The organism is Xenorhabdus thailandensis (assembly GCF_037996785.1).
Classification (GTDB): Bacteria; Pseudomonadota; Gammaproteobacteria; order Enterobacterales; family Enterobacteriaceae; genus Xenorhabdus; species Xenorhabdus griffiniae.
In genome coordinates this window covers 56,572-171,914 of sequence record NZ_JBBMXF010000016.1, presented here as the reverse complement: position 1 = coordinate 171,914, position 115,343 = coordinate 56,572, and the positions used below count along the sequence as shown (strand labels likewise).

At 42.8% G+C, this 115,343-nt stretch carries 100 protein-coding genes, 8 tRNA genes and 4 pseudogenes (2 of these 112 only partly in view); 52 read left to right on the top strand and 60 right to left on the bottom strand.

All coding sequences use genetic code 11. The features are described from left to right. The 4 genes in view from AAC853_RS16490 to AAC853_RS16475 are tightly spaced (at most 56 nt apart) and all read right to left on the bottom strand, a layout consistent with a single transcriptional unit that may run on beyond the window. Nucleotides 1-399 carry the beginning of a conserved phage C-terminal domain-containing protein gene (locus AAC853_RS16490; RefSeq protein WP_340615184.1) on the bottom strand. Its footprint begins 672 nt before the window's first position, so the window shows 399 of its 1,071 coding nt (coding positions 1-399); its start codon is at nucleotides 397-399; its stop codon lies off the left edge, out of view. Between the two features lie 9 nt (nucleotides 400-408). Further along, the gene (locus AAC853_RS16485; RefSeq protein WP_273571034.1) at nucleotides 409-576 is read right to left on the bottom strand and encodes a hypothetical protein; all 168 of its coding nucleotides are present in this window, start codon (nucleotides 574-576) and stop codon (nucleotides 409-411) included. A 15-nt stretch (nucleotides 577-591) separates the two neighbouring features. Then, nucleotides 592-1,053: a toxin YdaT family protein gene (locus AAC853_RS16480; protein ID WP_340615183.1), complete on the bottom strand. Its 462-nt coding sequence runs from the start codon at nucleotides 1,051-1,053 to the stop codon at nucleotides 592-594. Nucleotides 1,054-1,109: 56 nt separating this feature from the next. Continuing rightward, nucleotides 1,110-1,337, bottom strand: coding sequence for a transcriptional regulator (locus tag AAC853_RS16475; protein ID WP_340615182.1), 228 nt, complete (start codon nucleotides 1,335-1,337; stop codon nucleotides 1,110-1,112). Between the two features lie 145 nt (nucleotides 1,338-1,482). Between AAC853_RS16475 and AAC853_RS16470 the strand changes: the two genes are divergently transcribed. The 12 genes and pseudogenes from AAC853_RS16470 to AAC853_RS16415 all read left to right on the top strand — a co-directional run bounded on the left by AAC853_RS16470 (nucleotide 1,483) and on the right by AAC853_RS16415 (nucleotide 8,355). Beyond that, a complete protein-coding gene (locus AAC853_RS16470) occupies nucleotides 1,483-1,848 on the top strand; it encodes a hypothetical protein (RefSeq protein WP_340615181.1) in 366 nt (121 codons plus the stop codon). Nucleotides 1,849-2,723: 875 nt separating this feature from the next. Then, the gene (locus tag AAC853_RS16465) at nucleotides 2,724-3,056 is read left to right on the top strand and encodes a hypothetical protein (RefSeq protein WP_340615180.1); all 333 of its coding nucleotides are present in this window, start codon (nucleotides 2,724-2,726) and stop codon (nucleotides 3,054-3,056) included. 13 nt (nucleotides 3,057-3,069) lie between these two features. Next, on the top strand, nucleotides 3,070-3,318 hold the full coding sequence (locus AAC853_RS16460) for a hypothetical protein (RefSeq protein WP_340615179.1): 249 nt from the start codon (nucleotides 3,070-3,072) through the stop codon (nucleotides 3,316-3,318). A gap of 15 nt (nucleotides 3,319-3,333) precedes the next feature. After that, nucleotides 3,334-5,163: a hypothetical protein gene (locus tag AAC853_RS16455; protein ID WP_340615178.1), complete on the top strand. Its 1,830-nt coding sequence runs from the start codon at nucleotides 3,334-3,336 to the stop codon at nucleotides 5,161-5,163. Then, complete coding sequence (locus AAC853_RS16450; protein WP_340615177.1) at nucleotides 5,160-5,654, top strand: siphovirus Gp157 family protein; 495 nt, start codon at nucleotides 5,160-5,162, stop codon at nucleotides 5,652-5,654. The genes AAC853_RS16455 and AAC853_RS16450 overlap by 4 nt, the downstream gene beginning before the upstream one ends. A 43-nt stretch (nucleotides 5,655-5,697) precedes the next feature. Continuing rightward, nucleotides 5,698-5,877 carry a hypothetical protein gene (locus tag AAC853_RS16445; RefSeq protein WP_273571042.1) on the top strand — a complete coding sequence of 60 codons (180 nt, stop codon included), beginning with the start codon at nucleotides 5,698-5,700 and terminating at the stop codon, nucleotides 5,875-5,877. A gap of 10 nt (nucleotides 5,878-5,887) precedes the next feature. Next, the gene (locus AAC853_RS16440; RefSeq protein WP_273571043.1) at nucleotides 5,888-6,115 is read left to right on the top strand and encodes a hypothetical protein; all 228 of its coding nucleotides are present in this window, start codon (nucleotides 5,888-5,890) and stop codon (nucleotides 6,113-6,115) included. Next, complete coding sequence (locus AAC853_RS16435; protein WP_340615176.1) at nucleotides 6,115-6,705, top strand: HNH endonuclease signature motif containing protein; 591 nt, start codon at nucleotides 6,115-6,117, stop codon at nucleotides 6,703-6,705. Before AAC853_RS16440 ends, AAC853_RS16435 begins: the two co-directional genes overlap by 1 nt. After that, nucleotides 6,698-6,889, top strand: a complete 192-nt coding sequence (locus tag AAC853_RS16430) for a hypothetical protein (RefSeq protein ID WP_273571045.1) — start codon at nucleotides 6,698-6,700, stop codon at nucleotides 6,887-6,889. Before AAC853_RS16435 ends, AAC853_RS16430 begins: the two co-directional genes overlap by 8 nt. A 66-nt stretch (nucleotides 6,890-6,955) precedes the next feature. Further along, nucleotides 6,956-7,147, top strand: coding sequence for a hypothetical protein (locus AAC853_RS16425; protein WP_338885350.1), 192 nt, complete (start codon nucleotides 6,956-6,958; stop codon nucleotides 7,145-7,147). Then, nucleotides 7,116-7,334: a DUF4224 domain-containing protein gene (locus AAC853_RS16420; RefSeq protein ID WP_273571047.1), complete on the top strand. Its 219-nt coding sequence runs from the start codon at nucleotides 7,116-7,118 to the stop codon at nucleotides 7,332-7,334. The genes AAC853_RS16425 and AAC853_RS16420 overlap by 32 nt, the downstream gene beginning before the upstream one ends. A 2-nt stretch (nucleotides 7,335-7,336) precedes the next feature. Continuing rightward, a pseudogene (locus AAC853_RS16415) lies at nucleotides 7,337-8,355 on the top strand (tyrosine-type recombinase/integrase). Between the two features lie 146 nt (nucleotides 8,356-8,501). Here AAC853_RS16415 and AAC853_RS16405 read toward each other — a convergent pair. The 9 genes from AAC853_RS16405 to AAC853_RS16365 all read right to left on the bottom strand — a co-directional run bounded on the left by AAC853_RS16405 (nucleotide 8,502) and on the right by AAC853_RS16365 (nucleotide 14,275). Further along, nucleotides 8,502-8,588 (bottom strand) — tRNA-Leu (locus tag AAC853_RS16405). 6 nt (nucleotides 8,589-8,594) lie between these two features. Then, nucleotides 8,595-8,668, bottom strand: a tRNA-Cys gene (locus AAC853_RS16400). Nucleotides 8,669-8,673: 5 nt separating this feature from the next. After that, nucleotides 8,674-8,749, bottom strand: a tRNA-Gly gene (locus AAC853_RS16395). Between the two features lie 142 nt (nucleotides 8,750-8,891). Beyond that, a complete protein-coding gene (gene pgsA, locus AAC853_RS16390) occupies nucleotides 8,892-9,440 on the bottom strand; it encodes a CDP-diacylglycerol--glycerol-3-phosphate 3-phosphatidyltransferase (RefSeq protein ID WP_338885284.1) in 549 nt (182 codons plus the stop codon). 55 nt (nucleotides 9,441-9,495) lie between these two features. Further along, on the bottom strand, nucleotides 9,496-11,328 hold the full coding sequence (gene uvrC, locus AAC853_RS16385) for an excinuclease ABC subunit UvrC (protein ID WP_340615175.1): 1,833 nt from the start codon (nucleotides 11,326-11,328) through the stop codon (nucleotides 9,496-9,498). Nucleotides 11,329-11,351: 23 nt separating this feature from the next. Then, nucleotides 11,352-12,011 (bottom strand): UvrY/SirA/GacA family response regulator transcription factor, encoded by a 660-nt coding sequence (gene uvrY / locus AAC853_RS16380; protein ID WP_340615174.1) that lies wholly within the window; start codon nucleotides 12,009-12,011, stop codon nucleotides 11,352-11,354. A gap of 349 nt (nucleotides 12,012-12,360) precedes the next feature. Beyond that, the gene (locus AAC853_RS16375; protein WP_338885281.1) at nucleotides 12,361-12,762 is read right to left on the bottom strand and encodes a GFA family protein; all 402 of its coding nucleotides are present in this window, start codon (nucleotides 12,760-12,762) and stop codon (nucleotides 12,361-12,363) included. Nucleotides 12,763-12,942: 180 nt separating this feature from the next. Further along, complete coding sequence (locus AAC853_RS16370) at nucleotides 12,943-13,305, bottom strand: hypothetical protein (protein ID WP_338885280.1); 363 nt, start codon at nucleotides 13,303-13,305, stop codon at nucleotides 12,943-12,945. Between the two features lie 43 nt (nucleotides 13,306-13,348). Continuing rightward, entirely contained in the window at nucleotides 13,349-14,275 is a 927-nt protein-coding gene (locus AAC853_RS16365; protein ID WP_340615173.1) for a DMT family transporter, read from the bottom strand. A 125-nt stretch (nucleotides 14,276-14,400) separates the two neighbouring features. On the opposite strand from AAC853_RS16365, the gene AAC853_RS16360 reads away from it, so the two are divergent. After that, nucleotides 14,401-15,297, top strand: a complete 897-nt coding sequence (locus AAC853_RS16360; protein WP_340615172.1) for a LysR family transcriptional regulator — start codon at nucleotides 14,401-14,403, stop codon at nucleotides 15,295-15,297. A gap of 465 nt (nucleotides 15,298-15,762) precedes the next feature. Then, nucleotides 15,763-16,149 carry a nuclear transport factor 2 family protein gene (locus AAC853_RS16355; protein ID WP_340615171.1) on the top strand — a complete coding sequence of 129 codons (387 nt, stop codon included), beginning with the start codon at nucleotides 15,763-15,765 and terminating at the stop codon, nucleotides 16,147-16,149. A 56-nt stretch (nucleotides 16,150-16,205) separates the two neighbouring features. Here the strand turns inward: AAC853_RS16355 and cycA are convergent, their stop codons facing one another. Then, a complete protein-coding gene (gene cycA / locus AAC853_RS16350; protein WP_338885276.1) occupies nucleotides 16,206-17,612 on the bottom strand; it encodes a D-serine/D-alanine/glycine transporter in 1,407 nt (468 codons plus the stop codon). Between the two features lie 232 nt (nucleotides 17,613-17,844). Here cycA and AAC853_RS16345 point away from each other — a divergent pair. Beyond that, nucleotides 17,845-17,920: transfer RNA gene (locus AAC853_RS16345), tRNA-Lys, on the top strand. Between the two features lie 108 nt (nucleotides 17,921-18,028). Here AAC853_RS16345 and AAC853_RS16340 read toward each other — a convergent pair. Continuing rightward, nucleotides 18,029-18,247 carry a helix-turn-helix domain-containing protein gene (locus tag AAC853_RS16340; RefSeq protein ID WP_338885275.1) on the bottom strand — a complete coding sequence of 73 codons (219 nt, stop codon included), beginning with the start codon at nucleotides 18,245-18,247 and terminating at the stop codon, nucleotides 18,029-18,031. A 392-nt stretch (nucleotides 18,248-18,639) separates the two neighbouring features. Between AAC853_RS16340 and AAC853_RS16335 the strand changes: the two genes are divergently transcribed. The 5 genes and pseudogenes from AAC853_RS16335 to hcnC all read left to right on the top strand — a co-directional run bounded on the left by AAC853_RS16335 (nucleotide 18,640) and on the right by hcnC (nucleotide 24,727). Then, on the top strand, nucleotides 18,640-19,401 hold the full coding sequence (locus tag AAC853_RS16335; RefSeq protein WP_340613431.1) for an IS5 family transposase: 762 nt from the start codon (nucleotides 18,640-18,642) through the stop codon (nucleotides 19,399-19,401). Nucleotides 19,402-19,548: 147 nt separating this feature from the next. Continuing rightward, nucleotides 19,549-20,681 (top strand): annotated as a pseudogene (locus tag AAC853_RS16330) (ISAs1 family transposase). 1,070 nt (nucleotides 20,682-21,751) lie between these two features. Further along, entirely contained in the window at nucleotides 21,752-22,087 is a 336-nt protein-coding gene (locus AAC853_RS16325) for a (2Fe-2S)-binding protein (protein WP_338885274.1), read from the top strand. Beyond that, entirely contained in the window at nucleotides 22,084-23,508 is a 1,425-nt protein-coding gene (locus AAC853_RS16320; protein WP_338885273.1) for an FAD/NAD(P)-dependent oxidoreductase, read from the top strand. Before AAC853_RS16325 ends, AAC853_RS16320 begins: the two co-directional genes overlap by 4 nt. Continuing rightward, on the top strand, nucleotides 23,501-24,727 hold the full coding sequence (hcnC, locus tag AAC853_RS16315; protein WP_340615170.1) for a cyanide-forming glycine dehydrogenase subunit HcnC: 1,227 nt from the start codon (nucleotides 23,501-23,503) through the stop codon (nucleotides 24,725-24,727). Before AAC853_RS16320 ends, hcnC begins: the two co-directional genes overlap by 8 nt. A gap of 137 nt (nucleotides 24,728-24,864) precedes the next feature. On the opposite strand, the gene putP is transcribed toward hcnC, so the two are convergent. Continuing rightward, the gene (gene putP, locus AAC853_RS16310) at nucleotides 24,865-26,349 is read right to left on the bottom strand and encodes a sodium/proline symporter PutP (protein WP_338885271.1); all 1,485 of its coding nucleotides are present in this window, start codon (nucleotides 26,347-26,349) and stop codon (nucleotides 24,865-24,867) included. A 516-nt stretch (nucleotides 26,350-26,865) separates the two neighbouring features. Here putP and putA point away from each other — a divergent pair. Beyond that, nucleotides 26,866-30,846, top strand: a complete 3,981-nt coding sequence (putA, locus tag AAC853_RS16305; protein ID WP_340615169.1) for a trifunctional transcriptional regulator/proline dehydrogenase/L-glutamate gamma-semialdehyde dehydrogenase — start codon at nucleotides 26,866-26,868, stop codon at nucleotides 30,844-30,846. A 115-nt stretch (nucleotides 30,847-30,961) separates the two neighbouring features. On the opposite strand, the gene fliZ is transcribed toward putA, so the two are convergent. The 3 genes from fliZ to AAC853_RS16290 form a co-directional block, all read right to left on the bottom strand. After that, nucleotides 30,962-31,474 carry a flagella biosynthesis regulatory protein FliZ gene (fliZ, locus tag AAC853_RS16300; protein WP_338885269.1) on the bottom strand — a complete coding sequence of 171 codons (513 nt, stop codon included), beginning with the start codon at nucleotides 31,472-31,474 and terminating at the stop codon, nucleotides 30,962-30,964. 53 nt (nucleotides 31,475-31,527) lie between these two features. Continuing rightward, on the bottom strand, nucleotides 31,528-32,250 hold the full coding sequence (locus AAC853_RS16295) for an RNA polymerase sigma factor FliA (protein WP_338885268.1): 723 nt from the start codon (nucleotides 32,248-32,250) through the stop codon (nucleotides 31,528-31,530). A gap of 271 nt (nucleotides 32,251-32,521) precedes the next feature. Beyond that, nucleotides 32,522-33,625: a FliC/FljB family flagellin gene (locus tag AAC853_RS16290; protein WP_340615168.1), complete on the bottom strand. Its 1,104-nt coding sequence runs from the start codon at nucleotides 33,623-33,625 to the stop codon at nucleotides 32,522-32,524. Between the two features lie 276 nt (nucleotides 33,626-33,901). Here AAC853_RS16290 and fliD point away from each other — a divergent pair, with 276 nt between their 5' ends. The 3 genes from fliD to fliT are packed head-to-tail and all read left to right on the top strand — an operon-like array spanning nucleotide 33,902 to nucleotide 36,169. Continuing rightward, on the top strand, nucleotides 33,902-35,371 hold the full coding sequence (gene fliD / locus AAC853_RS16285) for a flagellar filament capping protein FliD (RefSeq protein ID WP_340615167.1): 1,470 nt from the start codon (nucleotides 33,902-33,904) through the stop codon (nucleotides 35,369-35,371). A gap of 13 nt (nucleotides 35,372-35,384) precedes the next feature. After that, complete coding sequence (gene fliS, locus AAC853_RS16280) at nucleotides 35,385-35,795, top strand: flagellar export chaperone FliS (RefSeq protein ID WP_340615166.1); 411 nt, start codon at nucleotides 35,385-35,387, stop codon at nucleotides 35,793-35,795. After that, nucleotides 35,795-36,169, top strand: coding sequence for a flagella biosynthesis regulatory protein FliT (fliT, locus tag AAC853_RS16275; protein ID WP_074021708.1), 375 nt, complete (start codon nucleotides 35,795-35,797; stop codon nucleotides 36,167-36,169). The genes fliS and fliT overlap by 1 nt, the downstream gene beginning before the upstream one ends. A gap of 478 nt (nucleotides 36,170-36,647) precedes the next feature. On the opposite strand, the gene fliE is transcribed toward fliT, so the two are convergent. Next, nucleotides 36,648-36,959 (bottom strand): flagellar hook-basal body complex protein FliE, encoded by a 312-nt coding sequence (gene fliE / locus AAC853_RS16270; protein ID WP_340615165.1) that lies wholly within the window; start codon nucleotides 36,957-36,959, stop codon nucleotides 36,648-36,650. 239 nt (nucleotides 36,960-37,198) lie between these two features. Here fliE and fliF point away from each other — a divergent pair, with 239 nt between their 5' ends. From fliF to AAC853_RS16200, 14 genes and pseudogenes are all read left to right on the top strand, one after another. Beyond that, nucleotides 37,199-38,920, top strand: a complete 1,722-nt coding sequence (gene fliF / locus AAC853_RS16265) for a flagellar basal-body MS-ring/collar protein FliF (RefSeq protein ID WP_340615164.1) — start codon at nucleotides 37,199-37,201, stop codon at nucleotides 38,918-38,920. Beyond that, entirely contained in the window at nucleotides 38,917-39,909 is a 993-nt protein-coding gene (gene fliG, locus AAC853_RS16260; protein WP_338885261.1) for a flagellar motor switch protein FliG, read from the top strand. Before fliF ends, fliG begins: the two co-directional genes overlap by 4 nt. Next, nucleotides 39,902-40,606, top strand: a complete 705-nt coding sequence (gene fliH, locus AAC853_RS16255) for a flagellar assembly protein FliH (RefSeq protein WP_338885260.1) — start codon at nucleotides 39,902-39,904, stop codon at nucleotides 40,604-40,606. The genes fliG and fliH overlap by 8 nt, the downstream gene beginning before the upstream one ends. Beyond that, nucleotides 40,606-41,970, top strand: a complete 1,365-nt coding sequence (fliI, locus tag AAC853_RS16250) for a flagellar protein export ATPase FliI (RefSeq protein WP_338885259.1) — start codon at nucleotides 40,606-40,608, stop codon at nucleotides 41,968-41,970. Before fliH ends, fliI begins: the two co-directional genes overlap by 1 nt. Before the next feature lie 139 nt (nucleotides 41,971-42,109). Next, on the top strand, nucleotides 42,110-42,556 hold the full coding sequence (gene fliJ, locus AAC853_RS16245) for a flagellar export protein FliJ (RefSeq protein ID WP_338885258.1): 447 nt from the start codon (nucleotides 42,110-42,112) through the stop codon (nucleotides 42,554-42,556). Beyond that, on the top strand, nucleotides 42,553-44,712 hold the full coding sequence (locus AAC853_RS16240) for a flagellar hook-length control protein FliK (protein WP_340615163.1): 2,160 nt from the start codon (nucleotides 42,553-42,555) through the stop codon (nucleotides 44,710-44,712). Before fliJ ends, AAC853_RS16240 begins: the two co-directional genes overlap by 4 nt. A gap of 214 nt (nucleotides 44,713-44,926) precedes the next feature. Beyond that, nucleotides 44,927-45,403 (top strand): flagellar basal body-associated protein FliL, encoded by a 477-nt coding sequence (gene fliL, locus AAC853_RS16235; protein WP_340615162.1) that lies wholly within the window; start codon nucleotides 44,927-44,929, stop codon nucleotides 45,401-45,403. A gap of 5 nt (nucleotides 45,404-45,408) precedes the next feature. After that, nucleotides 45,409-46,416 carry a flagellar motor switch protein FliM gene (fliM, locus tag AAC853_RS16230; protein WP_340615161.1) on the top strand — a complete coding sequence of 336 codons (1,008 nt, stop codon included), beginning with the start codon at nucleotides 45,409-45,411 and terminating at the stop codon, nucleotides 46,414-46,416. Beyond that, entirely contained in the window at nucleotides 46,409-46,816 is a 408-nt protein-coding gene (gene fliN, locus AAC853_RS16225; RefSeq protein ID WP_338885254.1) for a flagellar motor switch protein FliN, read from the top strand. The genes fliM and fliN overlap by 8 nt, the downstream gene beginning before the upstream one ends. 2 nt (nucleotides 46,817-46,818) lie before the next feature. After that, entirely contained in the window at nucleotides 46,819-47,313 is a 495-nt protein-coding gene (gene fliO, locus AAC853_RS16220; RefSeq protein WP_338885253.1) for a flagellar biosynthetic protein FliO, read from the top strand. A gap of 59 nt (nucleotides 47,314-47,372) precedes the next feature. Next, the gene (fliP, locus tag AAC853_RS16215; RefSeq protein ID WP_340615195.1) at nucleotides 47,373-48,110 is read left to right on the top strand and encodes a flagellar type III secretion system pore protein FliP; all 738 of its coding nucleotides are present in this window, start codon (nucleotides 47,373-47,375) and stop codon (nucleotides 48,108-48,110) included. A gap of 47 nt (nucleotides 48,111-48,157) precedes the next feature. Further along, entirely contained in the window at nucleotides 48,158-48,427 is a 270-nt protein-coding gene (gene fliQ, locus AAC853_RS16210; RefSeq protein WP_099116301.1) for a flagellar biosynthesis protein FliQ, read from the top strand. Between the two features lie 2 nt (nucleotides 48,428-48,429). After that, a pseudogene (gene fliR, locus AAC853_RS16205) lies at nucleotides 48,430-49,208 on the top strand (flagellar biosynthetic protein FliR). Nucleotides 49,209-49,565: 357 nt separating this feature from the next. Further along, nucleotides 49,566-61,172, top strand: coding sequence for a non-ribosomal peptide synthetase (locus tag AAC853_RS16200; protein WP_340615160.1), 11,607 nt, complete (start codon nucleotides 49,566-49,568; stop codon nucleotides 61,170-61,172). A gap of 342 nt (nucleotides 61,173-61,514) precedes the next feature. Here AAC853_RS16200 and flgL read toward each other — a convergent pair whose 3' ends face one another. From flgL to flgB, 11 genes are all read right to left on the bottom strand, one after another. Further along, complete coding sequence (gene flgL, locus AAC853_RS16195) at nucleotides 61,515-62,477, bottom strand: flagellar hook-associated protein FlgL (RefSeq protein ID WP_340615159.1); 963 nt, start codon at nucleotides 62,475-62,477, stop codon at nucleotides 61,515-61,517. A gap of 35 nt (nucleotides 62,478-62,512) precedes the next feature. Then, entirely contained in the window at nucleotides 62,513-64,147 is a 1,635-nt protein-coding gene (flgK, locus tag AAC853_RS16190; protein WP_338885242.1) for a flagellar hook-associated protein FlgK, read from the bottom strand. 101 nt (nucleotides 64,148-64,248) lie between these two features. Further along, entirely contained in the window at nucleotides 64,249-65,232 is a 984-nt protein-coding gene (gene flgJ / locus AAC853_RS16185) for a flagellar assembly peptidoglycan hydrolase FlgJ (RefSeq protein ID WP_340615158.1), read from the bottom strand. Beyond that, nucleotides 65,232-66,350 (bottom strand): flagellar basal body P-ring protein FlgI, encoded by a 1,119-nt coding sequence (locus AAC853_RS16180; protein ID WP_338885240.1) that lies wholly within the window; start codon nucleotides 66,348-66,350, stop codon nucleotides 65,232-65,234. Before AAC853_RS16180 ends, flgJ begins: the two co-directional genes overlap by 1 nt. Nucleotides 66,351-66,365: 15 nt before the next feature. Further along, complete coding sequence (locus AAC853_RS16175; protein WP_340615157.1) at nucleotides 66,366-67,145, bottom strand: flagellar basal body L-ring protein FlgH; 780 nt, start codon at nucleotides 67,143-67,145, stop codon at nucleotides 66,366-66,368. 67 nt (nucleotides 67,146-67,212) lie between these two features. Then, the gene (flgG, locus tag AAC853_RS16170; protein WP_340615156.1) at nucleotides 67,213-68,001 is read right to left on the bottom strand and encodes a flagellar basal-body rod protein FlgG; all 789 of its coding nucleotides are present in this window, start codon (nucleotides 67,999-68,001) and stop codon (nucleotides 67,213-67,215) included. A 16-nt stretch (nucleotides 68,002-68,017) separates the two neighbouring features. Then, complete coding sequence (locus tag AAC853_RS16165; RefSeq protein WP_340615155.1) at nucleotides 68,018-68,773, bottom strand: flagellar basal body rod protein FlgF; 756 nt, start codon at nucleotides 68,771-68,773, stop codon at nucleotides 68,018-68,020. A 21-nt stretch (nucleotides 68,774-68,794) separates the two neighbouring features. Further along, a complete protein-coding gene (gene flgE / locus AAC853_RS16160; protein ID WP_340615154.1) occupies nucleotides 68,795-70,060 on the bottom strand; it encodes a flagellar hook protein FlgE in 1,266 nt (421 codons plus the stop codon). A 15-nt stretch (nucleotides 70,061-70,075) separates the two neighbouring features. Continuing rightward, entirely contained in the window at nucleotides 70,076-70,777 is a 702-nt protein-coding gene (locus AAC853_RS16155) for a flagellar hook assembly protein FlgD (protein ID WP_338885235.1), read from the bottom strand. Between the two features lie 13 nt (nucleotides 70,778-70,790). Continuing rightward, nucleotides 70,791-71,195, bottom strand: coding sequence for a flagellar basal body rod protein FlgC (gene flgC / locus AAC853_RS16150; protein WP_047770689.1), 405 nt, complete (start codon nucleotides 71,193-71,195; stop codon nucleotides 70,791-70,793). Between the two features lie 5 nt (nucleotides 71,196-71,200). After that, the gene (gene flgB, locus AAC853_RS16145; protein ID WP_338885234.1) at nucleotides 71,201-71,617 is read right to left on the bottom strand and encodes a flagellar basal body rod protein FlgB; all 417 of its coding nucleotides are present in this window, start codon (nucleotides 71,615-71,617) and stop codon (nucleotides 71,201-71,203) included. Nucleotides 71,618-71,825: 208 nt separating this feature from the next. On the opposite strand from flgB, the gene flgA reads away from it, so the two are divergent. From flgA to AAC853_RS16130, 3 genes are all read left to right on the top strand, one after another. Further along, nucleotides 71,826-72,503 carry a flagellar basal body P-ring formation chaperone FlgA gene (gene flgA, locus AAC853_RS16140; RefSeq protein ID WP_340615153.1) on the top strand — a complete coding sequence of 226 codons (678 nt, stop codon included), beginning with the start codon at nucleotides 71,826-71,828 and terminating at the stop codon, nucleotides 72,501-72,503. A 120-nt stretch (nucleotides 72,504-72,623) separates the two neighbouring features. Next, on the top strand, nucleotides 72,624-72,923 hold the full coding sequence (gene flgM, locus AAC853_RS16135; RefSeq protein ID WP_338885232.1) for a flagellar biosynthesis anti-sigma factor FlgM: 300 nt from the start codon (nucleotides 72,624-72,626) through the stop codon (nucleotides 72,921-72,923). 28 nt (nucleotides 72,924-72,951) lie between these two features. Next, nucleotides 72,952-73,392 (top strand): flagella synthesis protein FlgN, encoded by a 441-nt coding sequence (locus AAC853_RS16130; RefSeq protein ID WP_338885231.1) that lies wholly within the window; start codon nucleotides 72,952-72,954, stop codon nucleotides 73,390-73,392. A gap of 239 nt (nucleotides 73,393-73,631) precedes the next feature. Here AAC853_RS16130 and AAC853_RS16125 read toward each other — a convergent pair whose 3' ends face one another. From AAC853_RS16125 to AAC853_RS16095, 7 genes are all read right to left on the bottom strand, one after another. Then, entirely contained in the window at nucleotides 73,632-74,651 is a 1,020-nt protein-coding gene (locus tag AAC853_RS16125; RefSeq protein WP_340615152.1) for a fimbrial protein, read from the bottom strand. 62 nt (nucleotides 74,652-74,713) lie between these two features. After that, the gene (locus AAC853_RS16120) at nucleotides 74,714-77,203 is read right to left on the bottom strand and encodes a fimbria/pilus outer membrane usher protein (RefSeq protein ID WP_340615151.1); all 2,490 of its coding nucleotides are present in this window, start codon (nucleotides 77,201-77,203) and stop codon (nucleotides 74,714-74,716) included. A 30-nt stretch (nucleotides 77,204-77,233) separates the two neighbouring features. Continuing rightward, nucleotides 77,234-77,938, bottom strand: a complete 705-nt coding sequence (locus tag AAC853_RS16115) for a fimbrial biogenesis chaperone (protein WP_338885228.1) — start codon at nucleotides 77,936-77,938, stop codon at nucleotides 77,234-77,236. Nucleotides 77,939-78,046: 108 nt separating this feature from the next. Next, nucleotides 78,047-78,592, bottom strand: coding sequence for a fimbrial protein (locus tag AAC853_RS16110; protein WP_340615150.1), 546 nt, complete (start codon nucleotides 78,590-78,592; stop codon nucleotides 78,047-78,049). A gap of 534 nt (nucleotides 78,593-79,126) precedes the next feature. Beyond that, nucleotides 79,127-81,214 (bottom strand): flagellar biosynthesis protein FlhA, encoded by a 2,088-nt coding sequence (gene flhA / locus AAC853_RS16105; protein ID WP_338885226.1) that lies wholly within the window; start codon nucleotides 81,212-81,214, stop codon nucleotides 79,127-79,129. Beyond that, a complete protein-coding gene (gene flhB / locus AAC853_RS16100; RefSeq protein ID WP_340615149.1) occupies nucleotides 81,207-82,358 on the bottom strand; it encodes a flagellar biosynthesis protein FlhB in 1,152 nt (383 codons plus the stop codon). Before flhB ends, flhA begins: the two co-directional genes overlap by 8 nt. A 195-nt stretch (nucleotides 82,359-82,553) precedes the next feature. After that, entirely contained in the window at nucleotides 82,554-83,930 is a 1,377-nt protein-coding gene (locus tag AAC853_RS16095) for an alanine/glycine:cation symporter family protein (RefSeq protein WP_338885224.1), read from the bottom strand. A gap of 420 nt (nucleotides 83,931-84,350) precedes the next feature. Here AAC853_RS16095 and AAC853_RS16090 point away from each other — a divergent pair, with 420 nt between their 5' ends. Then, on the top strand, nucleotides 84,351-84,914 hold the full coding sequence (locus tag AAC853_RS16090; RefSeq protein WP_340615148.1) for a recombinase family protein: 564 nt from the start codon (nucleotides 84,351-84,353) through the stop codon (nucleotides 84,912-84,914). Here the strand turns inward: AAC853_RS16090 and AAC853_RS16085 are convergent. The 16 genes from AAC853_RS16085 to cspE all read right to left on the bottom strand — a co-directional run bounded on the left by AAC853_RS16085 (nucleotide 84,911) and on the right by cspE (nucleotide 104,435). Then, a complete protein-coding gene (locus tag AAC853_RS16085; RefSeq protein WP_340615147.1) occupies nucleotides 84,911-85,714 on the bottom strand; it encodes an alpha/beta fold hydrolase in 804 nt (267 codons plus the stop codon). The genes AAC853_RS16090 and AAC853_RS16085 overlap by 4 nt on opposite strands. A 111-nt stretch (nucleotides 85,715-85,825) precedes the next feature. Then, a complete protein-coding gene (cheZ, locus tag AAC853_RS16080; protein WP_338885221.1) occupies nucleotides 85,826-86,482 on the bottom strand; it encodes a protein phosphatase CheZ in 657 nt (218 codons plus the stop codon). Between the two features lie 9 nt (nucleotides 86,483-86,491). Then, on the bottom strand, nucleotides 86,492-86,881 hold the full coding sequence (gene cheY, locus AAC853_RS16075) for a chemotaxis response regulator CheY (RefSeq protein ID WP_338885220.1): 390 nt from the start codon (nucleotides 86,879-86,881) through the stop codon (nucleotides 86,492-86,494). Nucleotides 86,882-86,963: 82 nt separating this feature from the next. Beyond that, nucleotides 86,964-88,016, bottom strand: a complete 1,053-nt coding sequence (locus AAC853_RS16070; RefSeq protein ID WP_340615146.1) for a protein-glutamate methylesterase/protein-glutamine glutaminase — start codon at nucleotides 88,014-88,016, stop codon at nucleotides 86,964-86,966. Continuing rightward, nucleotides 88,009-88,896, bottom strand: coding sequence for a protein-glutamate O-methyltransferase CheR (gene cheR / locus AAC853_RS16065; protein ID WP_340615145.1), 888 nt, complete (start codon nucleotides 88,894-88,896; stop codon nucleotides 88,009-88,011). Before cheR ends, AAC853_RS16070 begins: the two co-directional genes overlap by 8 nt. 6 nt (nucleotides 88,897-88,902) lie before the next feature. Beyond that, on the bottom strand, nucleotides 88,903-90,534 hold the full coding sequence (locus AAC853_RS16060) for a methyl-accepting chemotaxis protein (protein ID WP_340615144.1): 1,632 nt from the start codon (nucleotides 90,532-90,534) through the stop codon (nucleotides 88,903-88,905). 55 nt (nucleotides 90,535-90,589) lie between these two features. Next, nucleotides 90,590-92,281, bottom strand: coding sequence for a methyl-accepting chemotaxis protein (locus AAC853_RS16055; RefSeq protein ID WP_340615143.1), 1,692 nt, complete (start codon nucleotides 92,279-92,281; stop codon nucleotides 90,590-90,592). Nucleotides 92,282-92,434: 153 nt separating this feature from the next. Further along, nucleotides 92,435-92,932, bottom strand: a complete 498-nt coding sequence (gene cheW, locus AAC853_RS16050; RefSeq protein WP_074019720.1) for a chemotaxis protein CheW — start codon at nucleotides 92,930-92,932, stop codon at nucleotides 92,435-92,437. An 86-nt stretch (nucleotides 92,933-93,018) separates the two neighbouring features. Further along, nucleotides 93,019-95,253 carry a chemotaxis protein CheA gene (cheA, locus tag AAC853_RS16045; protein WP_340615142.1) on the bottom strand — a complete coding sequence of 745 codons (2,235 nt, stop codon included), beginning with the start codon at nucleotides 95,251-95,253 and terminating at the stop codon, nucleotides 93,019-93,021. 6 nt (nucleotides 95,254-95,259) lie between these two features. Beyond that, nucleotides 95,260-96,276 (bottom strand): flagellar motor protein MotB, encoded by a 1,017-nt coding sequence (gene motB / locus AAC853_RS16040; RefSeq protein ID WP_340615141.1) that lies wholly within the window; start codon nucleotides 96,274-96,276, stop codon nucleotides 95,260-95,262. Nucleotides 96,277-96,278: 2 nt separating this feature from the next. After that, nucleotides 96,279-97,160 carry a flagellar motor stator protein MotA gene (gene motA, locus AAC853_RS16035; protein ID WP_338885213.1) on the bottom strand — a complete coding sequence of 294 codons (882 nt, stop codon included), beginning with the start codon at nucleotides 97,158-97,160 and terminating at the stop codon, nucleotides 96,279-96,281. Between the two features lie 132 nt (nucleotides 97,161-97,292). Then, complete coding sequence (gene flhC, locus AAC853_RS16030; RefSeq protein WP_338885212.1) at nucleotides 97,293-97,874, bottom strand: flagellar transcriptional regulator FlhC; 582 nt, start codon at nucleotides 97,872-97,874, stop codon at nucleotides 97,293-97,295. A 2-nt stretch (nucleotides 97,875-97,876) separates the two neighbouring features. Then, nucleotides 97,877-98,227 (bottom strand): flagellar transcriptional regulator FlhD, encoded by a 351-nt coding sequence (gene flhD / locus AAC853_RS16025; protein ID WP_074019618.1) that lies wholly within the window; start codon nucleotides 98,225-98,227, stop codon nucleotides 97,877-97,879. A gap of 1,593 nt (nucleotides 98,228-99,820) precedes the next feature. Then, nucleotides 99,821-102,520, bottom strand: coding sequence for a magnesium-translocating P-type ATPase (gene mgtA, locus AAC853_RS16020; protein WP_340615140.1), 2,700 nt, complete (start codon nucleotides 102,518-102,520; stop codon nucleotides 99,821-99,823). A gap of 206 nt (nucleotides 102,521-102,726) precedes the next feature. Beyond that, entirely contained in the window at nucleotides 102,727-103,425 is a 699-nt protein-coding gene (locus tag AAC853_RS16015; protein WP_338885210.1) for an MgtC family protein, read from the bottom strand. A 797-nt stretch (nucleotides 103,426-104,222) separates the two neighbouring features. Beyond that, on the bottom strand, nucleotides 104,223-104,435 hold the full coding sequence (cspE, locus tag AAC853_RS16010) for a transcription antiterminator/RNA stability regulator CspE (RefSeq protein ID WP_047766586.1): 213 nt from the start codon (nucleotides 104,433-104,435) through the stop codon (nucleotides 104,223-104,225). 516 nt (nucleotides 104,436-104,951) lie between these two features. Here cspE and AAC853_RS16005 point away from each other — a divergent pair. From AAC853_RS16005 to AAC853_RS15990, 4 genes are all read left to right on the top strand, one after another. Further along, the gene (locus tag AAC853_RS16005) at nucleotides 104,952-105,467 is read left to right on the top strand and encodes a YlaC family protein (protein WP_338885209.1); all 516 of its coding nucleotides are present in this window, start codon (nucleotides 104,952-104,954) and stop codon (nucleotides 105,465-105,467) included. A 135-nt stretch (nucleotides 105,468-105,602) separates the two neighbouring features. After that, nucleotides 105,603-105,678, top strand: a tRNA-Asn gene (locus AAC853_RS16000). A 450-nt stretch (nucleotides 105,679-106,128) separates the two neighbouring features. After that, nucleotides 106,129-106,204 (top strand) — tRNA-Asn (locus AAC853_RS15995). A 264-nt stretch (nucleotides 106,205-106,468) separates the two neighbouring features. Next, nucleotides 106,469-106,544, top strand: a tRNA-Asn gene (locus tag AAC853_RS15990). Nucleotides 106,545-106,774: 230 nt separating this feature from the next. Here AAC853_RS15990 and AAC853_RS15985 read toward each other — a convergent pair. The 3 genes from AAC853_RS15985 to AAC853_RS15975 are packed head-to-tail and all read right to left on the bottom strand — an operon-like array spanning nucleotide 106,775 to nucleotide 108,186. Further along, nucleotides 106,775-107,476 (bottom strand): ArsR/SmtB family transcription factor, encoded by a 702-nt coding sequence (locus AAC853_RS15985; RefSeq protein ID WP_340615139.1) that lies wholly within the window; start codon nucleotides 107,474-107,476, stop codon nucleotides 106,775-106,777. 1 nt (nucleotide 107,477) lies between these two features. Further along, nucleotides 107,478-107,870, bottom strand: coding sequence for an amino acid-binding protein (locus AAC853_RS15980; protein WP_340615138.1), 393 nt, complete (start codon nucleotides 107,868-107,870; stop codon nucleotides 107,478-107,480). Next, nucleotides 107,863-108,186, bottom strand: a complete 324-nt coding sequence (locus AAC853_RS15975) for an antibiotic biosynthesis monooxygenase family protein (RefSeq protein ID WP_340615137.1) — start codon at nucleotides 108,184-108,186, stop codon at nucleotides 107,863-107,865. Before AAC853_RS15975 ends, AAC853_RS15980 begins: the two co-directional genes overlap by 8 nt. A 287-nt stretch (nucleotides 108,187-108,473) precedes the next feature. On the opposite strand from AAC853_RS15975, the gene AAC853_RS15970 reads away from it, so the two are divergent. The 3 genes from AAC853_RS15970 to bssS all read left to right on the top strand — a co-directional run bounded on the left by AAC853_RS15970 (nucleotide 108,474) and on the right by bssS (nucleotide 110,323). Next, nucleotides 108,474-108,549 (top strand) — tRNA-Asn (locus AAC853_RS15970). 227 nt (nucleotides 108,550-108,776) lie between these two features. Next, nucleotides 108,777-109,829, top strand: a complete 1,053-nt coding sequence (gene pyrC / locus AAC853_RS15965) for a dihydroorotase (protein WP_340615136.1) — start codon at nucleotides 108,777-108,779, stop codon at nucleotides 109,827-109,829. A gap of 239 nt (nucleotides 109,830-110,068) precedes the next feature. Beyond that, entirely contained in the window at nucleotides 110,069-110,323 is a 255-nt protein-coding gene (gene bssS, locus AAC853_RS15960; protein ID WP_338885204.1) for a biofilm formation regulator BssS, read from the top strand. A 41-nt stretch (nucleotides 110,324-110,364) separates the two neighbouring features. On the opposite strand, the pseudogene AAC853_RS15955 reads toward bssS, so the two are convergent. Further along, nucleotides 110,365-111,488, bottom strand: a pseudogene (locus tag AAC853_RS15955) (ISAs1 family transposase). A gap of 297 nt (nucleotides 111,489-111,785) precedes the next feature. On the opposite strand from AAC853_RS15955, the gene AAC853_RS15950 reads away from it, so the two are divergent. Then, nucleotides 111,786-112,391, top strand: coding sequence for a LuxR C-terminal-related transcriptional regulator (locus tag AAC853_RS15950; RefSeq protein WP_340615135.1), 606 nt, complete (start codon nucleotides 111,786-111,788; stop codon nucleotides 112,389-112,391). 151 nt (nucleotides 112,392-112,542) lie between these two features. Here the strand turns inward: AAC853_RS15950 and trhO are convergent, their stop codons facing one another. Both trhO and AAC853_RS15940 read right to left on the bottom strand, forming a co-directional pair. Beyond that, on the bottom strand, nucleotides 112,543-113,601 hold the full coding sequence (gene trhO, locus AAC853_RS15945) for an oxygen-dependent tRNA uridine(34) hydroxylase TrhO (protein WP_338885202.1): 1,059 nt from the start codon (nucleotides 113,599-113,601) through the stop codon (nucleotides 112,543-112,545). Nucleotides 113,602-113,701: 100 nt separating this feature from the next. Continuing rightward, nucleotides 113,702-113,839, bottom strand: a complete 138-nt coding sequence (locus AAC853_RS15940; RefSeq protein WP_340615134.1) for a hypothetical protein — start codon at nucleotides 113,837-113,839, stop codon at nucleotides 113,702-113,704. 108 nt (nucleotides 113,840-113,947) lie between these two features. On the opposite strand from AAC853_RS15940, the gene AAC853_RS15935 reads away from it, so the two are divergent. Next, nucleotides 113,948-114,889 (top strand): Kdo(2)-lipid IV(A) acyltransferase, encoded by a 942-nt coding sequence (locus AAC853_RS15935; RefSeq protein WP_340615133.1) that lies wholly within the window; start codon nucleotides 113,948-113,950, stop codon nucleotides 114,887-114,889. Between the two features lie 152 nt (nucleotides 114,890-115,041). After that, nucleotides 115,042-115,343: the 5' portion of a LysR family transcriptional regulator gene (locus tag AAC853_RS15930; protein WP_340615132.1), read on the top strand. Its footprint extends 634 nt past the window's final position; 302 of the gene's 936 nt are visible here — the first part of the coding sequence; it begins with the start codon at nucleotides 115,042-115,044; its stop codon lies off the right edge, out of view.

The following is a 115,343-nucleotide window of genomic DNA, read 5'->3' as shown; positions in this document are numbered from 1 at the left end:
GTCGATAAGGTCATTTTGACCCGCTCGATGGTCTTTGTTTGCGTTGTTCGATGGGGTCATTTTGACCTTATCGGCTAACAATGGGTGTTCATAATTGATTGCGTAATAATTCGTCCGGTCATGGCTGGATTTATTAATTTGCTCAATCCGCAATACACCCAGCTTTTTCAAATTTGACAGCGCTCGTTTAATGGTGGATTCGGAAAAAAACGGGAATTGCGCTTGCCATTTTTCGACCGTGTTGTAGATCCAGCGGCAGCCATTGACCTCAATACCCGACGACGTTTCTGTCAGCCAGTATTGGATCTGCTGCAAAATAATGGCCTCATTCAATCCCAGGCGCATGGCCAACTCAGGGATAACCACTAGTGGGCGGCTTTTTAACAATAACAAATTCATATCACGCCCTTACTTATTTTTGGCTCTGCCATTTTTCTGTCTTTTGCCCTGTTCCCAAGCTGTCAGTGCCGCTTCCCTGCGGCCTTCATAAATTTCTGACACTTCCTCAAAAGTGGCAGGCTTATCGTTCCGGCGAAAGCCATTGCGATAAGTGATCTTATCGATGGGTTTCATCATTGGTCTTGCCTCTCGTTAATGCACGTTGGTCAAACGGGGTTCAATGGCATTTAACGCAGATACCGCGATGGCTATACGGTGTGACATGTCACGCCCTCCAAGTAGGGTTTCACTTATGGCGGCAGCAAATTCCCTGATCGCAACAGACGCGAGATAATTCAGGCTCTCTTCGCTCATTAACTTCGCCCGCCGTTCTGCCGGCAATGCCGCTTCAATGGCCGGTAACAGTTCCGTGATCTTGCGTTGTGCTGCGTTCGAATCACTGCGCAACCAGCGAAAAATTTGTTGCCGGTTATTGTTTATCGCTTTCCAGTCAGCATTTCCTGTTGCGTCCTCAATCTGACGTAACCGATGGTGAGAACAACCCGCACCTAGCAGGAAATACATACGACTGACTTCAATGGCTACATGCTCCTGCCCTCGCTCCATGGCCCAAGCCTCAACTTCGGCTCTGAGCGTATTGATATCTTGCTCCACGATTTGCGTCTCCTGTCGCAATGTTGATTATTGAAAATCAGTTTTTCACTGACACCTCAGTTAACATTCATTTCGGGCCATATTTTTTGCCAATCATGGGGACGAAGATCTTGTCTTGTCACTTTCTCATTGGTGGCATTTTCAATATCGAAACACCTAGCTGGGGGAACTGGTGCATGACCATGAGCCATTTGTGATAAATAAGAACTGGATACCCCAAGTTTCTCAGCCAGCAGTTTTGCTTCACCTCGTTTTAAACTGGAAATGTAATCATTTGGTTTCATAGCTACCCCTTTATTGGAAATACAAATAGTTTAATAAACACCAAACATTTGTTAAGCATTTGCTTGTTTAGTAAATACTAATCACAATTTAGCTGGTACAAAAGCAAGTTCAATTCCTATATGGAGTCTTATAAATCAAATGAGCATGAAAAATATCAGGCAACAACGCCTAAAAGATTGGTTTTCTGACAAAACTCTTCCTGAAAAGGAGAAAAGCTATCTATCACAGCTTATGAACGGCAAGGCATCTTTTGGTGAAAAGGCGGCAAGACGCTTAGAAAGGGACTACCATATGCCAGAAGGTTATCTGGATTCTGGTTCGAACGATGCCGAATTAGGAGATCCGCTACAAGTAATATTAACCCCTAGGCAAAAAATTCTTCTGGAACTATTTGAGGAATTGCCAGATAGTGAAGCTACTGCTCTGATAAAAAATCTTGAAGAGAAAAAACAGCACTATGATAATTTACTAGAAGAATTATTACATAAAAAAAAGCAAAAGAAAGCATAGGGAAGAGTCATTTTCTGACTTTTTCCTTATTTATCAATTTAATACTCGTTCATTCAGATAATATTATCATCCAAGCATCTCTACTCATAATTAATTAGTTGAATAAATAGTCGTGACAGATATATGTGCAATTGTCTACAACTAAACCTACCCAATATTTTCCTTAACAAGGAAAAAACAAACTCCCCCTACATTCCAACAATAAAAATATAATAAATAAAATCAAATAATTAACCTTAATACTCAAACCAATCGCCCTTCTTTGTTTAATTTTTACCTTACTTTTAGTTTATTAATTACTAAACTTCATTCCATCAGCAAACAGGCAGGATGCCCACGAAGTAGCCGCTACCGGCATATGAAGAGGTAGATGATTTGCTCAGACAATACGGCACAGCAGCCGTTTAGGTTAAGTGTTCAAGACCGAATTTGCAGTTTCAGTTGTCATGGAGGAGGAGAACCGCAGCACTCATCGCGACCTGCCATGATTACCACTCGATGACAACTGACTTTTATCCCAACACCAGGGAATACAGTTAGAAAGAGACCAATCACCATTAGCGTGATGCACCAAAGAGGCAACTAAACCGGTCGTCAGCCTTGACCAGGGTAAAGCGACGCTGGATAGCGTAACCAGCACCTTTTAGTTCGGAGACCATCGTCATCTACATGATGATACGTAAGAGGCAATCAATAACCTGACAGCCCGGAAAGACGGGCAACTTATTACAGACGTAAAAAAACCCACCGAAGTGGGTTCTTTTACCCCGGGTCGCCGACCAAAGCTACCGGGTTTCTTAGAGCGGAGACCAATCCGCTCAAAGAGGCAAGACCAATGATAACTCATCGATCCACGACAATATATAGGAGTTGCTATGAAAGCACAACCCAAGACTCTCAAAATTACCCTCTATGTGTATGCCAAAGAAGGTTTTGACCGACAGATTGAGTTCACCACGTTCACCAATGAACCTGTGAATACTACCTTTTGGGGGGCATTAGTTTCTCAGCATGACGTGGAAATCACGCTCCCGTCAGTTAATAAGCCTGATCTCATCCAGGCGCAGATCGACGCACTTAAGGCTGAAAAAGAAAAAGTACTGTCCCATGCGCAGGTAGAAGTGAACCGGATTGAAGACCACATCCAGTCGCTCTTATGCATTGAAGGTAAACCTGTTTCCGCTTCCGATATGGAGCTTCCTTATTAAACCTGGGTGAAGTATGCAAGACATCAATGACGTGATTGAAATGATTCTGGATGCAAGCTTAGCAGCCGTTGAGCATGAAAATAACAGTGATTCCATGAAAGGGGTAACCCATATTTCTATTCTTGGCGGAAAACGGCGGGTGGAATATTACCCGACAACGGGGATGGTTTACTCAAATCCTGTCAAGGATCTTTATTCCACTGTTCGGCTTCCCAAAGCCGGCATTCGAAGAGCCGTCAAACTAGCTAAAACAGGCAATTAACAAAAGGCAAGACCCATGACAACTTACGTTTGTGTATTTGAGCCGACTCCAGCGGCTCAACAGGGCGGTGCGATATCTTTAGCCATCGCGCTTGAAGCAAATTCCATCAAAATGGCGAAAGCCATGGCCATTGTGAATTTAGGTGAATTCTATCCTGATGATATGGATAAATTTAACACCGATAATCCCATTATTTGTGAAGATCGGGTCGGCTCCCCTCGCCCACCCGTGGGTAAATTTGATGAGAAGTTTGCGACTGAATATGAATTCAATGGCACAACATGGCAGGCTAAAAGCCTCGAACCGGCTCAAACCCCAGCCATTAACAAACGTGATTTTGTTCATACTTATGCCACCCTGGATTTAGAAATCGCGCTGGCATTACTGGACGGGGATTTTCATTGCTGGGCGGTTATGTCACACAGTTTGACGGCCGCTAAACAACTCATTGCAGACAACGATAAAACATGGCGTTGGTGGTCTATGGCATTTCGTATCAGAACGGATGCTTTATCTATCCCACGCGAAACAATTTTCAAGATAGTTCGCGAAGGTAAACGGCGCCCTGAGTTTTTGAGAAGCTTTAACAACATGAAGGCATTTTTGAACCACGCCTTAAGTGATACCCGTATCGCTGAATTACAGGATGCGCCTGACGAGCCTGCATCAATACCAGAAACCTCATCAGAGAATGGCACTGCCGATGAAGTTGAAACCCAGGCAGCCCCCGAAGTAAAAGAGGAAAAAAGCGAAACTAAACCCCGCAAGACCAGAAAGACCAAACCAGCCAAAAAGGAGACTGTACCGGAAACCGAAGAAGTAGCGCCAGAAACTGAGAAAGCCACACCAGAAATCGAGGAAGCGGCACCAGAAACTGAGAAAGCGGCACCAAAAACCGAGGAAACCGCACCCCAAACGGCGGCCAATGATGAAATCACTCCATTATTGCCAGTCAGTGGCCAGAACGCCAGTAATGATAATTTCCAGCACCGTGCCGATCTGCTCGAAGAAACCATCAAGGCACAGGGTAATCAACAGCAGGTCAATCTGCATATCTGGAAAGCGGTTCAGCGTACCGATCCGCGTTTTACCAAGCCACTGGAAGGGATGGGTTATAGCGGCACCAGCATCAACAGTAACTATATGCTGATGCGAGCCACTGAACTATTTGGCCCAATTGGTAAAGGCTGGGGCTATGACATTCTGGAAGAAAAATCTATCGACGGCATTCCCATGACTGAACCCGTTCTGGATGAGCGTAATAAACAAATAGCCACCCGTTTTTTGCGTGATGGTGATGGCTCATTAATTTTTACCCAGAACCATTCTATCAAGATTTTATTCTGGTACGCAGATGAATATGGCGAACGTGCATCATTCATCAGTTATGGCGCGACACCCTATCGCTACCAATCAAATTATGGACCAAAAGCAGATGGGGAAGTGCTTAAGAAATCCCTGACAGACGCCATCAAAAAAGCCTTATCCATGCTTGGGTTTAGCGCCGATGTCTTTATGGGCATGCACGATAACCCAGAATACTTGGCTGAAAACAAAATTGAATTTGGTATCAAAGCCGCCAGTGATAAAGCCGAAGATCTCACCCGTTTACGTAAGGAGCTGGACGAGAAGTTTGCACGCAACACCGAAACCATGAAAACGGCGATCACTAAAAATGAGCTGAGGGGCATTGCATCCACACTGACCCGTGAAATCGACGTGCATCTCAAGAACGCAAAGTCACTCGGTGACAAAGAGTATGAACGCTATCTATCAGGCCGCTTACGCCGTTTAACTGAAATCGAAAAAGACTGTTTATCTAAACTGGAAGAGGCAAACTCATGACCACTGCGATTGCATTAGCCGCCGACTATGATCAGTTGCAAAAATTGATAGCAGCCGGTGAATTTTCACCGGAAGCCATCGCCGATACCCTTGAAGGTCTTGAGGGTGAGTTAGGTGACAAACTGGATACCATCATGATCCATGTCCGCAATCTTGAAGGGCAGACCCGAACGCTGGACGATGAGGCCAGGCGACTCACTGAGCGCAAAAAATCCTTTGAAAGTCAGGTCAAACACCTCAAGAAATATGTGCTGGATTGCTTGCTCAAAGCCGAACTGAACAGTCTGAGAACCACGAAAAATACCTTCAGTGCGCGTCAGGGTATCGCCAGAGTCATTATCGATAATGAGATGTTATTGCCCGATGAATTAGTGGATGTGCAGACCATCACCGCACCGGACAAGAAAGCGATTAAGGCGGCTATCGAACGCGGTGAAACCGTACCGGGCGCACATCTCGAAATCGGGGAAAGAAGTTTGCAGGTTCGTTAACCATCAATTTATGCCCGATGATTCGGGCATTGAGGAGCACATAATGGCAGCAAGACTTGAAGTCAGTATCTTTTATAACGAAGAAATCGGGCAGTGCGAAGTAACCTGGTCGGCGGACAGAACCGAAGATTTTGCCCCCATGGAAAAGGCCGCCCTGGAACAACTGAAAACGGCCTTGGTAGGCCAACTGAATTCCGTCCACCGTCACGGTCAATTACATTGAGAGTGGCAGTATGAAAAATAATCTGGAAGATCTGCATAATCATCTGTTTGCACAGTTAGAACGCCTTTCTGATGAAGCGCTGAAAGGTGAAGAACTCGAAAGCGAAATTGCCCGTTCAAAGGCGGTTTCGGCGGTCGCCAACCAAATTGTGGAAAACGGCAAACTGGCACTTACAGTGCAAAAGATGTTGGGTGACAACGAAATTCAGTCCGCGCCCAAATATCTGGAGGTGAAATAATGGCGAATTTTGTCTATACCCCGGCAATGGAAGCCTGGATGCGGCAACATTATTTATTGCGGCTAGGTAAACTCACCGTCGCCTTTAACCAACAATTTAATGCTACCCGCTCCTCTGATGCCATTAATGCACTGCGAAAACGATTGGGATTAAAAACAGGCCGCAGCGGTTGTTTTATGAAAGGTCACACTCCGGCCAACAAAGGTGCAAAAGGGTTAACCGGTTCAAATTCAGGATCATTTAAGAAAAATCACCGTCCCCATAACTCTCTGGTTATTGGCAGTGAAGCCGTGACCAAGGACGGTTATATCAAAATAAAAGTGGCTGAACCCAACAAATGGAAACTGAAACATCGGGTAGTTTGGGAACAACATCATGGCCAGATCCCCAAAGGCGGCGTGATTAAATTTATCGATGACGATAAACAAAATTGTGCGATTGAAAACCTGATGCTGATATCGCAACAAGAGAATGCGGTCATTAACCGGTACTATGCAAATGCCCCCGCTGAATACAAACCAACCACTGTTCAGCTCGCACGGATAAAGATGGCCATTAGAGAGAAAACAAGAGGCAAGACCCATGCTTAAACATCAACATAAACGTTACCAGCCCATCAGACTTACCCTGCCTGATGGAACCAGCGGCCAAGTCATCACTGACCGCCGCTGCGCCGTCTTTTACGACTTCCCGCCCGAAGTCAAAATCGAGCCGGTTGACAACCACCAGAAGGCAGAGGCCGACAGTTTATTCCTCACCCGTAAACCTGATTAAGCCTAATCAGAAATCTGGTCACGTAATGCATAGCATGATGGGACATCCACCGAAAGGAGCACCATCATGCAACCCTGGCAACCGGGACAACAACTATTAACTGACTTCGATATCAAACTGGGACGATTAGCCGCCAGCGTCAAAAATGCGCCCTGTGATCAGGCAGAGATTACCCGCGCTTGTGACACCGCTGATCTGCTCATTTTATCAATGATGAGGCAAGACCATGAAAAACCACTGCGACATTATCACCGATGAAGAAATGGAAGAATTGACTGGGTATCAAGTTCCCTCCAAACAATGCGAGGCACTGGCCAAACATGGCATTTTCTTTATTACGCGCCAAGACGGTAAACCCCGAACAACCTGGAAGCATTTTAACCACCCCATGATTGCCACCCGTTACTCTAAGCCTGCCGAAGAGCCCGATTTCGAGAACATGTAATTATGGCCAGAACAAGGAAGAACGCCGCCGATGCCAAGTTACCTAAACGGGTCTATCGGGGAAAAACCAAATTTGAATTTCATCCAGCCAGAGGGGGATCGATTTCCCTTTGCCCTCTAGACGCCCCGCTTTCAGTTATCTGGGCGGAGTATGAAAAAATTATCTGTGACATGTCACGCGAGGAAAACACCGTGTCAAAATTAATCAAACAATTCCTGGCTTCAGCCACGTTTCAGGATCTGGCGACAGACACCAAAAAAGACTATCGGAAATATGCCAACAAGCTGATCCCTGTTTTTGGGAGAATGGCACCAGACAATGTGAAACCTGAGCATGTCAGAAAGTATATGGACAAACGCAGGCTGAAGAGCAAGACACAGGCCAACCGCGAAAAAACTTTCTTGTCCCGGGTCTACAAGTGGGGCTATGAGCGTGGAATGGTCAAAGGTAATCCGTGTAAAGGCGTGCAGCAATACAAGGAAAAAGCGCGGGAACGGTATATCACGGATGCGGAATATCATGCACTTTATTCCGTTGCCCCTACTGTCGTTAAAGTAGCGATGGAGCTGGCTTACTTGTGCTGTGCGCGGCAAGCCGATGTTCTGTCACTCACCCACGCCCAGCTAATGGAAAACGGGATCTTTATTCGCCAGGGTAAAACCGGCAAAAAACAAATTAAAGCTTGGACGAAACGCTTAGAAAATGTGGTTAAGCTGAGTAACACACTCATAACTGATCCCGGTATTGTCAGCCTGTATGTAATTTGTCAGGCCAAAGGCCATAAATATACCCGCGATGGTTTTAACAGCCGCTGGAAAAAAGCCAGAGCCGCCGCAAAAGAGGCATTTCCTCATCTGGATTTTAATTTCACTTTCACGACTTAAAGGCAAAAGGCATCTCCGATCTGGAAGGTACGCTGGCCGAAAAACAGGTAATTTCGGGTCATAAAAACATTACCCAGACCGCAAGATACAACAGAAAAATTGAAGTGGTTCCGGTTGTTGGGGGACAAAAAAAGTAAACGGATGGTCAAAAAATATAGTGAATGAATATAGTGAACGAATATAGTGAACGAATAGTGAAACGTGATTTTTATCAAAGAAAAAAGCCACCGCGAAGGTGGCTTTTTTCTAACCCTAACTCAATGTTTTATATCAAGTTTTAATTTGGTGCCCAGGGCGGGACTTGAACCCGCACAGCCTTAAGGCCGAGGGATTTTAAATCCCTTGTGTCTACCGATTTCACCACCTGGGCTAAATTTGGAGGCGCGTCCCGGAGTCGAACCGAGGTAGACGGATTTGCAATCCGCTGCATGGCCACTCTGCCAACGCGCCTTTCTTGGAGCGGGAAACGAGACTCGAACTCGCGACCCCGACCTTGGCAAGGTCGTGCTCTACCAACTGAGCTATTCCCGCCTTTCCGAACCGCTTGATTTACTTAACTTGTTTCGTAAACCTGATGTGCCGTTCGATGCGTTGCATTCTACTTACTTCACGAAATGAGTCAACACAATTATTTATAAAACTCGTTCGTTCGATGATTTTTGCGTCATTCGGATCAACTTTCACGCAAATCGTCCCATGCAGCGCTCAAATATTGAAACATTGACCAGAATGTCAAGACCGCAGCAACGTATAATAGGATGAATCCCCCTACTTCAAGTTCAATGCAAGGACGCCATAATAAGGCAACCAATGCCGCCATTTGTGCCGTAGTTTTTATTTTTCCCATCCAGGAAACAGCTACACTACTGCGCTTTCCTAATTCCGCCATCCACTCACGCAGAGAAGATATGATGATCTCACGAGCAATCATCGTCGCAGCAGGTAGCGTGATCCACCACGTATGGTAATGTTCTGCAATCAGTACCAACGCAATAGCTACCATCACTTTATCCGCCACCGGATCAAGAAATGCTCCAAAACGCGTCGTCTGTTTCCACAACCGGGCAAGAAAACCATCAAACCAATCTGTTGCAGCAGCGATAATAAAGATAATGGCACATACCATCGGTGCCCATTGGAATGGCAAGTAGAATGCCAAAACAAAGAATGGAATTAAGGCAATACGAAATAGAGTAAGCCATGTTGGAATATTTAATTGCATAATGCTTAGTAATATCTGGCTAGGTTAAATTTATTAGTATGGTGCATCAATACTTCTAGTGTTTCAACGCATTATAGATTTTTTCTGCCAGTGCATAAGAAATAGAAGGCACTTTTGCGATCTCTTCTACACTTGCATTGCGTAAAGTCTGTAATCCACCCATATATTTAAGTAACATTTGTCTACGTTTTGGCCCAATACCATCAATCGACTCCAATGTACTGGTCTTTTTCACTTTTTCCCGACGCTGACGATGCCCTGTAATGGCATGGTTGTGAGATTCATCACGAATATGCTGAATAACGTGTAATGCAGGTGAATCAGGAGGAAGTGCAATCCCTTCTCCTTCCACTTCAAAAAAAAGGGTTTCTAGTCCAGCCTTACGATCACTGCCTTTCGCAACGCCAATTAACTTAGGATACTTTTTATTCCATTCAACTTCCAAAGAGTCGAAAACTTCAATCGCACGCGCAAGCTGACCTTTTCCACCGTCAATAAAAATGATGTCAGGGATTTTTGTCTTATCAATAGCCTTGCCATATCGACGACGCAAGACTTGACTCATCGCAGCATAATCATCCCCTGGAGTAATACCTGTAATATTATAGCGGCGGTATTCTGTACGAACTGGACCATTAGCATCAAAAACAACACATGATGCGACAGTTTGTTCTCCCATCGTGTGACTGATGTCGAAACATTCCATACGGTGGATTTTTTCAGAGCCGACAAATGTAGCCAATGACGCTAATCTCTGATGAATTGTCGATTGTTGGGAGAGTTTGGTTATCAAAGCTGTCGCAGCATTAGTGCGTGCTAATTTTAAATAACGCGCCCTATCGCCTCTTGGCCGTGCCTGGATATAGATTTTCCTGCCCAATATTTCAGCAAGTGATCTTTCTAATAGTTCTTTCTCAGGCAATGCAAAATCCAACAAAATTTCTGTTGGCAACGTCCTGTTTTGGCTTCCTTGGAGATAGAATTGACCAAGGAAAGTTTGCACTACTTCATCTAATTTTGTATCAGCCGGAATTTTGGGGTAATAACTTCGGCTGCCCAATATCTTACCCTGACGGATAAATAAGACATGCACACAGGCCATTCCTGCCTCAAAAGCGACGCTAATAACATCAAGATCATCACCTTCTCCGGAAACAAATTGTCGTTCCGTAACTTGCCGTACTGCTTGGATCTGATCGCGATAACGGGCTGCTTCTTCAAATTTAAGCTGTTGACTTGCATTTTCCATTTTTGCAACCAGTTCATCCAATACTTGCTGATCTTTCCCCGCCAAAAACAGGCGAACGTATTCAACTTGCTGCTGATATTCTTCATCTGTTACAAACCCCTTAACACAAGGAGCCAAGCAGCGCCCAATCTGATATTGCAAGCAAGGCCTTGAACGATTGCGGTACACATTGTCTTCACATTGGCGAATAGGAAATAGTTTCTGCAATAAAGCCAAAGTGTCGCGTATTGCATGAGAATTAGGGAATGGGCCGAAGTATTCTCCTTTTGTATGCCTGGCGCCACGATATAAGGTTAAACGAGGGTGGATATCACTACTCAAGAAAATATAAGGATAAGATTTATCATCTCTCAGTAATACATTGTAGCGAGGCTGATACAGCTTGATGTAGTTATGTTCAAGCAGAAGCGCCTCTGTCTCTGTGTGGGTAACGGTGACGTCTATCTGAACGATATTTTTCACTAATGACTCTGTTTTACGGCTACTAACTTGTGCCCTAAAATAGCTAGATAAGCGTTTTTTTAGATCCTTAGCTTTACCAACATAGATCACTGTGCCAGTGATATCATACATGCGGTAGACGCCCGGCTGATTGGTAACTGTTTTTAAAAATGCCTTTGAATTAAATAGTTCCGCCATAACTGATCACCCATCAAATCTTATTACCCACCGTGAGTTACCATATTTTGCGCATCAAGCAATCCACAACGTATTGCCATATGGGTCAATTCTACATCACCTTTGATATTTAGTTTACTGAACATCCTATAGCGGTAACTATTCACTGTTTTTGGGCTCAGATTAAGCAATTCAGAAATCTCATTAACTTTGCGACCCTGAGTTATCATTGTCATGATCTGCAATTCCCGCTCCGAAAGTTCATCCAGCGGATTTTCTTTTGCGGGTGATAACTGGTTGAGTGCCATCTGCTGGGCAATATCCGGGGAAATGTAACGCTGGCCTGCATAAACAGTCCGAATTGCATTGATCATATCCTGAGGAGCGGCAGCCTTGCTCAAATATCCCCTGATCCCTGCTTGCATCACTTTTGTGGGTAAAGAGCTTTCAGTATGGATAGTCAGCATAATCACTCGTGTATCAGGTGAATAACGGATGATTTTTTTAGCCGCCTCCAACCCTCCTATACCGGGCATTCCCATATCCATCATGACAATATCCGTGCTGTTTGATCTACACCATCTGACCGCATCTTCTCCACTACTGGCTTCTCCTACAACTTTTATCCCTTTTATATCATCAAGGACGCCTTTCACACCAATGCGCACCAGTTCATGGTCATCAACTAATAAAACATTAATCAAACAACATCTCCACTAACGTAATATCCACAATAATGATAAAATTAATAAACTCCAAAACAAAACGGACACGTTGAGTCTATCTTTATGATTTTCATAAGATAAATTGACAAAAAATAACATTTTCTCACGAGTGAGAGAGAAACCTTTTGGATGAGATAACAGATTATACTAACATTAGGGCAAAACAGAAAGAGAATTGTTACATATCAATGAAATAAAATAAATATATAGCCAATTGATTTTATTCGATATTTTATTAATTAACATATCTCTAATCTCTATATTATTTAGAGTAATCCATTTTAATCCAGAACAATATGAGGATAATACTTTCCCCATATTGCAATAATTATTTAAATAAATTGAGGACATCTGCTTTAGTCAGCATAGGGGTTTTTTCAACAAAGTTATAATATGTTGGCTTACTTTCCACATAAATTTGGCGAGATAATTTACCTGAATGACTATTCTCAAACAAAGCAACTGGAACATAATAAGCACTTGGTTGATGCAGGTGGTAAAAAAGATGTGTGCCGCATTTGTTACAGAAAGCGCGTTCTGCCCATTCGGATGACGGATATGTTGAGATATTTTCAGCTCCTTCTATTTTTAGATCATCCTTACAATCCACAGATAAAAATGGACCTCCATTCCATTTTTGACACGTTTTACAGTGGCATACGTTAATATCTTCAATGCGTTGATTGGTGTTCACACTTACCGCACCGCATAAACAATGACCTTTATTCATTACTTAACTCTCTATAATAAGTTTATAAGAGGAAATTTTATGTCTGAGATCGAATAAATCTACCACTATATTTCATTAAAAATACCCTATTCACTACAATAACTCTCTAATTTTTAGCCATACAAATAAGTTCTGGAAACTTCAAATTATGGCTTGATAGACAGCAGGAAAATAAGTTATTTATTTTTTCATATCTTCATTATCCTCTTCATCATCAATATGCCAGCTGTGCAGTATTCGGTGGACAAAAGGCGTCACCACCATACCCACTGCAATAAAAAATATAGCTTGAAGGAACAGTCCATAAATGGCCGCAAAATATTTTCCCACGGTACTGACGGGTTCAATATGCAAGTTTTGCGTTCCAATCATTGAAACTGAATTTAGTATTGCATCAGGAATAGCATGGCTTTCTATCAAGAAAAAGCCCAGTACACCAGGAATAATACCGATCAGAAATATAATGAATGCATGTAAAAGAAAGCGCAGTATCCTTAAAATAAATCGGTCAAAGCTAATTAATTTATCAGTAAATTTTTCCATATCAGATCTCCACTAATAAATTAGTTACCATGGTGATTGTATGCTAGTTTTTATTTTTATCAATGTTAATGAGCCGAATATTACTCAATATTCCCTGCCCCAAGAGCACTCCCACAATAGTGACAACAACGCCAATTAGTTGTGGCAAGCTGGGTATATTTCCCATTATTAGCTGTATCATGAGTGCAAACATGGGAACCAAGTTAAAAAATACCGCCGTTTTTCCTGCTCCACGAATAGCAACCCCCATATTCCAAAAAAGATAGGCAATAGTAGAACCACCAATACCTATATAGAAACAGGCCAAATGGCTTTCAAATGTTCCTGAAGATAATGCAGTTATTGGCGATTCCACAAAAATCGCAATAAACACTAATATGATCGCACCAAAAAGCATTGTCCAGCTTGTAGTCGCCAATGGCGTCGCATCTTTGACAAATACCCGTATTCCCACTGTGTAAATTGACCAACCAAGACTTCCCATAAAAATGATTATATCGCCGGCTACTATCTGAGAGACACCTCCCAAAATCAATTCACCGTTGGTAATAACTAAAGCAACTCCCAACAAACTGATCGCCATACCAATGACTCTCATTAATTCAGGTAACCGCCGATTTATAATCGCTTCCAAAATGTTGGCAGAGATAGGCGTCGTTGCCACAATCAAAGCCGCCGTAACGGGGTTGGAACTTTGAAGACCAACAAAAAATGCCCCATTAAATCCCGCCACACCAATCGCCCCAAGAACAATAAATGCCCACCAATTTTGCTTCAAAACCTTGCCGTGAATCCCCTCTTTCCATGCAAAAAAAATAAAAATACAGATAACTGCATAGAAAAAACGCTCAGCAGAAGCTGTCCACGGTGGCAAACTCGTCAGTGCAAATTTTGTTACCTGAAAATTTGATCCCCAAAAGAATGTTGCAATTAACGTTAGCACTATCGCTAACTGTGAAGTTGTTTTCATATTCATTACCCTATCTTGATTGATCTTAAATAAAATAATTCTTGGTAAAATCATTGTGGCATCTTTTAAAATTGAAATATTTAGGCAGAATTGGTAATCAAATTTTCAGAAACGGAAAATAAATAGTGCAATCACTTATTTGGGATGATATTCGAATATTCTTGGCAATAGCGCGGACAGGAACTATCAGTAAAGCGGCTGAGCTTCTTGGTATTGGTGTGGCAACGGTATCGCGAAAAATCGAACGCCTGGAAAATACTTTCGGAATGCCATTATTTTTGCGACATCAAACAGGTTATCAACTAACAGAAGATGGCGCAGAACTATTGGAAAAAGCCAAAGTCATGGAAATGACAGCAAATTCATTTCTGTTTGAAGCCGATCTACGGGCAACTATTGCCGGCAATGTACGCCTTGCAACACTTGAAACACTCTCCAATTATTTAATTATGCCAAACTTGCCGACCTTACAAAAAAATCATCCAAACCTGACATTAGAAATCACAACGGATAATTACACAGTAAACCTTCACCGCCGTGATGCTGATTTAGCTCTTCGTATCATCAGACCGGAGCAAGGACATGTCAATGTCCGACAACTAGGAACGCTGGGGTTTGGTCTTTATGGAAGTGAAGCCTATTTAGCCACCTGCACTTCCGATATATTTAGAGGTGAATACAACGACGCTCATTTTATTGGTTGGACAAGTGAATACTCACAATTTCCTTCCGTTAACTGGCTTAAACAAGCCTTACAAGGACGTTCTCTTTCAGTCGCAACAACTTCGATTTGTTCTCAAATTGCAGCAGCAACTGCGGGTCTGGGATTAGTCGTGCTGCCTCATATTGCAGCCAATGGTGCAGGACTTACGTGTATTTCGCCTGATTTAGGCATAGATAAACCCATCTGGCTTGTTATTCAATCTGATTTGTCCCATTCCCCCAGGATCCGGAAAGTGGCAGATTTTTTGGCCGATATCGTTTTTCAAAATCAGGAGAAACTGTCAGGACGGTCACACTAATAGTGCATACTATAACATTCAACATAACCAACAGCGGCATACTTGATGGGATAAGCAATAAGATAGCCATCTAATTTCAATCTGGAATCCTGTCTAATCAATTGCTATCGACCAAGCTTCCATTTAAGATTATGTTAAGATGTTAAATATGAATAAATCTTTCCTATCCGATTCTGGGATTCTTGTTAAAACAAGTTAACAAATCTTCTGATAATAAATTAATTAACTGAAATAGAAGTAAAAATACCCCAACAAAAAATCTCAAAAATAAACCAAACAATTTAATTTTCAGCATCCTCTGGCTTAGTTGCCCTTATTATAATTTCCATACTCACCTCTTTTTTAACTTGTTCTCTTTATAACTGCCTGATAAAAAATGTAAATAGCATGTTAAGTGTTTGCTTAAAATAATCATTTAGTCTTCTACTGAAGTTATTTCATACCCATTTATTTTTTGGAGTTCATATGATTCAGGAAAATGTAGATACTTTTAAATTACTCAAAAATTTTGAAGTAAGCCTTCACGGCAAAAAAAGAAATAATGCTGATTGGTTAAATATAGTATTACATGATAATTTTCTAGAAATTAGTAAATCAGGTTATGTTTATACTAAAAAAGATGTTTTTGATGCATTAATTACAGAAATAAAAACTAATTTTCAGCTTTTCTCAAAAAACTTTTCTATAAACCATCTTGATAAGAATATTGTATTACTAACTTATCAGTCTTACGAAATAGATCTAACTGGTAACTTTTTCAATCAAGCACTTCGCTCATCAATTTGGCAATTATCATCTTTAACTGGTCAATGGCAGCTTAGATTCCATCAAGGTACGATCATACCTGTTTAAGAGAAAAAATGGCCCAATATTTGGGCCATCCAGATTAATTAGCCGGCTTCTTTTACTTAATGAGCAAGACGGATTTTACGCTTTTTCACAATCTGAAACCCGATCATTAGAATAATAAACCAAATTGGTGTGGCTAATAACGCCTGGCGAGTATCTGACTGCAAGGAAAGCAATACCAAAACAAAAGCAAAGAAAACCAGGCATACCCAAGACATGACAATACCAAATGGCATTTTATAGACCGAAGCTTGATGGAGTTCTGGGCGACGCTTTCTATAAACCAGATAGGAACATAAGATCATGCTCCAAATAAACATAAACAGGATCGCAGAAACGGTTGTCACTAGAGTAAAAACCCGCATCACATCGGGGATAAAATAGATCAAAATGACCCCAAATGAGAGACACAGACAAGTAAAGATCAACCCTGATGCCGGAACCGAACGGCGGGAAAGACGGCTAAACTGCTTTGGCGCATCTCCTTCTTTCGCCAGACCGAACAACATCCGGCTAGTGGAGAAAACCCCACTATTTGCCGAAGATGCCGCAGAAGTCAAAACCACAAAGTTAACAACGCTGGCAGCAGCGGGTAATCCGATCAAAACGAACAATTCCACAAAAGGACTTTTATCCGCGCTAATGGCTCGCCACGGTGTGACTGACATAATGACAATCAAAGCCAATACATAAAACGTGATAATACGGATAGGAATAGCATTGATCGCTTTTGGTAAAGATTTCATCGGGTTTTTAGTTTCCGCTGCGGCAGTTCCCACCAACTCAATACCAACAAAAGCAAATATCGCAATCTGGAATCCGGCGAAAAATCCGCTTAATCCCATAGGGAACATCCCCCCGTCATTCCAGACATTAGAAAATGCTGCAACATGTCCTGCTGGTGATTTAAAGTTGATGCCAATTAAAATGCCTCCTGTCACAATCAAGGCAACAATGGCAATAATTTTGATCATGGCAAACCAAAACTCCAGTTCACCAAACAGCTTAACAGTCGCGAGATTCAGAGTAAGCAATACCAGAACACACAAAAGCGAAGTTCCCCATTCTGGAAAACCAGGTACCCAATATCCAACATAAGCAGTGATGGCAACAATATCTGCTATACCAGTAATTACCCAGCAGAACCAATAAGTCCAGCCGACAAAAAAACCGGCCCACGATCCTAGCAGATCCGCGGAAAAATCGCTAAACGACTTATAGTGCAAATTAGAAAGCAATAACTCTCCCATTGCCCGCATAACAAAAAACAGCATAAAGCCTATGATCATATAAACAAAAATGATCGATGGCCCCGCAAGAGATATCGTTTTTCCTGAGCCCATAAACAGGCCAGTACCGATGGCACCACCAATTGCGATTAGCTGTATATGTCGGTTGGTGAGACTTCGCTGTAAGTGCGAACTTCCAGTTTCAGTGGTGTGTGTGGGTTGTATTTTTTCTTCCATAGTTATATCCAATTTATTCTCACAGCATGGCCTTAATACCCTCAAGCTGTGTTTAATGGAACATTTTGACATAGACAACCGCGCGATTAACAGAAGGATTTCACATGAAAAACAGAGTGATTATAATTAGGCCAATTCGTTAAACGTTTACTGTGCGTATTTCATTCAATTAGTAAAAAATGGATATAGGCCATTGACGCCAAGTTGACACTGGAGAATAATTATTCGTGTTGGGTCGTTAGCTCAGTCGGTAGAGCCGTTGACTCTTAATCAATTAGTCGGGAGTTCGAGCCTCCCACGACCCACCAAATTTTATTAATTAAATCAGAATATTAAGCTGCTTTTAAACAAGTGGCTTTTTTGCGCTTTATAGCCAATTGCGACAGAGATTTTTAGGCTATATTTTCCCACGCTTATTAAATTTTCGTACTTGGTACGAATAAACTATTTTTCATAGATGAGCAAGGATGTGTTTTATGGAATACGTAGAATTTAAGCCACGGGCGACTGAGAATATTTGTCAGTGTAGATGAACTGAGTCCCGTTTCACGAGAAACAACCGCTAAGGTTGTGCCGCCCTTACGCAATGCTGCGATAATATCGGCTTGATACCAATCATTTTTAACGTTATTCATTCCTACTACCCCTTCCACAAATTAATTATTAATGGTGGCGATTCGTACAGGGTTCGTAGTTCCGGACAACCAGCAAGGCCGAAATCTCTCCCCTATTTGAAGCCAATTGAAAAAAGTGATAGCAGACGCACTGATAGAAATTTCTTCCCGGTGGAGTTGGTTACAAGGCTGCGAACTCCTGACCATTGGTATATTTCTAAATGGTGGGTGAAGCGGAAGAAACATGTCATATTATTTATAACACCTGTAATGGTAAGACGTAGGTTAGCCACAATAATTAATATATTATAAGTAAACTATTAGGGGCTGTGGATGTTTTGTGAGGGGAATTGGAACGGCATGATGATCTGGTATCCTTGTTTTCGCCAAAAAACCGTTACCTTGAGAACATCATGCCAAGAACTATGTTACCAGCTCCTTTGTGGAATAAGCTATTTTTATTCATGCAACAAAATGAGCTTATCTACAATAAAGAGGAACACCGACTGACTTTCGAAGGCATTCTTTACCGGATGAGAACGGGTATTCCATGGCGTGAATTGCCGGATGAATTTGGCAAATGGAACACCGTATTCAGACGTTTTAATGCTTGGTCAAAAAAAGGCATTTTTGATTTATTATTCAAAATGTTGTCTGAAGACACGGATACTGAATGGTTGTTTATTGATGGCAGTATTATCCGTGCACATCAGCATAGTGCGGGCGCCGCCTCAGAGGAGAATGAGGCCATAGGTAAAAGTTGTGGCGGACTCTCAACCAAAATCCATTTAGCCGTAGACAGTTACGGTTTTCCTGTCCATTTTGAGCTTTCCGAGGGACAAACACATGATATCGTTCATGCTGAAAGTCTCCTTGCACAATCTCCAACTTCAGATTTTGTTATTGCGGATAAAGGATACGATAGTGAAGCTTTCAGGGAAATCGTCAAACGAAAAGGCGCGACACCGGTCATTCCCTACCGGAACAATAGCCGAAAATCGGATAAAAAGATTGATAAGGGTTTATATCGTTATCGTCATTTAGTGGAAAATGCGTTTGCCAGAATCAAGCATTTTCGTGCAATCGCAACAAGATACGATAAATTAGCACGGAATTATGCCAGTATGGTGGCACTGGCATTTATCATCGTCTGGCTACCCATGTGGTCAGAATAAATGATGAACACAAAACGTCAACAGACTCTAATCAATTTGTCCAGGGTTCGAGTCAGGGTGAGAGCGTGAATTTTTTGTTAACAAAATTTAGGGTTGACGGATAAGAAAAAACATCATCTCATCCTTCTTTTTTTAGGAAGTATTCTCATGAGCATCGATGCCTTTTCTCAATATTTCAGTACGTTAACAGACCCTCGCCAGTCGTCTAAGATCAGTTATCCTTTGTTTGATATCCTTTTTCTGGCAATTACATCCATCATCGCCGGCGCGGAAGGATGGGAAGATATTGAAGATTTCGGCGAAACGTATCTGGACTGGTATCAAAAAAATCACTTTTCCCGAATGGAATACCGGGACATGATTCTATCGCTCGACTTATTTCTCGTCTCAATCCTGTTGAGTTTCAGCACTGTTTTATCCAGTGGGTTCAAGGGATTAATGAACGTTCTGAAGGGGAAATTATCGCCATTGACGGGAAAACATTGCGGGGAACTTATCACGGCAAGGATCGGCAGTCGATGCTCCACATGGTAAGTGCGTTTGCCACCCAGAATGGCGTTGTGATGGGGCAATTGAAGACAGACAAAAAGTCCAATGAAATCACTGCGATCCCTAAATTACTCCGTTTGCTGGATATCAAAGGCTGCCTGATAACGATTGATGCGATGGGATGTCAAACGAAGATTGCGGGACAAATTGTGCAGCAAGAAGGTGACTATCTTCTGGCGGTGAAAGGCAATCAGGAAACGCTGTATCACGCCGTCAAGAAGGCGTTGTCTGCGCAAGTCTCAGCAGTGAGTCATGCCGAAAATATCACGATAGAACAAGGGCATGGTCGTATAGAAGCGCGTGAATATCATGTATTGTCTGCACAAGCGTTATCCCAACCATTTCCTGAATGGAAAAACTTAAAAAGCATCGGCGTAGCAATCGGGTATCGAATTAATAATAAAGGAAAAGAGTCGCTCGATTATCGTTATTACATCAGTTCAGCGGAGCTAAACACGGATAAATTTGCGACCGCTGTCAGGAGCCATTGGGGGATCGAAACACGATTACACTGGGTTCTTGATGTCACTATGGGAGAAGATGCTTGCCTTATCCATCGGGGAAAATCGGCTGAAATATTGGGATGTATGCGTCATATCAGTGTCAATATGTTGCGGGCAGAAACAACCCAAAAAGCGAGTATTCGCCGAAAACAACGGTTTGCGAGCATGGATATTAACTATCTGGACAAGGTATTAGTCGCAGGATTTAAGGTATTGGGCAAGAAGTGAGCATTCACGCTCTTGCCCTGGGGTTCGAGTCCCCAACACCCTACCAAATTTATCAAATAATTACGTTAATTCCGTGAGTCTTTTTTTGAGGAATTATAACAATAAGTTTATTAAAAATTTAAAATTGTTATGATGAAATCATCAAAAACATACAACCTAATATTTATCAAAAATATTTTCATTATTACTACTTGACCCTTATATCTTTCTGTATTACGCTTGAAAAAAATTCAACCTTCAAAAATTATTATAACAATGAAACCTAAAAAAAAATCATTTTGTTATTAGCATATACATTCTCCCTATTTTCAGGGAAATTAACGGCCTCATCTATTCTTTGTTGCCAATGTAAAGCCACTAAATCAAAATGCTATTAACCAAAAACAAAAAACACATAATATAAACATAAAAAACAACAAGTTATGGATAAATAAATTACGATATCGCAACCTATGGTGCCTACAAAAATTTCCAACAATGGATTATTCCGCTAATTTATCAACCATATTGATATTGAAAATCAAGGAAAGTTATAAAAACAAAAATATATTATTAAGTAAAAATTATATTGAAAAACACCCAACAACTAATCGCACTTCTGTTTATTACATAAAAAAAGGAATGCTATATCTAGAGAACTTTTAAAATTCCAATAGTTATCTCATAGTGCTCTCACAATTAATTTTATTGAGTAAAAATAAACTCAATAATGGTGAATAACGAAATCCCACTTTCTTTAAAATTTGCTTTCCCTTATTTGGCTGAAAAGATACTTAATTTTAGAGGCCTTGAACAAGGGCAGAGTAATATTGTGGGAACAGTCAAGAAATTATCAGAAAACTGTGAGCAAAGAAGGTTGTGTGGGAGGAATTATTCTAATCTCACACCACAATAACAAAGAGAAATTATTGATCTCGTTAAATTTGGGGAGGATACATCTTGTTTGTTCCGTTCCGTGGTCATCCATCGGCTGAACATCGAAAGAATAAATATATAAATTAATATACCGATTATTTTTAATATATGTTGTTCATTATCTGTTGTAATTATTTGTTATCTGTATTTTTTCCATGAAAAATCAAAGTGAACTCGGTTTTATGATGAATAGAAAATACGATATCCAAGAACTAAATGGAGTTCTTTTTACGCTTTATATCAATGGACAATCAGTAACCGCAGCTGAGGGTGAAACAGTATTGACCGTATTAAATGCGGTGGGATTACGCAAGATTTCATGTAATGACAGTCAGAATATTATGGGAACTTATTGTGGTATGGGGGTTTGTCATAGTTGCTTAGTTAACATTGATGGCCGCTATAAACGAAGAGCTTGCCAAACCGTGGTTCAGCCGGGAATGCGAGTGGAAACGATGACCAATCGTTTAATGACAGGAGATTTATCATGAAACAGCGACCGGTCATTGTGGGAGGAGGACCTGCTGGTATGGGAGCGGCAATCGAGCTCGCCAAACATGGGGTTAACAGCATATTACTGGATGAAGCACCACGCTTAGGTGGTGTCGTTTATCGTGGCCCACTACGACAAGGAGTGGTAATGGATTATCTTGGGCAGAGCTATATTAATGCCATGCAAAAGCTGCACCAGGATTTTGCCCGTATCGCCAACAATGTAGATGTGCATCTTAATTCCCGAGTACTCGGTACTGAAGCCAATCAACGACTGCATGTACTTGATTCTAAAGAACAGTTGATCAGTATTGACTATCAGCACTTGTTGTTATCGACAGGTTGCCACGAACGCAATGTTCCTTTCCCTGGCTGGACACTACCTGGTGTAATGTTATTGGGAGGATTACAACTACAAATAAAAAGTGGAGTAGTGAACCCGTTAGGACGAACAGTCATTGCTGGGACAGGACCGTTGTTACCATTGGTTGCTTGTCAGTTGCATCGAGCTGGCGCTGAGATTGTTGGTGTGTACGAGGCCAGTGCCTTCAACCGCATTGCCAGAAGTACATTGTCGTTACTAAACCAACCCCAATTATTACTTGATGGTTTAAGTATGATCGCCTATCTGAAACGGCATCATATTCCATTGCATTTTGGTTGGGGGATCGTCTCTGCTGAAGGGCAGTCAGAACTTCAACAGGTCACTCTTGCACCGTATGACGAGAATTGGCAAATCGATTACCTGCAAAAACAACAAATATCAGCTGAAACTCTGGCGGTAGGTTATGGTTTTATCCCTCGAACTCAATTAACCCAACTGATGGATCTGCAACATCAATACCATAAGGATGGGTATTTACAACCGTGCCACAATGATTGGCAACAAAGCAGCCAACCCCATATCCACTTGGCAGGAGATATCTCTGGATTACGTGGTAGCGAAGCCGCAATGCTCAGTGGCAAAATTGCTGCGCTTTCCATCTTACGCCAACGTGGTGATCTTACTGAAGCACAGGCTGAACATCAGCGAATGATCTATCAACGCAAGTTGAATGCTATTTTACGTTTTCGTGTGGGAATCGATGCCTTTATTCGGCCAGGTATGGGGCAATTGGGATTGCAACAGGCGGATACGGTAATTTGCCGCTGTGAGAACGTTACCCGGAAAGACATCGACAGAGCGTTGGATCAGGGCATACAGGACATGCTCAGTCTAAAAATCCGCACTCGTGTGGGAATGGGTGATTGTCAAGGAAAAATGTGTGTCGGTTATTGCAGTGATCGTTTACGGGAATATACAGGTAAGCACGATGTGAAATGGATTCGGCCACGGTTCCCGATAGACCCGTTGCCTTTTTCAGCGCTGAATAGCGATCTTATCGTCATCAACTCACCAGAGAAGGCAAATCATGAGTAAACATTATGATGTAATAATCGCAGGCGGCGGCGTGATTGGGGCTTCTTGTGCTTATCAGCTTTCTAAGCGACGGGATCTGAGTATTGCCATAATAGACATTAAGCGACCAGGTAATGCTTCTCGCGCTTCTGCCGGTGGGTTATGGGCAATTGGTGAATCGGTAGGATTGGGATGCGGGGTAATTTTCTTTCGTATGCAATCAGCATTGAATAAACGCACAGTGACGGGCAACGCAGTAGCCGTTAGTGCCACAATGCCGCATATTCTCCCCGAAAGTTTTTTTAACCTGGCTTTAGAATCCAATGCATTGTACCCCCAATTGCAACAAGAATTGTGGGAAAATCATGGTATGGATTGCAAATTTGAACCTACCGGTTTGAAATATGTGATCTATGATGATGAAGACCGCCAATATGCAGAACATATCGCAGCACAGATCCCACATCTTTCCAGTCAGATTCGCTGGTTGGATCAGGAGCAATTGCGTGATAGTGAACCTTATATCAATCACCATGCTAAAGGAGCACTGGAGTTCTTGTGCGATCACCAGATTAATCCATTTCGCCTCACCGATGCCTATGCCGAGAGCGCATGCCAGAATGGCGTAGATATCTATGCGAATACAACGATCAACGGAGTATTACGGCAGGGATCTCGGATCACCGGGGTAAAAACGCAGGAAGCAGGGACATTTTCTTGTGATACATTGATCAACGCAACAGGGTCGTGGGCTGCAGAATTAAGTGAATGGGCCACGGGACAACGTATTCCGGTGCACCCTGTCAAAGGACAGATTGTACTGACAGAAAAAATGCCCAAGCTGTTGCGTGGATGCATAACGACCAGTGATTGCTACATTGCCCAAAAAGATAATGGTGAAATCCTAATTGGTAGCACAACAGAAGATAAAGGGTTTGATGTGGCAACCACACTGCCAGAAGTAAAAGGCTTGGTCAAAGGTGCAATTCGCTGTATACCCGAACTGGCCAATGCTAATATCAAACGTTGTTGGGCGGGATTACGTCCCGGCTCACCTGATGAGCTGCCAATACTGGGCAAGATGCCAGGTATTGACGGTTATTTGAATGCCTGCGGCCATTTTCGAACGGGAATTTTGACCTCGGCGATCACGGGAGTTTTGTTGGATAAACTAGTGCGACAAGAAGCCCTTCCGTTGGATATAACCCCTTTTCTGGCTGAACGCTTTACTGATTGTTAATAAAGATATCCAAAGAACGATAACACTACTATGTGAACGTGGCTGCTATTTGCAGCCACAACAAATTCGGGCATTCGTGATTGATGGGCATAAACTAATAAGCCCCTGAGTATTCAGGGGCTTATAATTTTATTGGATTATTTTGTCTTATAGTGTGCTTCTGCATCAATAAAACGCTGTTGCACTGTTTGACTCGGCGCTTTTCCTAGCAGGCTCACCACAATAATGGCTATCGTCGCGAAGATAAAGCCGGGAATAATTTCATACAGGGAAAACCAACGGTACTCCATCCAAACCAGTACAGTAATTGCCCCCACAAGCATACCTGCCAGCGCCCCATTACGAGTCATACGTTTCCACAATACCGAAATCAAAACCACTGGGCCAAACGCCGCACCAAACCCAGCCCAAGCATTACTGACTAAAGCCAGTACCTTATTGTTCGGGTTAGTTGCGAGCATGATGGCAATGATTGCCACCAGCAAAACCATCATACGACCAACCCATACCAATTCTCTCTGGCTGGCTTTAGTACGTATAAATGCTTTATAGAAATCTTCTGTCAATGCGCTGGAACAAACCAACAACTGACAACTCAATGTACTCATAACCGCAGCCAATACCGCAGACAATAATACTCCCGTGATCCACGGATTAAACAAAAGCACACCTAATTCTATAAAGATACGCTCACGGTTTTGCAATACAGGCCCTGCCTGCTCTTGATATATTTCAAAATATGAGATACCAAAAAAGCCAACAGCCACAGTGCCTGCAAGGCACAATAACATCCACGTCATACTGATGCGGCGGGCTTTATGAATAGTCTGGTGGGAGTCTGCCGCCATGAAACGAGCCAGAATGTGTGGTTGACCAAAATAGCCCAATCCCCATCCTAACAAAGAAACAATGGCAATAATATTCATATTCTTAAACATATCTAAATAGGCTGGATTTTTTGCCTCAATAATATTGATGGCTGAGTCAACTCCTCCCACTTTGAACAAGACCAGCACAGGGACCAAAATCAAAGCAAAAATCATTAAAGTTGCCTGAACTGTATCCGTCCAGCTTACTGCAAGAAAACCGCCGAGGAAGGTATAAGCAATTGTCGCCAATGCACCCAGCCAAATCGCTTTTTCATAGCTGATACCAAACGTGTTTTCAAACAACAGACCACCAGCCACAACACCCGACGCACAGTAGATAGTAAAGAAAATCAAGATAACCAGTGCAGAGATAATACGCAGAATTTTGCTTTTATCTTCAAAGCGATTAGTAAAATAATCCGGTAGCGTCAATGCGTTATTACTCACTTCAGTATGTACGCGTAATCTACCTGCAATCCATCGCCAATTCAGGTATGCCCCCAACAGCAACCCTAATGCGATCCAACTTTCTGAAATACCAGAGAAAAAAACAGCCCCTGGTAACCCCATCAATAACCAGCCACTCATATCAGAAGCGCCAGCAGATAATGCTGTTACCACACTGCCTAATCTCCGTCCACCCAATATGTAATCATCAAAATTTTTGGTGGAACGATAAGCAGCAAAACCTATCAACAACATCCCTGCGATGTAGATAATGAAGGTAATAAGCATTGGTGAATTTACTGTCATGCAGGTTCTTCTCCATAGTGTTTTTATAAATTATGTCTCTGCAAATGTGCTATTTGCGTAAATCATGCCATCTGTGCTGGAAGTACTCTCAAGTGATACCTTGCCTTTTTTACCAGGATGTCCCCGTTGTACTTAAAGATGACATTAGTTTCCATATGTACTATTTATGCTTGTAATTATTCTAAAATTACATTCTATCCTAATTTAGCTAAAACATTTTTAACAACAAATTAACTGTATTTTTATAAAAAACGCTTGCTAAATCACATTTACCACTCCAGAAGTTGCACCTGAAATTAAATAATGGGTTATACCTAAAATTTACAAAATGAAAATAAAATTAATTAATATCAATAGCATAATCAAAAATCAATAATAAGTTTCTCTGAAGAGATAATGAAAACAAGATTAATTTCACAAATTCAGAATGAACGCTTGTAACAAAGTTGCACAAAGTTGCAACATGAAAGATATTGTTATGTAATTTTTTCTAGTCTTACCTATTAAGGAGTGAAAATGGGTAGTACCACTATGGGTGTAAAGCTCGATGAAGCAACGCGTAATCGAATTAAAACCGCAGCACAACGAATTGAACGCACACCACATTGGCTAATTAAGCAAGCCATTTTTAACTATCTTGAACGTCTGGAAAATGAGGATAAGATCCCAGAAATATCAGCGGGTCAGGATAACAAAGAAGAAATGATTTCCGAAGTAGAATCACAGATTGAGGTGCCTTATCAACCATTTCTGAATTTTGCCGAACACATTTTACCCCAATCGGTGAAACGTTCTGCAATTACTGCGGCCTATCGTCTCCCCGAAACCCAGGCGGTTCCTATGCTGCTGCAACGTGCACAGCTATCTGAAGAACAAGCCAAGGCGACTCATAAACTGGCTTATTCCATTGCCGAAAAACTACGCCAACAAAAACAAGGCATTGGCCGCTCAGGTTTAGTTCAGGGGTTATTACAAGAGTTTTCACTTTCTTCACAAGAAGGTGTGGCGTTGATGTGCCTCGCCGAAGCCTTGCTGCGTATCCCTGACAAAGCTACCCGTGATGCCCTGATCCGCGATAAAATCAGTAACGGCAACTGGCATTCCCATTTAGGCCAAAGTCCTTCCATGTTTGTCAACGCGGCAACGTGGGGTTTATTGTTCACTGGCAAGCTGGTATCTACCCATAATGAAGCCAAATTATCCAAATCCTTAAACCGTATTATTAGTAAAAGTGGTGAGCCATTAGTACGCAAGGGTGTGGATATGGCAATGCGCTTGATGGGTGAGCAATTTGTGACGGGAGAAACCATCGCCCAAGCCCTTGCCAACGCCCGTAAACTGGAGGAAAAAGGCTTCCGTTATTCTTATGATATGCTCGGCGAAGCTGCATTAACCGAAGAAGATGCACAAGCCTATATAGTTTCCTATCAGCAAGCGATCCACGCCATTGGTAAGGCATCAAATGGCCGTGGTATTTATGAAGGGCCAGGAATTTCTATTAAACTTTCCGCCCTGCATCCACGTTATAGCCGTGCCCAGTACGAACGTGTTATTGAGGAACTCTATCCTCGCCTGCTTTCCCTGACCTTACAGGCTCGTCAATATGATATTGGTATCAATATTGATGCAGAAGAAGCCGATCGTCTGGAAATTTCCCTCGACTTGCTGGAAAAATTGTGTTTCGAACCAAAATTGGAAGGCTGGAACGGTATTGGTTTTGTTATTCAAGCTTATCAGAAACGTTGTCCTTTCGTCATCGACAGCATTATTGATTTGGCACAACGCAGCCGTCACAGGTTAATGATCCGTCTGGTGAAAGGTGCTTACTGGGATAGTGAAATTAAACGTGCCCAAATCGATGGCTTGGAAGACTATCCAGTGTATACCCGCAAGGTCTATACCGATGTTTCTTACCTTGCCTGTGCCCGCAAACTGCTCTCTGTCCCTAATTTGATCTACCCGCAATTTGCCACTCACAACGCCCATACTTTATCCGCCATTTATCATCTGGCGGGGCAAAATTATTATCCGGGGCAATATGAATTCCAATGTCTGCATGGCATGGGTGAACCGCTTTATGAACAAGTTGTCGGCAAGATCTCAGAAGGTAAACTCAATCGCCCATGCCGTATTTACGCACCTGTAGGAACACACGAAACACTACTGGCCTATCTGGTACGCCGTTTGCTGGAAAATGGGGCCAATACTTCGTTTGTCAATCGTATTGCAGATACCTCGCTACCGATTGACGAATTGGTTGCTGATCCGGTAAAAATTGTACAGGAATTGGCCCAAGCTGAAGGGCAAATCGGCCTGCCCCATCCTAAAATTCCTCTGCCACGTGATTTATATGGCAAAAACCGTGTTAACTCATCAGGGCTGGATCTCGCCAATGAACATCGTTTAGCTTCTCTTTCCAGCGCCCTGCTCAGTTCTTCAATGGAAACATGGCACAGCGAACCGTTGTTAGGTGGCGATTTCCAACCTATTGGAGAACTGCCTACGACTAAATCTGTGAATAATCCAGCCAGAAATTCCGATATAGTGGGTTATGTTCGCGAAGCCTCTGAACAAGAAGTTGGCCATGCACTGGATGTGGCTACCGATGCCAGCGCAATTTGGTTTGCCACCCCTCCCTCAGAGCGGGCAGCAATTTTAGTCCGTGCAGCGGAGTTGATGGAAAATAACCTGCAATCCTTGCTTGGTATTCTGGTTCGTGAATCGGGTAAAACATTCAACAATGCGATTGCTGAAGTGCGCGAAGCGGTGGATTTTCTCCACTATTACGCAAGCCAAGTTCGCCAAGACTTCGCCAATGATACCCACCGCCCACTGGGGCCTGTCGTGTGTATCAGTCCGTGGAACTTCCCACTGGCAATTTTCACAGGTCAAATTGCCGCTGCATTGGCAGCAGGTAATAGTGTTCTGGCAAAACCCGCAGAACAGACACCGCTTATTGCCGCCGTCGCAGTAAAAATGTTACACCAAGCGGGTATTCCGCGCGATGTACTGCAATTACTGCCCGGACAAGGGGAAACCGTGGGAGCGTTGCTGGTTGGTGATGAACGTGTACGCGGTGTGATGTTTACCGGTTCAACCGCAGTTGCCAGCTTGTTACAACGCAATATTGCTGGCCGCCTTGATGCACAAGGTCGCCCAACACCGTTGATTGCAGAAACCGGTGGCCTAAATGCCATGATCATAGATTCCTCCGCGCTAACCGAACAAGTTGTTACTGATGTCATCGCTTCCGCTTTTGACAGTGCCGGTCAACGTTGCTCTGCCCTGCGTATCCTGTGCGTTCAGGAAGATGTCGCTGAAAGAACTATTTCTATGTTAAAAGGCGCGATGGCGGAATGCCGGATGGGGAATACTGAGCATTTATACACAGATATTGGCCCCGTCATTGATGCAGAAGCCAAAGCGGGAATCGAACGTCATATCCAAACCATGCGTACTAAAGGCCGAACAATTTATCAGGCAGCATATGAAAATGCCACCGATAGCCAGGAGTGGTCACAAGGCACTTTTGTTAAACCAACACTGATTGAATTGGAAAGTTTCGATGAATTGAAGAAAGAAATTTTCGGGCCAGTCCTGCATGTAGTTCGTTTTAAACATAATGAGTTAGATAAACTGCTCGATCAAATCAACGCTACGGGTTATGGCTTAACATTGGGAGTCCATACTCGTATTGATGAGACTATCGCCCAAGTTACAAGCAAAGCACAAGTCGGCAACATTTATGTCAACCGCAACATAGTCGGTGCAGTCGTCGGCGTACAGCCATTTGGGGGTGAAGGTTTGTCAGGTACAGGACCAAAAGCCGGTGGACCGTTGTATCTGTATCGTTTGCTGTCACAACGTCCTCTCAGTGCCGCCAGCCAAACCCTGGAACGGCAGGATACAGAATATGAGCTCGATGCCAGGACCCGTGTTGACCTGCACTCACCTCTCTATAAACTGGCAGATTGGGCAACCAAGCAGAACAATGAAACATTGAATCAGGTGATTCAGGAATACAGTTTACTGGCACAGGGTGGGACAACACGCTTATTACCAGGACCAACTGGAGAGCGCAATACTTATGCCCTGCTACCGCGTGGCCATGTTCTTTGCCTTGCAGACAACGAACAAGACGTGTTGGTGCAATTAGCCGCGGTACTTTCTGTCGGCTGCCAGGCCATTTGGGAAAAAGATGAACTGCATCAAGAATTACATCGCCAGTTACCAAGTGAGGTTCGTCAGCATATTTATTGGGCCAACGATTGGCAGGATGAAGAAACAGCGATGGGATCGGTTATTTATCATGGCGATTGTGACCAATTACGCCATGTGTGTGAAGTGATTGCCCAGCGTAAAGGACCGATTATCTCTGTACAGGGTTTTGCCCGTGGTGAAACCAATTTACTGCTAGAACGCTTACTTCATGAACGTTCATTAAGTGTGAATACGGCCGCAGCAGGCGGTAATGCGAGCCTGATGACAATTGGTTAATATTATTCAGCTCATGTAACTTTTTTCGTTTAAATTTATAGAGGGGAGTACGTAAAAACCGCACTCCCCTCTGAAATCGGTTCAATTTGACAACATTATCTATCGGTATAATTAATCAATGACCGTTCTGTTGCCAACTCAGATATTGCTCGTATTTGCGCAGTGCAATGTTGTAATTGCTAAAAGCAGATTGAGATAATTCCTCGCTGAGTTTTTCCTGGATCTTTTCTGGGGTAAAATCACTTGCCGGATAATTACTTGAAGTCAGTAATTCATCCAAACGCCTTAAACGAACCACATACTCACGCACGGTACTATGGCTCATCTCTGTTTGCTCAAACAAATACTGTTTAAATGACATAATGTCGAAATAATCAGTCTGGCTATTGCAGTAAATTTCACTACAAAAGCGGCACAATGCCACGAATTTACCTTGCAACTCACTCCAGGTTTTGTCATCCACCAATTCAGTCATCTCAGAAATAGCTTCTTTATTGATGACCTGACCGTTAAAAACAAGCGAGATACGGTCAAGGGTTTTATGACAGTGCAGACAATGAGTCTGGCTATGTTTATAGTCTTTGATATAACGGCTAAGAGGCCGTTTCTTTTGTGTTGTAATAGACATAAGAGATAAAGCCCTGTGTATAGTCTTAACAAAAAAAACAAACAAGCAAAAAGTTACTTTTCTGGATTCAAACGCGCCCTTAGCCTTTTTATTGCCTGGCTGTGAAGCTGGCTTACGCGGGATTCGCCCACATTAAGCACTGCGCCAATCTCTTTAAGATTCAACTCTTCCTGATAGTACAGAGTAAGAACAATCTTTTCTCGTTCAGGCAACGATTCAATGACATCGATCACCCGCCGGCGAAGATCACCTTCCAATAATTGTTGAAGAGGATTGGTCTCATGCTCCTCCTCAACTACTGGCTCACAGCTTTCACCGTGAATTTCGTGCCATTCGTCATAAGAAAACAGTTGACTGTTATTGGTATCTAACAGTATTTGCCGATATTCTATCAGATTAATCTTTAATTCTTTAGCAACTTCCTGCTCACTGGCTGGACGGCCTAACTCTTGCTCAAGTTTACGGATGGTCTGCGTGACTTCACGTGCGTTACGCCGCACACTACGCGGAGCCCAATCACGGCTCCTCAACTCATCCAACATTGCACCTCTGATGCGCTGTACCGCATAGGTGGTAAAGGCCGTTCCTTGCATAGAATCAAACCGCTCCACCGCATTCAGTAAGCCTATGCCACCGGCCTGAAGCAAGTCATCGAGTTCTACGCTGGCTGGCAACCTGACCTGTAGCCTCAATGCTTCATGGCGAACTAGGGGTACATAGCGCTTCCAGAGGCTATTTTTGTCCATCACGCCTTCGGCGGTATACAAATCGCTCACAACAACAGACACCTTTGGATAAGAGACTGGATACCATTATCCAGTCCCCTAATCGGTACAATCGTTTGAACAATGAAGTAAAAGCACTTCTTTTTCACCTATGCGAAATTTTCGCTGTCCGCCTAAATGATAGCGAGTTTCAGGCTGTCCTTGACGATATCTATACGCGAAAACAATCAATAAAAAAATAAGGATCGGCGAGCCGATCCTTATTTTATATGCGTTATTTACACCGGTTGTGCTAACTCATTGCCCAACTGGAAAATAAAAATTAACGCAGCAGAGACAGAACGCTTTGTGGGATTTGGTTCGCTTGTGCCAGAACAGAAGTACCCGCTTGTTGCAGGATATTACCACGACTCATATTGGAAACTTCCGTTGCGTAATCAGCGTCTTCGATGCGGCTTTTCGCTGCACTCAGGTTGTTAACGGTGTTGCCTAGATTGTTAATTGTAGAATCTAGGCGGTTTTGTACTGCACCTAGGGAACTGCGCAGATTATCAACTTCTTTAAGTGCGTTATCCAGTTTGTCCAGTGACTTAGGATCAATAGTAGCCGTTATTTCTTTAGCGTCTGTAAATTTAACGCTAGTACCTGAGGCATCAACTTTTGCTGCTGTTACCGTGAAGGACTTATCCTGACCGTCCTTCTTACCTGTTACCACATATGTACCTGCTATATCTTTTCCATCCGCATCCTTAGCTTGAGACAACTTCGCACCTGCTGCTAGCCCCAAATTTGTAAGATCAAAATCCTTAGCACCACTAGCGGTACTAACAGCACCAGTAGCATCGAATTTTTTTCCGGTCAGGTCTGCACCCTCTGTAATAGGTGCTTTTTTGGTTGCTATATCGAAATCCTTCAAGCCCAACTTTTCTCGATCAATCTGCTTCAAACCAATATCGATAGTCTCACCATCTTTCGCCCCAACCTGAATAGTGATTGTTTTAGCATTTTTACTCAATACTTCTACACCGTTGAACTGAGTTTGTTTAGAGATACGGTCAATTTCGTCTAAACGTTGTGTAACTTCTTCCTGGATAGATTTCAGGTCGTTTTCAGAGTTACTGCCATTTTTTGATTGAACAGCCAGTTCACGGATACGTTGCAGGTTATTGTTGATTTCGTTCAGCGCACCTTCGGTAGTCTGGGCAATGGAGATACCGTCGTTAGCGTTACGGGAAGCCTGATTCAGGCCTTTAATGTTAGCATTGAAACGGTTGGCGATCGCTTGACCAGCAGCGTCATCCTTCGCACTGTTAATACGTAAACCAGAGGACAAACGCTCAATAGCCGTACCCAGAACACTTTTAGATTTTGTCAGGTTATTTTGCGCCAGCAGAGAGGAGTAGTTAGTATTAATGACTGATGCCATAGTAGAGTTCCTTTTAAAATCAAGTCGATATAATAAGTTTGAGCCTTTTGCTCACGGTGTGCATCACCGCCAACAGTTTTATCGGCTCCGACAAAAGAACCTTTAATATTTCTTGAAAAAACTTTTTTATTTTTTTCTCACTTTTCCCCGATAACCAAAACAACGCCTGTTCTCACCAACTATTCCGTCCATCAAAAAAATCATTTTGTCAGTAAACTTTTCGCAAATTAATCCGATAACATCCCCAATGATGCTTTTAATTAAAAAGGAGTCAACATGGCTAGTATTTCCTCGGTAGGAAGCGCATCCGGGATATATCCACAGTTACTGGGCAAACTTGAAGCAAGTGAAAAACAACGTTTACAACCATTAACACAACAACAAAGTAGCTATAAAGCTAAAATTACCGGTTTTGGTACGTTACAAGGTAGCCTGGAAAAATTAAAGAGTGCATCTGAAGAACTCAAAAAATTCGATAAACTCAATACCACTAAAACAAACGAAGATCATAAAACATTTACTCCGAATACAGATTCCAAAGCCAGCCCGGGTAACTATGTTATTACCGTTCAACAGCTTGCCAGAGCTCAATCTTTGCAATCTAAGGCATTTCCTGATGTAAAAGCCCCATTAGGGGAACAAGGTAAAGGTACTCGTACCATTACTATTACGCAACCAGGTGAAAAAAAAGATGGTGAAGAACAAGAAAAGCCAATGCGCATTTCCCTGAAAGATAATGAAACTTCTCTGGTTGAAATTCGTGATGCGATTAATAAACAAGAAGGCAATGTTAATGCCAGCATTATCAAAGCAGAAGATGATAAAAACTATTTGATCCTGACTTCGAAAAAAGCTGGCACAAAATCAGTCATGACGATTCAGGTTGAAGATGATACGAAGCTGAATACTTTACTGAAATATCCGCCTGATGATAGAACTAAAAAAGATAATCCTGATGCAGTAATGAAAGAAACCGTTGCCGCCGAAAATGCAATATTAACGGTTAACGGTATTAAAATTGAACGTCAAACCAATGAAATAAAAGATGCGCCAGAAGGTGTTATTCTAAATCTGAAAAAAGTCTCAGAAACAGAAGAAGTCAAAAGCAACGACAAAACTGAAAAAAAACCAATACCAGAAACACTGGTGGTTTCTCGTGATATTGAGCCAATGAAAGAGGCAATTAAAAAGTGGGTTGATGCTTATAATGAGCTACAAAAAACCTTCAGTTCATTGACCAAATACAATAGCGTAGGAAAAGGCGAAGCGGCTTCAAAAGACAATGGTCCCCTAGTTGGTGATGGCACTTTAAAAGGTATTAAAAGTCAGTTAACACATCAACTGTTTGCGGCACAACATGTTGATGATATCGCTACCCTGAATAAATTGGGCATCAAACAAGGAAAAGATAGTACTCTGGAAATTAGCAACGAAAAACTGGAAAAAAACCTGAAAGAGAAACCGACAAATGTTAAGGCTTTCTTTATGGGTGATGGAAAAGAAACCGGCTTTGCTACCGAGACGTATAATTTATTGAAAAAAACGCTAGATAGCCATGAAGGAACTATCAATACAGCAACAGAAGGTATCAAGAAGACTCTGAAAATACTGGAAAGGCAAGTAGAACAGACCAACAAAAACATTGATGCCACAATGGAGCGCTATAAGAAACAATTTACAGCACTGGATAAACTCAACAGCTCACTGAAGCAATCAGAGTTTTCCTTGGCCCAACTTTTAAGATAATCAAAGGACACTAATGTATCAACGTTCGGCAAGCCAATTATACGCTCAGGTAGATCTTGAGAGCGAAATTATGAATGCCTCTCCCTATCAGTTGATTCAGATATTGTTCAACGGGGCGCTAAGCGCCCTGCGTCGTGCAATCATTCTGATGCAACAAGGGAATATCCCAGAAAAAGGGTTAGCTATTTCAAAGGCGATTAATATCATTGATAGTGGTCTCAAAGAAGGATTAGACTTCGAGAAAGGCGGCGAAATTGCCCAAAATCTTTTTGCTTTATATGATTATATGAGCCGTCGTTTACTCCATGCCAATTTACGCAATGATGAGAAGGCTATTACCGAAGTAATTGATTTACTTACCGAGATTTCAGATGCTTGGCGGCAAATAGGTCCTCATTACAACGCCAGTCAGGATATTGTTTAATGAAAAATGATACGGATCTTTTGTCAGCTTATCAGCGGATCCTTAGTTTAAGTGAGCAAATGATTGATTTAGCTAGAAATGAAAAATGGGACGAACTTGTTGATATGGAGATCACTTATCTGAAGGCAGTAGAAGTGGTGACTTTACTATCAGAAAACTTGGGTGCCCCCATTTCATTACAGCAGCAATTGGCCAAAATTTTGCAAACTGTCTTGGATAATGAAAAAGAAACTAAAAGATTGTTGCAAAGAAGGTTAAATGAACTCAGTGAATTGATTAAACAGGAAAGTTGTAAACAACTCTTACATGATACATACGGACAGTTCCCGATCAGTAACTATGAAATGGAGTTGACTACGACGGAATCAAAATAGATATCACGAAAGGCACCAGTGATTCCATTTAAAAATAGCTCTGATTAACGGTGTCATTTATTTTTTCATTTCAGGTGGTGTCAATTCGTCACTATCGTCTTTTGGTTAATTTAATTAGGCATTATATTGTATTTATAATTTGCAAACAATCAATATATCTTATATATAATTTTTAACAAAAACTTAACCATAAGATGATAGTGGCGATTCCTTAAGGAAATTAACTGGAGATATTATCATCACATATTATTTTTAATTAAAAAGTGAATTTCAAATAAACTATATAAATAACTGAAAAAAGACAAGTTACCGATAACACTTGTAAATTGGGCAATGAGGGATATCGGTGGGGCATGAATGAAAATAAGAGAACTCAATTAAGCTACCTACTGATAATATAGAAAGGCAGCTCCAATACCCCATATGCCCCAAGCAAGAATTGCTATTAATTAATTTATGTTTGTCAAAAAATAAGCCATTAAACCTGCATATTCATAATTTCACTATAGGCGCTAACCAGTTTATTCCTTACTTGAATCCCCATTTGCAGAGAAATACTCGATTTTTGCATATTTACCATGACATCATTTAACTCCACACCAGGGACTCCCAGAGTGAAATCTTGTGCCTGCTTTGTCGCTTTCAAGCGGGTTTGGTTTATTTTTTCTACCGCCGCAGTCAGTTGACTGGCAAAACTACCCTGTACTGGGATGGGCTTGGCAACATTTGCTGCTTGTAATGCCTGAGCCTGTATCTGTTGCAATACACCCTCAATTGCCGGAATTGACATAAAAACCTCGCGTTAAATCACCCTATTGATTATGTGGTGCCACCGTAACATAGCCTTCCTAAACTAAAGCGGGTAATTGAAGTAAAAATTTGAAGCTTATTGTGCCATTAAAAGAGGTGTGAACAGCGAATAATGATGGAATTAATAATAGGAAGAATCTTTTCGCTTGCGTATGGGGAGTCTGTTTTGTTACGCCACGCTTTTAGTATTCATATTGACCAGCAAGGCAAGGATCGTCTATGAGTGCAGCAACAACCGACGTTGAAAACCAAAATAACGGATTCAACGCTATCATCAGCAGGATAAAAGCTGATCCAAAAGTTCCGTTATTAGTTGCTGGCTCCGCTGCCATTGCCATCATCATCGCCCTGTTTCTCTACTTGCGAAGCCCCGACTATCGGGTGCTTTACAGCAACCTAAGCGATAAGGATGGTGGCGAGATTGTTACGCAATTAACCCAAATGAATATCCCTTACCGTTTTGCGGAGAATGGCTCTGCACTCATGATCCCTGCCGACAAGGTACATGAGACTCGCCTGAAACTCGCACAACAAGGATTGCCCAAAGGGGGAGCTGCGGGGTTCGAATTATTGGACAAAGAAAAATTCGGTATCAGCCAGTTCAGTGAGCAGATCAATTACCAACGCGCTCTGGAAGGTGAATTGGCTCGCACCGTGGAATCACTTGGCCCAGTCCAAAGTGCCCGAGTCCATCTGGCCTTGCCTAAGCCTTCCCTGTTCGTTCGTGAACAAAAATCACCCTCAGCCTCAGTCACGGTGGGATTACTACAAGGCCGAGTATTGGATGAAGGACAAATCAATGCCATCGTGCATATGATTTCAAGCAGTGTTGCCGGCCTGCCCGCGAGCAATGTCACGATTGTGGATCAATCAGGACGCTTGTTAACACAAAGCGATGCCACTAGCCGGGATTTAAACACCACTCAGCTGAAATATACACAGGAAGTGGAAAATCGTTTCCAGCATCGAATTGAAACCATTCTGGCACCTGTAGTTGGCCATGGTAACGTACATGCACAGGTAACCGCCCAAATTGATTTTTCTCGTCGCGAAGAAACAGCAGAAGAATATAAACCTAACCAACCACCGAACCAGGCGGCTGTCCGTTCTAAACAAAATAGTACCAGTGAGCAAAGTGGTGGGCCATTAGTAGGTGGAGTACCGGGTGCACTATCAAATCAACCCAGTGCTGCACCAAGTGCACCAATTGAAAAGCCAAACGCAAATGCCAAAAACAACGGCGACGAAAAAGGCGATGAAAAACCGGCTCAGCAACGCAATAATACTAGAAACAATGGCTACGAGCGCATATTAAGCGACAACCGCAATAACCGTTATGATGAAACCATTAACTATGAAGTGGATCGCACTATTCGTCATACACAATTGCAGGCTGGTGCGGTGCAGCGCCTTTCGGTTGCTGTTGTGGTTAATTATGCTACTACTCAGGGAAAAAATGGCCCTGAAACACAAGCGTTAACACCAGAACAGCTCTCACAGATCGAAGCATTAACCCGTGAAGCAATGGGTTACTCTACTGAGCGTGGTGATAGCCTGAATGTGGTTAACACACCATTCAATGACATAGCCGAAGTGATAGAACCTTTGCCATTTTGGCAAAACCCTATCTTATTAGAGAAATTGCTGGAAGCAAGCCGTTGGTTGCTGTTGGTACTGGTTGTATGGTTACTGTGGCGCAAGATGATCGTGCCACAAATCGCCAAAAAACGCGCCGCAGAAAAAGCCGCACTAGAAACACAAAAGAACCAGCTAAAACAGAAAATAGAAACCAATGCTGAATTGGACGAAAAAATGCGTCGTAATTTAGCTCGCCAACGTGTCAATGTTGAGCTTCAAAGCCAGCGTCTCCGTGAACTTGCAGAAAAAGATCCTCGCGTCGTCGCGCTGGTGATCCGCCAATGGATGAGTAACGAACAATGAGCCTGACCGGAACAGAAAGAAGTGCCGTCATGTTAATGAGCCTGGGAGAAGATCAGGCGGCCGAGGTGTTTAAGCACCTGAATTCCCGTGAAGTACAACAACTGAGTATTGCGATGGCGGGAATGAAACAAGTCTCCAATCAGCAGCTCGTTGAAGTGATGGCAGAGTTTGAAGAAGATGCGGAACAATATGCTGCCCTCAGCATCAACGCTAACGATTATCTGCGCAATGTACTGATCAAGGCATTAGGTGAAGAACGGGCTTCCAGCCTGCTTGAGGATATCTTTGAGTCCCGTGATACAACGACGGGCATAGAAACCCTTAACTTTATGGAACCCCAAATGGCGGCCGACATGATCCGTGGTGAACATCCACAGATCATTGCCACTATTTTGGTTCACTTAAACCGTGGCCAGGCAGCCGATATCCTCGCCCTGTTTGATGATCGCCTGCGAAACGATGTCATGCTACGTATCGCCACCTTTGGTGGTGTACAGCCCTCCGCATTGGCAGAATTAACGGAAGTGCTAAATAACCTGCTGGATGGCCAGAACCTGAAACGCAGCAAGATGGGAGGCGTTCGTACTGCGGCAGAGATCATCAACTTGATGAAAAGTCAGCAGGAAGAAGGTGTCATTGACGCGGTTCGTTCCTACGATAACGAACTGGCACAGAAAATCATTGATGAAATGTTCCTGTTCGAAAATCTTATCAACGTGGATGATCGCAGTATCCAACGTTTGTTGCAGGAAGTTTCCACCGATTCCTTGCTTGTGGCATTGAAAGGTTGCGATCAGGCATTGCGCGACCACTTCCTCAACAATATGTCACAGCGTGCGGCTGAAATCATGCGCGATGATTTGGCAAACCGAGGCCCTGTGCGGATGTCTCAAGTGGAAGCCGAACAGAAATCCATCCTGCTTGTTGTTCGTCGTCTGGCAGAAAGTGGCGAAATGATCCTAAATGGTGGTGACGATACCTATGTCTGATAAGTCGAATAAGGGCAACTGGCGGCCGTGGCAGCCAGGCGAATTGACTCAGTGGGAAACCTTGCGGGCAAAACTGGAACCCATCGATGAGCAACAGCAGCCAAGCGAACAAGATCGGCTACTGGAACAAGCAAGAATACTGGACGAGCTAAAAGAGCAAGCACGTCAGGCTGGTCATATGCAGGGCTTTGCAGAAGGCCAGATCCAGGGCTATGAGCAAGGGGTTCAGGAAGGGCGCCAAGCCGGATTGGAACAAGGTTTGCAGGAAGCCAAACAACAACAGCAAGTTATTACTGAACAGTGGAAAACCTTGCTAACGGACTTTAGCCATTCATTGGATGGGTTGGATACTGTGATTGCTTCCCGCCTGATGCAACTTGCATTGACGGCTGCCCATCATATTCTGGGACAGCCTGCGGTTTGTGATGGCACCGCCCTGCTGAATCAAATCCGCGAATTTATCCAGCAAGAACCTATGTTCAGCGGCAAACCCCAATTGCGTATCCATCCACAAGATATTCCGCTGGTTGAGCAACAACTGGGGGAAGTTTTAGCGCTACACGGCTGGCGTTTAATTGCGGATAACAAGCTGCATCCGGGCGGCTGTAAAGTCAGCGCCGATGAAGGAGATATGGACGCCAGTTTAGCTACCCGCTGGCATGAAATGTGTCGTCTGGCAGCACCGGGAGAATTGTGATGACGGCAAGATTGGGTCGCTGGCTGGCAACGTTGGACTCATTGGAAAAGCGACTGGAAAAAACACCAAAAGTACGTCGCTATGGGCGCCTGACCCGCGCTACCGGCTTGGTACTGGAAGCCACTGGCTTACATATGCCTCTTGGCGCTACCTGCCTGATCGAGCGCCAAAATGGTAACGCCATCGAAGAAGTTGAAAGTGAAGTCGTCGGCTTCAATGGCGAAAAACTGTTGCTAATGCCACTGGAAGAATTGGAAGGTATTGTACCGGGCGCTCGCGTCTATGCCCGTTCTTATGGCGAAGATGCAGGCGCCGGGCGCCGCTTGCCTCTGGGAATGGAATTACTCGGCAGGGTTCTGGATGGTGCAGGCCGCCCCCTTGATGGTTTACCAGCCCCCGATACAGGTTATCGTGCCCCCTTGACAACAACACCATTTAACCCTTTGCAAAGAACCCCTATCAGCAATGTATTGGACGTTGGCGTTCGTGCCATCAATGCCCTGCTGACAGTAGGACGTGGGCAACGTATGGGATTATTTGCCGGCTCCGGCGTTGGTAAAAGTGTGCTGCTTGGCATGATGGCTCGTTATACCCAAGCTGATGTGATCGTTGTGGGATTAATTGGTGAGCGTGGCCGTGAAGTTAAAGACTTTATCGAAAATATTTTGGGTACAGAGGGATTATCACGCTCAGTCGTTGTTGCCGCTCCCGCCGACGTTTCACCTTTGCTGAGAATGCAAGGCGCCGCTTATGCCACGCGCATTGCCGAAGATTTCCGCGACAGAGGTAAACATGTCTTGTTGATCATGGATTCCCTGACTCGTTATAGCATGGCACAACGTGAGATCGCACTGGCTATCGGCGAGCCACCCGCCACCAAAGGTTATCCCCCTTCTGTATTTGCCAAATTACCGGCACTGGTGGAAAGAGCCGGTAATGGTGTCAGTGATGGCGGCTCCATCACCGCATTTTATACCGTGCTGACAGAAGGTGATGACCAGCAAGATCCGATTGCCGATGCTGCACGCGCCATCCTGGATGGCCATATCGTGCTATCACGTTCACTGGCGGAATCTGGTCATTATCCTGCCATTGATATCGAGGCGTCGATCAGTCGTGCCATGACCGCGCTGATCGACAATACCCATTATCGGCGTGTACAACATTTCAAACAATTGCTTTCCAGTTATCAACGTAACCGAGATTTGATCAACGTTGGTGCCTATGCTGCGGGCAGTGACTCCCTGCTTGACAGGGCGATTGAGCTTTATCCTCATATGGCCCAATTCCTGCAACAAGGCATTGACGAGCGCAGCGAATACAATGAAGCCTGTACTCAGCTTCAACAATTATTGCCAACATAATATTTTGTTTATGGGAAATTAGCCGAAAAATACTTTTGCCAAGGGGTATAACATTTATCAAGACGGTGCCGATATAAATTTACTATTGATATCATTCAGTAACGCTGATGTCTGTTTGGTGATTAATACGAGGAAATACATGCAACAACACTCCCCTCTCATGACCCTGCGTGAACTAGCCCAAGATGCGGCAGAAAAAGCGGCATCGCAACTTGCACAGATTCGGCAAAGTCACCAACAAATGGAGCAACAACTCACGGCGTTAATCAATTATCAAGATGAGTATCGTACCCGTCTGAATGACACACTCAGCAGTGGTATGTCCTGCTCGACTTGGCAAAATTACCAGCAATTTATGAAAACGCTGGAAATGGCAATTGAACAACATAGATTACAGCTCAACCAATGGAAAAAACGTCTTGAGCAAGCCATGTCACAATGGCAGGAAAAACAGCAACGCCTGAATGCCTTCGACACTCTGCAACAGCGGGCAGAGCATAATTTGAAGTTACGCCAAAATCGCATGGAGCAAAAACAAATGGACGAGTACGCACAACGCGGTGCACAACGGAGAATGAAACAATGAATCTCACTCTTTTGCCTACTGATTTAAAATTCACGGACAAAGGTACGGATAAAAGTCAGCCGACTTTACATAATACCGTGATCGATAACCATTCTTCTCAATTTGGGCAACTCCTCGATGCGGAAACGGCCTCTATACAGAAGTCCACTACTCAAGTGGATAAAAATAGCCTGAAAGAGGAAAAATTCACCACTGATAACACAACAGAAAGTGGTTGGTCGCAGTTAACAATAGTGACAGAGAAGGCAGTATCAGATAACAATGTGGTCAAGGATAAACCACATGTAGAAACAGTCCTGCAAGAAAACAACGCTAAATTTGCTGCATTGAACAATGAAGAGTCCTTGCCAACGAAAACATTAAGTGCAGCAGTACCAAACCCGCTTGCTGGGTTGCTGAATTCTCATACAAATTCAACTGTTCTTCCCGAAAACTCACATGAGTTGATGGACAATACACCATTAGAAAATTCATTACTGCAAAATTCATCACCAGAGATTGTTGTATTGAACAATAACGATCTCTCACCAACAGAATCAATAAGTACAAAAACACCCATCCAGCAAGCTGGATTGCCTGGCTCTCATACAAATTCCGCTGTTCCTCCTGAAAACTCACATGAGTTGAGAGACAATGGATCGTTAGAAAATTCATTGCCAGAATTAGCTGCATCAAACAATGAAGATCCCTTATCTATCGAAGCATTAAATGCAGCAATGCCAATCCAGCTTGCTGGACTGCTTAACCGTCATGTAAGTCCCACTGTTTTTTCTGAAAACTCACCTGAGTTGATGGGTGATGCATTTTTGAAAAATTCATTACTGGAAAGTTCATTGCTGGAAAGTTCAGCGCCTGAGTTTGCTGCATTGAACAATGAAGAGCTCTTACCCGCTGAAGCATTAAGAACAAAGACAGCCATCCAGCCTGCTGAACTGTTTAACCCTCATACCAATTCCGTTGTTCTTTCTGAAAACCCATATAAATTGATGGGCAATGCATCATTAGAAAATTCATTACTGCAAAACTCATCATCAGAGTTTGCTATATTGAACAATGGAGATCACTCACGAGCTAAAACATCCAGTACGGCGATCCCCACTCAGCTTACTGGCCTGTTTACCGCTCATACCAATTCCGCTGTTCTTTCTGAGAATGCCCATGAGGTAATGGACAGTGAATCGTTAGAAAATCTATTGCTGAGCAATGAAGGGCGGGATAACGCCAACAACACGACTAGCATCCTGTTGGATAACAGTACCAAGAATGGCAAATTAACTCATCCCAATCTTACTGAACAATTTTCTAAAGCGGGTGAGCAAGATAAAAATATTCAACTTTCTGCTAAACAGGAAATTCCTCTGAACAATAAGACAGAGAATCCTGTCAACTTTCAAGCGGAATTAGTTCCGCTCCCTACGCAGCCCAAACTTGATATTAATAACCTGGCTACTAATAATAAGACTGAATTTCGCAATGTCATTCCCGAAGATGCAGTTTCAGCCAATAGCAAAGCTCCAAATCTGCCCCAGATGGCAGTTCAGACAGCGCCAGCATTGACAACCTCGATGGCAGAAACAACGTCTGTTGACTTACCTACAGTATTAGCAACCCCTTCCCTATTTTCAGCAGGACAACAAACGGGGCAATTTCAGCTTAACAACAGCACCACAACGCCTTTATTAAGTGCCCATCTTGGTAGCGAAGAGTGGCAGCAACAACTCAACCAACATGTCTTATTCTTTAACCGTAATGGCTTGCAACAAGCAGAGCTTCGCTTACATCCTCAAGAACTGGGCGCATTACACATCCACATGAGCGTTGAAGACAATCAGGCACAATTGCATTTTGTTTCCGCTCATCAGCATGTTCGTGCAGCTCTGGAAGCGGCATTGCCAGGATTGCGCCACGCGCTGGCTGAAAGTGGTATTCAATTAGCACAAAGCAGTGTCAACAGTGATACCCAAGGTAGCGGGCAACAAGAATATTTTGCTGATAACCATGCCAATAACTCGAACAGCAATTCTAAATCCCACGCCGAAACTCAAGAGTCTGGCTTAGCAGCTGCCAGAGGGATCACACCTTCTCATGCATCAACCATTCAGGTAACACCTCAACAAATGACCTCTGTCCGAGGAGGTATTGATACTTTTGCTTAATTATCCACCTAAACACGAACCTAATTTCGTGAAGCATTGGGATAAAACGAAAACGGTTGATAACAAACGTATGAGTTAATAGTTTTTTCCCCGTTTGTTCCAGCCATTGCTGGAACAAAGACGCGGGATAATTAATATCAATTTTGATGGATAAGAGCTTCGCCACGGAATGCGCGAAGACTATTCGCAACAGAAAACAGGAATTTGTCTGTCCATGTCTGATTATAGCTACGAGCATAAACGCACAAATCCAATTTGGATGATACTGTTAGTACTGATTGCTGTTCTTGGTGCTGCCATCGGAGGGTATAGCTGGTGGGCAATGAATCAGTCAGCCAATAATAGTGCAGAAAAACCCAAAGTCATTGATGCACCAGTATTTATGACCCTGGAGCCTTTTACTGTCAATTTGATCGACAACGAAGAGCATTTCGACCGCGTCTTGCACGTTGGCGTCACATTGCGTCTGGTTGACGAGAAAACTCGCCAACGCTTCCATGAATATCTGCCAGAAGTTCGTAGCCGTATGTTGCTGTTATTATCTCGTCAGGAAGCCACCAATCTGGCAAAAGATGATGGTAAGAAGCATTTAGTGGCAGATATCAAACAGATACTACGCCCGACACTAATACCCGGTGAACCCGATCAAGAGATCACCGATGTGTTGTTCACTACGTTTATTCTGCGATAATCATAATGAGTGACAATATTCTTTCACAAGCAGAGATCGATGCCCTGCTCAATGGTGACAGTACCTCTGCCGATGACGTAGAACAAACTGCGTCCCGAGAAAATGAGGTTCGTCCTTACGATCCCAATACACAACGCCGTGTTGTGCGCGAACGTTTGCAATCTCTGGAAATTATCAACGAACGTTTTGCCCGCCAATTCAGGATGGGGCTATTTAACATGCTACGCCGCAGTCCGGATATTACGGTCGGTGCTATCAAGGTTCAGCCTTACCACGAATTTGCCCGCAATCTGGCCGTGCCAACCAACCTCAATCTGGTTCACTTGAAACCATTGAGAGGAACTGCACTATTCGCTTTTGAACCTAGCTTAGTTTATATCGCCGTTGATAATTTGTTTGGAGGGGATGGTCGTTTTCCAACCAAAGTAGAAGGCCGTGAGTTTACCTATACCGAACAGCGGATCATCAACCGGATGTTAAAACTGGCACTGGATGCCTATCGTGACGCATGGGATTCCATCTTTAAACTTGAAGTGGAATACGTGCGTTCCGAGACGCAGGTGAAATTCACTAATATTACCACTTCACCGAACGACATCGTGGTGACTACCCCATTCCAAGTAGAGATCGGTGCATTGACCGGGGAATTCAATATTTGTATTCCATTTGCCATGATCGAGCCTCTGCGCGAACGCTTGACCAACCCACCAGTGGAAAATGTGCGTCAGGAAGAAAGTCAGTGGCGTGAAAGTTTAGTGAAGCAAGTTCAACATTCAGAATTAGAGCTGGTGGCGAACTTTGTTGATATTCCTCTGCGGTTGTCAAAAATCCTTCAATTGAAAAGAGGCGATATCTTGCCGATTGAAAAACCTGAACGTCTGATCGTTCACGTTGATGGTGTGCCTGTGCTCACCAGTCAATATGGAACACTAAACGGGCAATATGCCCTGCGTGTTGAACACCTGATTAACCCTGTCTTAACTGCTCTGGATGAGGAAAAGCCCAATGAGTGATGCTAAACAACCTACAGATACCAGCTCGACTGAAGATATGTGGGCAGAAGCGCTGGAACAACAGGCCGCACAGCAAACCTCTGACGGCGGCACGTCAATATTCGAGAACCTGGAAGCACAGGATGCATTAGCCCAACTCTCCGATATTGATTTGATCATGGACATTCCGGTCAAGCTCTCAGTCGAGCTAGGCCGTACTAAAATGACCATTAAGCAACTATTGAGGCTATCACAAGGCTCAGTCGTTCCCCTTGATGGCCTGGCGGGAGAACCATTGGATATTCTGATTAATGGTTATTTGATCGCGCAGGGAGAAGTGGTTGTCGTATCCGATAAATACGGTATCCGTATCACAGATATCATCACTCCTTCTGAGCGCATGCGCCGCTTGAGTCGTTAACCATGATGGCAAGCCAGCCTTCCAATGATACTTCCTTACAACATGGTGCGGCATCTGATGCTGCACCGGTTAATACGGTAGCCAACCATGCCTATGTAAATACGATTAAACCGACAGGCAATAATGATCCTCTTCCAGCCAGCCAAACTCTGATGCAAGTCAGCAGTGCCCTGGGTGGTATTTTGTTGCTGATTTTCTTCATAACATGGCTAGTTCGCCGTTTGGGTTTTGCCCCTGCCAAAAGCAAAAATCATCGTTTGCTAAACATCAAGGCAAGCTGCTCCCTTGGAGCAAAAGAACGGGTTGTTGTGGTAGAAGTCGAGGATAACTGGCTGGTTTTAGGCGTCACATCTCAACAGATCAATATGCTGCATCAAATGCCTGCACCACCTGACAACATGGACAAGGAGACTGCGCTCAAATCGCTACCATTTGGTCAGATGCTAAAAAATACACTCCAAAAAAACAAAAATAACAAAGACGATGATGAAAAATAGGTTTTTTTATGACAGGTAACCGAATAACAGGCAAGAAATTTGTCTCGCGGCTTCATCCAATGCGTTTAACAACTCTGTTTATGGTGCTCCTGTTACCACTCGTTCCCATGAACGCTGCGGCTGAGTTTCCTGGCATCATCAGCCAGCCTTTAGCCAATGGCGGACAGAGTTGGTCCTTGCCAGTTCAAACCCTGATTTTTATCACGGCACTGGGGTTCATTCCCGCAGCACTGCTAATGATGACCAGTTTTACCCGTATCATCATTGTACTTGGTTTGCTGCGCAATGCACTGGGAACACCTTCAGCCCCGCCTAATCAGGTGATGTTGGGTCTGGCACTGTTTATGACTTTCTTCATCATGTCGCCCGTATTCGATAAAATTTATCAAAACGCTTACCTGCCTTACAGTGAGGATAAGATCACACTGGAAATCGCCCTGGATCAGGGAGCCAAGCCTTTGCGCCAATTTATGTTACGTCAGACACGGGAAAATGATCTGGCGCTGTTTGCCCGCCTTGCAGATCAGGGCGCATTTGAAACTGCGGATTCTGTTCCGATGCGCGTACTTGTCCCGGCATTTATTACCAGTGAATTGAAAACCGCTTTCCAGATTGGCTTTACGCTCTTCATTCCGTTCCTGATCATCGATCTAGTTGTTGCCAGTGTTTTGATGGCGTTGGGGATGATGATGGTCCCACCAGCCACTATCTCACTGCCGTTCAAACTTATGCTGTTTGTTTTGGTTGATGGTTGGCAACTATTACTTGGTTCACTGGCACAAAGTTTTTATGTCTAGCGTGAAACCTTATTGGAATAAAGATCAAAGAGGGGTTTGAGGAAATTATGACTCCAGAATCGGTAATGGCCCTCGGTGTTGAGGCGATGAAAGTGGCATTAGCACTGGCTGCTCCACCTCTTTTATCTGCCTTGATTTCTGGTTTAATCATCAGCTTATTACAGGCAGCAACGCAAATAAACGAAATGACTTTGTCGTTTATTCCAAAAATCCTGGCTGTTTTCGTGACTATCGTCACTGCCGGACCATGGATGCTTAATTTATTACTGGATTATATGCGCACTCTGTTTAGCAGTATTCCAGTTATTATCGGTTAATTATGATCCCGTTTGATAGCGAAACACTTTCCCGCCTCGTCAGTGATTTTTTCTTGCCCATGGTGCGCCTGTTGGCTTTGTTCAGCACTGCACCTATTTTCAGTGAAAAACAGATACCGATAAGGGTCAAAATTGGCTTGGCCTTAGTGATCACCTCCTTACTCGTTCCTACCCTCCCCTCCCCCAAATTCCGATTTTTTCTGTTGCCGGAATTTGGGTTTTAATACAACAGGTATTGGTTGGTATGGCCTTGGGATTAACCATGCAGATTGCCTTTGCTGTCGTGCGTTACGCAGGTGAAGTACTTCGCTTACAAATGGGACTTTCATTCGCCACGTTTTTTGATCCTACTGGTGGCCCGAATATGCCTATCTTAGCCCGTATTCTAAATATGATAATGATGCTTCTGTTCCTGGCTTTTGATGGGCATTTATGGTTATTGTCGATTCTGGCAGATACATTCTATTCCATACCCATTCAATTAACCCAATTGAATCCAAAAGGTTTCTTATTATTGTCCCAAAGTGCCAGCTTGATCTTTGTCAATGGCATGATGCTGGCAATGCCAATGATTACCCTACTTCTGGTTCTAAACTTCTCTCTAGGAATGTTAAACCGCATGACACCCCAGCTCTCTGTATTTGTGGTCGGTTTTCCATTGACTCTGACCGTGGGGATTTTCACGCTTTCCCTGTTATTTCCAACGTTAGTGCCATTTACTGAGCGATTATTTGGAGAAATGTTTGATCGTTTGGCGATCATCATTCATGAATTGGTGTAGCCGTCATTTTGCTAATCATCCCGCCAAGCAGCGGGATAACTTCCACATTGCCCCATACCCACCAACGCCCTGATAAACAGTACCGTATTTACCTTGCCCGGATATCCCTTTTCAACCCTGCAACGTAGCACTCGCATTCATAATTAACATTGTAACAACAAAAAATATCGACACACGGTGTTTATTTCAGTTAATTTAATTTCAGAAGTTACTATAAGGTGAGTATTTAGTATAAAATACCATCAATGTAACTTTAAACAGTTATTTTTTCCAAAAAATTAGCTATAGTCAGAATTTAATTTACTTTCAGATGGATGCAACAAATTAAAACCAAATAACTACAAAGGAGAAACTAAAATGTTACACAACAACTCTTCACAAACTTCTTCCACAGTTTGTAATAACAATTCACTCCCCTTACCGGCTTATCCTCTCAGTTCTCCCCAACAAGCTATCTGGTTTGATCAGGCTATTCATCCCAATTCTTCCAGTTACAACCTCAGTGCTTTTATCTGCATCGAAGGAGAACTGAATGAAGCCGTATTTTCCCGTGCCTTTGAATCTGTTGTTTGTTGTCATGACACTCTGCGTTTGCAATTTCTCAACACCCACACTTTACCCAGCCAAAAGATTGCTCATTCGCTTCCTGCAACCATGGACATATTGGATTTTTCATCGCATCCAGATGCTGAAACCAGAGTAAAACAATACATGGATACCGAGTTCCTGCGTCCATTTCATCTGAATGCGGCACTGTGGCGTTCCAAATTATTACGAATAAGTAATAACTGCCGATATTGGCAATTTTGCTGTCATCATTTGATTATTGATGGCACAGGTATATTCATTCTCATCAACAAGGTTATTGATGCCTACAATCGCCTGATGAAAGGAGAAACGCTGGATAACGCCGCTCATTCTTATCTGGATTTTATTACGGATAACCTCAATTATCTGGCTTCTGAACACTACTCACACGATCTTCAATTTTGGTTGAAACGCTATGAAAACCTGCCACCTCCGTTACTCCAGCCTGACAATTTCAATAACACGACAAACCATGAACAAACCAAACCCGTTGCTCCCCAGCCTGTCATTTGGGCCATCGATCAGGCTCTGTTTAAACGTATCGAAAACGTGGCTGGCGGACAGGGATTGCCCTTCCTGCATTTCATGTACGCCATTCTGGCCTGCTACTTTGCACGAATAGCAGATGTCAATGAAATTGTTATTGGTATTCCCATACACAATCGCAAAAATACGCGACAAAAATCCACGATGGGCATGTTCGCCTCCGTGCTCCCCATTGGTATCACCCTTTCACCAGAGGATACGTTTCGTGATGTCATGCGCAAAGCCGCAACCGAAATGAGTCTTTGCCATGAGCATCAACACTTTCCTATCGCAGAACTTAACCGACAAATACACTCGCGACAACAAGTCGGAAATGCACGATTATTCGACGTGACTTTATCTCTCGAACCCTTTAAAGCCAATTTACATATGGAAGGAGAAAACGTCAGCGTCAAACAATTAGCACTACATTCCGGTGCCCCTTACCCTCTTTGTATCAGAATGAAGCAATACACAAACACCGCCCGTCCTGAAAATACCGATTTCCCGATTTCCATTGAGTTCTATTTTTCTCCTGATTATCTGAGTAGTACGGAGGTTTTGGCGCTCCAAGCTCGCCTTGCTGTCTTGCTTGATGCTGCCCTCACGTCTCTGGAAATCCCCTCTCTAACGCAAACAAAAATAGTCAATCTGCCAATCCTGCCCGACATCGAGCGCCAGCAAGTATTGATGGATTTCAACGCCACCCAAGCCGAATTCCCGCAAGATACTCTGATTCATCAACTGTTCGAAGCACAAGTGCAGCACACACCAAATGCCATTGCCTTAGTCTTTGAAGGGCAATCGTTGAGCTACGATGAACTGAACAAACGTGCCAATCGCCTGGCGCATCATCTGATTGCTCTCGGTGTACGCCCTGATGATCGGGTGGCAATTTGTATTGAACGCAGTCTGGAAATGGTAGTCGGTTTATTAGGTATCCTTAAAGCCGGTGGTGCTTTTGTTCCCCTTGATCCAACTTATCCAACCACGCGACTGACCTATATGCTCAATGATTCAGCCCCCGTGGCGTTGATTACGCAAACAACGATGACAAAAATAGGGAACAGCCACCTGCCAACCATTTTGCTTGATATTCCAGACGATCCTGTTTTGGATGAAAAATCGGAAGAAAATCCAGAGATCCAAACATTGGGACTGACCTCTCGTCACCTGGCTTATGTTATCTATACCTCGGGTTCCACAGGACAACCCAAAGGCGTCATGATAGAACACCGCAGTTTGTGTAACTTGATTACCACCCAGCAGGATATACTCACCATCTCGCCAGACAGCCGGATCTTGCAGTTTGCCTCAAACAGTTTCGATGCCTGTATTTGGGAATGTTGCATGGCTTTAATGGCCGGCGCTCGCCTTTACCTTGCCAGACGGGAAAACCTTCTGCCGGGAACAACCCTGTCTCACTATTTAGAGACTCACGCCATTACTCATGCCCTCTTGTCCCCCACAGCCCTGGCAACTATGGATTCGCTTCCGGCAACCCTGCAAACCTTAATGGTGGGTGGAGAAGCGTGTCCGCCTACGCTGACCAAACGCTGGGCACAAGGGCGGAAGATGATCAATGCATATGGCCCGACGGAAACCACTGTTTGTGCGACTCTTTGCCGATGTGAAAGTCAGGGAAACCATGCCCCGCCGATTGGTCGTCCCATCGCCAATACTCAGATCTATATCCTTGACATGTACGGTCAACCCGTCCCACGCGGAGTTGTGGGAGAAATATATATCGCTGGCGTCGGTGTTGCCCGCGGTTACCTGAATCGTCCTGAACTGACTGCCGAACGTTTCCTCATCAATCCGCTCTCTTCTGAATACAACGCTCGTATGTACAAAACCGGTGATCTGGGACGTTGGCTCCCTGATGGCAAAATTGAATATCTCGGCCGGAATGATTTCCAGATCAAACTACGTGGTTTCCGCATCGAGCCGGGAGAGATTGAAGCAAGGCTGCGGCAATGCCATGGCGTACGTGAAGCCATAGTATTACCTTATGAAAAGCTACCTTATGAAAAGCTACCTGGTGAAAACAGTTCAGTATCAAAACAGCTAGTTGCCTACTTATTACCACAAACTGGTGTTGAACTGGAACCCATGACATTAAGACAGCAACTGGCACAACATCTTGCAGAATACATGATACCCGGTGCCTTCGTGACACTTGACGCCTTTCCACTGACACCCAATGGCAAACTTGATCGTCAGGCGCTTCCCAAACCCGATCATACGGCAATCGTCACACGCAGTTATCAGGCACCCGTAGGCGAAGCAGAAACTATTTTGAGTCAAATTTGGCAAATATTGCTTGGTGTGAATTATGTCAGCCGCTGCGATCACTTTTTCGAGCTTGGCGGGCACTCGCTGATAGCCGTTAACCTGATCGAAAAACTCCGCGAATTGGGATGGCTTCTTGATATTCAGGTTATATTCACTAAACCCGTCTTGAAAGAGATGGCAAAAGCGCTATTGTCGGTTCAAAAAGATACTGTTCAAGGGAATACAGAGCAAGAAAATGCAACGGTGTTCACTGTACCACCTCATCTCATCCCTGAAGGTTGTACTGCCATTACCCCCGATATGTTGAATTTAGTTTCCTTATCCCAGCACGAGATTGATGCCATCGCCGCGACAATCCCTGGTGGTGCGGCCAATATCCAGGATATTTATCCTCTCGCACCACTACAGGAAGGTATTTTGTTCCATCATCTGTTGCAAAAACAGGGCGATACTTATCTGTTACGCGAGTCACTTGCCTTCGATACCCACGAACGGCTCAATACCTTTTTGGCAACCTTACAACAGGTTATTAACCGTCACGATATTCTGCACACTTCAATCTACTGGCAGGAATTGGCACAACCCGTGCAAGTTGTCTGGCGACAAGCATCTTTGAACATTAATACATTCTTACCCAATGGCGAACAGGATATTTCTTTCCAATTACTGGCACACACCGATCCTCATCAATACCGTCTTGATGTCAGTCGGGCACCACTATTCTCCGCTGACATAGCCTATGATCCACATCAGGATGAGTGGTTACTGGTTTTATGCATCCATCATTTAGTCTGTGATCATATAACACTGGAACGTATCATTGATGAAATTGATGCTTTATTACCTGGCCATAGCGAGAATGGGTATCCTGACAACGCCCATTCTGTAAAATTACCCCCAATATTGCCTTATCGTAATTTTGTCGCCCAATCCCTGTATTTGCCGACTTCAGATCATGAAGCCTATTTCCGTAAGATGTTTTCTGACATCAATACACCAACAGCACCTTTCGGGATACTGGATGTTCACAATGAGGATAAGCAAATAACGGAGGCCAAACAGTCACTGGATATGGCACTGTCCAAAGCCATTCGCACACAAGCCAAACGCCAAGGTGTCAGCCCCAGTATATTGTTTCATGTCGCCTTGGCATTGGTGCTGGCAAAAACCAGTGGGCGCGAAGATGTCGTCTTCGGTACAGTACTACTGGGACGTATGCAAGGCAGTACCAGCATCGATCAAATGATGGGGCTGCTGATCAATACTTTGCCCATTCGAATTGGGCTTACAGATAAGAGTGTCCAGGCAATCGTTCAAGATACCTACCTCAATTTAATGAGGTTGCTGGAACATGAACAGGCAACTTTGACACTGGCTCAACATTGCAGTGGTGTGATCCCCCCTTTGCCGCTTTTTAACACACTACTCAACTATCGTCATAGCCAGACAGATACCACCTTTGCTAAATGGGACGGTGTACGTCTGCTGATGGAAGAAGAGAGAATTAACTATCCTATCGGTTTGTTTGTTGACGATTGGGGTGATGGGTTTAGTTTGGTTGCTCAAACTGTATCAGGCATCGATCCGATTCGTTTGATCGGTTATATGACGACAGCCTTGACAGGGCTGATCGAAGCACTGGAAACCTCACCCCACCAGCCAATTCTAGATATCTCGATTTTGCCCGTTATGGAACGTCAACAATTGCTGGTGGATTTTAACGCGCTCCAGGCTTCTCAACACACGGTATTCCCTCAAAATACAGTCACCGACTTCCCACAAGACACGTTTATCCACCAACTGTTTGAAAAGCAAGTCCAGCAAAATCCTGATGCAATTGCTGTCATCTTTGAAGATCAATCGTTGAGTTATGCTGAACTGAACCACCAAGCCAATTGCTTAGCGCATTATCTGATTGCTCTCGGTGTCCGCCCGGATGATCGGGTAGCAATTTGTTCTGAACGCAGTCCGATCATGATGGTGGGATTACTCGCTATCCTTAAGGCCGGCGGTGCCTATGTCCCGCTCGATCCAGGCTATCCAGCCGAACGATTGGCTTATCTACTTGAAGATGCGGCTCCCGTTGCGTTTCTTACCCAAACAACGTTAATCAATCGACTGACCAACATCCCCATTGTGGATCTCAATAACTTGGCATCCCTTACCGCAGACATGCCAAGTAGCAACCCAGATCCCAAAGTGCTTGGCCTAACCTCACGCCATCTGGCTTATGTGATTTATACCTCTGGTTCGACAGGCTTGCCCAAAGGGGTAATGAATGAGCATCGTGGTGTCGTGAATGGCCTATTCTGGTCACAGCAGGCTTATCAATTAACCCCACAGGATCGGGTCTTGCAGAAAACACCATTTAGTTTTGATGTTTCCGTTTGGGAACTATTCCCACCCCTGATGTTTGGGGCACAATTAATTTTGGCTCGCCCCGATGGTCATAAAGATCCACACTATTTACGGTCTGAGATAGAAAAACGCCGGATTACGCTTATCTACTTCGTCCCCTCCATGCTACAACAATTTGTCTATGCTGTTCCTGCCGGATGTTGCCCTTCTTTGCGTCACATTTTATGCAGTGGTGAAGAGTTTCCTTATACTTTGCAGCAGAAATGTCTGTCCCATTTTGCTCATTGCCAGTTACATAACTTATATGGCCCAACTGAAGCTGCGATCCATGTCACCGCCTGGCAATGCGTGCCAGATCGCTATATCGGACGAGTACCGATTGGGAAACCCATAGCCAATATCCAAATTTATCTGCTTGATAGTCACAAAAAACCCGTACCAATCGGTGTGACAGGGGAGCTTTACATTGGTGGGATCGGTGTTGCCCGCGGTTACCTGAATCTTCCAGAGCTAACCAGAGAACGCTTCCTTGCTGATCCTTTTTCTTCAAGTCCTGATGCCTGCCTCTACAAAAGTGGTGATCTGGCGCGCTGGTTGCCTGACGGGAATATTGAATACCTTGGCCGTAATGATTTTCAGGTCAAGATACGTGGTTTTCGTATCGAACTTGGCGAAATTGAGACGGCCTTGGCGCAATGTCACGGTGTACGGGAAGCAGTTGTGATTGTCCGGGAAGATACACCGAATGAGAAGCGGCTGGTTGCTTATTTGCTTGCCGAACCCAATGCAACACTGGTGCCAGCAGAACTACGCCAGCAACTGGCGCAACACCTTGCCGAATATATGCTGCCCAGTGCCTTTGTGACACTTGATACCTTTCCATTGACGCCCAATGGCAAACTCAACCGCCAGGCGCTGCCAATGCCCGATCAAACAGCACTCGCAACCCGTCATTATGCTGCTCCCATCGGAGACATAGAAATAGCATTGGCCGCGATTTGGCAAGAATTGCTGAACTTGGAACAAGTGAGTCGTCACGATCATTTCTTTGAACTCGGTGGTCATTCCCTGCTCACCATTCAGCTTGCCGCACGAATACGCCAGAGACTGGCGCGAGAATTGCACTTGCAGCAACTCTTTTCCCATCCTGTCCTGGCTGATTTGGCTGCCTTGCTCATCGACACGCCTATAACAACCCAAATTGTTATTCCCGCTATCGATCGCAACCAACCATTACCGCTTTCTTTCTCCCAGCAACGCTTATGGTTCCTTGCTCAACTCAATACCAAAGCTAATCTGGCTTATAATATTCCGATAGCCCTTCATCTCAGCGGATATCTCGATCATGCTGCGTTTACGTCTGCACTTAACCATCTCGTTAGCCGACATGAAAGTTTGCGCACCCGTTTTATCCTGATTGATGAACAACCTTACCAGCACATAGATAGTGCAGATACGGGGTTTTCTCTGGCCTATCAGGATCTGCGTAGATTAGACAAAACTTCTCGCATGGCTCGCGTTAACGAATTGATGGAGCTTGGAACACAAACGCCATTCGATTTCGCTAATGAACCAATGATTCGAGGTCAATTACTGCAACTGTCTGATGAAGAACATGTGTTGATAGTTACCCAACACCACATCATCACCGATGGTTGGTCAGTAGGGATATTGCTCCGCGAACTGAGTGCCCTCTACCGTACCGCATTAGGGAAATGTAGCACTCCTTTGCCTCACCTTCCCATTCAGTATGCGGACTATGCCGTCTGGCAACAGAAATGGCTACAAAATGAGATCCTCACCGCACAACGGGATTTTTGGCAGAAACACCTGCAAAATGCACCGACATTGCTGACTCTCCCGATTGATCACCCACGCCCACCAGAACAAAGTTACATCGGCTCTCATGTGCCCGTTCATCTGGATGCTAGCTTATTGTCGGCTCTCAAAGCGCTTGGACAGCGGCAGGATGCCACATTATTTATGACGTTGCTTGCAGCCTGGAGCATCGTACTGGCCCGTTTGAGCGGACAGGACGATATCATCATTGGCACTCCCGTCGCCAACCGTTCATTAAGTGACCTGGAAGGTTTGATCGGCTTTTTTGTCAATACCCTGCCTTTACGCATCGAACTGGAACAGTGCAACTCGGTGGCAAATCTGCTCGCCCATGTTCGTGAACAGACGCTAGCAGCTTATGCACATCAAGACTTGCCATTTGAACAGTTGGTGGAAGCCTTAAAACCTGAACGCAGCTTAAGCTACAACCCCATTTTTCAGGTTATGCTGGCCCTAAACAATACTCCCCCTCAATCCCTTGAATTACCGGGTTTATCTGTCTCGATGATGGCGCCCCCACACCGCAGCGCGTACTTTGACCTGACACTGTCATTAATCGAAAACCAGGATGGGCTCAGTGGCTATCTGGAATATGCATCCAGTCTATTTGACCGGACAACGATTGAACGTATGGTGGGTTATCTCACTAACGTACTGACTGCCATGACAACCGATGAAACACAAGCTATTGCCCGCCTGCCGATGTTATCCGTTGCAGAGCGCCAACAATTATTGGTTGATTTCAATGCCCCCCAAGCCGACTTTCCGCATGATACGTTGATTCACCAACTGTTCGAAGCCCAGGTACAACGCACACCAAATGCTACGGCGGTGATCTTTGAAGAACAATACTTGAGTTATGACGAACTAAACCGCCGTGCCAACCAACTGGCACATCGTTTGATTGCTGTTGGTGTACGCCCTGATGACCGCGTGGCAATTCAGGTTGAACGGGGTTTGGAGATGATCATTGGTCTGCTCGGGATCTTAAAAGCGGGTGCCGGTTATATTCCGCTTGATCCAGAATATCCTGCCGAGCGGCTGATTTATCAGTTGTCAGACTGCAAGCCTGTCATATTACTGACCCAGAAACATTTACAGACACGTTTACCAATACAAGATATTCCCCTCTGGCTGCTGGACGATAAAATTTATCAGGAGGATCTGCAAAAACAGCCTGATTATAACCCTGACAGCAGGCAAATAGGCGTTCAGCCACATCATTTGGCCTATATCATCTACACTTCGGGTTCAACCGGTAATCCCAAAGGCGTCATGCTGGAACATCGCAATGTCGTCAGCCTTATCCATGCTCATTGCCAGATCAGTGAACCTGGTTTGGGGGATCGTATTCTGCAATTTGTGACCTTCGCGTTTGACATTTCGGTGTCAGATATTTTCCCTACTCTGGCATCGGGTGCCACGCTGGTTTTGCGCCCGCCTCAGCTCAAAATACCAGATAACAGGTTTGTTGATTTTTTACGTGAACAAAAAGTAACAGTCATCAATATACCGACGGCTTTCTGGCACCATTGGGTGCAAGAAATAAAGTCAGGACACATCGGTTTCAGCCCCTATATACGCACCGTGATTGTTGGCGGGGATAAAGTGGAATACCGCTATTTAGTGGATTGGCTATCGTGCCCAGAAACTCAATCCTGCCGCTGGTTCAACGCTTATGGCCCGACAGAAATTACCATCACTGCCACAGCTATGCTGATAGATAAAGAAATGGTGACAGATAACAAACATATTCCGCCTATCACTAACAATATTCCGATTGGCCGGCCACTGTCCAATACACGTATCTATATTTTGGATGCATTTGGTCAGCCGGTTCCTATCGGCGTGAGCGGCGAAATCTATATCGGTGGAATGGGGGTCGCCCGTGGTTATTCAAACCAACCAGAGCTAACAGCAGAGAGATTTATTATCGATCCCTTTAGCGAACATCCTAATGCTCGCATGTATAAAACGGGGGATTTAGCTCGCTGGCGATCTGACGGCAATATCGAGTACCTTGGCCGCAATGATTTTCAGGTCAAGTTACGCGGCTACCGGATTGAACTGGGGGAAATTGAAGCCAGATTGATGCAATGCCACGGCGTGCGTGAAGCTATCGTGCTTGCCCGCGAAGATAAGCGGGGTGATAAGCGACTGATTGCTTATCTGATCGCCGAACCCAATATAAAACTAGTACCAACAGAACTACGTCAGCAACTCGCACAATATCTCGCTGACTATATGCTGCCTAGTGCATTTGTGACATTGGATACTTTTCCATTGGCTCCTAATGGCAAGATTAACCGCCAGGCACTACCGATGCCGGATCAGACATCCATTGCAACCCATACTTATGAAGAGCCGCTCGGTGAAATGGAAATAACCCTAGCTGAGATTTGGCAAGCATTATTAGGACTGGAAAAGGTTGGGCGCTATGATCATTTCTTTGAACTCGGTGGCCATTCCCTGATGGTTGTCAATCTGATTGAGCAGCTGCGCAACCGAGGCTGGCACCTTGATATTCGTGCTGTATTTTCCACACCAACATTGGCGGAAATAGCGAAAATAATGCCTAAAACTCAAGATGATGAGACCACTTTTACCCTACCACCCAATCTCATCCCCGATGATTGCACCGCCATCACGCCTGATATGCTACCGCTGGTTTCTCTGACGCCATACGAGATTGATACTATCGCTGCCACCGTTCCCAATGGTGTCAACAATATCCAGGATATCTACCCACTTGCACCATTACAGGAAGGTATGCTGTTCCATCATCTACTGCAAACACAAGGGGATGTTTATCTGTTGCACCTCTTGCTTGCTTTCAACACCCGCGAGCGTCTTGATGCTTTTCTGGCCGCTTTACAACAGGTAATTAATCGCCACGATATTCTACGTACAGCCGTCTGCTGGCAGGGCTTAACACGGCCAGTACAGGTGGTTTGGCGCCAGGCTTCCCTGCGCATCAATACGTTTGTGCCAGATAACGATACAACAGATGTATCGTCTCAATTGTTGGCACAGACAGATCCATACCAGCACCGCCTCGATATAAGCCAGGCTCCGCTATTCTCTGCTGATATCGCATATGATCCGAATCAAGGAGAGTGGTTGTTAGCGTTCTGTTGCCACCATATCCTCAATGATCATATGTCGTTGGATATCATCGTTGCCGAAATCAATGAACTTCTGCACCATCGTACTGAGCAATTATCGCCTGTATTACCGTACCGCCATTTTATCGCCCAATCCTTGCGTATGCCGATATCAGCTCACGAAACTTATTTCAGGAAGATACTCGCTGATGTGGATACACCAACAACACCTTTCGGTATATTGGACGTTTACAGTGGAAACAGACCAGTCACTGAAACTAGCAAGCCACTGAGTGCTACACTGGCTCGTGCTATTCGCAAACAGGCTCGCCGTCAAGGCGTTAGCCCTGGGATCCTGTTCCATGTTGCGTTAGCACAAGTGCTGGCAAAAATAAGTGGGCGAGATGATGTCGTCTTCGGGACAGTCTTGTCAGGACGGATGCAAGGAAGTGCCGATATTGAGCGAATTCTGGGGATGTTTATTAATACCCTGCCCATGCGGATCACACTTGCGGGGAACAGCACACAAGCCACTGTGCAAGCAGCTTACCGCAGTTTGGCGCAATTACTTGAACACGAACAGGCACCACTGGCATTGGCTCAACGTTGCAGCGGTGTAGCTTATCCTCTGCCGCTTTTTAATACGCTCCTTAATTATCGCCATAGCCAACCGGATGTTACCAATACGTTATGGGAAGGTATACGTCTGGTAACGGGTCGAGAAAGGACGAATTATCCTATCTATCTGGCTATAGATGATTTAGGTAAAGGCTTCTTGTTGACAGCTCAGGCTATAGCAGGAATCGATCCGGCACACCTGATTGCTTATATGACGTCTGCTTTAGCCGATCTGGTAAAAACATTAGAAACCGAACCCCAAAAACCAATCATGAACATTTCCACTCTGTCTGCCACAGAACGCCAGCAGTTACTAACCAATTTCAATGCTACTCAGACTGGCTTACCGCAAAATACGCCGATATCAGAACAACCTGCTATTGGAACAACTGCCGGTTACGAAGCGCCTCGTGGTGATGTGGAAACTGCTCTAGCTGAGATTTGGCAGAAATTGCTGAAACGGAAAAAGGTCGGTCGTTATGACAATTTCTTTGCATTGGGAGGTCATTCATTGATAGCAATACAATTGTTGGCTCGTATGCGTGAACAAGACATAGACATTCCATTAGCAACCTTGTTCACACATCCCATCTTATGTGAACTGGCCAAGGTTATAACCCCGAGTCACCCAAATTGATACCATTATCCAGAATAAGATTTTGTTAATTAAACCGAATCTTGGATAAGAAATTGATGACAAGCCTGTTCCAGAAGTAAAGTTTTAGTGCAAACCAAAAACAGCGCCGAGGTGGAACAGGCTATAGACAAATATGTTGGGTAAGATTTATCTACCAGATGCGTTTCTGGTTCGATGGTATGCATACACAGGAGGAAACGCCTGCAAATTAAGAAATAAAAGGAAATAAATTAGCCCTTGTTTTTCCTGATTCGATAGAAAAAAGCAAGGGCTATATAACGAGGTAAAAGGACACAACCAACAAAGCTGTAACTTGAAAGTTTGGAAATATACCAATCTTAATTAGCGATACATCTCAAACAATGACATCCCTTTTAAATCAGAAAAAGCCTTATAGGAAGCATTCAATGCGGCCTGTTCCTGATAATAACTGGAAATAGTAGAGACCCAGTCAACATCAAGCAATTCGCCCATACGAACTTGATTGGCAATACTGCGTTCACTGGCTAACGCATCCAATTGTTCCATTTCCTGAAGTTGTACCCCTAATACGGCATCCGCCGCGTATAAGTTGTTCAAACTATTTTCTACACCTCGGATAGCCCGGTCAATCAACTCCTTTGCTTCCTTTCTTTCTGCTTCGCTAGCATTAGTGAATGGCTTGCCAAGCGCCTCGAGCGCGAAATCAATGGAAGCGAAAATATCTGATTCACTTACACTACCATCAGGCTCTTTAATCGGGTTAGATGTCGCCGATAAAAAGACTTTCTCCCCTGTATGGGCAATAACCATGGAGCGATTATCATCCACCCTTTGGCTTATAGCTCGATCCCCACCTTTGTAGTGAACTTTTCCACTGTTATCAGCTTCGAAAGGTGGCTCGTCTGTCTTATAACCAGCAAAAATATAGCGGCCATTGCCATCGGTTTGATTCCCAAGATTCATCAATTGTTGTTTAAGGCCATCTAATTGCTGGGCATAAGATTCACGATTGTGATCACTCTGTTCACTAGCCGCCGCAATTAATCTTTCCTTAACATTAATTGTCACCGATACAACACTGGAGATAGTGCTCGATTGGATTGACATCGTATTTCTAGCAAAGACCCGAGCCGCCACAAATTGCTGATTTTGCGACTCAGATTGGGCAATCATAATACCCTGTGAAGCAGCCAATGGATCATCAGATGGATTAATGACACGTTTTCCACTGGATAACTGATCACCATATTGCATCCATTTAGATTGGGAGCCAAAAACCCCATTCATTTTTTGGCTATATAAAAGATTCGTACTTACGCGCACAATATTACTTCCTTTTTTTCTTTAGCCAATAATGATTAACGAATGTCTAAAATAGCATTGAACAATGTTGATGCGGTTTGAATAACACGGGCATTTGCTAAATAGTATTGTTGCATGCGTTGTAGTTCACCGTATTCTTCATCCAGATGAACGCCAGAAATAGACTCGCGAACCCGATTATACTCTTTTACCTTGACATCCTGAGCTTCCATACTGCGTTTAGCGCTATTAGCCTTGCTGCCCACGGTACTGACTAGCGAAGCATAAGAATCAGTCAAGGTATTTTTCCCATCAACCAGCTTTTGTTTTTGCAGGCTAACGAATTCCTTCGCATTTTCGTTATCACTTTGGCCTGAGTCTTTGGCACCCGCCGTTGCCAGCTGGGAAGAGTTTTTAATATTGACTTCAAGTGTAACTATTACGTCATTAACCGTTTTCAGTGTATACCGATCATTATCTTGCGGATTAGTCGCATTAATTTCAATTTTTAAGCCATCAAATTCCCATGTATTACCATTTACCGGGATCATTTCCTTGTCAGCAACACGCTGCACTTTCCAGGCACCATCTTCATATTTGATGGTGTAATCACTGTCTTTTACTTTAGTGGTATCTGTATATTCCACTTTAATGTCGGCTGTACCAGTGTTATTGCTGTTAGCAATGGTATCTGGTTGTGAAAAATTGAAGAAATCAATGCCTTTTTCACCGTTTAGATCGAAACCACCACGCTGGACCCGATTGAATTGATCCGCCATCACTAACCCCAATCGGTTTAGCTGATTACGGGTTGGGTCTATCACTTCACTACGCACACGTAATGCACCACCCAATGCACCTTCCGAGATAAAACGCTCATCAATCTCTTTCGTGCCGACGACATTATTGTTATAACCCAAAGCAATACGGCCGTTGTCTGCACTGGATGGAATGGCTTCCAATTGATAGGATCTACTGCCCGATACTAATGACATGCCGCCACCAAATGAGACGTTGTAAACACCACCGTCTTGCTGAATCATTTCTACTTTAACAAGTTTATTTAACTCACTCAGCGCATGATCACGTTTATCCAGCAAAGCAAGAGGTTTTCCCGCCCCTGTACCATGCATATGAGAAATTTCATTGTTTAAAAAGGCGATTTCTTCCGCGTATTTGTTGATTTCCTCGACATTTTGTTCAATTTGGGCATTGATACCGCTGTTCATCTTATTAAGCGCTTGATCAGTTTCTTTAAATCGGTTAATCAAACCTTCAGCTTTACCCAGTACAGTGGTTCTTGCCGCAATGTCTTCTGCGTTACCGGCAAGTGTACTCATACTGTTAAAGAAATCGCCCATAGAACTGGAAAGGCTGGTTACCTTATCCGCCAGCAGATTGTCAACTTGATCAACCTGTCTATTGTATGCAACTAATTCTTCATATTTCGTTTTTGCAGCATTATATTGTTCGCTGACAAACTCATCATATTGACGATTAATGGAATTAACGTGCGCACCATTGCCAATAAAACCAACGGGTGACATGCTTCCATTATTTTGCGATATTTCCGTTGTCTGTCGGTGATATCCTTCGACATTATAATTGGTAATGTTATTACCTACTACACTCATTGCCACCTGCGCAGCATTAATACCACTCATGGCAGTATTGATAAGATTATTGGACATGTGTAGATCCTTTTACGTTTTCGTTACGCCTCCATCGCAGGAGGTAATTCACTGCTACAGTTATCGGCAAAATACCCTGATTCTTGAGCGAATTGGTTCCCTTAAAACAGGTTATCAAAATCATAGGCATAGGCTTTTGCCATTTGATGGCCGGTATTTTTTAACTGCTGGATCAATGACACTAGTTTTTTGGCATAACTGGGATCGGTAGCATATCCAGCCTCTTGTAAGGAATAGGCGCCTTGTTCCGCTGTGGTTGATTCTGCAACCTTAGCGTAACGGGGATTTTCCGTCAGCAATTTGACGTAATCCGTTATCGCTTCCACATAAGAGCCATAAACGCGGAAACTGTCCTGCATTTTCTTCGGTTCGCCATCAATGTATTCCGTCGTCATAATATGGGTGACAGGTCCTTTCCAGTTTTTCCCCGCTTTAATACCAAATAAATTATGACTTGGCCTGCCTTCCGCCGTCAGAATTTCTCGCTGCCCCCAACCGGATTCCAATGCTGCCTGGGCAATGATCAATAAATGAGGAATGCCGCTTTGCTGACTTGCCAATTTTGCCGGTAAAGAAAGCATGGAAACAAAGCTGGCATTGTGCATTGGTAATGACTTTGATTGAGCTGCCCCATTGGAAAAAGCCAGAGAGGCGTTTTTAGACATATCACCAGAATCAGGTATAGCCCGACGCATAAATTGTTCCAATGCCTGCTTCGGTAGTGTTTGCAGGATTTCATTATCCAGCGGCATCGGTACGGTGCTGGCTAATTCACCAGGCACATTATTCGCATTAGAGAATTGCTTCACGATCATGTCAGCAAATCCTAACCCCTTTTGGGAAAGATCCTGGGCTATTTGCTGATCGTACAACGAAGTATAAAAACGGGTCTGATCACTGCTTAAAATGCCATCCTGTGGCAACGAGGAACGCATACTTTTCAGCATCATCTGAACAAAGACGCCTTCTAATTGTTGGGCTACTTGCCGTAGCCCTTGGTGTGGTTCCTGTGACAGTTTAGCTTTCAGTGAATGCAATGAGTTAACATCGTAAGCTGCATTGGGTATCTTCAGAAAGTCATTCATCAGATAATCTCCAATTTTGCCCGCAGACAACCTGCACTCTCCATTGCCTGCAAGATTGACATTAAATCTGTTGGCGTTGCGCCCAATGCATTCAACGCACGTACAACTTGTGTCAGGTTCGCGCTGGCACTCAACTGCTGCAAAGCACCACCCTGCTCCTGAATGCCAACTCCCGTATTACGGGTCACAACGGTACTGCCTCCCGCCAATGGGGTATTAGGCTGATTAACCACTATTTGGCGTTCAACAGTTACAGACAAACTGCCATGGGCAATTGCACAACTGTCCAAGGTCACATTGCGATTCATCACCACAGATCCTGTTCGGGAGTTGAAAATCACTTTGGCATCACCGGCATCTACCCGAATAGACAAATTCTGTACCTGGGCAAGAAACCTCACTTGTTCGCTGTTCTCAATCGGCAAACGCAGCTGAACAGTGCGGGAATCCAATGGTGTCGCCGTCCCCTTTCCATTCAATCGGTTGATCGCATCACTGATTTTCTGAGCCAATCCGAAATCATCATCATTCAGTTGCAGGTTTAGTGTACCTTTCTGGCCGAACTGTGTTGGCAATTCACGTTCAATCACTGCACCGTTGGAGATCCGTCCCCCTGCAAGCTGGTTGACTTTGATACTGTTACCACCGGCACTCGCACCTGCACCGCCCACGAGAATATTGCCCTGAGCCAACGCATAGACCTGGTTATCTACCCCTTTTAATGGGGTCATCAGCAATGTACCACCGCGCAAACTTTTAGCATTACCGAGTGAGGAAACAACAATATCAATGCTCTGCCCTGCACGCGCAAAAGGGGGCAGCTTGGCTGTCACCATCACGGCAGCGACGTTTTTAAGCTGCATATTTGTACCGGCGGGTACGGTGATCCCTAGCTGTGACAACATATTGCCCAGGCTTTGGGTAGTAAAAGGCGTCTGCATGGTTTGGTCACCCGTTCCATCCAGACCGACGACTAAACCATAACCAATCAGCGCGTTATCCCTGACTCCCTCAATCGTCGTCAAATCACGAATACGTTCCGCAAAAACGCAGGTAGAGGTGAACACACTGGATAGCACCAACAAAAATGTAAAAAGGCTGGCGACTAATTTTTTCATCCTGACCATCCTCTTTTAAAACGGTGAGATATTGATAAAGAAACGTTGCAACCAACCCATGTGCTGCGCTTCGTTGATATAGCCATCACCAACATATTCAATACGAGCATCAGCAACCTGATTAGAGCTTACTGTATTATTGCCCGTGATCGTGCGTGGGTTAACAACACCAGAGAAACGAATAAACTCCGTTCCCTGATTAATGGCAATCTGCTTTTCCCCCACCACATGCAAGTTGCCATTGGCCAGCAGCTTATCCACGGTCACAGTAATTGTGCCCCTGAAAGTATTGTTGGCATTTGCCCCTCCTTTGCCGCCAAATTCATTATTTCCTTCCATGCCCAGATCGGTTTTTTCACCGCCCATCAATCCCTGTAAAAAACGGGGAGTTAAGGCAGCCGTGAAACTGGTTTTTCCATTGCGGCTGGCATTAGCTGAAGAGTTTTTGCTCGCGCTGACGTTCTCTTGCAAGATAATCGTCAGCGTATCACCGATATTACGTGGACGGCGGTCTTCAAACAGCGGTTGATAGCCGTAATAAACCGGTTGGACAGTTTGAAAAATAGAACCATTTGGCGTTGGGGCAAGCGCTTCGGCGGGTTTTGCTGTTGTTTGCCCTTCCACCAGCGGCTTATGCGGCATATAAGCACAGCCCCCCAATGTCAGTGCCGACAATGCGAGTACCGCCACAGATATACTGATACGCCGCTGATTTCTCTGGTCTTTCCGTAAACCAGTGGAGCCATAAGCTACATGGTTTTTAGCATGGCTTTCGGCAACAGGCACTGTATCCATCTTCTATGCTCTTAAGTTGATCGTAGAAATGGTGGAGAAAGGGATCCCTCCACCATTAACGGTTAGGTTACAACTGAGTCAGTTTTTGCAGCATTTGATCAGAGGTCGATACTGCTTTGCTGTTGATTTCATAGGCTCGCTGAACCTGAATCATATTAACTAACTCTTCCGCCACATTGACGTTAGACGTTTCGAGAAAATTTTGACGAATTATTCCAGCCCCATTGATGCCTGGTGCATTTTCTATAGGTACACCGGAACTGTTGGTTTCCAAATACAAGTTCTCACCAATGCTTTCTAAACCACTTTCATTGATGAACGTAGTCAGAGTAAGTTGTCCAACCTGTTGAGGGGCAGCTTGTCCCTGTCCCTGTACATATACACTGACAATCCCATCACGGGCAATACTGAGTTTAGTGGCGTTGTCTGGCATGATAATGGCAGGCACAACCGGAAAACCACCCGCAGTCACCAACTGACCATTCTGATCCTTCTGAAATGAACCATCACGGGTATAACCCATTGTGCCGTCAGGCATCTGGATCTGGAAAAAACCTCGCCCTTCAATTGCCACATCATTGCTACTATTGGTTTGCACCAGATTACCCTGGCTATGCAGCCGCTCTGTCGCAACTGGGCGAACCCCCGTACCAATCTGCAACCCTGACGGCAGATTGGTCTGTTCAGATGACATGGCACCCGGCTGACGCTCGGTTTGGTAAAGCAAATCTTCAAACACTGCACGCTGGCGTTTAAAGCCATTAGTGTTGACGTTTGCCAGGTTATTGGCAACAACATCCATATTGGTTTGCTGAGCATCCAGCCCAGTCTTGGCAATCCATAAAGATCGGATCATGAACTTATCCCCCCGATTAGCTCATAGCGAGAATTTGGTTAGCCCGCTGCACATTTTCATCGGAACTGTGTATGACTTTCATTTGCATTTCAAAGCGACGCGCGTTGGCTATCATGTTCACCATGCTTTCTACTGGATTCACATTGCTGCCTTCCAGTACACCCGGCATAACTTTCACTTCGGTGCTGGCCGCCAATTCATTGCCCTGTAGTTCCCGTGCCTGTGGCGTTAAATGGAACAAACCATCATCGCCCCGCACCACTTGGTTAGCTTCTGGTTTGACGATTTTCAGCTTGCCAATCTGGCCCAGCAAAGTGGGCGGATCACTGGCAATCAAAGCAGAAATGGCACCATCTTTTGCAATGGTTAATTCAGCCTGCGGCGGAACATCAATCGGCCCGTTTTCGCCCATCAACATGCGCCCCTGCACCATCAGTTGTCCTTCAGGTGAAATTTGGATGTTTCCGTTGCGGGTATAGGCTTCTGTCCCATCTTCAAGCTGAACAGCCAAATAGCCACCTTGTCCGACTGCCACATCTAACGGACGGGAGGTATAATTCATCGGCCCCTGACGGCTATCTGCGCCAGGGGTAGAAGCAACAACCAGCGAACGTGTCGGCAAAGTTTCACCTTCAACTGGCACGGCACGCAGTGCAGCAAGCTGGGCTTTAAAGCCTGGTGTTGACGCATTGGCCAGATTATGGGTTGTGATAGCCTGATGCTCCAGTGTCTGGCGCGCAGCTCCCATAGCGGTATAAATGACGTGATCCATAAAGCTATCCGCCTGAGCCTATTAACGCATGCTGACCAGAGTTTGCAGAATTTGATCCTGCGTCTTGATGGTTTGGGCGTTAGATTGGTAATTACGCTGGGCGACGATCATACTGACCAGCTCCTGGCTCATATCAACGTTTGATGCTTCCAATGAGCTACTGATCAATTTACCGAAATTACCTGAACCCGCAGTACCCACCACTGGGCTACCGGATGCACCGGTTTCTATCCAAACGTTATCACCTTGTGAAGCCAAGCCTGCTGGGTTGGAGAAGTTCGCCAGTACGACTTGTCCCAACACTTGTTTCTGCTCGTTAGAATAAAGGCCGTAAATTTTGCCATCACTCTCAACCTGGTAGTTGGTAAAGTGACCGGCCGCATAACCATCTTGCTTCTGGTTAGAAATGGAGTCTTCTTTGACTCTTTGCTGTTTACTGCCATTAAAATTAAAAGTGACTTGTGCCGGCTCAGAACCATTCAAGGATTTCATCCCGAAAGAAAATTTGTTTTCATCTTTCACCAGTTGGCCATTACCATTAAATTCGACACTACCTAATGATTCAGATTTTGCGTCTTTAACAGAAGTATCGAGGGCATGAATATCCCACTGAGTTACCCAGTTTTCTGGCCCGGCCTTACCTTCATTTTTATTAACAACACCTGTCTTGACAAAAAACACATTGATATTGTGTTCATTACCAAGACTGTCGTATATCGAAATACCGGAGCTGTAGTTAAAAGTCTCTTTGTTACTTGGATCAAATTTATAATTTGGCGTTTTTTCGATCTGGTTATGCATCGAATTCAGGTTAGCCGTCATAGCGACTTCTGTCGTCGCCTTGGCCGTCAGCATATTGGTTGGAATCGAAATCGGCTCAGGTGCCGCGCCCTGTTGAATTTCAGGCCCTTCTTTGCCTTGAATGGCGGGATAACCTGTCAATTTCATTCCCTGCATATCGATCACATTACGATCGGCATCCATTTTAAATTGACCATTGCGGGAATAAAAAATATTCCCGTTGGTATCTTGCATACGGAAAAAACCGCCCTGCGTGATCGCCATATGCAATTGATCGTTGGTTTTGGTGATAGAACCATCCTTAAAGTTCTGCACCATGCCCGAAACCTTGACACCCAATCCAACATCTGAACCACTGAACAAATCTGCAAAAGCCACTGAACTGGATTTAAATCCATAGGTTGACGAGTTTGCGATATTATTACCAATAACGTCTAAGTTGCTTGCTGCGGCATTTAAGCCACTGACCGCTTGTGAAAAAGCCATATGTCCTCCGTTTAATTAAAGAATCTGACGAACTTCGCCCATGTTTACCGCACCCATCAGCCCTAAATCCAATTGAGCGCTATTCTCCTGCCGCACTATGCCTTCAACCTTGGCATATCTCAGGGAATTGACCATCAACGCTTGATCCTGTTGGCTTGCGGAAACACTGAAATGATAAGCGCCTTGTTCTACGGCATTGCCTTCTGCGTCTTTACCATCCCATCTGAAGCTGTGTACACCAGCACCCAAATATTCGAATGCATTGGGATCGACTTTATTGAATTCCATCTCGCGAACGACTGCGCCACTTTTATCTTTGATAGTCACTTTGACGATATCAGCGGGTCGGTTCAGTTCAAAGCCAATAGGATCTGCGCTGGAACCCACCAAAATCTCATTGCCAGGAACCATGACACCTCGACCAATCAGTGCTGTCGTTTGCATCACGTGGTTGCTGTCCATTTGCCCGACAATGGAACCCAGCGTTTTATTGAGTTTCTCAATACCTTCAACAGTACTGATCTGGGCAATCTGTGAAGTCAACTCACTGTTTTGCATTGGATTAGTGGGATCTTGGTTTTTAAGCTGAGCCACCAATATATTCAAAAAGCTATCTTTGATATCACCACTATTTTGCGGTTTTTGGTTGGTAAACTTAGACAGTTCACTGATTGCTGAATTATCCAATGATTCATTAATTGAAGTGGTCATTCCCATAACGATATTCCTGTTACTGGCCCAGTGTCAGCGTTTTCAACATGATGGATTTGGTGGTATTAAGTACTTCAACGTTTGCCTGATAGCTACGGGAAGCCGAGATGGTATTAACCATTTCTCCAACGACATCCACATTCGGCATACGTACATAGCCTTTTTCATCAGCCAGCGGATGACCCGGTTGATATTCAAGACGGAACGGTGAAGGATCATCCACAACTTCGCTAACGCGAACGCCGCCAACCTCTTGGCCTGCGGGGGCGGCAACACGGAAGACCACTTGCTTGGCTCGATATGGCTCTCCATCCGGCCCCGCAACACTGTCGGCATTCGCCATATTACTGGCGCTGACATTCAGTCGCTGGGACTGTGCAGAAAGCGCGGAGCTGGCAATATCAAAAATACTGAGTAGAGACATTCCCATTATCCTTGTGACTGTAGAACTGACATCATGCTTTTGATTTGCGCATTCGTCATAGTAAGTTCGGCCTGATATTTCAGGCTGTTATCTGCGAAATTGCTGCGTTCCATATCCATGTCAACGGTATTTCCATCCATTGCTGTCTGGGATGGCACACGATATAGCAGATCCATCTCCAGACGTTTTTGAGGCTGGACGGGAATATGTCGATCGGAAGTCAGAGATAGCCCAATTCCATTCCCCGTTACACGACCATGTGCCATGACTTTTTGTAATTGAGCAGCAAAATCGATATCACGCGCCTGATAGCCAGGGGTATCCGCATTAGCAATGTTGGCAGACAAAATTTCCTGCCGCTGATTACGGAGTACCAGCGCTTCTTGTCGAAATTGAAAAGCGGCATCTAATTTATCGAGCATATTCCTCCCTCGGATTTGTTCTGTCGGGGATAAGCCCCAAGCAGCTAACAGAATAAACGGAGAAGAAAAAGGTAATTCGAAGAATAGAAACAAATTGAATTGCTATTTATCCCATTAACGAATAATCAATCGAGTTACACTACTAACATCCAACAGATGCTGAATATTTTTTAAATCATGGCTGACTAACGGGATTTAAGGTGATGAAATGCCTGTATTAAAGTTTATCGGGTTATTTGCCTTTTTCCTTAAGCTATTTTTTGTTTTTGGCTGTTCTTTAGCTTGGGGAAATCACTTACCGCAATTAATAGATGACTATTTCAGGCAGATCCATCACACATCAAACCATAAAGTTTCAGTAAAAATCAAAACACCTGAGCAACAATGGCCAATTTGCGAGCAGCCTGAAATGCAACCGTTACTTAACAACAAAAATTGGGGTAACATTTCTGTTCCTGTAACTTGTGGTCAGAAACGCCATTTTATTCAAGTCTACGTCAATGTCATCGGCCCTTATTTGGTTTCTAAGCGAGCTATTAACCGCAATGCGGTCCTGACAGAAAAAGATTTTCAAGTAAAAATGGGCTCCTTAGATAAGCTGCCAAGCGACATAATCCGTAACAAGAAAACCATACAAAATAGTATTGCGCTTCGTAATATCCCTGCTGGACAATTCATCAAACGCAATATGATCCGGCGTCCATGGGTAATTAAAGCTGGGCAAAATGTAGTCGTCACAGTAGATGGACACCATTTTCAAGTGCGTTACGAAGGAAAAGCGATTAACAATGCCGCGAGTTTTGATAATATCCGTGTACGCCTAAGTTCTGGACGGGTTATTACTGGTAAAGCTCAAGAAAATGGTAGTGTAAAAATGATGTTATAAATGGCTAAAGTTTTATTTCTTTACGCCGATATAACCAACAGACCATGATTTACAGGCATGCCAGCGGTATATCGCCTGATACCTAAGAAATAAATAATGCCTGATTAAAGGATTACGATTATGAGTATTGAACGCACTCAACCTCTACTGGCTATGGCTGCTTTACAGCAGCGTAATGCCAATGAAAGTGCTCAGAGCACTCGCAGAATTGTCGCTGTTGCAGAAAAAAGCGCAGATACACAAGTTAAGCTGAGCGAAGCGCAGAAAAAGCTCGTCCAGCCAAGCAGCCAGGATATTAATATCCAGAAAGTACAACAATTGAAAGAAGCCATTGCAAAGGGAACCCTAACGATGGACAGCGGTAAAATTGCTGATGCTCTATTTAAAGAGGCCCTTGAAAACATGGAATATGATAAATAAACATCAAAATCATAAAGAGCCATAATAAATGGAAGAACTTCAACTATTGCTTGAACAGCAAAACGTGCACTTAAATTCGCTTTCGCAAACTATGGCAGAAGAACAGCGTATACTAAGCGAAGGCTTTATTGAAGTAAATCAATTACATAGCGTAACAGAAAAAAAGACATTTTTGCTTTCAGCACTCGATCACGCTGAACGAAAACGCCTGCAATTAAATGAAACACTAAAAATAAAAGCTCCTTATACTGGCTATGAAAGGCTCACAGTATTATGGAGTCAAGTTAACCAATCTGTTGAACATATTCGTGACTTAAATTCGCATAACGGATTTTTACTGGAACAACATATTGAATTGAACAGTAAAGCTATCGCTTTTCTGAAAATTCACCATAGCCCTTCTCTCTATGGTGCAGACGGCCAATCCCGTCATCATTCAGCGCTATCCGGTCACAAGATCAGCGTTTGATTATTCGATTACTGCTTAAGCAGTAAGTCCTACAGACCTCTTGGTTTATTGGTAATTGATAAGGGGTCTGTTTCTGTGTGCCTCTCTCTTTTTCTATAAAAAGATAATGATTCTCGTTATATAATCAATTAGTGATATTTCAAATCAAAATAATCCAATACCAATATTAAGATCAAGAACACTCTCTTTCCAGGAGGTTAAAATGAGTAACAAATAATTCGAAAGATTATAAATGGGAATTACTCATAACTCATCGTGAATGTCGCTGTTGCATTAACTATCCCTTCCTTAACGTTACCATACCGATAATAACGCGCTTTTAAAGGAATATTGATAGATCCTTCTGCCCGAGTTTCTATATATTCAATTTTCTTTCCAAGGGGAACAGGCGTTGCTTTTTTACCATCTAAAATTTGAATACCAATCCCCCTGGCTGCATTGGCATTAGGATTAAGTTTAATAATTCCGTTTTGGAGATTATACGCTCCTTGAGAACCAGCCTGTAAAAGCATATTAACTTTGATATGTGCATGACAATTTAAAGGTATATCAAATGCCTTTTCCGCTGCGGTGGAACCCACTCTAGGTAATTGCATACTCGTTATCGGTTCTAATGTGACAGGAATTGAATTGTTATCAAAGGCACAAGAGCGTGATTCAACGACTATATTGCCGGTGCTGAACCGCCCTATTTCACTATATTTATTTGAACCGCTTTCACCAGGATTTCGTAGTGTTACCGTCGCGGTTGCCACAGGCTGGGAAGGGTATTGACCAGGTTTTACTTGACCTATACGGTAAAATACAAGTGCAATTCCAACACTCATTCTTCCACCTTGATCTCGCAAAGCGACAGTTTTAAGTGCCGTACTATTATTATTTCCCCGAATGTATTTTCTATCACTAGGATCCCCGGTCAGGCCTCTAATTGCGTACCCAATACCACTATTACCCAAACGAAAAATTCTCCGGCCATTAATCATTTTTGACGGTACTCCATATGCCTTGATACCAAGAACAGCCTCAGTCTTATGCAAAGACTTTCCTTGACAAACAATCACAGGGCTCGCATCCATTCTCAATCTATCATTCGATTTTTCCAGCTCTTGATCTACAGGTACATCTACTGGCAGTGATATCTTATATGAACTCAATGTTTGAGAAGGCGCTGTACAAGAGACATCAGTATAAGCATATCCCGCGCAGGAGGATAAAAATATGGCTACCAATAGTAACCATGAAGGAATTGATACATTCACAAGTCATCCCTTATATAACTTATTGTTATGTTGTTCATCCGAAAAACTATGATGATTTACTTTTATGGATAACAATCGACCTTTGTTGAAATCACCATTGCCTTACTTTTCGGCAAAAGAAAACGTGCTTTACACTGCTCAAACTGCCCACTCCCCCATTGAACCGAAAGCTGACCTTGTTCTGGCACACCACCGAAATAAACTTCTCCCCCGTTACCAACGATGCTGTGATTTGCAGTAGAACGAAAGGTGTTTTCTCCATTCACAGTCGCTATTGCGCCAAAAGGGATAGGGTTACCCTGATAAGTCAAAGTGAACAATACCCTGCGACCGAGCCATGTCTGGAAGTCAGCCAAAACCATGGCTCCCTGTGTTGGAATAACAGTCTGGATATTGGTTCCAATCTCCACACCTTCCCCAAAAGAATCCGGTGACAGAGCGATACGATTACGATGATAAGGGCTAACATAAGGCAATACAGCATAACCTTGTCCATCAGTTTCAACACCGCCATAGCCAGTAACCTTAATGCCGGTAGCTCCAGATGTTTTGACCAAAACAATCGTCTCCCCCAGCGGTTGCGATAAAGTCAAGCCATAGCGATGGGCAACCATCCCCCCTCTAAGGCCATAATTAATCTGTTGTGCGTTATTACCATAGTGATATCCGCCAGATAACACCCCATAACGGCCTTTATAGTTAAGGCTTATATTACTGCTAGTGCCTTGACCGTCATTACTGTGACTCTGTTGCAGGGAGTAATTCAATCCATCTAAAGCCGTACCCCCCAAGCCAATTGACTGGTTAATATCGCCACGGCGATTATGATTGATGCTATAAGTTGCCCAGCTACCTGGTAGCCCCCGCTCAAACGGGATCTGTATATTGAATGCCAGTTGGTTGTCAACCATTGAATCGCCGGCATTCCTGCTTTGGACGTAATTCAGGGTGTAATGAATATTGGAATAATTTACGCTATATCCCACATCCAAATTGCGGCTAATACCTCTGCTTTCCCAATCATTCTGCACATAGCCAGAAAAATAGAGGCTGCCATAATCCGACAAACTTTGGCTCAGTGTGAATTGAAATTTATGTTTATTTTGATGTGATGGCTCATCGAACACCTCCCTGTTATTGGCGTCCTGAAATTCGTAAAAATGGGGTGAAGGGTAATAATAATTTGTCAGGGAAAAATTCGTTCCAGTTTGTTCGAAGTCTTTAGCATACTGTGCCCGATAGACCCAACCCCGTTGTTGACCTTGATTGATAATATCAACCTGCGACTGTGTGATATCAAACGCCAGCGATCCCCAGCAACCAAGGCTATATCCTATACCAACTGCATATGCTTGATATTTCGCAGACAATAACAGACCGCCATACAGGGTTGTTGCATATGGCAGGCCGTAATAAACCTCGCTTTGCATAAAGAATGGCTGATGGGCATCTGCGTGCAAATTACGGTATTTTCCTACCGTAAAATTGTATTTTAAATTCCCTTCCCTCAACATCACAGGAATTGATGAAAATGGTTGAACAAAATAGCGCTCACGGCCATCTGCTTCCCGAATTACGATATCCAAATTTCCCCCAGAAGAGGTTGGATAAAGGTCATCAATAACAAAAGCGCCGGGCGGAACATTAGCCTGATAAATGATATACCCGTTTTGACGAACAGTGATCTGCGCGTTACTTTCTGCGATCCCTCGTACCACTGGGGCAAATCCCCGCTGGCTATCTGGCAGCATGTTATCATCCGACATCAAGGTGATCCCCCGAAAAGCAAATCCGTTAAACAGATCCCCTTGTGTATTGGTCTCACCAACTACAAGCTGGCTTTTTAGGGTATGAATATCTCGCTGCAAAGATGTACTCAAATTTTCCCAATGGGGTTTATCACTATTGTTTCTCCCAAAATTCCGATAGTAGGTGGAATAATTTCGTAAACGCCAGCTTCCCCAATTAAAGCCACTACGTAAATTCATATAGAAATTATTCGTACTAGAGTCGTTTTTACTCCAAGTGTTAGTTCCATTCAAATCATAACTGATCCATAGTGCCGATTCTCCTTGCTGCCAAAGTGATGAATCAATCGCTTCGCTCGCTATCGTTACCATCTCCGCCTGAGGAATGGTAATCAATAGGGTTTGCTGGCTCAGTTGTAATGATGCACTGGCATAAGGAATAACATTAGGTAAATCAGAAAATTGATCTTCTGGTTTCAAACCAGGGAAAGCAGATACATTGACTCCCCAGTCAACTAATTGTTGAACCGATAAGACAGGTTGCAGTTTTTTTTCTGCCCCTATCACAAATTGGATATCCTGTGTGCCTTTGTCCTGATCATTAACACGGACAGCAACTCTATATGTTCCTGGCGCACTGCCCCCTTTTTCGGCAAAATAACTTAAATCAGGTAGCGGAGCAGACGGATCATCGATTTCCAATGCATTGAGGTCGAAATATTCACTGGAATACCCAACAGTAGGTATCACCAATGTCATCGTTAACAACAACCAATTATAGGCAACAGAAATAATCAAGCTCATGATACCAAGCGTCTTGTGACTGATAGGTTATTATAGGGATGACAATGTTTGGTATTGGGGCTCAGTGATACCACCATAATCATTGATGGCTCTCCAGATAATGTTATTACCAGAGCTTATAGGTAACGGCCATTGTCGGTTGCTAAAGGGTGCCACCATGCCAGCTTCTGGTATTACACTGTTTCCAAGCCTGATGTCATAAAAGGAGACATAAAATGGTGTAGGATTCTGCACCACCAATTGCCCTGCTTGCCGGGAAAAGATCAACTGCTGATAAGCCGTTACAGCAAGTTGTTCTGTTAACCCTTTTGGACGATAAAAGAGTTTTATCCGGTTTTTCAGCGAGATTAATAAACGATTTGATTCATCATTTTTCGAGGCAGGAATGGCCTTAACGTTAAACCAAAAAATAGATTCACGATCCTGTGGCAGTGTGTTATCCATTAAAATAATTCGTAAACGATTTTCCTGCTCACCATCCAGACGAAATAAAGGCGGTGTCACTAAAAATGGGGCTTTTTGACCAGAAGATTCAATCGTTGGGGTAAACATATCGACCCAAGATTGAATAAGGTATACATCATCTTGACTATCGTTGATGACGGCAATAGCAACTTCACGTTGTGAAGATTCATAGATCACCCGAGTACTACTCAGTGATATTCCAGCGTGGACAGGAGGGAGAAAGAAAACAGGCAGAATAAATAGTAGCCCGATAAAAAAATGTTTTGACATAACGATCCTATCCCTACATCACTTCAAAATAAAAAATATTCCCACCAAGTACAGTGGGAATATCACAGGTACAATAAAAAAAGAAAACGGAAATGTAAGGAGTTAGAGTTAGTCGTATTCTACTGTAAATGCAGCCCTAGCCTGAACTAAGCCAGATGTAATATTATTTTTGTCTTTTATCGCTACATATTTAGCAATAAATTGCAATTCCTTAAAAGTATCTCTGGTAGTTAAGGTATCAACTGTCACAAGTGGTTCTCCTATTCCGATTTGCTCTCCTGATTTATTATAAATACCAATGCCAACCCCTGTTGCAGGAGACCCCGAAGCAGTATTCGCTAATACCTTGTTATTACCACGATCTTGAATACCAGTAAATCTAATCTTTACTGAAGAATTATCCGATGATTTACAACCACTCAGTTTAATTTTAAAAGGTGTATCACCTTTAGCATCACCTGTATTTGTAAAATCACCCACACCAACATCAGCCATAGTGACATTACCACCATCACCCGCTACAGCAGTAGAACATGTTCCTTTCGTCACTTTACCGGTAAAAGTAATACTGCCATTGTTATTAATAGCAAATGCAGAAACAATCATAGAACTCCAAATTGTCACAACAATAGCTGATTTCATTAATAACTTCATTTATTTATTCCATTTATATTATGCGTGTAGAATCCATCGAAATGAATTTATATTTCGATTTAAAACCCATAGAAATTAATATTAAAAATTTAATTTATTCCATCTCAGAATTTAATAAATATAGTCCTTTAAATTATGTAGTCTTAATAATTATATTTTTAATGATTAAAAGAGAAATTGGAGATATATTTATTCCTATATACCAATCTAACCTCAAGATGCATGTGATTTCTCCTCGCTTCACAGGGATAAATCACACGAATCTTTAGGTTAGATTGTTATATTTATAAGATAAATGATTAACTATCATTTTCATAAAGAGAGAATGAAAATGCTCTTTAAATTAATTCCAGAAGAAATGAAACAACAACCACAATGGCAAGGATATGAGGATTAATTATGCGTGATTAATCTATAATATGGTGATCACCTTATATCCCCGCCCGCATTGGGCGGGGGTTTTCGGCGGGTTTTGCTAAACAATCACCTTATATTTATTATTTTTTTCTTAATAAAATACGGTCGTTGTCAATGCTATCTTGCTCCCCCAATCGTTGCCGTCATTCTGATTTGACGATTATCGGTAATTTCAAGGTTGGACAGTACAACCAACCGAGGAAGTATACGGCGTAAGAAACGAGACAATAGCGGACGCAGTGCATGGTTGACCAATAATACAGGTGGCGCCCCCAACATTTCCTGACGCTCCAATGCCTCTGCCGCCTGACGTTCCAAACTTTCCGCCAGACCCGGCTCCAGTCCGCCGCCATTTTGCAGTGCTTGCAGCAGCAATCGTTCCAAACCCGCATCCAAACCAATAACTTTGATTTCATCTGTACCTGGGAACCATTGCTGGGCAATCGCCCTGCCAAGTGCAATCCGAATCATGGCCGTCAATTCGTAAGGATCTTTTTGTACCGGAGCATGTTCTGCCAGTGTTTCAACAATAGTACGCATATCGCGAATTGGCACTTGTTCCGCCAGTAAGTTTTGCAAAACTTTATGCAGCGTTGTCAGGCTTACCACATCAGGAATGAAATCCTCTGTTAGTTTTGGCATTTCCTGACTGACGCGTTCAAACAATTGTTGCGCTTCCTGTCTTCCAAACAGTTCACTGGAATGCTGGGAGAGCAAATGGTTTAAGTGAGTCGCAACAACTGTGCTGGCAGCCACGACGGTATAACCTTGCACCTGCGCCTGTTCCCTTAGACTGTCATCAATCCAGACAGCAGCCAGGCCAAAGGCCGGATCTGTCGTTAAGTCACCCTGCAATTCACCTACAGCACCGCCCGGATTAATCGCCAACCAACGTCCCGGATGGGCTTCTCCACGCCCAATTTCTACGCCTTTCATCATGATACGGTAGCTGGCGGGCGCCAATTCAAGGTTGTCACGAATATGCACAACTGGTGGCAAATAGCCCACTTCTTGCGCGAATTTTTTGCGAATACCGCTAATACGACCCAGCAATTCGCCGTTTTGGCGGAAGTCTACCATTGGGATCAAACGATAACCCACTTCCATTCCGAGTGGATCTTCCAGTTGTACATCAGACCATGAAGCCTCTGCGGTTTGTTGTTGCTCTTCCACCGCTTTCATCTCTTCATGTTGTGTCACAAGCGGATTTTTTTCCTTACGCAGTAGGAAATAGCCCACGCCCGCTAAAGCCGCCGTAAATAACAAGAAAACGAAGTTAGGCATTCCCGGGACCAATCCAAGCAGACCGAGTACACCTGCACTCAACATCATTACCTTTGGATTGTTGAAAAGCTGGGTCACCATTTGTTGACCCACATCTTCATCTGTCGCTACGCGCGTTACGATAACACCTGCCGCTGTGGAGATAATTAATGCGGGTAACTGAGCAACCAAGCCATCACCGATGGTTAGCAAGGTATAGGCTTCTGCGGCATCCCCCAAAGACAAATTGTGTTGGGCAACACCAACGATCAAGCCACCAATGATGTTGATCACCAATATCATCAATCCAGCAATTGCATCGCCACGTACAAATTTGCTCGCCCCATCCATTGAACCGTAGAAATCCGCTTCCTGTGTCACCTCGGCACGACGTTTTTTAGCTTCATCTTCGCCGATCAATCCTGCGTTCAGATCAGCATCAATCGCCATCTGTTTACCAGGCATTCCATCCAATACAAAGCGTGCACCAACTTCTGCAATACGCCCTGCACCTTTGGTTATGACCATAAAGTTAATCAGGATCAAGATAACGAAGACTACAATACCGATGGCAAAATTACCGCCAACTAGGAAGTGACCAAAGGCTTCCACGACTTGCCCTGCCGCGGCAGATCCCGTGTGTCCTTCCATCAGGATAATTCGTGTGGAAGCCACATTAAGTGACAGGCGCAGTAAAGTTGAAAACAGCAAAATGGTCGGGAATGCGGCAAAATCCAATGTCCGGCGAGTGAACATGGCCACCAGCAAGACCATGATAGAAAGCGCAATGTTAAAAGTGAACAGTAGATCAAGCAGGAATGCGGGCAACGGCAGTACCATCATCGACAAGATCATGAGTATCAGAACAGGCCCCGCAAGCATTTGCCACTGGGAGCCTTTTATATTCCCCGATAAACGTAATAATGAGGCCAGATTAGCCATGACGATTATTTTCTCCAGCAAAATCCAGTGCTGGCGGCACTGGCAGATTTTCAGGTTTTTTCGGTTTCAAACCACCTTCCTGTTTCCAACGTTTCAATTGGTAAACCCAGGCAAGGACTTCTGCGACAGCAGAATAGAGCGCCGCAGGAATAAAACCACCTACCTCAGCATGGCGAAATAACGCTCGTGCCAAAGGGGGGGCCTCCAGTAGTGGAATGCGATTTTCCATACCAATTTCTTTAATGTGCAAGGCAATGAGCCCTGCCCCTTTTGCCAACACTTTGGGGGCACTCATTTTTTTGCTGTCATATTGCAAGGCAACAGCGTAATGAGTCGGGTTGGTGACAATGACATCCGCCTTCGGCACATCTGCCATCATGCGCTTACGCGCAGCCGCTCGCTGTTGTTGACGAATTCTTGCCTTTACATGTGGGTCCCCTTCTTGCTCCTTAAATTCATCCTTGATCTCCTGACGAGTCATTTTCAATTTTTTCAGGTGACTGCGGATCTGATAAAACACATCAAACGCCACCATGGGTATCAGCATAAATAAGACAATATAACTGGCAAAAATCAGCATCATCATGGCATCGCTCAAGGCTATCAACGGATGTTGAGCAGCCAAATTGAGCATAGTAGGCCAATTAAGCCAGATAAACAGAGCACCACCACCTCCCACTAGTGATGCCTTCAAAATAGCTTTGAATAATTCCGCCAGCGCATTCATGGAGAATATTTTTTTCAAACCAGAGATAGGATTCAGCTTAGCCAAATCAAATTTGATGGATTTTGAACTGAATAGCAGCCCGCCCATCAATGCTGGCGCACTAATAGCAATCAATACCAATCCGACAAAAATCGGCAGTAGTGCCCAAACCGCCTGCTTTAGTAACCGGCCGACTTGTTGCACCATCTGTTTGTCGTTACTGACCATACTGTGGTCGAAATTGAATCCTTCAAACACCATTAAGGAAAGTTCATGGGTAATCGATTGTCCGCTCATCCAGAGCAGGCTTACCCCTCCCGCTAACATCAAGATTGAGGTGAGTTCCTTAGAACGCGCTATTTGCCCCTCTTTACGCGCTTTTTCCCGTTTATGGGGCGTGGGTTCTTCGGTTTTTTCGAGATCGCTATCTTCAGCCACTGCTTTCCTTGGTGAGCATTCGTGATTACGTGCAGAAAATTTGCCTTTAGGAGTGGGCAAATAAAATTGTGTTAAGCATGACAAAAGCCTAGAAATTCAATGGCGGGAACACTGCAAAATTTGCGGGGGTATTTGGAGCATTATGACAACTGTCTTGAATTGAGATGGCTGTTACCAGCCATCTCAAACCGTTTTTCAATCTGTTTTAACTGGTGCCTTAATATTAATACTATCAGCATTAACGTCACGAATATGATCTTTCGTCAGGCGATAAACAACTGGACTCAGAAAAGCAATTGCTATCAGATTGGGGATCGCCATCATGGCATTAAGGGTATCAGCCAGCAACCAAACAAAGGTTAACGACTGAGTGGCGCCAATCGGCAACGCGATAATCCAAACGATACGAAAAGGTACTATGGCTTTTGGCCCCAATAAATATTGGATACATTTCTCACCATAAAAACTCCATCCCAAAATGGTTGTAAAGGCGAAAATAGCCAAAGCAACAGCAACGATATAGTTGCCTCCTGGTATCACGGTTGAGAAGGAGGCTGCGGTTAGTGTTGCGCCTGTTTGGCCTGTCAGCCAGCCACCGGTAATAACAATAGTTAAGCCTGTCACGGAGCAAACAACGATCGTATCAATAAAGGTTCCCAGCATCGCAATCAAACCCTGACGAATGGGGTTTTGGGTTTTTGCCGCTGCGTGGGCAATGGGGGCACTTCCCATACCTGCTTCGTTAGAGAATACACCACGGGCAATACCAAAACGGATCGCCGCCCAAACGGCTGCACCAGCAAATCCCCCCTGCGCCGCAACGGGAGTGAAAGCTGATTTGACGATTAAAACAAAAGCATCGGGAATAGCTGTAAGATTGAGTGCCAAAACAACAATCCCTGCCCCAAAGTAACCGACTGTCATAATAGGCACTAATTTACCTGCAACATCAGAAATGCGCTTGATACCGCCAATTAACACGGCACCAACCAAAACGACCAAGATACCGGCCGTGATGGTTTTTTCAATACCAAAGTTACTTTGCAATACGTCAGCGACAGAGTTAGCTTGTACTGTATTACCGATACCAAAACCTGCAATACTGCCAAAGAAAGCAAAAAGCGTTCCCAGCCAAACCCATTTTTTTCCTAAGCCGTTTTTGATGTAATACATCGGGCCGCCAACGTAATTACCGTTTTTATCGGTTTCACGGAAACGTACCGCCAAAACCGCTTCCGAATATTTCGTCGCCATGCCCACCAATGCGGTCATCCACATCCAGAACATTGCTCCCGGCCCGCCCATCACAATGGCTGTCGCCACTCCTGCGATATTTCCAGTCCCGATTGTCGCCGACAATGCAGTCATTAGGGCGTTAAAAGGTGAAATCTGACCTTCACCACGTTGTTCATTTTTTTGAAAGAGTAATTTAAACCCCGTGCCTAATTTACGGATCGGTAAGAAGGACAAACGGATTTGCATGAAGATACCAATACCCAAAAGCCCAATTAGCATGGGAACACCCCATACTACCCCGTTTAATGCAGCTAACCATTGTGTAATCAATTCCATATACACCCTCGGCATTCAATATAACAAGTTGGCAACAAAATTATTTCAATTAAATAAAGAGCATTTTGGCAAAATAAGCGAGGATTAATTGAGGGCCTTCAGCAAGAAAAAATGGATACTGTGAGTTAAGTCACTCGTTATGATTACTCTTTACCAACTTTATTGGTAATAATTCTTGTTATACGCATTAAACTTCAAGTTGCAATTTACAACACGATATGAAACCTGATTTCTCCCCGCTTTGCGGGGAAAAATCACAAGCATCTTGAAGTTAGTTTGGTATACATCAATTATTCTGAATTTTCCCTACCAGCCAACCAATTTTTATTTTGACATTAAATAAATTAAAGGTTTTTTATAGTAAATAAAAAGGTATTATTTTCATTTTAAATAGTTATCAAGGTTACTAAAGGATTATCAGTGGCAAGAATTGGTTACATCAGAGTGTCTACAAATGACCAAAATAGTGATTTACAAAGAAATGCGTTAATCAATATTCACTGTGAGCTGATTTTTGAAGACAAAATCAGTGGGAAGACGGTTAATCGTCCAGGGCTAAAACGCGCCTTAAAACATCTTAAACCTGGCGATACTCTGGTGGTTTGGAAATTGGATCGATTGGGGCGCAGTGTGAAGGATCTGGTCACACTGATTTCAGAACTGCATGAACGCGGAATTCATTTTCAAAGTCTGACTGACAGTATTGATACCAGTACGGCAATGGGAAGGTTTTTCTTCCATGTAATGAGTGCACTTGCAGAAATGGAACGTGAACTTATTGTAGAAAGAACCAATGCAGGTTTGGCCGCCGCACGGGAACAGGGACGAATGGGGGGACGACCCGTCGTGTTTACCGAAGCAAATCGACAACAGGCTGTCAGATTACTGAACAAAGGGCATAGCCGGAAGCAGTTGTCGATTATTTACAATGTATCGTTATCAACAATTTATAAGTACTTACCTGTAGGGGAAGTGGTTAATTAGTTTATAAACTCTTTTATCAAACTAACCCACTCTGTTGGCTTCTCAATTTGTACCGCGTGGCCACTATTAATCTCTCTGTAGGTACTGTTGTTAATGTTCTTATAAACTTCACATACCAAATAAGGAGGGATTAACGTATCACTGTTTAAGCCAATAACCAGCGTGTTTTTATCTATTTGAGGAAGATAATCTTTTATATCTATAGATAACCCCAAAGCAATACGTCTTTCTATCCCTTTTTCTGCAGGTTGAGAGCAGATCCGCTGTATAGTCTCATGTCCCAATGATGCGATAAATTCAGGGCTTAGAGCATGTGATAAGGCAAAAGCCATCGCTGATGGTTTGTCATTCAACTCCAAATGTAACCAAGTATTGAATACCAATTGGTGGCGAGGATCATGACTTGTCGCCCACGGAGCGGTCAATATTAACTTATCAATGAGATTTGGATATTTGGCTGCGACAACTGCCGCAACAACGGCTCCCAGGGAAACACCGACTAAATCAACAGGAAAATGGCTGCTATCTTCTATCACAGCAGCAACTTGTTCCACCAGATGCTCAATAGTCAATGTTTCTGGCGGTAGTTCAGAATTTCCACAACCTGCATAGTCAGGAATGATAACAGTTCGGTCACGGCTAAACGCCTTTTTTATCTCTCCAAAGCTACTGTCACCGCTACTATTTGTGCCATGCAGGAAGATAATTGATTTTTTGTTATTTTGCGTATTGTCTGGAAATTCCTTACGGTAAGAAACCAATGAATCTTTTAACTTAATAACTTTATCAATCGACTCCACAATACTTTCCTTTGCATAATCTGAATTAATGCCATCGAAAAAGGCGCTTGGAACTCCCCCAAGCGCACCAAAAATATAAAGTCCTGTTCGTTAAAGCAATTATATTCGTGATCAAAAACCTAAACTATCCAACAAATCATCAACCTGTGCTTGGTTGGTAATCACTCCGGCACTATTTTGGTTAACTTGAGGGCCATTAAGGAGACTGTCGTTCTCTTTTTTCGCTTTAGCCATCTGGTCAGAAGGCATATTTTCCATTAATACCATGACCAACTGTTTTTCTAGCTCCTGAATGACTTCCATCATCCGTTTAATTACCTGCCCAGTAAGATCCTGAAAGTCTTGCGCCATCATAATTTCAAGTAATTGGGTGTTGGTAAATGAGGTATGATCAGGTACGAGATTCAAATAGTTCCTCGTGTCCGTTACCAGTGAACGAGCATCAGTCAGATCCAAATTCTTCGGATTTGCAAACCATTCATCCCAACGTTGGGTTAAGGCTTTGGCTGACGTTTCCAATTCGTTCTGACGGGGCTGTGCTACTTCAACACAGTTCAACACCCTTTCAGCCGCTTGGGCCGTCATTTGGACAACGTAATTCAATCGTTCTCTTGCATCTGGGATCGCTTCAGCCGCCTGAGCGATGGTTTGATCCAATCCCAGTTCACGTAAACTATCGCGCAGCATTCTGGTTAACTGCCCAATACGGCTGATTATCTCACTGGTCGAGATTGCCTCACCTCTCGGCATGACTGGATTTTCACTCATTTTGTCTCCTTAGAGCCCCAGTTTTTCAAATATTTTATTGAGTTTCTCTTCCAAAATAGCCGCAGTAAACGGTTTCACAACATAACCACTCGCTCCAGCTTGGGCTGCTGCAATAATGTTCTCTTTTTTTGCTTCTGCCGTTACCATTAGGACAGGTAAAGCGGCCAGTTTTTCTTCACTGCGAATCATTTTCAGCAATTCGAGGCCATCAATATTTGGCATATTCCAGTCAGAAATAACAAAATCAAATTCGGCAGTGCGGAGTTTAGTCAACGCTTCTGCCCCATCCTGTGCTTCATCTACATTGTTGAATCCCAATTCTTTCAGTAGATTACGTACAATTCGACGCATAGTTGAAAAGTCATCGACGACCAAAAATTTCAGATCCTTACTTGCCATAAAAACTCCTTGGAATTTCACTTATCCAGCAGCACAGAGCGCTGCAAAAATTAACATCAAATACAACTACCAAATACAACGACTAAATACGAACCGATTGCCCTGCACTGATTTTGGCCAACATAGTTTTACTGATTTTTTGAAGATCCATGACTTCATCCACCGCCCCTAACTGGATCGCAGCACGTGGCATTCCAAATACGACACAACTTTTTTCGCTTTGAGCCAATGTGTAAGCACCTGCCTGTTTCATTTCCAGCAAACCCGCAGCACCATCATTTCCCATACCTGTTAAGATAACGCCTACCGCATTGCGCCCGGCATACTTTGCAACAGAACGAAAGAGAACATCGACAGAAGGACGATGACGATTAACCGGCTGGGAATGAGTTATCATGATTTGATAATTGGCACCGCTACGGCAAAGCTCCATATGACGATCACCAGGCGCAACATAGGCATGTCCCGGCAGAACACGTTCTCCATCCTCCGCTTCTTTTACCGTGATTTGACTCAGTTTATTAAGTCGTTGTGCAAAAGAACGGGTGAACCCCGGAGGCATATGTTGAGTAATTAATAAAGCCGGACTGGTGATCGGCAGAGGTTGCAGCAGGTTTTTGATTGCCTCTGTTCCTCCTGTCGATGCCCCTACTGCGATTAGTTTTTCACTGGATAAGAGTGGCTTGAAATTTAATGGTGTTGTATTTACAGCTGTCGGTTCCGCAGGACTAATTCTAGCTTGAGCTGCGGCACGGATTTTTTCAGCAATCAGTTCGCTGTAAGCTAACATACCTTCACGGATACCCAATTGTGGCTTAGTGACAAAGTCTACCGCCCCCAGTTCCAATGCCTTCAATGTAATTTCCGAACCTTTTGCTGTCAGAGAGGAAACCATCACAACAGGCATAGGGCGTAACCGCATCAGTTTTTCTAAAAAATCAATGCCATCCATGCGTGGCATTTCAACATCCAATGTCAGTACCTGCGGATTGTGCTTTTTAATTAAATCGCGAGCAACGAATGGATCCGGAGCACAGTCCACGACTTCCATGTCAGGGTGACTATTGATAATTTCCCGCATGACTTGACGCATCAACGCCGAATCATCCACACAAAGAACAGTTATTTTATTCATGACCCCTCCTTGCCCGACCTACACCGTAAACGGTCTGTCCTTGCAAGTAGAACTCTCGGCTGATTTGAGTGACGTTTTCGGAATGCCCTGCAAAGAGCAAACCATCCGGTTTTAAGAAACTGACAAAACGACGCAAGATCCTTTCCTGTGTCTTTTTATCAAAATAAATCATGACATTACGGCAGAATATCGCATCAAACTTACCTTCGAGTGCCCAATCAGAATCGAGTAGATTCAAGTGCTGGAAACTCACCAATTCAGCAAGTAAAGGACGAACCCGTGCATATCCTTCAAAACGGCCAACTCCTCTGAAAAAATATTTTTTCTTTTGGCTTTCATTTAGATACTGTAATTCTTCCAGCCGATAAATACCCCGTCTGGCTTTTTCCAGCACACTAGTATCAATATCGCTGCCAATGATTTTTATCCGATTTGACCGATGTCCCAGTGCATCACACAAGGTCATTGCAATAGAATATGGCTCTTCACCCGTTGAAGCGGCAGCGCTCCAAACTCGGTACGCGCCGCCATTTTGTCTGCTGGCATGTGCCGCCAAAATAGGAAAATGATGAGACTCTCTGAAAAACGCGGTGAGATTGGTGGTCAATGCATTAATGAAAGATTCCCATTCTTTACTGTGACTGTCCTGTTCCAAAATCGATAAATATTGACCAAAATCATTAAGTCCCAATACACGAAGCCGTCTGACTAAACGGTTGTATACCATCTCGCGCTTATTTTTTGCCAGTACTATGCCAGCCCGTTGGTAGATAAACTGGCAGATGCGCTCAAATTGCGCATCCGACAAAGCATGTCGCTGAAGCATAAAGTTTAGCGACGCAGTAGCATCAGTATCCGAAGCTATTGAATTGGCTTTCATCTGACCTCAGCGTAGTTGACTTACAACATGCTCATCAGTCATGTTTGATGTAGCGGTCGCCTGATGAGCGTATTCACCTTCCAAACTTTTAGGTAGTTCAAATTGAGCAACGGTTTTCACCAGGATATCTGCCTTGTCTTCAAGAGCGGCAGCGGCAGACGCAGATTGTTCCACCAATGCAGCATTTTGCTGTGTGACTTGATCCATCTGGCTGACCGCTTGAGCAACTTGATGAATGCCACGGCTCTGCTCATCAGAAGCAGCAGCAATTTCAGCCATTAAATCAGTTACCTGGTTCACTGACCTAACCAATTCATCCATCGTTTGCCCTGCATTATTCACCAATTCTGAACCCTGATTAACACGATGGACAGATTCATCAATTAATGTTTTTATTTCTTTCGCGGCTTCGGCACTGCGTTGCGCCAAGTCACGGACTTCACCGGCCACTACGGAGAATCCACGTCCCTGTTCACCGGCACGAGCTGCTTCAACGGCAGCATTCAGTGCCAAAATATTGGTCTGGAAAGCAATACCATCAATAACGCTAATAATAGCGCTAATTTTTTTCGAACTTTTGGCAATTTCATCCATCGTTGCCACAACACTTGTGGTCAATTCGCCACCTTTTGACGCAGTCTGAGAAGCCGATATCGCCAATTCACTGGCTTGGCGCGCATTCTCTGCGTTCTGTTTAACAGTAACGGTCAACTCTTCCATACTGGCAGCCGTTTCTTCCAATGATGCTGCCTGTTGTTCCGTACGTGAGGATAAATCCGTATTGCCTTGAGTGATCTCTTGAATACCAGAATACATCTGGTTGGTATTCTCACGCACTGCAGCAATGGATTTGACTAATGATGCCTGCATATCACGCAGCTTGCGGAAAATATCACCAATCTCATCCTTGGTGAACACAGCAATTTCTTTATCCAAACGCCCTTCCGCTACATCCTGGAAGCAAGCTCTCATATTCGAAAACGGTCTGAGAAGGTTACGTTTTAGCCACCAATTAGCCGCTATTGAAACAACAAATACCATCAAGACAGCGCCAAAAAACATGGCAATGGATACTTTGTAGAAAAATTTCCCCTCAGCAACCGCTGAGTTAATGTTATCACCGAGATATTGCATATAGTTGTTATATGCAATTTCCATCTTACGTTGGTAATCTTCTGTAGGTTGATCAAGGAAAGCCTGAAAATTACCTTCATAAAGATACGTTTTTAGCTCTTTTAATGCATTGATATATTCTTGATAAGAATGTTCAACCGCAGCTAATAAAGCTGCACTATGATCAGTTTGTTCTATCCGAGGTAATGAACTAAATTTGGCGAAACTCCTGTCTGCTTCATTCAGTGAGCTTTTAAGCAACGCCTCCATTGCTTCTACCTGAGTTTGTGGTTGCCCCACTTTATGGGCAATCGCGATTTTGTTTAGAGTATTACGCGTTTGTAACAATGCCGCCCAACTCAACCCAAGGGTATCTCTCCGTTGAGTGCCCAGATCAATTCTTTCGATATATGTCTGGTCTGTATGAATTATTCCCAGAGACAAACCACTCGAAATAATTTGCATAACACAAAACATCATCAGTAACAGATACAAACTGGTTGATATGCGAAGCTTGCCTAACATGTAATCACCTCGTTTAACGGCTGCATAATGCAGCCGTGGTTATCGCTATTATTTTTTAGAATGTTTCCCAATTAGAGGGGTCTTCCACATTGTTTTCTTTCTTCAATACGGGAGGATTCGTTTTATTAGCTGGAGGAATCGACGATAAAACTTCATTTTTTCTTTTCTCAGGCTGTTTCCTTTCTGCCTGCTCCGATAGCTGGAACATCGCAACCGCTTTGGTTAATATCTTGGCCTGTTCCTCCAATGCCGCCGCAGCAGCAGCAGATTGCTCAACCAATGACGCATTTTGCTGTGTGACTCTATCCATTTCAGAAATAGCAACACCAACTTGCGTGATCCCTCTGCTTTGCTCATCAGAAGCCGAGGCAATTTCCCCCATAATGTCAGTCACACGAGTAACAGAATCGACAATTTTGTTCATGGTTTCGCCAGCACTTTCTACCTGCATGGAACCGGTATCTGTACGACTAACAGAGTCTTCGATCAACGCTTTGATCTCTTTAGCCGCTTCTGCACTGCGCTGTGCCAAGTTACGCACTTCACCGGCAACGACGGCGAAACCACGACCATGCTCACCCGCACGGGCAGCCTCCACGGCAGCGTTAAGGGCGAGGATGTTAGTTTGGAAAGCAATGGCATCAATGACACCCGTGATGTCAGAGATCTTGCGAGAGCTGTCTGCAATTTCATGCATGGTTTGAACAACATTAGCCACCACTTTGCCCCCCTGACGTGCGATCTCAGAGGCGTTGTCAGCCAAGTTACTGGCTTGACGGGCATTGTCAGCATTTTGTTTTACTGTCGCAGTCAACTGTTCCATGCTGGCAGCCGTTTCTTCCAACGAGGCCACTTGTTGTTCAGTACGAGAAGAAAGATCGTTGTTACCTGCTGCAATTTCGCTGGTACCGGTATAGATGGTTTCGGTACTTTGATGAACACTTCTGACTGTATTGATCAGTTCTTCCTGCATGTGTCTCAAGCCAACAGCTAACATGCCCATTTCATTATTACCAGTTACAGTAATCGTCTGGGTCAAGTCCCCTCTTGAGAAAGCCTTGATATTTTCCAGTAGCTTGTGCAGCGGATCGATCAATGCTTTACGCAAACCAATCCAGCTTATCACTATGACCACAGCCAGCAGAGCCATCACAAGGATCAATGAAACAACAACATTGCTGTAAGCTTTGTCAGCTTCCTGTGATACCTGATCATAAAATTTTGCGTTCTGAGATAAATAAAAGTTAAATTCTGCATTAAACGCGTTCTGGTAATCCGTCGTTTTATGGAGAAAAAACTCTTCAAATTTGTCATGCGCTAACATGTTATCTAATTCTTTAAGCGCATTAAGATAGTCATTATGGGTCTGTTTCAAACGTTGCAGACGTTCTGAATCATAAAAAGACAATCTTTCAGTCTGCTCATATTTTTCGAAGAATCGTTCGGCACGAGCAATATTAGCCCTGGCTTCTCCCAAAGCGTCATCAATTTTATAGCTACCTTCAACACCGCGATTTTTCATCATGTACATGATGCCAACACGGTTTAGGTTATTACGGCCTTGCAGCAGGTTAACCCAGCTTTCATCCAGATAGATTTGCTGCTCTCGCATTTTATCTATTAAGTCAAAGGCTTGTATATCACTCTTCAACCCTTTGAAGAACAATCCCCCGGAGATAAGTTGCAAAGCACCAAACAATATGATGACTGAGATTAATCCCGTCACTATTTTCATTCGGTTAAACATGACTTCCCTTTTTTTTTACTAAATTTCTATGCCAGTGTTATCGGCACACTTAAAGGGAACTTTACGTAAAATTCTAGAAATTGATTTTTTGCGGTATTTTTTTGATCTAAGACAAAGGGGCTGCTGTTTTTTTATTGCAGTAGCCCCAAAACATCAGCCTTTGGCAACTGAATCAACCAATGCCATTTCTTCACTGTTGAGAAGCTTTTCGATATCAACCAGAATCAGCATCCGTTCATCAATAGAACCAAGCCCGGTTAAGTATTCTGTTGATAAAGTAACCGCAAATTCTGGCGCAGGACAAATCTGATCCTCTTTCAGGGAAAGCACGTCTGACACACCGTCGACCACAATTCCGACAACACGATTAAGCAAATTCAGGACAATAACAACCGTATTATCGTTATAGGTGACATCTTCCTGTGAGAATTTGATCCTCAAATCGATGATAGGCACGATCACTCCACGCAGGTTAGTGATCCCCTTTATAAAAGCCGGCGTGTTTGCAATGCGGGTAACTTGATCATAGCCGCGAATTTCCTGCACTTTTAATATTTCAATTCCATACTCTTCATCACCCAAGGTGAAAACCAGATATTCCTTTCCGGTTGTTTCCCCCGATAATTTATTAAATTCTTCTATGGCTGACATGATGTTACCTTTTAGTGTGAAGTTTTTTCTCCTTTCAAGCTGCCCCTTACGGTTACGCCAACTTGAAATCTATTGGGTATCTTTTTTTAATTGTTGTTCGCTAATTCCGCCTTACTCTGCGCCAATTGTTCATGGTTAAGTTTTTGCAAAGCGGGAACATCAATGATGAGCGCAACGCTACCATCCCCCATAATGGTGGCAGCTGAAATACCCGGTACTTTGCGGTAATTGCTCTCAATATTTTTAACAACAACTTGATGTTGCCCCACCAACTTATCCACCAGCAAGGCATAACGGCGTCCAGCACTCTGCACAATAACAGCAATGCCTTTCGTTGGATCAGTGATCCCATTGGGGATATCAAATATGCGATACAGTTCCAGCAGAGGTAAATATTCCCCACGTACCAGCAATAGTTTTTCATCACCCGCCAACGGATAAATATCTTCCTCTTGTGGTTGCAATGAACTCACTACAGCACTCAGTGGCAGGATGAAAACTTCCTCATTAACTCTGACTGACATTCCATCCAATATCGCTAATGTCAATGGCAACAAAATGCGAATGACAGTTCCCTTTCCTTCCTGGAAGTTAATCTGAATTTGCCCTCCCATGTCTTGAATATTGCGCTTGACCACATCCATACCAACGCCACGGCCAGAGACATCAGTGACCACTTCTGCGGTAGAGAAGCCGGGAGCAAAAATCAGCATAGCCACTTCTTCGTTGCTCATATTTTCATTGACGCTTAAGCCCTGAGATTGTGCTTTTGCCAAGATTTTCTCACGATTCAGACCCGCACCATCATCAATGACTTCAATACAAATATTTCCACCTTGATGCTCAGCCGCCAAAGTCAAATTACCTGTTTCAGGTTTACCAGCCGCAAGGCGTTTTTCCGGGCTTTCGATACCATGGTCAAGACTGTTGCGTACCAGATGTGTGAGAGGATCGATAATCCGTTCAATCAAACTTTTATCCAGTTCTGTCGAACTGCCAATGAGTGTCAATTCCACTTTTTTATTGAGTTTTCCAGCCAAATCCCGCACCAAACGCGGATAACGGCTAAAAACATATTCCATCGGCATCATACGAATTGACATGACAGATTCTTGCAAGTCACGGGAGTTTCGTTGTAATTGAGCCATACAACTTAGCAATTCACTGTGTTTGGTTGGTTCCAGACCGTTACAATGCTGAGCCAGCATAGATTGGGTAATAACCAATTCACCCACTAAATTGATAAGCTGATCAACTTTTTCAACTGCAACACGAATACTAGACGATTCCGCTCGCTGGCGTGGCGAACCCGCTGCTGGACGGGGTGCCGGACGCCCAACTTCGCGCACATCTATTTTTTTCGGAGCACTAGACAACTGTGGATCATTTGTAATTGTCGTATCTGTTGCTGTGGTAGTCTCTGCTGCCGTATCTGTTGTGCTATTTTCTGCTACCGTTTTTACCGTATCGGTTTTTACTAAGGCATCAACTACAGATTCCCCTTTTGCTACTGCATCTTGTTCTGTTTCAGTGCCCACACCTTCTGACTGAGATTCATTTGTGGGTAAAAAAGTAATTTGCTCAGGCTCAATCACAAAGCACAATACAGCTGTAATATCATCTTCTGTCGCAGATGTGATCAACGAAGCTTCAAGACTATTATTAGTCTGTTCTACATCATAAATCTCACCAAGATGCCCCAATTCATCTTTCATTAAACTGACTTCGCGTTCTTTCAACCCAGATAAATGAACACGGATCCGCCCATGATTAGATTTGTTTGCTGGAGAATGTCGCTTCTCTGGCTGATTTTTTTCTAACTGAGCTAACTCTACTGCCTGTTTTTCCTCAACTTCATTTACAACATCTTCCGGGGCAAGCTCAGCCTGAATCTCAGGTGTTGTGGCAAGAAATTCTTCCTGCTGCTGCCCTTGCTGTAATTCTAACGCAAGCTGACGCAGCGTCTCGCAGATATAATTGAATGTGTCTTCATCCGGCTCCTGAGAACTTTTATAGGCATCCAATTGTTGCTGCATAATATCTTTCGCTTCTAAAAACAAGTTGATAATGTCAATGGTCAAACGTATTTCATCACGTCTGGCGCTATCAAGCAGATTTTCCAAAACATGCGTAGTCTGTTGCAGTTTGGTAAAACCAAAAGTCGCAGCACCCCCTTTAATGGAATGGGCGCTGCGAAATATTGCGTTTAACTGCTCATGATCAGGCTCATCGGCGTCGAGCAATAATAAATGCTGCTCCATATCAGCCAATAGTTCATCTGCTTCATCAAAGAAAGTTTGATAAAACGCGGTAATATCCATCGTTACTTACTCTGTCATCTTATTGTCACTCGGCGGTTCAACCGATGATGGCTGCTCCGATTTTGTGATTTCATGTTTTATGATCACATGGGATTGTTCAGTGGGTTGCTGACCAGCCGCTCCCTCATTTGAATCCATTCTGATGACTTCTTGCATATCCATACTATTGTTAGCGGTCATGGCGTTACCGCCACTGTTTTCTTGTTCAATCCTTTTTTCTGCATCTTTATTTAGTACAATAATACTGATACGACGGTTAACCGGCGCATTAGGATCGATGTCTTTCTGCATACTAACAGTAGATGCCATACCCACAACTCGCAGGACCTTAGCTTCATCCAAACCACCTATCAGCAATTCACGCCTTGACGCATTGGCACGATCTGAAGAAAGCTCCCAGTTGCTGTAACCCCGCTGACCATTAGCATAGGGTAAACTATCGGTATGGCCAGAAAGACTGATTTTGTTTGGAATATCGTTCAAGATCGGCGCAATTGCTCGCAAAATATCGCTCATGTAATTTTCGACCTTAGAACTGCCAATCATGAACATTGGGCGATTTTCTCGATCGATAATCTGAATACGTAAACCTTCATCCATCATGTCAATCAATAGATGAGGGCGTAGCTCTTTAAGGCGAGGATCGGTAATAATCAATTGATCAAGTTGCTGGTGTAATCGATTTAAGCGACGCGTTTCTTCTTTAATTTCAATTACCTTAGATTGACGGAAAACTTCTCCATCCTGTTGGAAAATATCCTCCCCTCCCCCAGGGATCGGGTTAGTATTATCGCCGCTCTTCTGTCCTTGGTTGATCGCTACTCGCAAAGGGGTACGGAAATATTCTGCGATACTAGTCAATTCCTGTGGACTAGCTATCGATATCAACCACATAACCAGAAAGAATGCCATCATTGCAGTCATAAAATCAGCATAAGCAATCTTCCAAGATCCACCAACATGGTTCGAATCATGTTTTTTACGCCTCTTTATCCTGACGACGGAAACATTATTCTCTCTCATAATTATTCTTCAGCTTCTTGTTGTACAGGGGATTTAACCCGACGAACATGTTCTTCCAATTCTGTAAATGAAGGACGATCTGTTAGGAATAATGTTTTACGACCGAATTCAACTGCAATTTGTGGTGCATAACCATGTAAACTGGAAAGCAATGTCACCTTAATACATTGCATCATTTTGACTTGCTCACCGCTGCGTTGACGAAGGAGTGTTGCCAGGGGGGAAACAAAACCATAAGACAATAAGATCCCAAGGAATGTTCCCACCATCGCATGTGCGATCAACGCGCCCAATTCTCCTGCCGGACGATCCGCAGCTCCCAGCGCATGAACAACACCCATGACGGCCGCAACAATCCCGAACGCGGGTAATGAATCCCCGACTGCTGCCAAACTAGTCGCTGGTATTTCACTTTCCTGTTCGTAAGTTTCAATCTCTTCATCCATCAAGGCTTCGATTTCATGAGGATTCATATTACCGCTGATAATCAGGCGTATATAATCAGTGATAAAATCCATCAAATGCTGATCTTTTAACAAACGAGGATATTGTGTGAATATGTCGCTTTGGTGCGGGTTTTCAATATCCCGCTCCAAAGCGAGTAGCCCATGCTGGCGGGATTTTGACAACAAACGAAACTGTAACGCCATAAGATCCATATACATCGCTTTATTGTATTTTGATCTACGCAATACTTTTGGTAATACACGCAGTGTTGCCTTTATCGCCTTGCCATTATTGCCCACGATAAAAGCACCAACTCCCGCACCTGCAATAATCAAAAATTCCGCTGGCTGATAAAGTGCGCCCATGTGACCACCGACAAGCAAGTAGCCACCAATTACCGCACCAAAAACCACGATATATCCTAAAAGTACTAACACGCGATATCCTTTAGCTAAGTTGGTGAGCAGACGAGATTTGAACAGGGCAAATGATAATGAAAAAGAGTATGACGACAGGTTACAGAGGTTATGATCAAATCTGTAACCTGAATTTTACTTTCCCATTTAAATTCACACAGCTTGCTGAGCAAATCCATCCAGCAGTTGTGATTTAGTATCGGCAGGTTGAGAGGAAAGTTTACGTTTTTTTACTGCCCGTGAAGGGGGCTGGCAAAGACTACAAACAAAGCTATTTAATGGCTGGTGAGCGTGTGTGATAAAAGTTCCACCACAACAACGACATTGTGTTGGCTGTAACATCCCGCTATCAACAAAACGAACCAATGTCCAAGCTCGAGTTAATGCCAGAACGGGTCCTTCTTCACTCGTCGGAGGGCATTGCTCAAGATATAAACGATAAGCTTTGACAACAGCCTCTACTCCCTCACAATGCCCACTTTTCAACAGAAAACGATAGGCATTGTAGAACATTGACGAATGAATATTCTGTTCCCAAGTCATAAACCAATCCGTCGAAAAGGGGAGCATCCCTTTAGGCGGAGGGCTTCCCCGCAACTCTTTATACAACCGGATCAATCGACCTCTACTTAGTTGCGTTTCACTTTCAAGCATCTGCAATCGCGCGCCTAAAGTGATGAGTTCCATCGCCAGCTGAATATCTTTCGCTTCCTGAACGATACTTTTTTCAACCATCTTTACGCTCTTTTCTTGATTGAGGTGTCATCCTGGGCGGATAACTGCTGAAAAAGATGAGTAGACAGTAAGATACCTGTATGAATTTGTTGCAGATCGTCCACCCGAGATTCTTTAGTTAACTGCTGTACAGTTTCGTGATCTTCAAACCGGAAATGGCAAATCAATTGGTTTGTTTCAGCTAATTTTACTAACTGAGGCAATGTCAGCTCGGCCAACGTATCAGCCATCGATTCACTAATACCTAAACGGAACATCGCAGATGCTTTCTCATGGTTAATTAGCCGTTGTGCCAAAAGCAAATACGATAAATTTATGTCATAAATATGTTTGAGCAATTCAGCCGTACTCATTTCTATATATCCCGTCCGATTACATGAAAAAATCAAATTAAGTGATCAAAGAATCACTCACGACAAAATTACCAGTAGCACGAGATTCAATAATCTCCGACATAACTGAAATATACATCTTTAGCCAGAGCAGTAACTGTCCTTTGTATTACTCTTGGGATCGCCCAATTTCTAAAATATTTCGGTAATGGGTTGTAAAAGTATTATTGCGTCATCTGGGTAATGAACTTGCCACAATTGATTAAGAATATTCTTAATGCTAATTAACTTTACTCCTGAATCATCAACTTATACAACGGAGAACAGATGTCATTTTAAATACTATGTGATCTTGATCACAAAACCTGTACTTTTTATTATGATTCTAGCTCATTAACTATTCAAGCAATAAAAAACAAGAAATAGTCTACAATTAATAAGTTAAATTATTTAAATAAAAATATTAGGAACCATTTTTGGTTTTATACGATCTATTAAACTTACAAATCTAAAATAACGACAAAAAATCCTACCTTTAGTTAAATTATCAATATTCTAATAAAATTTGCTTCTTGATAATGTAGGTAGGTGCTCATCTTCCACTATAACTTGATTTAGATCATAGTCATGCCAAATTTATTAATTAAATGTGAATACTGGTTATTGAAAAGCTATCAGTATGATCATTTTTAGTTCATTATCGCACTATTTCCAAACAGAATAAAAAAAGCGCACACTCCCACATTGGGCACAAATATCACACAGATAGAAAAAATAAGATAAAATACAGTATGATGTTGAAATAAAAAAACATATACATTTCTTCTCTCTGGCAAACCTAACTAACAAAGCTTTACTAATTAAACGAAATCCAACCCTCTGTTATCTGGCAAGCATATTTTTCGCCACAACTATTGATAAGTTTTTCTAAACAAAATAAATAAATATACCGTCGTCTCATGACATAAATTTAACCAAATTGCCATTGTTTATAATTTCACCACTCAGGTTAGCTTACACACAAAATAAATAAGAAAAATTAATCAATTTATTTTATACCAACAACACAAATGATAAGATTTAAAAATGTTTTATGCCGCTTTCTTCCATGAAAAAACCAACAACCAAACTCTCTAACAAGGCGCTTTATTGACTAAAGATAAATTTACTTAAATAACAAGAATATAAATATAAATATAAATATAAATATAAATATAAATATAAATATAAATATAAATATAAAATTCTGACAAAATAAAAATCAGCCGATAATATATCACTAAATAAAATACAACCAAAAGAAGAGTCAAAAATTAAAGAAAAATAAAATAGATATAAAAACAGATATAAAAATAAAATCATTCCATTTACATTTAAAGAAAAATAATAATAGATAATTGACCTGATAATTCAAATAGGAAAAAGATAAATATAACGTTATTGCATTCCTAATTTTGTTTATATTTTAACACATCCTTAATACTTAAAGATAATATCAACACCTATCCAATTCCTGCAAAAAATCCGTCATGATACGAGTCATAATGTTGTATATCCAGTATGGATTACTCTCTTTAACCCATACTGAATAAAAAATTACTTAATGAGAATCATTTACAACCATTCACCAAATCGATGAATATAAAATTTCTTCATCATTTGGGCAATGATACAATAGCTTATTAATGTTCCAATTAACCATAGAAAATATTTCCACGGTAGTGGTTGTAACCCAATGAGGTTACCAAATGTAGAGAATGGAATGTAAATACCAAGTACCATTATTATTAGTGTCGTTAATAAAATAGGAAGTGCTGCCGTACTTTGCACAAAAGGAATTTTTTGTGTACGCAACATATGCACGACCAAAGTCTGTGACAATAATCCTTCAACAAACCATCCAGATTGAAATAATGCTTGATGTTCTATACTGTTAGCTGCAAATACATACCACATCACAGCATAAGTCATGATGTCGAAGATAGACGAAGTAGGACCAATCCAGAGCATAAAACGTCCTATATTCTTTGCGTCCCATTTACGCGGCTTTTTCAAAAACGCCTTATCCATTCTGTCCCATGGCATAGATAGTTGGGAAATATCGTACATTAGATTTTGTACAAGCAAATGAATCGCTAACATCGGTAAAAATGGAATAAATGCACTGGCAACCAATACCGAAAATACATTTCCAAAATTTGAACTGGCAGTCATATTTAAATACTTGATGATATTCCCAAACGTTTCCCTGCCCTTAATTACTCCCTCTTCTAATACCATCAAATTCTTCTCTAGCAGAATGATATCTGCGGATTCTTTTGCGATATCAGTTCCTGTATCAACTGAAACTCCAACATCAGCATCCCGTAATGCCGGCGCATCATTTATTCCATCACCAAGAAAACCAACTGTGTGCCCATTATTTTGCAATGATTTTAAAATACGTGACTTTTGCAGAGGGGTTAACTTACAAAAGACGGACCTTAATTCCACTTCTTTTGAAAGGTCTTCATCACTCATTAGTTCAATATCGGGGCCAATAAGAATATTTCCAGAATCTAAATCCACATCTCGACAAATTTTGGCTGTAACAACAGGATTATCTCCAGTGAGCACCTTGATCGAAACACCATTTTCCTTTAATGCCGTAATTGCCATTGCCGCACTTTCTTTTGGTGGATCTAAAAATGTTAATAAACCTTGTAGCACCATCTCCTTTTCATCTGCAACAGAAAGTGGATGTTTCACTTCATCGTGACTTAACTCCCGGGTTGCTAAGATTAATACCCTGAAACCTTGTTCGTTATAACTGCTAACTAATTCCATTACATTGTTGCGGATTTCTTCAGTTAGAGGAATAATTTTCTCTTTTATCCTTATATAGGAGCAAACCGATAGCATTTCCTCTGCTGCTCCCTTGCAGATCAATTGATATTTTTTAGCCAAATCTTGTACAGAAATTGATAATCTACGTCTAATAAAATCAAACGGTAATTCATCAATTTTTCTGTAGCTGTGTAGGCAATCGAGATCTGAATTATCGTATCCATACCTCACAATAGCTTGATCCATTAAGTTCTTAGTTCCACTTTGATGAAAGCTATTTAACCAAGCACAATGAAGGACAGAAGCATCTTCCCTACCTTCCGTATCTAAATAGTGTTGGAGAATAATTTTATCCTGAGTCAGTGTTCCCGTCTTATCCGTACACAATATGTCCATTGCGCCAAAGTTCTGTATTGCATTGAGTCGCTTGACAATGACTTTTTTCTTTGACATAGCAATCGCTCCCTTTGCCAGATTGGAACTGACAATCATGGGAAGCATTTCAGGTGTTAAACCAACAGCAACCGCCAGTGCAAACAACGCCGCATCAAGCCAATCACCTTTCGTTAACCCATTGATTAAAAAAACAATTGGCACCATAATCAACATAAAACGGATCAAGAGCCAGCTAACACTATTAACACCGTGATCAAATGCAGTTTGTGCCCGTATTCCTACGATAGATTTTGCAAGTGAACCAAAGTAAGTTTGCTTTCCTGTCGCCACAACCACCGCAGTCGCAGTACCACTAGTCACATTGGTTCCCATTAAGCAGATATTAGAAAGTTCAAGTAGTTCTGTTTCAGATACATTATCAGAACGAGCTGTCTTGGCATTCACATGCGCCATCGTGTCATATTTTTCGATAGGGATCGCTTCCCCCGTCAAAATTGCCTGGCTGATAAATAGATCTCTGGATTCGATTAAATACAGATCTGCTGGGATCATGTCTCCAGCCGATAAGTAAACAATATCTCCTGGAACCAGGTACTTGATTGGAATCTCTTTTTTCTGTGATTTGGTATTATCGGAAGGGCGTCTCAAAACAGTTACTGTTGTATTCACCATTGATTTCAAGGCTTCCGATGCCTTATTTGTTCGATATTCTTGCCAAAACCGAAGTAATCCACTTAATGTCACCATTATTAGAATAATAATGACACTCGTAAGCTCTGGTTCTTCTCCGTTGAATGATGGCAACAAGTATTCAGTACAAAAACTGATTGCAGCCAGTAATAGCAATACATAGGTAAACGGGCTGTGGAAAGCTTTAATAAGTTGCATCAAAGCATGAGGTGTTTTTTCATGTGCAACTTCATTAATACCATACTGCCCTAAACGTTCTATGGCCTTATCATCAGTTAAACCCAATGTACTGCCGTTAAGATCAGTAAGGATATGTTCAAGACTCTGATTAGCTCGCTTCGCGACAATAAATTCTTTTTCCTTGAAAAAATTGGCTGATTTATTAGTGTATTTCTCAGTCATAACGCTTTCTCTATATTCAATTTGCAATACCTATCATCCCTTTTTCACCAGGGATAATTTCCATATACAGCTTTTATGCGTTACCTATCTGAGAAATAAAATTGCTTACTCCATAGGCAACACCTTATTTAGTGTGGAGGGAGGGACATCGTCCATATTGGCTCCTTATTGATATAACTTTATGGAATTAGTAATAAAAAAATATTCTAAGCTGGTAATTCAGCCGCAATTTTCCAATTCACTGAAGTGACGCTTTTTTCCAAACTTACTCGGCAGACAATCGATTCAATTTCTTTTTGCTCCGCAGGAGTGGCTAATATTTCCGCACAAACCTCAAGCCTATCAGGCTGAATCGCATCTGCACTGCTCAATGACTGTAACCTGACACCTAATCCATTGAGTGCTTGTAAAATCAAAGTTCTGACCAGGATTTCATCATTTATGTCGCAAATAATATGGATCTTATAGCGTTGTTCTAAATCTAAGGCTTGCTGGTGAGGCTGAGTATTAATTCGTTGCGCGATCTCCCGCAATAAAATGTTTGCACAGAGAATAATCGCTGTAGCAATCCCTGCTGCCCAGTATTGCCCCATACCGCATAACTCCCCTATTCCCGCTGAACACCATAATGTCGCTGCTGTATTTAAACCACGAATACTCATTCCCTGACGCATAATCACGCCAGCACCAAGAAAACCAACGCCAGAGATAATTTGTGCAGCAATACGATCAGGATTTCCCTCAGAAGCGCTCATTGCAGTAATCATGAAAAGTGCAGCACCTGTTGATACCAAAGCGTTGGTTCTTAATCCTGCCATACGTTGGCGCCATTGACGTTCAGCTCCAATCAAAGCCCCAAAACATAACGCGGATAGTAAGTGCATTGCGATAGATGTTAACAACATAGTATTCTCCATAACATCAAATGGATAGAGATACTCTAAGTCCCTCAAATTATTGAATGTGAACTTGATTGAGTAGTACAAACTTGAAATCTGTTAGATGCAGAAAATCATGCACGAGGCTGGCTCATTTAATTGCATTTACCGAGCTTTTATTAGTTGATTTTTTAATTCGTTATAAAACTAATACGTAAAAAATAACCTGAAGAGAGTATCTCTTCATCGTGCATAGAATATTCTGACAACGAATCTATAATTGATTAGTCGTATGTTCCCGGAGGGAATAAGGAGTGAATATATGACCACATCATGTGTTTCCCAATATACCTTCAGTTAATACCTTACTAAGAATTCCAACTCAGTAGATCCTTAATATCAGATAATTTTTCTTTAGGTAGGTACAACCCATGAAATTAAAGTAGCACCGCCCACCATTCCAGGTAAGCAGCAAATCGAAGGGATATGAACAGCTTACCAGTTTATTTTTTATTTAACCAAAAACTTTGACTATCCAATTAATCGTTCTCCAATAGAATTTGCGAGGAGTATAAACAGTTAAAATTAACAAGTAAAGACCTTAATCAGGCAGGTTGTTCCACAAAACAGAAATAGTTTTTTGTTTTACTAAGTAACTAATATTAAGTTATTTTTTATCAATTAAATAAATAAGTTGAGGAAATTTTAGAATTGAACACAAAAAATGAATTTTATGATACAGCAAAACAACACGGTGCAAAAAAAACAAAAAGCCCGCCACGGCATTCGCGCTGGCGAGCTTAAATAAGGCATAAAGGCAGAAATTAGATAGCAGTCACGTTTGCTGCTGCTGGGCCTTTGGCACCATTTTCAATGGTGAATTCTACGTTCTGGCCTTCTGTTAAGGTTTTGAAACCGTTACCTTGAATGGCAGAGAAATGTACGAATACGTCTTTGCTACCATCAGCTGGAGTGATGAAACCAAAGCCTTTAGATTCGTTGAACCACTTCACTTGACCTTTCATTTTGTCAGACATTTGACTTTCCTATATATCAAAAAAAACTCGCCACCTCGGGCATGTGTTGGCCAGTATCAGCTATTACTTATGGAGGCACTAAGAAGGAAACGGTCAACAAAGGCTACCAAGGATAGCACTTACACATAACGCATTAACTCAAGATGTCGTACATAAAGTAGGTCTGTTAATCAGGCCAAACGCATTAACGCATGACCGCACGCGAATATCAACCTTTTTATGTATTATCGTTTTAAAAAAAACTCAGACGCTCAATATTAGAACAAAATAACATAATAAATAGGTTTTTTTATAATTTTATTTGATTTATTCAACTTTTTATTATCAAGAAAGGAACAAGATATTGCTTGTCAACAATAACAATTTGCCCAATAAATTAAAGCGATTGCTATACAGGTATAGGTTCAGGACATGATAATCTTAAAAATGCTATAACTTTCAATTCGATCACGATTTTGCAACAATTTTTACGACACAATTTATACTGATGAGTCTATAAATAAACGGGTTAGTATTATGAAAATCATAAAACAGATATTGATTCAGGATATTGAGCGGATCAACCTTAAAGAGCATCGTGATGGTAAAATACATTTCAACAGCATTTTTATTCGCAAACACCCTTACCTATGTCTAGCGATGGTGATTGCCTATGCTTTTCTAGCTGTGCTTATGTGGTACGCTCCCTATTTCGGTACCTGGTCTCTTTTTGCATTTACTCTAGCCTTTATTGCTATGGCGGCCATTTTGCTATTTGATATCAAGCCAGTCTATCATTTCGAAGATATTGATGTGCTTGATTTACGTGTATGCTATAACGGTGAGTGGTTCGTCAACGAACAAATTTCTAAGAAAGCTATCGATAAGATACTCACTCATCCCCAAGTACCGAATACAATCAAAGATGACATCAAATATATTATGCAGAAGAAACAAGGGATTTGTTTCTATGATGTCTTTATGCTCGCTTGTTCAGAACAATCACCCTATGCCAAATCTATTAACATGGTTAATAAAAAGGCAGAAATATAATAGATTCAACAAAATAGTACGATTACAAACCAAATAAGATTACATAGCGAGCAAATAGTAAGAAAAAAGAATTTTTGCGTTGACACGATTCCTGTTCATCGCTAATATTCGCCCCGTTCTCAGGAACAACCCGATTCCTCCATAGTTCAGTCGGTAGAACGGCGGACTGTTAATCCGTATGTCGCTGGTTCGAGTCCAGCTGGAGGAGCCAAAATTCAAATATCTCGCTAGATAAATTAGTGTGATATTAAGGTTGAGAAAGGTAACTTAGCCTAAACCTTTTCGAACGGCTTCCCAATTGCTGAGCCGTTTTTTTATTCTGATTTTTTTATTTATCCCTCATTCTCAAGATCAACGTGTTCTACATTTATTGAACAATAATCCTGCACATATCTAGTTTGCAAAATCTCGTTTTGTTTACTTAGGATTTTAAAAAAAGGTAAAAATAATAAATACGTTTAGTTTTTCCAAGATAAACAAAGGACAATAAAAAAGAAAAAATGAATAGTCTTGCAATTTGAAAGATGTTTTTTAAACAAAAACAACAAAAAAACACCACCCTGACGAAAAACAAAACAATTGGTTCTATTTTTAATTTTTTTACTTTACAACATAAAACCATTCACTGTAATATTCGCTCCGTTCTCAGGAACAAATCAATTCCTCCATAGTTCAGTCGGTAGAACGGCGGACTGTTAATCCGTATGTCGCTGGTTCGAGTCCAGCTGGAGGAGCCAAATTCTTGAAAATCCCGATTAACTTTGCTAGTCGGGATTTTTTCTTTTGAGTACTGATTATTTTTTCGTAGTAATCATATTTATTCACCATCTCTATTCTCTTATTTCAAGTTGCTTTGCCGACGTAATTATCTATGTTAAAAATACAAACAGAATCAAAAGCAACCCAAAAGTACATATTACAAGCAATCAAACACTTATTGTTATTTTCTGCTTTGACAAATGTGAAAAATGCCGTTAATATTCGAGCCAGTTAAACGGAGTTCCTCCATAGTTCAGTCGGTAGAACGGCGGACTGTTAATCCGTATGTCACTGGTTCGAGTCCAGTTGGAGGAGCCAATTTAAAGAAAGCAGACATTGACTAAAGTCTGCTTTTTTCGTTTCTATCAAACAACTACCTCTTTTCCTTCATTCACTAAAAACAATTCGAAATCACACCAGTTTGGTAAATGCAATGACTAAACTTTCCTTATGCCGAAATAAAATTGTTTGAACCCCTTCACCACGCAATGATTAAAACAGATATAAATCTGATTGTTTCATTTTCTGAAAAAGGTGTACTTAACGGATTATACGCTTACATTGAACAATTTTTTAAAAACCCGTTTTCCATCTGAAGTGATGTTAACTTCCCTAAACCCCTGAGTTCTGGTTAACCATCCCTTTTGTTCGCAATGAATCAAAAAAGCAGCACCAGCGTAACCTCCAAGATGAAATCGTCGCTCACTCCAGTCAAGACAGGCACAGCATTCTTTGCGCCTCGTTTTTGGATCAAACACAATGCCTAACTGCTGGAATTGTTTTCGGCCTTCCAATGTTATTGATATTCCATCAACATTAAACCAGCCTTCACTAACCATGAAGTCATAAATTTCTACCGCTACCTCACCAGCTAAATGGTCATAACACGTTCGGGCAATTCTCAACAAGGAAGGAATACGAGTTTTGACTGGCGAAATCCTATGCCATGATATACTCATCATCTTCTCAAGAAGTTCGGCGATATCTTTCCCAGCCAGACGATAATAACGATGACGACCTTGAGAAAGGCAAGTAATCAAATTCCCACTTACAAGCCGGGACAAATGGGCGCTTGTTGTAGAAGAAGTAATATCAGCAACCACGCTCAATTCTGTGGCTGTCCATGCACGTCCATCCATCAATGCACAGAGAATTTTTACACGAGAAAAGTCTGATATGGCAGCAGCTACGGCTGCCATAGAGCGTTCAAGTGTGTCACTATCATCCAGTAACCCAACGTTTTTAAGCATTTTATTCAGGAATAACCGCCCATTTTTCTGTCAACTTGCTTGCAACATTATCATTATCTGTAACAAGGATCAGTTGATTTGAATGATCACTGTATTGAACCAGAATATTGACACCATTTTCAGCTAATGTTACTGCTATTTCTCCCAGTTCACCAGGACGCTCCTGCTTGAGTTTTCTGATCAACGGTTTGTTTATGCTCTGAACCTGAAATCCCTCCTTTTCAAGTATAGATTTGGCCTTATCACCATCTTCAACAAGAAAATGCGCATGGCCTTCATTAGCCACGGAAAACACACCACCACCTTCAAGTCCTACACCATTTCGTCCAAGGATAATCCCCAAAGAGGCCAATTCACCGGGGATATTTCTAAAAATAACATGAATATCATACATTTGTATTTCCTCTGTTTTCTGAAGTGTAGTCTCTGATAGCGTGTACAATGCGGATTCGGTAAAAAGAGAAGATCGACTCTCGTCCTTCAGTCTGAGCAGCCTTATGAAAGAAATTTTTCTTCCACATTAAGATGGCATTCTTATCTCGCCACCAAGACAACGAAAGGATCTTTCCTGGCGTTGCCAGGCTTTGGAAACGCTCTATGGAAATGAACCCATCAATATCAGCTAATAACGGTTTCAGTTCGGCAGCAAGCTGGAGGTAACGCTCTTGTTGTGCAGGAACAACATCTGCCTCAAAAAGTACTGCGATCATATTCTATCCTTTTAGTGTATAGACAAAACATGACCTTACCGTTTTCAGCTTTGAATACTTCGTTAATGAGCAAAGTATGAGTGCAACTTGAGATAGACAATATAGCCAATCTCTTTTTCAGCTGGCAAAATCCTACTTCTGCCTTGCCTATATTTACCATAACTCAGTTAGATTTAGTCAAAAAACACACATAACGCACAGATACTCGCCAATCAAACAGTTATTGCTATTTTCTGCTTTGACAAACGCAAAAAATGCCGTTAATATTCGCCCCGTCTTGAAGGAGTTCCTCCATAGTTCAGTCGGTAGAACGGCGGACTGTTAATCCGTATGTCGCTGGTTCGAGTCCAGCTGGAGGAGCCAAATTCAATTCACCCTCGTGTTGTTACTTCTATTTTTTCTTTTTTGATACAATAATTCCCTCTGAATACCCTAACTAAATAATCTTAACATTCTAATTATTAAAAACTTAGAGAATATTATCATTCAATAATAGCTATTTAGCTATTTTCACTTTATCATTCTCCTCCGGCTTAAGGATTGCTGAATCAGCATCCATCATTTTTCATTTATATTCTGGAGCCGGTTCCATGACCACTGAATCATATACAATTAAAATCCGCCGTCCTGACGACTGGCATGTCCATTTTCGTGATGGTGATATGCTAAAAACGATTGTCCCCCACACCAGCCGTTTTTTTGGCCGAGCTATCGTCATGCCCAACCTTGTCCCTCCAGTGACAGATGTTGCCAGTGCCAAAGCCTACAAGGAACGGATAATTGCAGCGACTCCATCAGATCATCATTTCCAACCTCTTATGACTTGTTATCTGACAAATTCAACAACTAGCGACCAAATTGAGCTTGGTTATAAAGAAGGTATTTTTACCGCCTGCAAACTCTATCCTGCCAACGCAACAACGAACTCCAGTCACGGTGTTTCTGATATCAAAAAAATCTACCCATTATTGGAAACCATGGAAAAAATAGGTATGCCACTCCTGATCCATGGGGAAGTTACCACCTCTCATATTGATATTTTTGACCGTGAAGCGCGCTTTATCGAACAGGTAATGGAACCATTGCGCCAGCAATTCCCTGAATTAAAAATTGTTTTCGAGCATATTACAACCAAAGAAGCCGCAGAATATGTTCTTGAAGGCAACGATAAATTAGGTGCGACGTTGACACCACAGCACTTGATGTTCAATCGCAACCACATGTTGGTTGGTGGTATTCGCCCCCATCTTTACTGTTTACCTATACTAAAGCGCAATATTCACCAAGAAGCCCTCCAAACAGCAGTTGCCAGTGGTTGTAACCGCTTCTTCTTAGGTACAGATTCTGCTCCTCATGTACTGCACCGCAAAGAATCTTCTTGTGGCTGTGCGGGCGTTTTCAATGCCCCAACTGCCCTGGCGGCCTATGCGACTGTTTTTGAAGCAATGGGAGCAATGGAATATTTTGAGTCCTTCTGCTCCCTGAATGGCCCTGCATTTTACGGTTTGCCGATTAATGATGGCTTTATCGAACTTACCCGTAAACCAACTCCGGTTGTTGAATATATCGAATGTGGTGATGAAAAGTTGATTCCATTCCTTGCAGGGGAAGATGCAGGATGGGATGTAAGGGTATGTGAGTAACTTTAGCACTCCTCTTCATGTGCGGAAATAAAGAACAATTTCCGCACAATCCCCGACCTGATAAAAGACAGCAGTAGCCTTGCAATGATTCCTCTCCAGGCCTAATGCAAAAAAACCTGCTTTTTTCACTTCTTAGATTACTAAAAAGGTTTATACTGCTAAGGGCTCTTCTTAGATGAGACCTTCTGCTCTTAGTCAATTATATTAATAATGATTCTGTAGTCTGATTAGGAGGTTATATGGGAAAAGAAAATGAAATAATTCAAACACACCCTGTTGTAGGCTGGGATATCAGCACTGTCGATGCCTATGACGCCATGATGATACGTCTTCATTACTCATCCACCCAAGATCAAACAGCAGAAAATGTCAATTTTGACAAAACGTTATGGTTAACAACAGGCGTAGCTAAACAGCTTATCCTCATTTTACAAGCTGGGATTGAAAAAATAGAATCCTCAGAATACAGCCAACTTGATCGTATTAAACATTAACAAATAAATAGGTTTAACACTCAGGGCAAGAGCGTGAATGCTCACTTCTTGCCCAACACCGTAAATCCTGCGACTAATACCTTGTCCAGATAGTTAATATCCATGCTCGCAAGCCGTTGTTTTCGGCGAATACTCGCTTTTTTGGTTGTTTCTGCCCGCAACATATTGACACTGATATGACGCATACATCCCAATATTTCAGCCGATTCTCCCCGATGGATAAGGCAAGCATCTTCTCCCATAGTGACATCAAGAACCCAATGTAATCGTGTTTCGATCCCCCAATGGCTCCTGACAGCGGTCGCAAATTTATCCGTGTTTAGCTCCGCTGAACTGATGTAATAACGATAATCGAGCGACTCTTTTCCTTTATTATTAATTCGATACCCGATTGCTACGCCGATGCTTTTTAAGTTTTTCCATTCAGGAAATGGTTGAGATAACGCTTGTGCAGACAATACATGATATTCACGCGCTTCTATACGACCATGCCCTTGTTCTATCGTGATATTTTCGGCATGACTCACTGCTGAGACTTGCGCAGACAACGCCTTCTTGACGGCGTGATACAGCGTTTCCTGATTGCCTTTCACCGCCAGAAGATAGTCACCTTCTTGCTGCACAATTTGTTCCGCAATCTTCGTTTGACATCCCATCGCATCAATCGTTATCAGGCAGCCTTTGATATCCAGCAAACGGAGTAATTTAGGGATCGCAGTGATTTCATTGGACTTTTTGTCTGTCTTCAATTGCCCCATCACAACGCCATTCTGGGTGGCAAACGCACTTACATCGACTGCCGATCCTTGCCGTGATAAGTTCCCCGCAATGTTTTCCCGTCAATGGCGATAATTTCCCCTTCAGAACGTTCATTAATCCCTTGAACCCACTGGATAAAACAGTGCTGAAACTCAACAGGATTGAGACGAGAAATAAGTCGAGCGATAGAATCATGTCCCGGTATTCCATTCGGGAAAAGTGATTTTTTTTGATACCAGTCCAGATACGTTTCGCCGAAATCTTCAATATCTTCCCATCCTTCCGCGCCGGCGATGATGGATGTAATTGCCAGAAAAAGGATATCAAACAAAGGATAACTGATCTTAGACGACTGGCGAGGGTCTGTTAACGTACTGAAATATTGAGAAAAGGCATTGATGCTCATGAGAATACTTCCTAAAAAAAGAAGGATGAGATGATGTTTTTTCTTATCCGTCAACCCTAAATTTTGTTAACAAAAAATTCACGCTCTCACCCTGGTTTAACACTTCCAACACATTCGGACACTCAATATATTGGGTGTCCCAAACAAACAACTGAATATATATTCACCAGTAAAATTATCCATATGGTTTATTATTTTTCATAATATTGTATTATACATCAGTGTTCATCCATCTAATGCTTAACTATCAAACTGATCATTTAAATAAAACTATAGTAGGACAAGGATGTTCAAGTAATGAAACTATTAATCATTGATGAATGCCATTATACACGTTTGGGGATTATTGAATCTCTAAAAGAAAATACAGGCATCCTCTCTTTAGGCGTTGTATCAATACGTGATGCCATAAATATTTTATCTGTCTTCTCTCCAAATGTTATTTTGGTAAATTTAACCAATTATGGTTACTACAGTGAATATTGTAATCAACTAAAATTATTAGTTTCTTCAGTTTATAATGTTCGTATCTATATTTATATAGACAAAACATACCCCACCAAGAAAACACCTATCCAATTGACACATAAGGATTTTATATTACCCAAAAAAGAACTAACGATATTGCTTGAACGCCTAAAAGAAATAGCATCATTCGATATTCAACGTTATTTCTCTAATTTTAGTGTATATAGTTCTATTTTTAGCCATCAAGAAAACCGTATCATCTATTATTGGATGTTAGAAATGGACACCCATAAAATCGCCAAAATATTAAAAATTAGCAATAGTACAGTTTATTCTCATAAGAGACATATTATAGAAAAAATAGGCGTTTCTAACAAAATAGAGTTACTTTTTATTTACAATATCTTTAAATATTTTTGTTTACCCTTTGAATAAACTGATTCTATTTATGGTTAATAGTTCTCAAGTTGCCAATCAGCGACAATAAAGTGATTCCCATTCACATAACAAGCTATGTAAATGGGATAAGTGATGAATAATGCTTTGGTTTGAAAGATGGGAGCGATTACGACTTAAAGCACTACTATTATTTAATAGATTGTAGTGATGTAATATTCAAACCATCATTTAATCGATAGCGAGATTTATTAAAAATCTTAGCCCCAATCTCTCTTCCTGCACGACGGGCACGCTGTTCTTCTTCTGGCAGCTTCATCTCTTCACGACAAGCATCACTACAACAACCTTCGAAACGCGCTGCACAAGATGGACATTGGATAAATAATAAATGGCAACCATCGTTCTTACAGTTGGTATGGCTATCACACGTCGCTCCGCATTGATGACAGTGAGCAATAACATCTTCAGTGATACGCTCACCCATACGCTCATCAAAGACAAAGTTCTTGCCAACGAAACGAACTGGCAATTCTTGTTCTTTCGCTTTACGGGCATATTCAATAATACCACCTTCTACGTGGTAGACTTTGTTAAAGCCGTTATGCAACATATAAGCACTTGCTTTTTCGCAACGAATTCCGCCAGTACAATACATAACAATATTTTTATCTTTATTGTCCTTCAGCATTTCTACAGCCATTGGTAGCTGTTCACGAAACGTATCTGATGGAACCTCAATCGCATTTTCGAAATGCCCAACTTCATATTCGTAGTGGTTACGCATATCGACAAAGACAGTATCAGGATCATCCAACATTTGGTTGACCTGCTCCGCTTTCAGATATTCGCCTGTTTTAGATGCATCAAAAGTTTCATCTTCAATCCCATCTGCAACAATGCGCTCACGCACTTTCATGCGCAGTACCCAGAATGATTTACCATCATCTTCTAACGCGATGTTAAGGCGCAGATTACATAATGCCGGATCGGTCTCATCCAATAATGCTTTCAACGCATCGACATTTTTGGAAGGCACACTAATTTGTGCATTGATACCTTCTTTAGCGATATAAACCCGCCCAAAGACAGATAACTCAGTAAACTTTTGATACAAACTATCGCGAAAAGCCTGTGGTGCGGAAATAGTGAAATATTTATAAAAAGAGATGGTAGTGCGCGGCTCAATTTCAGCCAACATGCGTTCTTTCAACTCTTTGTTAGAAATACGGTTATGTAACACTGGCATGGTGTACTTTCCTGAATTTCGATTAAAAAATAAAAACTTCAATGGTCGTTCCATTGGTGGTTGGATATCATAACGAAAATGGCCGTTAGCGGATAGTGATTTATGCTTTTCCATCACGCCAATACAGTGGGATGGTGACTACGAGGACAGGGATAGCAAAACCTTGCCAAACAGTGGATTTGGCAAACAAGTTACCCTCAGATTCACTATTGAGTGCCACAAAATTTCGATATTTCACTAAAAGGTGTCACAATACGCCAATACGATTTTTAGAGTCTATCTTGGGCTTCTATAATTCCGACAGATTGAAACCGATTCAAGATAACAAATAACATACAGAAAACACATGATACAAGCTCCTCCTTTTTGTCGTTCGTTTTTACATCCCCGCTACTGGCTGACCTGGCTAGGTATTGGCATACTTTATTTACTGGTTTTGCTACCTTATCCAACGATTTATTGGATGGGAACTCGACTTGGGCGACTTTCACTACGTTTCTTAAAAAAACGAGCCAAAGTTGCAGAACGCAATTTGGCACTTTGTTTCCCTGATATGCCAGCAGAGAAACGACAGGAATGGCTAGTCAGAAATTTCGAATCTGTTGGCATGGGTCTGTTTGAGACAGGGATGGCCTGGTTTTGGCCTGACTGGCGCATCAAGCGTTGGTTTAAAGTTACTGGACGGGAGCATATCCAACAAGTGCAATCCACAGGCCAGGGGATTATTGTCATTGGTATCCATTTTTTAACGCTGGAATTGGGAGCACGTATTTTTGGTATGCTAAACCCAGGTATTGGTGTTTATCGTCCCAATGACAATCCTGTCATGGATTGGCTACAAACTTGGGGACGTCTCCGTTCCAATAAATACATGCTGGACAGAAAAGATGTTAAGGGCATGATCCGATGCTTAAAAAATGGTGAAATTGTCTGGTACGCCCCTGATCACGATTATGGCTCACGTAACAGTGTATTTGCCCCATTATTCGCTGTTGAACACGCGGCAACTACGACCGGGACCTCAATTCTCGTCCGTTTGGCCAAACCTGCGCTGATCCCTTTTACGCCGCGAAGGTTACCCAATGGAAAGGGTTATGAGTTAATTATTCAGCCCTCGGTAGAAAATTTTCCTCTGCAAGATGAAACAGAAGCAGCAACATTCATGAATAAAGTGATCGAAAAAGAAATTATGCAGGCACCCGAACAATATATGTGGTTACATCGCCGTTTCAAAACTCGCCCTAAAGGTATGCCATCTTTGTATGGTGACAACGATAATATTCACTGATAAACATCATCTGGCTGTTACTCCCTAAGTAACAGCCAATATTTTCCCTCGTATTTAAGTCAGGAATATTTAGTGGTATTTTATCCAGGAACCCCATTAAGTACATAAAATTATTATAATCATTAGATATTTAATTTCATGGAAAGCACATCTTGAATAATTACAAATTATTACCAGCTTTAGTATCAATATTGCAAACACTTAACCTAACTGAGTCTTCAAAACAATTAGGTGTTACACAATCAGCAATGAGCAAAATATTACATCAACTGCGTGAGGATTTTCATGACAAAATTATTGTGAGAGAAGCAAATCAATTTATTCTCACCCCAAAAGGCGAAAAATTGAAAGAAAAACTTCCAGCATTGATGTGGCAATTAGATAACCTCTATGCACCAGAAATAATGGAACCAAACCTTTGTAAGAGAAAATTTACTTTAGCATCCAGTGATTA

Excerpts from the sequence above, each read along its gene's own strand:
- flgA (WP_340615153.1), top strand. The coding sequence starts at position 71,826 with ATGCCTGTATTAAAGTTTATCGGGTTATTTGCCTTTTTCCTTAAGCTA.
- bssS (WP_338885204.1), top strand. The coding sequence starts at position 110,069 with ATGGGAAAAGAAAATGAAATAATTCAAACACACCCTGTTGTAGGCTGG.
- flhC (WP_338885212.1), bottom strand. The coding sequence starts at position 97,874 with ATGGTTGAAAAAAGTATCGTTCAGGAAGCGAAAGATATTCAGCTGGCG.
- flhD (WP_074019618.1), bottom strand. The coding sequence starts at position 98,227 with ATGAGTACGGCTGAATTGCTCAAACATATTTATGACATAAATTTATCG.
- AAC853_RS16200 (WP_340615160.1), top strand. The coding sequence starts at position 49,566 with ATGTTACACAACAACTCTTCACAAACTTCTTCCACAGTTTGTAATAAC.
- AAC853_RS16130 (WP_338885231.1), top strand. The coding sequence starts at position 72,952 with ATGGAAGAACTTCAACTATTGCTTGAACAGCAAAACGTGCACTTAAAT.
- AAC853_RS16320 (WP_338885273.1), top strand. The coding sequence starts at position 22,084 with ATGAAACAGCGACCGGTCATTGTGGGAGGAGGACCTGCTGGTATGGGA.
- AAC853_RS16175 (WP_340615157.1), bottom strand. The coding sequence starts at position 67,145 with ATGGATACAGTGCCTGTTGCCGAAAGCCATGCTAAAAACCATGTAGCT.
- AAC853_RS16070 (WP_340615146.1), bottom strand. The coding sequence starts at position 88,016 with ATGAATAAAATAACTGTTCTTTGTGTGGATGATTCGGCGTTGATGCGT.
- AAC853_RS15950 (WP_340615135.1), top strand. The coding sequence starts at position 111,786 with ATGAAACTATTAATCATTGATGAATGCCATTATACACGTTTGGGGATT.
- fliS (WP_340615166.1), top strand. The coding sequence starts at position 35,385 with ATGTATCAACGTTCGGCAAGCCAATTATACGCTCAGGTAGATCTTGAG.
- uvrC (WP_340615175.1), bottom strand. The coding sequence starts at position 11,328 with ATGGCGGAACTATTTAATTCAAAGGCATTTTTAAAAACAGTTACCAAT.
- flgC (WP_047770689.1), bottom strand. The coding sequence starts at position 71,195 with ATGTCTCTACTCAGTATTTTTGATATTGCCAGCTCCGCGCTTTCTGCA.
- AAC853_RS16420 (WP_273571047.1), top strand. The coding sequence starts at position 7,116 with ATGAAAAACCACTGCGACATTATCACCGATGAAGAAATGGAAGAATTG.
- AAC853_RS16445 (WP_273571042.1), top strand. The coding sequence starts at position 5,698 with ATGGCAGCAAGACTTGAAGTCAGTATCTTTTATAACGAAGAAATCGGG.
- AAC853_RS16165 (WP_340615155.1), bottom strand. The coding sequence starts at position 68,773 with ATGGATCACGTCATTTATACCGCTATGGGAGCTGCGCGCCAGACACTG.
- AAC853_RS16470 (WP_340615181.1), top strand. The coding sequence starts at position 1,483 with ATGAAAAATATCAGGCAACAACGCCTAAAAGATTGGTTTTCTGACAAA.
- flgG (WP_340615156.1), bottom strand. The coding sequence starts at position 68,001 with ATGATCCGATCTTTATGGATTGCCAAGACTGGGCTGGATGCTCAGCAA.
- AAC853_RS16095 (WP_338885224.1), bottom strand. The coding sequence starts at position 83,930 with ATGGAATTGATTACACAATGGTTAGCTGCATTAAACGGGGTAGTATGG.
- AAC853_RS15985 (WP_340615139.1), bottom strand. The coding sequence starts at position 107,476 with ATGCTTAAAAACGTTGGGTTACTGGATGATAGTGACACACTTGAACGC.
- cheA (WP_340615142.1), bottom strand. The coding sequence starts at position 95,253 with ATGGATATTACCGCGTTTTATCAAACTTTCTTTGATGAAGCAGATGAA.
- AAC853_RS16055 (WP_340615143.1), bottom strand. The coding sequence starts at position 92,281 with ATGTTTAACCGAATGAAAATAGTGACGGGATTAATCTCAGTCATCATA.
- AAC853_RS15980 (WP_340615138.1), bottom strand. The coding sequence starts at position 107,870 with ATGTATGATATTCATGTTATTTTTAGAAATATCCCCGGTGAATTGGCC.
- AAC853_RS16115 (WP_338885228.1), bottom strand. The coding sequence starts at position 77,938 with ATGTCAAAACATTTTTTTATCGGGCTACTATTTATTCTGCCTGTTTTC.
- cheY (WP_338885220.1), bottom strand. The coding sequence starts at position 86,881 with ATGGCAAGTAAGGATCTGAAATTTTTGGTCGTCGATGACTTTTCAACT.
- fliF (WP_340615164.1), top strand. The coding sequence starts at position 37,199 with ATGAGTGCAGCAACAACCGACGTTGAAAACCAAAATAACGGATTCAAC.
- cspE (WP_047766586.1), bottom strand. The coding sequence starts at position 104,435 with ATGTCTGACAAAATGAAAGGTCAAGTGAAGTGGTTCAACGAATCTAAA.
- mgtA (WP_340615140.1), bottom strand. The coding sequence starts at position 102,520 with ATGACTGAGAAATACACTAATAAATCAGCCAATTTTTTCAAGGAAAAA.
- AAC853_RS16375 (WP_338885281.1), bottom strand. The coding sequence starts at position 12,762 with ATGAATAAAGGTCATTGTTTATGCGGTGCGGTAAGTGTGAACACCAAT.
- flhA (WP_338885226.1), bottom strand. The coding sequence starts at position 81,214 with ATGGCTAATCTGGCCTCATTATTACGTTTATCGGGGAATATAAAAGGC.
- AAC853_RS15975 (WP_340615137.1), bottom strand. The coding sequence starts at position 108,186 with ATGATCGCAGTACTTTTTGAGGCAGATGTTGTTCCTGCACAACAAGAG.
- fliZ (WP_338885269.1), bottom strand. The coding sequence starts at position 31,474 with ATGTCTATTACAACACAAAAGAAACGGCCTCTTAGCCGTTATATCAAA.
- AAC853_RS16120 (WP_340615151.1), bottom strand. The coding sequence starts at position 77,203 with ATGAGCTTGATTATTTCTGTTGCCTATAATTGGTTGTTGTTAACGATG.
- AAC853_RS16455 (WP_340615178.1), top strand. The coding sequence starts at position 3,334 with ATGACAACTTACGTTTGTGTATTTGAGCCGACTCCAGCGGCTCAACAG.
- flgB (WP_338885234.1), bottom strand. The coding sequence starts at position 71,617 with ATGCTCGATAAATTAGATGCCGCTTTTCAATTTCGACAAGAAGCGCTG.
- putA (WP_340615169.1), top strand. The coding sequence starts at position 26,866 with ATGGGTAGTACCACTATGGGTGTAAAGCTCGATGAAGCAACGCGTAAT.
- fliN (WP_338885254.1), top strand. The coding sequence starts at position 46,409 with ATGAGTGATGCTAAACAACCTACAGATACCAGCTCGACTGAAGATATG.
- AAC853_RS16465 (WP_340615180.1), top strand. The coding sequence starts at position 2,724 with ATGAAAGCACAACCCAAGACTCTCAAAATTACCCTCTATGTGTATGCC.
- AAC853_RS16155 (WP_338885235.1), bottom strand. The coding sequence starts at position 70,777 with ATGGGAATGACCACTTCAATTAATGAATCATTGGATAATTCAGCAATC.
- flgE (WP_340615154.1), bottom strand. The coding sequence starts at position 70,060 with ATGGCTTTTTCACAAGCGGTCAGTGGCTTAAATGCCGCAGCAAGCAAC.
- AAC853_RS16015 (WP_338885210.1), bottom strand. The coding sequence starts at position 103,425 with ATGTTGTTAACATCTATCGCAATGCACTTACTATCCGCGTTATGTTTT.
- flgJ (WP_340615158.1), bottom strand. The coding sequence starts at position 65,232 with ATGAATGACTTTCTGAAGATACCCAATGCAGCTTACGATGTTAACTCA.
- AAC853_RS16475 (WP_340615182.1), bottom strand. The coding sequence starts at position 1,337 with ATGAAACCAAATGATTACATTTCCAGTTTAAAACGAGGTGAAGCAAAA.
- AAC853_RS16460 (WP_340615179.1), top strand. The coding sequence starts at position 3,070 with ATGCAAGACATCAATGACGTGATTGAAATGATTCTGGATGCAAGCTTA.
- flgM (WP_338885232.1), top strand. The coding sequence starts at position 72,624 with ATGAGTATTGAACGCACTCAACCTCTACTGGCTATGGCTGCTTTACAG.
- fliT (WP_074021708.1), top strand. The coding sequence starts at position 35,795 with ATGAAAAATGATACGGATCTTTTGTCAGCTTATCAGCGGATCCTTAGT.
- cheR (WP_340615145.1), bottom strand. The coding sequence starts at position 88,896 with ATGAAAGCCAATTCAATAGCTTCGGATACTGATGCTACTGCGTCGCTA.
- pyrC (WP_340615136.1), top strand. The coding sequence starts at position 108,777 with ATGACCACTGAATCATATACAATTAAAATCCGCCGTCCTGACGACTGG.
- AAC853_RS16240 (WP_340615163.1), top strand. The coding sequence starts at position 42,553 with ATGAATCTCACTCTTTTGCCTACTGATTTAAAATTCACGGACAAAGGT.
- cheZ (WP_338885221.1), bottom strand. The coding sequence starts at position 86,482 with ATGAGTGAAAATCCAGTCATGCCGAGAGGTGAGGCAATCTCGACCAGT.
- motB (WP_340615141.1), bottom strand. The coding sequence starts at position 96,276 with ATGAGAGAGAATAATGTTTCCGTCGTCAGGATAAAGAGGCGTAAAAAA.
- AAC853_RS16435 (WP_340615176.1), top strand. The coding sequence starts at position 6,115 with ATGGCGAATTTTGTCTATACCCCGGCAATGGAAGCCTGGATGCGGCAA.
- AAC853_RS16425 (WP_338885350.1), top strand. The coding sequence starts at position 6,956 with ATGCAACCCTGGCAACCGGGACAACAACTATTAACTGACTTCGATATC.
- AAC853_RS16110 (WP_340615150.1), bottom strand. The coding sequence starts at position 78,592 with ATGAAGTTATTAATGAAATCAGCTATTGTTGTGACAATTTGGAGTTCT.
- AAC853_RS16485 (WP_273571034.1), bottom strand. The coding sequence starts at position 576 with ATGATGAAACCCATCGATAAGATCACTTATCGCAATGGCTTTCGCCGG.
- trhO (WP_338885202.1), bottom strand. The coding sequence starts at position 113,601 with ATGCCAGTGTTACATAACCGTATTTCTAACAAAGAGTTGAAAGAACGC.
- AAC853_RS16180 (WP_338885240.1), bottom strand. The coding sequence starts at position 66,350 with ATGAAAAAATTAGTCGCCAGCCTTTTTACATTTTTGTTGGTGCTATCC.
- AAC853_RS16440 (WP_273571043.1), top strand. The coding sequence starts at position 5,888 with ATGAAAAATAATCTGGAAGATCTGCATAATCATCTGTTTGCACAGTTA.
- AAC853_RS16370 (WP_338885280.1), bottom strand. The coding sequence starts at position 13,305 with ATGGAAAAATTTACTGATAAATTAATTAGCTTTGACCGATTTATTTTA.
- fliO (WP_338885253.1), top strand. The coding sequence starts at position 46,819 with ATGATGGCAAGCCAGCCTTCCAATGATACTTCCTTACAACATGGTGCG.
- AAC853_RS16325 (WP_338885274.1), top strand. The coding sequence starts at position 21,752 with ATGAAAAATCAAAGTGAACTCGGTTTTATGATGAATAGAAAATACGAT.
- fliD (WP_340615167.1), top strand. The coding sequence starts at position 33,902 with ATGGCTAGTATTTCCTCGGTAGGAAGCGCATCCGGGATATATCCACAG.
- AAC853_RS16060 (WP_340615144.1), bottom strand. The coding sequence starts at position 90,534 with ATGTTAGGCAAGCTTCGCATATCAACCAGTTTGTATCTGTTACTGATG.
- AAC853_RS15935 (WP_340615133.1), top strand. The coding sequence starts at position 113,948 with ATGATACAAGCTCCTCCTTTTTGTCGTTCGTTTTTACATCCCCGCTAC.
- fliM (WP_340615161.1), top strand. The coding sequence starts at position 45,409 with ATGAGTGACAATATTCTTTCACAAGCAGAGATCGATGCCCTGCTCAAT.
- AAC853_RS16430 (WP_273571045.1), top strand. The coding sequence starts at position 6,698 with ATGCTTAAACATCAACATAAACGTTACCAGCCCATCAGACTTACCCTG.
- AAC853_RS16340 (WP_338885275.1), bottom strand. The coding sequence starts at position 18,247 with ATGAATAACGTTAAAAATGATTGGTATCAAGCCGATATTATCGCAGCA.
- fliJ (WP_338885258.1), top strand. The coding sequence starts at position 42,110 with ATGCAACAACACTCCCCTCTCATGACCCTGCGTGAACTAGCCCAAGAT.
- fliQ (WP_099116301.1), top strand. The coding sequence starts at position 48,158 with ATGACTCCAGAATCGGTAATGGCCCTCGGTGTTGAGGCGATGAAAGTG.
- fliI (WP_338885259.1), top strand. The coding sequence starts at position 40,606 with ATGACGGCAAGATTGGGTCGCTGGCTGGCAACGTTGGACTCATTGGAA.
- pgsA (WP_338885284.1), bottom strand. The coding sequence starts at position 9,440 with ATGCAATTAAATATTCCAACATGGCTTACTCTATTTCGTATTGCCTTA.
- fliP (WP_340615195.1), top strand. The coding sequence starts at position 47,373 with ATGCGTTTAACAACTCTGTTTATGGTGCTCCTGTTACCACTCGTTCCC.
- fliH (WP_338885260.1), top strand. The coding sequence starts at position 39,902 with ATGTCTGATAAGTCGAATAAGGGCAACTGGCGGCCGTGGCAGCCAGGC.
- AAC853_RS16290 (WP_340615168.1), bottom strand. The coding sequence starts at position 33,625 with ATGGCATCAGTCATTAATACTAACTACTCCTCTCTGCTGGCGCAAAAT.
- AAC853_RS16335 (WP_340613431.1), top strand. The coding sequence starts at position 18,640 with ATGCCAAGAACTATGTTACCAGCTCCTTTGTGGAATAAGCTATTTTTA.
- AAC853_RS16355 (WP_340615171.1), top strand. The coding sequence starts at position 15,763 with ATGATTCAGGAAAATGTAGATACTTTTAAATTACTCAAAAATTTTGAA.
- cycA (WP_338885276.1), bottom strand. The coding sequence starts at position 17,612 with ATGGAAGAAAAAATACAACCCACACACACCACTGAAACTGGAAGTTCG.
- AAC853_RS16365 (WP_340615173.1), bottom strand. The coding sequence starts at position 14,275 with ATGAAAACAACTTCACAGTTAGCGATAGTGCTAACGTTAATTGCAACA.
- flgK (WP_338885242.1), bottom strand. The coding sequence starts at position 64,147 with ATGTCCAATAATCTTATCAATACTGCCATGAGTGGTATTAATGCTGCG.
- AAC853_RS16450 (WP_340615177.1), top strand. The coding sequence starts at position 5,160 with ATGACCACTGCGATTGCATTAGCCGCCGACTATGATCAGTTGCAAAAA.
- fliE (WP_340615165.1), bottom strand. The coding sequence starts at position 36,959 with ATGTCAATTCCGGCAATTGAGGGTGTATTGCAACAGATACAGGCTCAG.
- fliG (WP_338885261.1), top strand. The coding sequence starts at position 38,917 with ATGAGCCTGACCGGAACAGAAAGAAGTGCCGTCATGTTAATGAGCCTG.
- hcnC (WP_340615170.1), top strand. The coding sequence starts at position 23,501 with ATGAGTAAACATTATGATGTAATAATCGCAGGCGGCGGCGTGATTGGG.
- putP (WP_338885271.1), bottom strand. The coding sequence starts at position 26,349 with ATGACAGTAAATTCACCAATGCTTATTACCTTCATTATCTACATCGCA.
- fliL (WP_340615162.1), top strand. The coding sequence starts at position 44,927 with ATGTCTGATTATAGCTACGAGCATAAACGCACAAATCCAATTTGGATG.
- AAC853_RS16005 (WP_338885209.1), top strand. The coding sequence starts at position 104,952 with ATGAAAATCATAAAACAGATATTGATTCAGGATATTGAGCGGATCAAC.
- cheW (WP_074019720.1), bottom strand. The coding sequence starts at position 92,932 with ATGTCAGCCATAGAAGAATTTAATAAATTATCGGGGGAAACAACCGGA.